Raw genomic sequence first — 101,753 nt, 5'->3', positions numbered from 1 at the left:
TTGAATTACTTATTCAGAACTTTCGAGGATGTGTTTCACTGTTTAATTATCAAGGATCTCTGCCGTTCCGACTCGGATCAGCTCGTTTATTTTATCACAGAGCTTTTCATTTGTCAAGAACTTTTTTAATTAATTTTTTTGAAGCTCTTTCGAACTTCCTGAGAACGTTTTGTTCTCTGCCGTTCTCTCGATCAGCAACTCGTTTATTCTATCAAACTCATTTGCTTTTGTCAAGAACTTTTTTCAAGTTTTTTTGAAGTAGTTTTGCAACCCGCGGCAGCCACCCGGCTCCGAACTAGGTTTTTCTGTTTCAAAAGAACTCATTCACTGTAGCTCTCGCTGACAGCTTAGTTATAATAACACCCCCGAAAGCAAAAGTCAACACCTTTTTTCGAATTTTCTTATTTTTAGAAAAATACGGTCAATTCTGCATATTCAGTATTTTATCTGACTATTTCTTTTTTTACTCCATCATCAAAATCTTTTTCGGCTGATATCGTACAATCTGGTATACCATAACCATAGAAGAAGCCAGCACAACCCCCATTCCACAAAGATACAATATTATAATCTGCTGTGTCTTAATTGCAGCCTGCACACCGTTCGAAAGATCTACAGCTATTTTTATCACATTCGCCAAAGGATAAGAAAAAATTACCCCCGCTGTAATTGCCAGCAATACCGGGCAAAAAGATTCCATCAACATCTGCAGCATAATCCGCATCTTTGTTTCTCCAACAGAAAGAAGAATGCCAATCTCAAACATGCGATCCCGCAAATTCATAAGAATCAAAAAACTTAATGTGATAGTTCCAAGGATTACGGAAACTATCACCATGAGATTCGAAATCCCTGCCAGGCTCTTCAGGCTGTCGGCCACCGCTTTATAAGCTGAAACATTTACCGTATAGTCCATATCATATTCTTCTTTGATATATTCCGGCATTTTTTTCGCATCTTCAGCAAACGCTCTTCCTTCTTCCGGGTCCTTCAACTGCAATGTAATTTCTTTTACATTATCATTTTCATTCATCTCATAAACTGGTGTATCCAGGGTATAGATAGCATTTGCTGGGTTATTATATACCACATTTCCACTGTAAGCTGCCTCGTTCGTACTGTAAATACCACTGATTTTAAATGTATACCGCTCCTTTGTGTATGGTGAAAGAACAGCTATGGTATCTCCTATTCCCAGTCCATTCCGTTCCGCAATCCCATCACTGACTACCGCTTCTTCTGCATTCTGCGGTACATGTCCCGAAATCAGTGTAACTACAGAAGAAACAGAACTAAAATACTCGACAGGATCAGATGATCCCTCCACATAAATATTTTCTGTTCCATTTTCTTCCTGTCCGTCCATAATTTCAGCTGTAAAGTTATCCGCCAGAGCAGCTGTCACCGTATTACAGCTGCCAAACCGAATTCTTTCATCAGCGCAGAGTTCCAAATATTTTTGATGTGAAATCGAATTCACACCGCGCGGCTCTTCACTGTATATCTGACGCTCATTCGATACAAGCACGCTTCCTCCGATGCTCGTCCGAATCTCCCATATCCGTTCCCGACTTGCCGCGCGGATACATAAGCCAAACAGGATCAGGATGGATAAAATCAGGAAACTTAAAAACATCAGAATTGTATTTTTTTTATGATAAGAAATACTGCGAAATGCTCTTTTGATCCAGTTCATAAAAACTTTCCCTCCCCCTCATGTTTAATCCTGCAATTTTTTCTTTTCCAGCCGTACCACCACATCTGCCTCCGCGGCAAATGCTTCCGAATGTGTAACTGCTATTACACATTTCTTATCTTCATGAGCCAGCTCTTTGAAAATTTTCACAATGCCAGCCGCCGTATCAACGTCCAGATTTCCCGTCGGCTCATCCGCAAGAATCACCTCTGCATTTGTCGAAATCGCACGCGCAATCGCTACGCGCTGCTGTTCGCCTCCTGAAAGTTTATTGATATTGCGGTTCATCTGATCTTCTGTAATTCCCATTCGTGTCAGAAGTTCCCGCGCCCGTTCTTTTTTGTTTTTAATCGGATTTGACGTAATTTCCATTGCCGCCAGCACATTCTCCAGCGGGGTCAGATAAGGCAGCAGATTATACGCCTGAAACACAATTCCAATCTTGCTGTTTCGATATCTTGTATAGCCAATTTCCCGGATATCTTTTCCTTCAAAGCACACGCAGCCGCTCTTAGGTTCTTCCAGCGCACCCGCCAAAGTCAGCGTCGTTGTTTTCCCCGATCCAGAAGGACCAACAATCGTGTAAAGAGTACCCTTCTCAAATGAATAGCTGGCTTTATCCAAAATATCAATTCTCTTTCCGCCGCTCTCGTAAAAATAGCTTACCTCTTTTAATTCCAGTTCTGCCATATTGTTCCTTTCTACTATAATCTAGTCGCCTCTACATTTTTCCAGTTCTCACTTCCGTAAGAAACCCATCTTTTACCAAATATACTTTATCAAATTTTTCCAGTTTATCATAATGATGTGTAATAAAAATCACAGATTTTTCCGGCATTTCTTCTGTTATAATTTTATAAAGATATTCATTGGCTTCTACATCAAATCCACTGGACGCTTCATCAAAAAGCATAACCGGCGCATCTTTCAATAGTGCCCGTGCAACCACAAGCTTTTGTCTTTCTCCTCCTGAAAGAAATGCTCCATCATCTCCTATTTGTGTTTTTTCTTTTTCTGGAAAACGTTGCAAGTATTTTTTCACGCCACTTTTCCTTAGTACCTCATTCAGTTTTTGTCTGTCTGCTTTCCCCTCCAAATCTATATTCTGCACAATGTCCCCCAAAAACAACGCTGATTTCTGACTCACAACAGAAAAAAGGCTTCGGTATTCTGATAATTTTAGCACTTTTATATTTTCACCATTACATAAAATTTCTCCTTCTTCCGGTTCATAAAATCGTAATAGTAATTCCAAAATTGTTGATTTTCCACTTCCATTTTTTCCAATAATAGCCACTTTTTCTCCCGGCTCAAGTTTAAAAGATACTTTCTTTAACACTTCCCTATCCTTTGTATACTGAAATCTCACATTTTTAAATTCTAATATTGGCGAAATCTCTTTTTCCACTCTTTTACTTCCACTTCGTTCCTCTTCCATATTCAAAAATGTATAAAGTCGTTCAGCGGACGGTTTGACACTTGCAAAATGCATACGCAGATCAATTAAACTATTTACCGGTCTTGTAACATAACTAGAATAAGAAACAAAAGCAAAAACTGAACCTATGGAAATTTTTCCCACGAACACCAAATATCCACCAACTAAATAAATAAGAATTGTTACACCCCACTCTAAAACAGCATCCCCAAAAATATTCCATGTCTCAATCATGGTTCCTTTCATTTCAACCGCTAACGATTTACAAATCTGTTTTAAAAATTCGCATTTTCTTAATTCATATAGATTCCACAATTTAATTTCTTCCACAGTATTAATTGTATCGCCAAGCCATCCTCCAAATTGTTGCTCAACTTGAATATACATTTTCATGTTTTTCTCACGCTTTTTAGCAAGACATTTTACTAACACGTATTTCACTGGAATTACTATCACTACAATGCATAACAGTTCAGGACTCAACAGCATAAGTCCAGCAAGTCCACTAATTACACGAAAAACATACGAAAAGCTCATCACTACATATCTATCTGTCATAGACGCAACCTGAGATACATCGCATTGTAACATTTGCACTATTTCCATACTATTTTTCATTTGAAAATAATGTTTTTTTAAATGCAATAATTTTCGAAATACATTGCAATACAAGTTCTTATAGAATGAATTATGTATTTCTGCAAAAGTTTTTGCCTGCACAACTTCAATCATTAAATATACCAGCACACAAACAAATAAACCGGCTACTCCATTAACAATTTGGGGCATATTTTTTTCGAGTATTCCGATGTCTGTGATCTGTTTTATCAATAATGGTTGCAGAAATACAGTTACTGTAGAAACAATAGTGCTTATACTCAAAATACCTATTTCTTTTTTATATTTGAGTAACTCTTTTAAAAAATATAAACATTTATTATTCTCTATTATTTTCTTCATTGTTCACAAATATAATATTTTTAATCCTTTAAGCAAACACTGATTCCTATTAGTCCAACCATACACACCCCAAGAAATATGTCCATCCAGACTATTTTCCCACTTTGCTTTTCTCCACTCGAAGGAGCCTTAAAAAATACTTTTTCAAAGCCTGTATCATTTTTATCAAAATATTTTTGTCCTATAACCTCTTCTTTCGTTTCATTCTCCTTCTTCTCAAGCCAATACTGGATCGAAATTTCCTGCATTTCTTCACCACCATATTCGGCTCTTTGATTATCTTTTGCAAGTTCTTCCGCTATTTTTCCGCCAAAAATCTTCATCGCACTATCTTGACTTTCTTCATAGGGTTTTCCAGCTCCCAAAAATAAAAATTGTCCTACTTTCTCCACGCTATCTGGAATCCGTATTTTTGACAAAGAAGAGCAATACATAAAGGCATTATCACCAATGCTCTCTAAACCATCATAAAAATAAATCTGTGTGATTCTAGTTCCCTGAAATGCGCTTTTTCCTACCTTTTTTAGTGTTTTTGGCATTACAATGCTGATAAACCCAGCAGTTGTATCACTGTACTGACCATCTTCCGCAAAGGCAGATTCCCCGATTTCAACAATGCCTTCGGATATCTGCACTGCCCGAAGATCCGTTTTTCTCAAAAAGCAGGAATCTCCGATTCTCGTCACTTCTTTCCCACCTACTTCTTTCGGTGTGACAATCACGCTTTCCGTCCCGATATAGTTTCGTAAAGTTACAGTTTCATCTTCTTCCACGCTATACTGGTAATCTCCCTCTTGGAGCCAGTCTGCCTGTAGCGAAACCTGTGTCGTTCCAGATTCCACTGCAAAAACGTCTTCCCGCCATACCAGCACCAGAACCATCGCTACGATCATTATCATTCTTTTTTTCTTCATGAACACCTACTTTCTGTCCAGCAATATAGATGCCGGGCTTTCTCTAGTTATTTTGCCGACTTGCAGAATTAATATCAAAAGGAAAAGATCTAAAATACCAAGAATCATCCCCGTCATGATTTTCCAGTTCCACTCAATGGACAAATCCGTATCAACAGTTACTCCCGTTGATTCATACGCAGCTATTTCGCTTGTCGGGAGCGCGTTTTTAATATTTCCCGACAGATCTTCATTTTCCTGCTCCACTTTCTCAGCCTGATTCGAAATCATCCGATCTGCGAAATACTCTGCTGTTGGTGTCGCACACAGCGCCGCAAAAACCAGGGCAATCAAAACCGGAACCAAATTCTCCAAAACGAACTGTCCTAAAATCCTTTTTCTGTGTTCCCCCATCGAAAGTAAAATTCCAATCTCACGTTTTCGCCCTTTGACTGACAGGCTGGTCAGAATGCCGAACAGTAAAATTCCGGCAGTCACAAATCCTACGATCATATATCCTATCAGACGATTCAATTTTTCAACAGGTTTCGCAACCATCTCATACCATTCCTTGTTTCGAATCAACTGATAGGACCATTCTCCAGATTCCAAATCCTGCTGTGATATTACCATTGGCTTTACGCTGGAACGTATTCCATTTTCATCGGTCTGTACAACATCATCCACACTTCCTATTTTTATTTTGTTTTTTGTTTCTTCTATGAATGGTTCAACTGATTTTGTATCTTTCAAATAGACCGTAACTGTATTAAATCCCACATTTTGAATTTTTAATGCTTTCATAGAATACTCGCAGAAAATATCCAGTGGAATAAAAATTAAATTATTGTGCCAGTCATTCACAACGGAATCGGACTGATAAACCTCTGGAGTTCTGTAAATGCCTCGAATTTTGAAACTAATTTCTTCCGGGGCACTTACTTTATAGTATTCGATCGTTCCCTGCTCCATTTTATATTTAACAGTATCGCCCACATGGAGATGATTTTTTTCGGCGTATTTTTCTCCTACCACAGCTTCGTATTTGCCCCGTTCTCCGTAGCTCAGTCCGCTTCCTTCCACAATCCTGTAACCCTTTGCCAGAAAATAGGTATCGTATGCGCAGTCCAGTGTTCCAACAGCCGTCATCGTATACATGCCTGAATCTTTCAGATAACCTTTTAGGCGCTGTTGTGTCTCCTCGCTGATATATGTTTCCGTATCCACCGGATCAAGCCAATATGTTCCCGCTTCCATGGTGTACCCCTGAACATAATTGCTGTCAATGAACTTTTCTACGATTGCGGACGGGATCGCATATACAGTACATGATTTTCCAGCTTCTCCCTCGGCCGGCCCGCGCAGAGTAATAGAGTTGGCCAATGTTTCCTGTGCTCTTTTCACTTTATTTCCACTTGCAATTCCAATCATCAGCATAGAAAATATCGCCAGGAAAAGTACTAAAAACAGTATGATATACATCAATGTTTTCGCAGGAGTACTTCTTAATTTTCTGCTTGCTCTTTTCAACATATTCTTTCTTCCCCCTATATATTTCAAAATGCGACAAGCTTATGTTTAATTTTCAAGTGTCCAAATAATCCTATCGCTCAATTTTTCTATTTGAGAATCACTTTTAATATCAACAACTGATATTTTTTTCAAATGCTCAAAATCCCTTTCCTTGTCAATTAATTTTAAAAAACACATCTTTTTTTGTTCAAAACTCGCATCCATATCAATTGCAAATTCTGATATTCCAATATCATTAATTGTAATATCATATCTTTTTTGAACCTCATCTTTAACATGACTAATAAACGCTTCTTCATAGCGCATATATGGTAGCATCAAAACACTATAATCTGGTTCTATTGCACACATAAACAATTGTGTAGTAATGCCAAAATCATTAGAATATTGTGGATTAAACGAGAGACATGCTCCTGGTATCCCAACAATTACAATATCATAATCTTGTTCTAACCGCTTTACAGCCGCATTTATATTTATAATTATCTCTTCATTCCTATTTTTCCCATTTAAATATTTCTTTTCAAAGCAAAATGTATCTTTCCCAATTAATCCATTTAATCCAGAAACAATTGCTGCAACTTTATATCCTTTTTGTTTCAAACATTTTTGCAGTTCTAATTCCATTTTCAATTTTCCACTATTTTGTGTCAAACCCAAAACGCAAATAACCGGAATATTTATCTTTCTTACTCTTAAATCGTCACACTTTTTTTGAATTTTTAATTTTTTAGCAACAACGACATTTTCATAATGCTGATCTATCTCTAAACTGTTCCTGATATTATTAATAGAAACTATCGTTATGGATTTCTGCTTTGCTGTTTTCACCACGCTCTTTATATATTCAGGCGATGCATCGTGCCAACTTTCAAGAAGAATTAACACTTCACATTCTTTTATAATATTACCTATTCCCTCCTCTATTATTATCTCACTACCATCACAACGTTGAATTTTTTTCCCGCAAAGTCCCCATGCTTTTATTGAAGCAATATGCATAATTTCACCATATCTACATTCATGTATGTTCTCAAATAGTGTTATACTTTCTTGATCTACCGGAAATATACCTACTCTTTTTAACATTTTCATTCATACTCCTCAAATTTATAACCAAGTTCTTTTAAAGTACAGTAATTTTTCATTGCCTCTTCAAATCCCCCTCTAACCTTCCAGCAATGTTTTTCTATTTCTTTATTTGAAATATTTTTAGTGTCATCTGCACATGCTATACAAATTGTGCAATGTTGATATGCCCAACAATCCTTACACCGGTCTTGCGAATATCGTTCTATATTTAGCAAATTTAACACTTTGTTTTTATCTATTCCTTTTTTTATATCACCTATTTTGGAAACTTCTGATATTTCACTCACTCGCTCACACGGATATATATTTCCTTCTGCTGTTACAAAAATTTTTTTCGCGCCTGGAATACAGGGACCACTATGATGATTTACCTTTGAAATCTCTTCTTGCATTTTTTCCTCATGTTGTTTAATTTCTCTCATTTCATTATCAAATTCTTCTTTTACTGCTCTAGCCACAAATTTTTCATTAATTCGTTTTAATTTTGAAAGAAAACATTTAAAATATTCATATTCCTGTTCTTCAACAAATTCTCCGCTAAATTCACATTGTTTATCCGTATAATTATCATTCAAAACAGATATTCTACTCAAATTTTTCGAAATCAGCCTATCTTTATCCAAAAACTCATATATTGTTCTTAACTCATTTTGGGGATCTAACACTGTGTTGAAAGACACATTTTTTTTATAATATTTTCTGTCCATACTATATATCATTTTCATGCTATCTCTCAATTTTTCAAATGATCCTCTATTACTTCCTGCAAATATTCTATTTTTATCGTGCACTTCTTTAGGCCCATCCAAACTAAACATAATTTGTATATTATTTTTAATAAAATACTGAACAATTTCTGGTGTAAACAACGTTCCATTAGTGGTCAAATTAAAATGTACCGTTCTTTGGCAATATTCTCTCTTCACATACTCAACTACTTCTTTTATCAATCTGAACATTAATAATGGCTCTCCGCCATAAAATGATATATATATGTCTTCGCTAGACATCGAATGCCCATACAAATAATCTACTGCTTCTTTTGCAGTTTCCCAGCTCATTTCTTTTTGACTATGATTTCTATTTTTGTAATCACCAGAATAAACACAATAACTGCAACGCAAATTACATTTTTGTGTCACTTGCAAAACTAACTGATTCATTCTATTTTCTAAATAAGATTCTAAAAAGTCCGTAGCAAAATGTTTTACCTCTTCTACCCGCGTTCTTTTCAAATATCCTTCATTTATTAGCTTTTCTATTTCTCTTTCCGCTTTTTCATCCCAAATATTGTTTTCCAAAAAATTATATGTTTCGAAAGACACCTGAATAATTTTATCAGTATTCACATCATATACATAATATTCTTTTGCAGTTTTGAAACAATGAATAAATGGTTTATGCATGTTCTTTTCCTCTTGTTTTATATGCTATTTCTTTGTTAATCAATTTTATTATGTCATCAAATGTATCAAATTTTCCAGCCCCAATATCTTTTTCCTTAAAATGAATATCAAATTCTTTTTCTAACTCCACATATACATTTATCAAATCTCTTGCGCTGAATTTTAGATCATTTCCTAAAAGCTTTTGATTTTTCCAGTCTTTTTTCTGTTCTAAATTTCTATATTTCTTTAATATATCTTTCACTTTTTCTTCTATCATTTCTATTCTCTTTCATCAAATCTACTATTGTCAGCATTTTTACTCTACAACAAACATATCAACATTTTAACAAACGCTATTTCAAAGGATCTATAATACTTCTAGCCATATTCTTAAACGATTTTTTATAATGCTTAAATCAACTTTTAAACTTATCCTCTAATTAAAATGAGGACTACCACTAATTAACACTGTAGCAACCCTCATCTTTCTTACATTTTAGTGATTAGCATTAGATCCAAATACACTTGTGTATAACTGATTCTGCGCCTGAGCTTTCTGAACATAGGCAGACCCACACGTAGAAAAGCATGTGCATGAACACGGTCCATTTGCATAAACACTCACATTATTTCTTCCCTTATGTTCTTTCTTTTTAAGCGTTTTCTTCATTTGAATACCTCCCTTCGAGCATAATTTTATTACCCATTGCGATCGCAAAAGTAATCCAGTAAATTTTAGTCGTCTAAAAGTTGCATTATTATCCATTTATATGCGTTATAACAATTTTCAAACTGCATTTGCTCCATCCTTGTTTTCACATTCCATCCTTTTTTATCAAAAACCTCAAAATCTATCAAACTATTACTTTCAAATATATTTTTATCCGTTTGAATAATAAGCACATCTGGATTGTATATTGTATTTACTGCCATTATTAACGTCTCTGTCACATTCCCATGCGTATAAAATTCTAATGGAATTTCTGCCACGCAAGACTCTTTTAGGTTCTTTTCTGATGTTAATACTATACACTCATAGTCTTCCTTCCCAAAACACTCATATAACAACTTTGCCCCAATAACAGTACGTGTTAAAATTATCGGAATTGACCACGCTTTATTATTCACAATCCCATTCCATTCCAATTCTTTTTCATAGATACATTTGTTTATATGATTCATAATAAATTTTTTTGCATCTTGGTATGAACCTTTTTTATTTTTCCTTAAATAACATATCAAAAGCACAGTAATAATCGGAGCTGCAAAACTATTTGATTTGTATTCTTTCCCAACAATCTTCTTTAAAACGTCATCAAAATTTAACTGTATCGAATTCATTTCCGAAAAAGGAAATGATTTAGACACCGAAATTTCTTTTTCCTGCAATTTAGCAATATAATTTCTTACCCCGAAAACCCCATCAAAGCATGCCGGCCATGTAGGAAAGTTTGTATTTGATAGCGCTGCACATAATATCATTTTATTAGAAACCATTTGTTTTATAATATTTTCTATCTTTTTTGCATCTATATAATTTGTTGTTCCAACACTCATATGCACAAGTTTTATCTTTTCTTTTAAGCACCATTCTAACGCCGCTTTGAATGAATCAATGCTACCTCTTTCCCCTGTTTCCATAATTTTTATAGAGATAAATTCTACCTCTGGGCAAAAATATTTGATGATACTATAACACTTATCGCCATGTGTTAGTTTATATCTCTTTCTAAACAGATTATCTTTTTTTTCAGAATTGCACAAAACAACTTTTTTATTCTCATCAACATAGTATTCATTCTCACTCAGAAACAGTCCCCCTGCTGTCCCGTCATCTATAATTACATATTTTCCATCGTTTTTTTTATTTTTCATATGCAAATAGTCTTGTTCAGCTTTTCTTTTTCGTCTACATACTTACATTATATCTATATTTCTTCTTTTTTCAATGTGCTTTTTGTACATATTTTCAGTTTTTATTCATTATAAATTCACATAAATATTTTTTTCACAAAAACATGTAATTTTTTTTATATAAATACGTATATTTATAGATATTTCTTTTCATATCAGTTCAACCCCCATATTTTCCACAACTCTCAACTTTTTCCACTAATATCCTATTTGTTCTTTCATTTCCATTCTTATCCCCTTCTATCTAGCAGATTCTTCCGCTCTCAACTTCAGAGAAAAAGCGGTCGGCGTGTGGGCGGCGGATGCGGTGGGAGGGGAGAAACGTGCCGGGGCGCGGGGCATTGATTTGGGTGGGAGCGGAACCTGACGCGGACGGGACGGAACGGGGGAGATGAAATCCGGCTCACAAAGCCGGATTTCAAGAGACACTGAGTCGGGAAAACATCAGTTTTCCTGACGAATTGTCTCGGTGCTCCCCCGTTCCGTCCCATCCACGCCAAGGTCTCCGCCCCACCCAAATCACAGCCCCGCACCCCGGCACGTTTCTCCCCTCCCACCGCATCCGCCGCCCACACGACGCCCGCTTTTCCTCGTCCCCCCTCCCACCAAAAAACGGCCCCACAAGGAACCGTTTTTTCTCATCTTATAATACATTCTTCAACAGCATCAGCACCGGATTATTCTCCCGAATCCATGCCAGCGCCATATCGCCCTGGATCTGCTTCATGCATACATTCCCCCAGTGTGTCGCCTGAAAGCAGTACACCACCGCAAAGAAAATCCAGATCCACAGCACCGCACGCACGACACCAAGTCCTGCTCCTCCCATGCGGTTCAAAAAGCTGATCCCCGGAATCTCCGCAATCAATTCCACAATTTTCACCGCAATCGTCACGAAAACAACGGCAAGCACCAGCGTCAGAAAGAAAGCAATCCCTTTCATAATCTTTTCCGATACCGCCTTCGCCGCGTAGGATGCCAAACTGTGCAGCTGTTCCTCCTGGTACTCCCGCACCGCGCCGCTTCCGAGAATCTGGTTCACCAGCTCCTCCGGCACGCCCATGCTCTCCAGCCATTTCTTCTGCACATCCTGGTTTTCCCCCGACAGAAATTCATTGTTTTCAAATGTCTCTAAGCATTTCTTCTCCACATACTGCGGCAGCTCCGTCCGCTCATTCAGCACATCCGTCACATACGGATTCATCCAGATCGCCAGTCCTGTCACCAGAATCAGGGACACCATGGACAGCACTGTCCGGACCAGCCCCTTTCGATATCCAGCCAGCGCGGAAAGAATACACACCGCAAGTAATACGTATCTCAGCCAATTCATGTTTTTCTTCTCCTATTTCAGCCGGATCATCGAAACGCCGTCCTCCTCCGCGAGCAGATACCGGTTCTGCCCCATGCCGAGGATCTCGTGAATCTGTGTTTCGCTGACCACGCCGCTGTACTTCTTTCTTCCATTTAAGGTATATACACACAGCTCCTGCCGGTTCGTCAGCAGAATCTGTTTTTCTTCTATCTGAAGGTTCTGGTAATAGAAATCCAGATTTTCATCCGCAAGCTGCTTTCCTTTCAGATTGTAGATTTTCATCCGGTAAGGATGATCGTCACTCTCCCCGCGCAGAATCAGAACCACGCGGTCGTCCGCATACGCGCAGCTTAAAATTTCTCCATCTTCCGATACGCTCACCGTTTCCTTCGGCTTGTTTGTTCCTTCATAAACGCGGAAGCCGTTGTCAAAGAAGGCAACCCATGAGGATGTTCCCGCGGTTTCGATCTGTGGGCACAGCATATCGGTGTAGCTCGATGAGCTTGCAAGATTGTCCACCAGATCCTCGCCCCTGCTTCCGAAATTGTAGAAAGCGACCTGTGATTTCATCTTGCCGCCGTCTTCGTAAGCGTAGGAAACCGCCATCCAGAGTCCGTCCGCAGAAAGTGAGAGATCCATCGGATAGCCCGGGCTGTCCATGTTCGGGTGAGAGGAGGCGATCTCCGTTCCATCGGTATTATAGTATTTGATCCAGCTCTCCCCGTTGTTTTCCAGAATCGCCGCAACGACGCCCTGGCCTGCAATGGATGCTTTCACGATCGGATACGACGCGGTAATTTCGCCGGCCTTTCCATCGGCATCGTATACAACAATTTTGGTTCCGTTTTTATCGTAAATGGCAATTGCATCGCCGCAGGATATCATCTGCGGATTTTCCATGGTATAATGATCGCTCCAGAGGGTCTGATTTTTCCGGTCGCGCAGTTCGATGCCGTCGATACCGTAGCGCACGATCTTATTTCCGGATTTCTGAAACATATACGTATCGATGTCCTCGGTCTCTGTTGCCTGTACTGTGTCGTATCCCTGAAAAGTACGCAGCTGAAGCCATACCCCTGTACCAATTCCGGCCGCGAGAATGGCTCCTGCAAGGATTCCAACGGTGATCCGGCGTCTGCGTTTTCTTTTTCTGTTTTCTGCTTTATACTCCTCAAGATCCCGGACTTTTGCTCCGTTCTCCTGTTCTTCTCTGTTTTTTCCGTCCATTTTCATTCCCCTTATGTTCTTTTCGGACTTATTTTCTGCCGCCCTTTCGGCCGCAGTTTGATTCCGCTCTAGTGTACCATATTTTTCTCTATTTTGGGAGGTATATTTTCTGCCCCGCATATATGAGATCTTCCACCGCGATCTGGTTCAGTTCGCAGATATCTTTCACTCTGCTCATCGTTCCGTAATATCTCTCACTGATTTTCGAGAGGCTGTCCCCCTTCTGTACGGTGTACTCCTGCCAGACCTGTGCGGCGGTTTCTGCCGTCTCACTGCCGGAAGCAGTTCCCGGGGCGGACGATGGCTCTGCTCCCGGTGCTGGATCTGTCTGCGCCGTACCGGTATTGTTCTCCGCTGCACCAGTCTGCTCCCCGCCGGATGTGCTTTGCTCTCCGCTGCCTGCCGGATCCGTTCCGGATAAATTCTGCTCCTCACTTACCGCCGCGCTCCCGCTCTCATTTTCCGTTTCCAGTTCCGTTCCTGTGCTTTCCGGCGTCGAAGTATTTTCCCCTGTGTTTCCCTCTTCCGCCGCTGATGCTTCCGCTGCACTCTCCGCCGTCTGTGTCTTCTCTCCCTGTACGTTTCCCGCCACTGCTACCGTCTGCTCCTTTGTTTTCCCCGGAAACGGCAGCGCATCTCCGTATTTCTGCGTCACCGTTACAAGAAGCGCCGCAGCCGCGCATGCTGTCATCGCATAGAGGATCGGCTTTCTGTGATCGTGTTCCGGCTCCTCCCCGCTCTTCTCCTCAATCATCTTCCGAAAATCGCTGACCGCGCGGTCGGGCACGCTCTCTCCGTTTTCGATCGACCGGTTCTGATTCTGATCGATCAGATACGACTGCATCGGCTCATTCTTTTCATAATAAATGTAAAAGCCTCCCGTGCTCCGCAGGGTGCCGCCCTCGTACGTATAGAAGGTTTCCTCTTTTTCCTGTCCGTTGACGCGGAACAGCGTCTTGTCATTTCCGCCGAAGTGGTTCAGATGCGCTCGGATGATCTGTTCATTCAGATCCTCCCCGTATCCCGGAAGAGAAAGTGCCCAGCCGAGGATCTGCTGGTTTTTGAAATATTTTTCCATCACATCGTGGACCTCCGTCCATACTGCATCATCGAAGACCAGGTGATCCGGCGCCGGCTCCATCGTATGAATCGCGGCCGCGCTGCGGATAAAAAAGTAGGAAATTCCGTCCGCCCACTTAAATTCGCCGAACAGCATGGCGGCACGTCCCTCCGGTGCGGAAAAATATTTTTTCAGAAAGGTTCCGACATAATCTTCCAGATAAATCCGCTCCCTGCCGTTCGTATCACCGACCTGGCGGATATTTTTCGGCAGATGAAAGTATCCTTCGTTGCCGTTCGCCTGCTCTTTGTTTTCTTTATAGACAATCTCAATCATGCTTTTCACCCCTTTTTGCCTACTTTATCACGGATGTTCCGCGAAAAAGATCGTTTTGGGGCAGGGCTGTCACGGTTTTTTCCGACTGTTTTCCCGTTTTTCTGCACCGGAGGGCATGTCATGTTTTTTTCATTGCAGGAATAGTTTATACCATATACGGTTAAACTGTGGATGATTCTTCTGAAAGGCAGGTACCGGTCATGTTTCGAAAAAAAGACGCCGAAGTTTACTACATCAATGAGCGAAGCCGCAGCGCCAGCGAAGAGCTGGCGTCGCTGTTTTCTTACTGCATTCAAAAGGACGGACGCATGTTCCGTGAACTGGTATTTCTCTGCATCGGAAGCGACCGGATCACTGGGGATTCCTTAGGACCGCTGATCGGGTACCAGCTTTCGCCGTACTGCAGCCGCGTTTTTCATGTCTATGGAACGCTGGATGACCCGGTGCACGCCCTGAATCTACCGGACCGGATTTCGTACATCCATTCCCGCCACCCGGAGGCACTGCTCGTTGCGATCGATGCTTCGCTTGGTTCGCGGCGTCATCAGGGATATATCACGATCGGAAACGGGGCGATCCGGCCGGGCGCGGGGGCAGGGAAGACGCTGCCCGAGGTCGGGGATATTTTTATCACAGGCATTGTGAATGTATCGGGCAGTTTTGAACAGCTTCTTCTGCAGACAACCCGGCTTGCCACGATTTTCCATATGGCGGAATCCATCTCGCAGGGAATCCTGCTCGCCTGCCGGGAACTTGAGGCGGCCGGGACAAGCGAACTTCTGCTTTAAGAAAAACTGCAGACAACAAAACAGGCAGAGACCGCACCGTTTTCCGGTGTAGCCTCTGCCTGTTTTCTTTTGTCATTTATTTCGAAAAATCTTATTTACAGAACTCTTTTACCTGCTCGTAAACGCCCTCGCCGTCGAGTTTGTATTTTGCAAGAAGAGCGGCTGCCGGGCCGGACTCTCCGAAGACGTCCTGTACACCGATTTTCTTCACCGGAACCGGGCATTTCTCTGCCAGTGCGTCGCAGACTGCGCTTCCAAGTCCTCCGATCACCGAGTGCTCTTCTACGGTTACGACTTTGCCAGTCTCTTTTGCTGCTGCAACGATCAGCTCCTCATCCAGCGGTTTGATGGTGTGGATGTTGATGATCTTGGCATCAATGCCGTCTGCGGCAAGTTTCTCTGCTGCTTCCAGAGCGGAGCTTACGCAAAGGCCTGTTGCAACGATGGTGACATCCTTGCCTTCACGAAGAACAACGCCTTTTCCGAGCTCAAATTTGTAATCCGGTCTGTCGTTGATCACCGGCACTGCCAGACGTCCGAAACGAAGGTAAACCGGTCCGTTGTATTCATAAGCTGCTTTCACGCAGGCTTTTGCCTCTACATCATCTGCCGGGTTCAGGATGACCATGCCCGGGATGGTTCTCATCAGGGCGATATCCTCGTTGCACTGATGTGTTGCGCCGTCTTCTCCTACGGAAATTCCGGCATGGGTAGCACCGATTTTTACGTTCAGATGCGGGTATCCGATGGAGTTGCGCACCTGCTCAAACGCACGGCCTGCGGCAAACATCGCGAAGGTGCTTGCGAACGGAACGATGCCTGTGGTGGAAAGACCGGCAGCGATTCCCATCATATTACATTCTGCGATACCACAGTCGATGTGGCGGTCCGGATATGCTTTTTTGAACACACCGGTCTTGGTTGCTGCTGCAAGGTCAGCGTCGAGTACGATCAGATTGTCATGCTCTGCGCCAAGTTCAACCAGTGCATTACCGTAACTTTCTCTTGTTGCGATTTTCTTTACTTCTGACATAACGCTTCACCTGCCTTTTCCAGTTCTGCCATAGCAATTGCGTACTCTTCATCGTTCGGAGCTTTTCCGTGCCAGCCTACCTGGTTCTCCATGAAGGAAACGCCTTTTCCTTTTACGGTCTTTGTGATGATGGCGGTCGGCATGCCTGTTACGGTGCGCGCCTCATCAAATGCAGCTTTCAGCTGATCGAAATCGTTGCCGTCCGCTACGTTGATTACGTGGAAGTTGAATGCCTCGAATTTTTTGTCGATCGGGTACGGACTGTTGACATCTGCTACGTTTCCGTCGATCTGAAGTCCGTTGTTGTCTACGATCACAACGAGGTTGTCCAGATGTTTTGCTCCGGCAAACATGGCTGCCTCCCAGACCTGACCTTCCTGGATTTCACCATCGCCAAGAAGTGTATAAACACGAAATGCTTTGTTCTGCAGTTTTGCACCGAGTGCCATTCCGACTGCTGCGGAGATTCCCTGTCCGAGGGAACCGCTTGACATATCAACGCCCGGGATATGTTTCATATCCGGATGTCCCTGCAGGTAAGAGCCAAGGTGACGAAGGGTCAGCAGGTCTTCTTTCGGGAAGTAACCTTTTTCAGCCAGTGCTGCGTAGAGTCCCGGCGCTGTGTGGCCTTTCGAAAGTACAAAACGATCGCGGTCCGGATCTTTTGGATTTTTCGGATCCACGTTCATTTCTTCAAAATACAGATACGTGAAAATATCGGCTGCAGACAGAGATCCGCCCGGATGGCCGGCCTTTGCTGCATGAACGCCGCTGACGATCCCTTTGCGGATCTCATTGGCCGTCTTCTGAAGTTCTAACTTGTTCATGTCTTTTCTCCTTGTTTAGTTGGATCGGAATCAAAAGCTGGAAATATCGCTATTGTTCACTTCGTTCACAATACCATATTTCCAGCTTTTATGCAATCATGTTTAGGTCTTATTCGCCGAATACAGCTTTGTAGTCAGCCTGGAATTTTGCGATTCCGGCGTCGGTCAGAGGATGTTTGGTCATCTGCACGATTACGTTGTATGGAACAGTTGCAATGTCTGCACCAGCCAGTGCGCAGTCGGTTACGTGGATCGGGTTGCGGACGCTTGCTGCGATGATCTCGGTGTCGATGCCGGCTACGTCGAAGATCTCAACGATTTCACGGATCAGATCAACGCCGCGGGTGCTGATGTCATCGAGTCTTCCAAGGAATGGGGAAACATAAGTTGCACCTGCTCTTGCAGCCAGAAGTGCCTGGTTTGCGGAGAAGATCAGGGTTACGTTTGTCTTGATGCCCTCTGCGCTCAGAACTTTAACAGCTTTGAGTCCTTCTACGGTCATCGGGATTTTAACAACCATGTTTGGATGGATGGCTGCGATCTCACGGCCTTCTTTGATCATGCCTTCTGCATCTGTTGTGGTAGCTTTTACCTCGCCGCTGATCGGTCCGTCTACGATCTCGGTGATCTCTTTGATGACCTCTTTGAAGTCACGTCCTTCTTTTGCGATCAGGGACGGGTTGGTGGTAACGCCGCAGATAACGCCCATGTCGTTTGCTTTTTTAATGTCCTCTACTTTTGCTGTGTCGATGAAAAATCTCATGTTGTTTTTCCTCCCATATTCATACTTTCGTAAGGTTTCGGGGCCTGTTGTTTTCCGCAGAACGGCTCCGTTTTTCTGTTATCTCCAGTATAGATATGTTTGGTTTTTCCGTCAAGTCTGCCTCATTTTTATTAATTAATTTTATTATTTATAAATACTATTTTATAAATTATTCTGGCGGATTTTTTCTCATTTTTTCCGGTTTTTCCTTTTCTTTGTGTTTTCCCGGTTTGCGTCAGAGCTGTTTTATTCAAAATTATTAATAATAATTTCAGCCGTCCTATTTATTTTTTAATTTTTCGGTTCTTGCATACGAAGTGCTGCGCCGCACGATCAGTTTCGGCTCATACTCGACATGATACGTGCTTAAGGGTTCATTGCCGTCCTGGCTTTCCCGAAGAGACTGGATTTTCCGCAGGATGATATCGCACGCATCGCGGCCCTTCAATGGCACATAGTGGTCGATCGTCGTCAGGGAAATCGAGCGGAAGCTGGAATAGACAGTGTTGTCACATCCCACTACGGAAATATCCGCCGGAATGCGCAGTTTGCTCTCGAGCACGGCGTCCATGATCCCGAACGCGATCATATCATTCATGCCGACGATTGCCGTAAGGTTCTTGTCCTCCCGCAGCAGTTCCTTCGTCAGATAATAGCCCATCTTGTACTCAGAATCCATGCTCGGGATCACCTCGTCGAGGTCCTCATCCGCCGATTTGACGATCACGCCGTCGCCGTATCCTGCCTCCTCAAACTCGCGCACAAAGCCCTCCACGCGTTTCAGGCGCTGGCCCTGTTTGGAAGTCAGCGGAGGTGAAACAAACGCCACATGCCGGTGTCCCAGTTCCAGCAGGTGGCGTGCCATCAGCCTGCCGGGTTTTGCATTGTTCAGCTCGACCGCATCAATTTCCAGCAGTTCTTCTCGGTTGTTGATGATGACAAGCGGAATCTCCGCGGCCAGCTCCTCCACTTTTTCCTTGCAGCTTCTGCTCGGATTGCAGGTGTAGATAATGCCGCGCGGGCGCACACTCTTCATCATCCGAAGATAATTCTCTTCGATTTTCAGGTCCCTCTGCGTATTGCAGACAAAGACCCCGTAATTCTTCTCTTTTGCAACTTCTTCGATGCCGTGCAGCAGCATCACATAGTAAGGATTCGTCAGCGTCGGACAGAAGACGACGATCAGCTTGTTGCCGTTCGACTCTCTTCTCATCTTCCGCCGCGGAATCTGGTAGCCCAGCTCTTTTGCCGCCGCCTCCACTTTTTCTACGGTTTCCCGCGAGAACGAAACGTTTTCCCGCCGGTTCAGGATCATGGAGACCGTCGCCTGGGATACGCCTGAGGCTGCTGCGACATCACTGGATGTCACTTTTTTTCTGCCCATAATTACAGCTCCGTTCTGCCCTCTAACGCACGCAGAAGGGTGACTTCGTCAATATTTTCCAGATCGCCGCCCACCGGAACACCGCTTGCAATCCGCGTCACCTTGATGCCGGTCGGCTTGATCAGCTTGCTGATGTACATGGCCGTTGTCTCGCCCTCCAGGCTGGAGTTCGTGGCAACGATAACCTCCGAGACATCGCCCTGGAGGCGCTGCATCAGCTCTTTTAACCGGATGTCGTCCGGCCCAATCCCCAGCATCGGGGAGATGGCCCCGTGCAGGACGTGGTAAACGCCGTCGTATTTTCCGGTTTTTTCATATGCCGCAAGATCCTGCGTCGTCTCCACCACCATGATCACGCTGTGGTCGCGCTTGACATTTGCGCAGATCGGGCACAGCTCTTTGTCGGTCAGGGTCTGGCAGCACTTGCAGTACTGGACGTGGGATTTTGCTTCTGTGATCGAATCGGCCAGCCGTTTTGCCTGGTCGGCTGGCATATTCATAATATGAAAGGCCAGTCGCTGTGCGGTTTTCACACCGATGCCAGGCAGATGGGACAGCTGCTCGATCAACTGATTGATGTATCCGCTGTAGTAATCCATCAGAACGGGAATCCTCCGCCCATGCTGCCGAGTCCGCCGGCAAGTTTGCCCATAGCTTTGGCTGCCTCGTCCTCAACTTTGCGCAGTGCTTCGTTGGTTGCTGCCATGATCAGATCCTCGAGCATTTCTACGTCGTCCGGATCTACGGCATCTTCGCTGATTTTAACTTTGGTTACTTCTTTTTTACCGGAAATGGTTACTTCTACGGCTCCGCCGCCTGCTGTCGCAGTGAACTCTTTCTCCTCCAGTGCTTTCTGGTTCTCTTCCATCTGCTTCTGCATTTTCTGAGCCTGCTTCATCAGATTGTTCATGTTGCCCGGCATTCCTCCCGGGAATCCTCCTCTTTTTGCCATGGGTAATATCCTCCTGAAAAATTTGTTTTTAATTTATTCTTCCCCGTCGTCGAAGTCGCTCTCGTCGTCCTCCTCGACCGGGATTCCATGAATCGCCTGCGTCAGTGCATCATCCACGGAAATCGTGGAGAGCGCGGCGTTTGCATGCTGGTCTGCTAAAATGAGCTGGACCTCTACGGTTTTTCCAGTCATCTGTTCAATAATGGTGCGGATCTCATCGGCTGCCTCCGGCCGCTCAACGTAGATGGATGCGAGCTGGTCTGCAAACTCAACAAACAGTTTGGCGTCGCCCGTCTCGCTGTTGTATTTCGGAACGGCGCTCTGCAGAAACTGGCGGAACATGCCGCTTGTCTGGCCGACAATTGCCTTCCAGGACGCGCTGATGCGCTGTAAATCCGCCGGTGCAGCTTTCACTGGTGCCGGTGCACTCTGCGGTGTTTCTGCCGCCGCATAGCCGTCTCCGGCCGCTCCGGAGCCTCCTGCACTGCCGTTTCCTGTTCCCGGTGCATTTGTCACCATCATCGGGATTCCGCGCTCCATTTTTTCTTCGAGAATCCTAAGCCGTTCCAGCACGGATTCGATGTTCTGCTCCATCTGCGGTTTACAGAGTTTGACGAGCGCCACCTCAACGAGCACGCGCTTCTGCGCCGCATAGCGGAGCTGGCCGGAGAGCTCGGATAAAACGCGGATATAGTGGATCAGCGTCTCATCGTCTACCATCGTGCTCTCTTCTTTTAAGAGCTTCAGGTTTTCTGTAGAGACGTCGAGCAGTTCTTCGGTTTCATCTGCGCTTTTTACCAACAGCAGATTCCGCAGATACCACGTAAAGTCGGTAACGAACTGTCCCAGCTCTTTTCCGCGGTTTAAAAGGGTTTCCAGCGTGCGGATGCTTCCCGTTACATCCCCGGCGAGGATCGTGCGGAGCATCTGGCTGAAGATTTCGGTATCAACAGTTCCGAGAACTTCAAGAACTTTATCGTACGTCAGCTTCTGCCCGAGGTAGAAGGCGATGCACTGGTCCAGGAGGCTTAACGCGTCTCGCATGGAGCCGTCGCCCGCCTTTGCGACGTAGCGGATGGCTTTTTCTTCGACGTCCACGCCCTCTTTTTCCATCAGTTCACCAAGACGCGCCGCGATGGTGTCGATCGTGATGCGGCGGAAATCGTACCGCTGGCATCTGGAAAGGATCGTCACCGGGATTTTGTTTGCCTCTGTGGTCGCCAGAATGAAGATGACATAGGACGGCGGCTCCTCCAGGGTTTTTAAGAGTGCATTGAACGCTCCGGTAGAAAGCATATGCACCTCGTCGATGATATAGACTTTATACCGTCCCTGTGTCGGCCGGTAGGCTACCTCCTCACGGATTTCACGGATGTTGTCGACACCGTTGTTCGATGCCGCATCGATCTCGATGACGTTCGTGGAAACGCCCGCCAGAATCGCCTTACACGTCGGACATTCGTTGCACGGGCTTCCGTCCACGGGATGTTCGCAGTTGACCGAGCGGGCGAGAATCTTGGCGATCGTCGTTTTTCCTGTTCCGCGGGTTCCGCAGAACAGATACGCATGACCGATGCGGTCCGCGCGGATCTGATTTTTTAATGTTGTTACAATGTGATCCTGTCCTTTTACATCCTCAAAGGTGGAAGGACGGAATTTTCGGTACAGAGCAGTATAGCTCATAAAATTTTTCTCCTTTTATTGCATCGGCATGGAAGCCTGCCGCCGGCAGTTTCTTTTGGACAGCAGTGCAACAGAAGAACGGAGACCTTGTTGTTCTTGCTTTAAGGCCTCCGTTCTTTTTCCTTGCCTTTTTCGGGAACGCATCAATCGCCGAAGCTGATTCCCATCCGTTTTGCCTGCAGGACTTCCTGTGCATTCGGATCTACGGTCTTTAATTTTCCGGCGCACTCGCCCAGCGGAATTTTCTTTACTTTTCCGTTGACCATTCCGACCATGTAGCCGTACTGTTTGTCCAGAATAAGCTGTGCTGCCTCGGATCCGAGTCTTGTGGAAAGGACACGGTCATACGGACACGGGCTGCCGCCTCGCTGCATGTGGCCCGGTACGGTGACGCGGATTTCCATGCCTGTCTTTGCCTCGATTTCTTCTGCGATCTTGTAGGATACGGACGGGTATTTCTTTGCGATTTCTTCCTGACGTTTTTTCAGCTCTTTCTTCGGAAGTGCTGCGTCTTCTTTTGCAATTGCACCCTCGGCAACGGCAAGAATGGTGAATCCGCTTCCGCGCTCTTTTCGTCTGTTGATGGCCTCGCATACTTTTTCAATATCGTATGGAATTTCCGGAATCAGGATAACGTCTGCGCCGCTTGCGATTCCGGCGTACAGCGTCAGCCAGCCTACTTTATGACCCATAACCTCTACGATAAAAACTCTCTGGTGAGAGGAGGCTGTTGTATGGATGCAGTCGATCGCATCGGATGCAATATTGACGGCACTGTAGAAACCGAAGGTCATATCCGTTCCGTAGATATCATTATCGATGGTTTTCGGAAGATGGATAATATTCAGTCCTTCCTCTCTCAAGAGGTTTGCTGTTTTCTGGGTTCCGTTTCCGCCAAGAATGACAAGGCAGTCCAGAAGGAGCTTGTGGTAGGTATGCTTCATTGCTTCCACTTTGTCCAGACCGTTTGCATCCGGGGTACGCATCAGCTTAAACGGCTGACGTGAGGTTCCGAGAATAGTTCCTCCCTGTGTTAATATACCGGAAAAATCTTTTGCACTGAGCATGCGGTAATCGCTGTAGATGAGGCCTTTATAGCCGTTCATGAATCCGTATACTTCGAGATCTTTTACATTGTTTGCAAGGCCTTTTACGACTCCGCGCATGGTCGCATTTAATGCCTGGCAGTCTCCGCCGCTTGTTAACAGACCAATTCTTAACATATGACTTTTCCCATCCTGTTCTTTATTAGATTTTCACGACTGCTTCTTGTTTCTTGGCAGTATTATGGAATGTTTACATTATACCCTATTTTTTTCGTTCTCACAATAGTTCGGGGGAAGAAAGCGCGGGAGTTTCTATTTTTTGTACGAAAAAAGGAAGTCTGGGGTTCAGGCTTCCTTGGATTTTCTTTTTTATGCGCGCCGCACTTCGAACTCTCACCACGAACGTTACTCCTACAGCCTACTCGGCCCAGGCACCCTCACGGCACACAGGAGATTCCACTTAGTGCTGCTGCATTCCTGCCCTGACACGGTTCATGGAGTCCTGTTGCGTAAGACCCAGACGTCAACGTCACTTATAGAAGGCAGCTTCGCAATGAAAGAGCCCTCGGATTGGCATCACCCCCGCTGTAGCGGATTGCGGGTACAGGGCACCGCTATCTCCCCGGCTGCGCATTGTTTAGTATACGGGATTTCGGAGGGGATGTCAAGGAATTTGTGAATTGAAATATTGGTATAGCACGAGTATAATTTATAGTAAGGCCAGAAAATAACGCAAAAATTCAGTACCGCAGAGTGTGAACGACTGCTTTTTTCATTATTTTCAAGATTTGCTATCGATAATTTTTTGAAAATGATACATTTTTTTCTTATAGAAGGAGGATGGACGAATGATACGAGTTACGGTCTGGAATGAGTTTCAGCATGAGCGAACGCAGGAGAAAGTGAAAGAGATTTATCCGGACGGGATTCACACCTGTATTGCAAAGTTTCTGAGACAAGAGGAGGAGCTTTCGGTTCGGACAGCTGTGTTTGACGAGAAGGAGCATGGGCTGACGGAAGAAGTGCTGGCAAATACCGATGTGCTGGTGTTCTGGAATCATATGCTGCAGGAGGAGTTCTCGGACGATGTGGCCGAGCGGGTTCGGCGTCATGTGCTGGCCGGAATGGGGCTGGTAGTTCTGCATTCAGGGCATTATTCCAAGATTATGCGGAAGCTTCTCGGAACAAGTATGACGCTTCGGTGGCGGCATGGGGATCGTGAGAGACTGTTCTGTACGTGTCCGACCCATCCGATCGCGCAGGGAATTCCGGCATGGGTGGATATTCCGGAGGAAGAGATGTACGGGGAGTTTTTTGATATTCCCAAACCGGATGATGTGGTATTTACGGGATGGTTTGCAGGCGGTGAGGTGTTCCGCAGCGGATGCACCTTTACACGTGGGCTGGGCAAAATTTTCTATTTTCAGCCGGGACACGAGGAATACCCCATTTACCATATGCCGGTGATTCAGAAGATTATCAAAAACGGGGTGCGCTGGTGCGTTCCTGTAGTACGAAGACCGGCACCACTGGATAATGCATGGGTGAATCCATCTACAGAGGAAGTGTATCTTTCTTCACACGAAAAATAGCAACTGCAGTTTACCGATATCTGTATCCCGTTTGATTTTTTCAAAACAGGGGTCTGATTTCACGATCAAAAATGTTCTGCAATACGCGGATGGAATCTGCGTACACATTGCATAAATCAGGAGGAAATGTTATATGAGAAAGCTTTCCGTTTTTTACGAACACATTCTACAGGCGTGTGAGCAATCCGGTAAGACGATTCCGGAAGTGCTCGCGTTCTGCAGGGATCAGGGAATTTCGGCTGTTGAGATGAACTACAGTCTGTTTGCATCAGAAAAAGAGGTCATTGCCCCGATGCTTTCCGATGCGGGGCTGGTGATCAGCTGTATGCATGAAACCTTTGATTTTTCCCATGATACGGATCTTGGCAGAGCACAGCAGATGCTCGATACTGCGGCATCGCAGCAGGTTTCGCGTGTCCTGTTTGTTGCAGGCGCGCTTGAAACTGCCGAAGCGGCAGAGCTTGCAGCCTGCAGCAGCACCTATGAGGCAACGAGTACTTTTATGGCCGAAAACAAATCGATTCAAAATATGGTACATGCGCTTTCCTCACTCGCCGAATATGCGGCTTTGCGTGGCGTTACGATTACCTTAGAGGACTTTGACGGTTTTTTACAGCCGTTTGCACGCACATATCCGCTGCTCTGGTTTATGGAGCACGTGCCGGGGCTGCGGTATACGCTTGATATCGGAAATTTTGCTTTCAGTGATGAGGATGTTTCGTATGCTGCCTGGCTTCTGAAGGATTATATTGTCCATGTTCACTGTAAGGATCGTGCCGAAAGCCCGCTCGTTCACGGACGTTTCTGCCGCGGCCTTGGCCAGACACCGGCCGGAACGGGATATCTGCCGATGGCAAAGCTTCTTACAGATTTAGAAGCGTGCGATTACGACGGTTATCTCGCCATCGAGCATTTCGATGCGCCGGATCAGTTATCGTTCATCGAACAGTCCGCAGCGTTTCTGCGCCAGTGGGTTTCCGAATAATTCCGCCTCTTTCATAAGCGCTCTGATTTTCGGAAAAATTCGTATTTCCGGGGAGAATTTCAGCAAAAAAATTATGTCGAAAAAATTCTTTACTATCTTTGGTTTTTTCGTATCTTTTCCTTGCTTTCCATGGAAAACATGGTAAACTAAATTTGAAGCTTTTTGAGAAGGCGTGATTCGAAAAGCAAATCTAAAACAAGAGGGTTTTAAAGTAATGGGAGAAATTATTATTCCGCAGGGTTACAAATCTGCATTAAACCTCCACGATACACAGGTGGCGATTAAAACAGTAAAGGATTATTTCCAGCACGAGCTGACACATCGTCTGCATCTGCTCCGTGTAACAGCTCCGCTTTTTGTACAGCCGGAAACCGGCTTGAATGACAATCTGAATGGCGTAGAACACCCGGTTTCTTTTGAGTTAAAGGATCAGGGTACCAAGAAAACCGCTGAAATTGTTCAGTCTCTGGCAAAATGGAAACGGTACGCGCTTCACAAATACGGCTTCTCTGAGGGAGAAGGCATCTACACCGATATGAACGCCATCCGCCAGGACGAGGTGACCGACAACATTCACTCCGTTTACGTGGATCAGTGGGACTGGGAAAAAATCATGTCCCCGGAAGAACGCAATCTTGATTTCTTAAAGAGTACCGTAAAAGATATCTATGAGGCACTGAAAAACACGGAAAAACATATGGCAGACCAGTACGACTACATCGAAACCATTCTGCCGGATGAAATTTTCTTTATCACTTCCCAGGAACTTGAGGATCGCTATCCGGATCTGACTCCAAAGGAAAGAGAGTATACAATCACCAAAGAAAAAGGTGCTGTCTTTATTATGCAGATCGGCGGCGTGCTTGCTTCCGGAGAGCGTCAGGACGGACGTTCCCCGGACTACGACGACTGGTCCTTAAACGGCGATCTGATCGTTTATTATCCAGTGCTTGACATCGCCCTTGAGCTCTCCTCCATGGGTATCCGCGTCAACGCAGATGCTCTCCGCGCCCAGTTAAAGGAGTGCGGATGCCAGTCCCGCGCGAAGCTTCCCTTCCAGAAATCTATTCTGAACGGCACTCTCCCGCAGACAATCGGCGGCGGTATCGGACAGTCCCGTATCTGTATGTTTTTCCTGCGCAAAGCGCACATCGGAGAGGTACAGTGCTCGGTATGGCCGATGGAGACACGAGAGGTGATGGATGTGATGAATATTCAGCTTCTGTAAGAAATTCTCTGTCTTTTCTCAAATTTCTGTTCTTCTTTCAGAAGATCAAAAAGAAGAATTCCCATGCAGTATTTCCGCACAGGAATTCTTCTTTTTTCTTATTTTTTTATCTTACATCCACGTAACCTTCGGCATTCCGCGAAGATCTGCTTTTACATCACAAGAAAATGTTTCCCCCTCATGGGCCTCTATTACTTTTGCATTTTTTAATCCATCTTCTCCAACTGCCTTTTTGCCTAAATGGCCGCCTAAAACAGCTCCCAGTCCGCCGCCAAGAGCAGCTCCAAAGGCTGCATTTGCAACATCACCGGCTCCGATTTTTCCCATAGGCTTTCTTGTAATCGCAATCGTATGGGCACCTGCTTCGATTGGAATTACATACGGTTGTTTTGCAGCTCTCAACTTTTGCGGTTCTTGATCATCTATATACAGACAGAAAAACCCCGGTCGCCTTACGGCGCCGGGGTCTCTTACGTTTGAGCACAAGTATCTTTCGATACAATTATATTTTATTTAGAATAGTCTACCGATAATTAGTCGATCAGAGTAGCAACACGGCCTGATCCAACGGTACGGCCACCCTCACGGATAGCGAAGGTAAGACCCTGATCCATAGCGATCGGGTGGATCAGTTCGATGGTCATCTCTACGTTATCGCCAGGCATGCACATCTCAGTTCCTTCCGGAAGAGTGATAACACCTGTTACGTCAGTTGTACGGAAGTAGAACTGCGGACGATAGTTGTTGAAGAATGGAGTATGACGGCCACCCTCGTCTTTTGTCAGAACGTATACCTGAGCGGTAAATTTGGTATGGCAGTGAACGGTACCTGGTTTAGCCAGAACCTGTCCTCTTTCGATCTCTGTTCTCTGAACACCACGAAGCAGAGCACCGATGTTATCACCAGCCTGAGCCTCATCGAGGAGTTTACGGAACATCTCGATACCAGTTACAACAGTTTTCTTGGTCTCTTCTTTCAGACCTGCGATTTCAACTTCCTCATTCAGATGAAGAACACCAGCCTCAACACGGCCAGTAGCAACAGTACCACGACCAGTGATGGTGAATACGTCCTCTACAGGCATGATGAAATCTTTATCAGTGTCACGCTGCGGATCCGGGATCCAGCTATCTACTGCATCCATAAGCTCCATGATTTTATCTCCCCATGGGCCAGCCGGATCTTCCAGAGCTTTCAGAGCAGAACCCTGGATGATCGGAGTGTCATCTCCCGGGAAGTCATACTCGTTCAGCAGCTCACGGATCTCCATGTCTACCAGCTCAAGCAGCTCTTCGTCGTCTACCATATCGCATTTGTTCATGAATACAACGATGTAAGGTACACCTACCTGACGGGACAGAAGGATGTGCTCTTTTGTCTGAGCCATAACACCATCTGTAGCAGCTACTACAAGGATAGCTCCGTCCATCTGTGCAGCACCAGTGATCATGTTCTTTACATAGTCAGCATGGCCTGGGCAGTCAACGTGTGCATAGTGTCTTTTCTCTGTCTGATACTCAACGTGTGCAGTAGAGATTGTGATACCACGCTCTCTCTCTTCCGGAGCTTTATCGATATCTTCGAAGTTCTCAGCAGTGTTTCCTTCTACTCTGGTAGAAAGTACTTTTGTGATAGCTGCGGTCAGAGTTGTTTTACCATGGTCAACGTGGCCGATGGTACCAATGTTACAATGCGGTTTTGTTCTTTCAAATTTAGCTTTAGCCATTTTAAAATGTCCTCCTTAAAATTGCGCCCAGTGGGCTTTTTTGAGACTAAATTGGTGGCAGGAACCCACCTGAATCGTAAACCTGCTAAGTCTGATTATATTGCATTTCCGTCTTATTTGCAAGGAAAATCTCAGAAAAATAATACTTTTAGGCTGTGCAGCCTTTGACAGCTGCACACCCGATTATTTTTCTTACATTATTTTGCTTTTGCAGACAGAACTTTTTCCTGTACGTTTTTCGGAACCTGCTCGTATTTATCAAAGAACATGGAGTAGTTACCACGTCCCTGAGTTTTAGAACGAAGGTCTGTTGCGTAACCGAACATTTCAGCCAGCGGTACGAATCCACGGATCATCTTTCCGCCGCCGATGTCATCCATACCCTCGATACGACCACGACGGGAGTTGATATCACCGATAACATCACCCATGTAATCTTCCGGAGTGGAAACTTCGACTTTCATGATAGGCTCAAGAAGAACCGGAGCACCCTTCTGCATAGCTTCCTTGAATGCCAGAGAACCAGCAATGTGGAATGCCATCTCAGAAGAATCGACCTCATGATAAGATCCGTCGTATACATTTGCATGAACACCGACTACCGGGAAGCCTCCCAGGATACCGGCTTTCATAGCCTCTTCGATACCTTCGCCTACAGCCGGGATATACTCTTTCGGAATAGCTCCACCGACAACGGTAGACTCGAATTTGTAAATCTCTTCGCCGTTTGCATCCATAGGCTCGAATTTAACTTTACAGTGACCATACTGTCCACGTCCACCAGACTGTTTTGCATATTTGCTGTCGATGTCTGCCGGTTTGGTAATGGTCTCTTTGTATGCAACCTGCGGAGCACCTACGTTAGCCTCTACTTTGAATTCACGAAGCAGACGGTCAACGATGATTTCCAGATGCAGCTCACCCATACCAGCGATAATGGTCTGACCAGTTTCCTGATTGGTGTGTGCACGGAAGGTCGGATCCTCCTCAGCCAGTTTTGCAAGGGACTCGCCCAGTTTGCCCTGGCCTGCTTTTGTCTTAGGCTCGATAGCCAGCTCGATAACCGGCTCCGGGAACTCCATAGACTCAAGGATTACCGGATGCTGCTCGTCGCAGATGGTATCACCTGTGGTGGTGAACTTGAATCCGATTGCAGCTGCAATGTCACCGGAGTAAACTTTGTCCAGCTCCATACGTTTGTTTGCATGCATCTGAAGGATACGTCCAACACGCTCTTTTTTATCTTTTGTTGCATTCAGTACGTAAGAACCGGAGTTCATGGTTCCTGAATACACACGGAAGTATGCCAGCTTACCAACGAATGGGTCTGTCATAATCTTGAATGCCAGTGCGGAGAACGGCTCCTCATCGGAAGAATGTCTTACGATCGGGTTTCCGTCCAGATCGGTACCCTCGATTGGCGGGATATCGGTCGGAGCCGGCATGTACTCAAGGATCGCATCCAGGAGTTTCTGAACACCTTTGTTTCTGTATGCAGAACCGCAGCATACCGGTACAGCTGTACACTCACAGGTAGCTTTACGCAGAACTGCTTTCATCTCGTCTACAGACGGGATATCATCATCCAGATAACGCATCATCAGCTCATCATCCAGCTCGCAGATTTTCTCTACCAGCTCGGTGTGATACAGCTCAGCGTCTTCTTTCATATCTTCCGGGATATCAACGATGGAGATATCATCGCCCTTATCGTCGTTGTAGATGTAAGCTTTCATCTCGAACAGATCGATAATTCCCTTGAATTCATCTTCCTTACCAATTGGAAGCTGAAGGCAGATAGCATTTTTACCAAGTCTGGTCTTGATCTGATCTACAGCGTTGTAGAAGTCAGCACCAAGGATGTCCATCTTGTTGATGAATGCCATACGCGGTACGTTGTAGGTATCAGCCTGACGCCATACGTTCTCAGACTGAGGCTCTACACCACCTTTTGCACAGAACACGCCGACAGCGCCGTCCAGTACACGAAGAGAACGCTCTACCTCTACGGTAAAGTCAACGTGGCCTGGGGTATCAATGATGTTGATACGGTGCTCAAGAGCGCCCGGTTTCGGCTTGCAGTTCTCTTCCAGAGTCCAGTGGCAGGTTGTAGCAGCTGAAGTAATTGTGATACCACGCTCCTGCTCCTGTTCCATCCAGTCCATGGTAGCAGTTCCTTCGTGAGTATCACCAATCTTGTAGTTAACACCGGTATAGTACAGGATACGCTCGGTCAGGGTTGTTTTACCTGCATCGATGTGAGCCATAATACCAATGTTTCTGGTTCTCTCTAATGGATATTCTCTTCCAGCCAACGGATTTTCCTCCTCTTAGAATCTGTAGTGAGCAAATGCCTTGTTAGCCTCTGCCATCTTATGAACTTCTTCTTTCTTCTTCACAGAAGCACCTGTGTTGTTAGATGCATCCAGAATCTCGTTTGCCAGTCTGTCTTCCATGGTACGCTCGCCTCTCTTACGAGAATAAGCGGTCAGCCAACGAAGGCCAAGAGCCTGACGTCTGTCCGGTCTTACCTCGATCGGTACCTGATAAGTAGCACCACCGATACGTCTTGCTTTTACTTCAAGAACCGGCATGATATTGTTCATTGCTTCTTCAAATACTTCGATTGCTGGTTTTCCAGCTTTTTCTTCTACTTTAGCAAATGCGCCGTATACGATTTTCTGGGCAACGCCTCTCTTACCATCCAGCATGATGTTGTTGATCAGCTTGGTTACCACTTTGTTATTGTATAACGGATCTGCTAAAACATCTCTTTTCTGAGTATGTCCTTTACGTGGCACGTTACTTCCCTCCTTAACCATCATTCGATTAAATCATCGGTACTCACACTTATTTGCAGTATGTCCGCGCGTGTAAATTCTCTATAAATCCGCAGCCGTGGGGATTTATGGAATAACGCACAACATTTCGCTTTTTTTGTGATACTAGATATATCTCGAACTCGTTTTACTTAATTATTTCTTTTTCGGTCTCTTAGCACCGTATTTAGAACGGGCCTGTTTTCTGTTAGCAACACCTGCAGTATCAAGGGTACCACGGATGATGTGGTATCTGGTACCTGGCAGGTCCTTAACTCTTCCTCCACGGATCAGAACAACGCTGTGCTCCTGAAGGTTGTGACCTTCTCCTGGGATGTAACTTGTTACTTCGATTCCGTTGGAAAGACGAACTCTGGCGATTTTACGAAGAGCTGAGTTAGGTTTTTTCGGTGTAGCAGTTTTAACAGCTGTGCACACACCTCTCTTCTGAGGAGAAGACATATCTGTGGATTTCTTTCTCAGAGAATTGTAGCTTTTCTGCAGTGCCGGCGCGGTAGATTTCTTTACGGAAGTCTCACGGCCTTTTCTTACTAACTGGTTGAATGTTGGCATTCCATTTCACCTCCTGATAGATTTCTCCGTGTGTCCCACGGGGTTTCATACGGCTGCTTTAGTTCAACATAATTGCTTTGCAGCTTTTGCGCGCACAAAAAACAGTCTTTTACGCACGCTCGTTTATTATAGCGTCTGTCCTTTCAAAAGTCAAGGGGGAAATTCGCAAAAAATCGCGTATTTACGCGGCTTCTGCGGATTTCCCCCATTGATGCATTACTGTGCAAAAGTATTTTTTCTTCCTATTATAATCTCACCAGATTATTTTCTGACATTTTCTGTTTTTCGTTAAAGCGGACGGTTCCTGAAGGCCGGACACGCATCACACCGCTTCGGCTTTTCCTCGCTCTGTGCATTGCCCCAGAGGTCACGCGCTTTCTCTTCGGCACACCCTTTGCACCAGGGAAACATGCGGACATTGCTGATGTAAAAGTTCTCAAAGGTTGTCTCGTCGTTGTTGATGTCAAACTGCTGCTTTCTCGACAGCTCTTCTGTATGTTCTGCAATCCAGGCCTTCTGCCCTTCGGTCGCCGGATACCCCGGTCCGCCGAGGACGTAATCCATATCGGCATGGAGATTTTCCGGTTCGCCTGGTTTGTGGAATCCTACAAATAAAATATAACCGCGGCGCAAAAGCTCCTGGATCGGCTCGTCCGTCTGGCCGTCCGGACCTAAAATCGCCCGCGCGGTCTGCGCATGAAAATTTTCTGTTTTGGGATAGAATTTCCCAGTTGGTGCTAAAAATCCATCTGCCATTTTCTTTTCTCCCATGTTCTCATTTGCTGTATGCTTTTCTATACCATAACCGATTTTTTCAAAACAGGCAAGGTTTGTTTTACTAGATTTTTTTTTTTATCTGTGCTATACTCTTTCCCGTGCATTTATGCAATCGGATTTTCCCGTCTTTTTGCGGGTGTCCGGACTGGTTCGTGAACTTCCCAGTATAAAAAACCAAGTATCTCAAAATTTTCATCAAAGGAGATTGGAAAATGAATGCAAGAAAACTGATCATCGACTGTGATCCGGGCATCGACGATTCTCTCGCCCTGATGCTTGCCGCGGCTTCGAAAGAGCTGGATCTTGTCGGCATCACCACAGTCAGCGGAAATGTACCCGCTTCTATGGGCGCTAAAAATGCCCTCAAAATTCTTTCTATGATTGGAAAACCAGATGTCCCGGTTTATGTCGGCGAGGAGACGCCTCTGGTCCGCGACTACGTGGACGCGATGGACACCCACGGCATGGACGGTCTCGGCGAATCGGGCTGGCCGGATGCCGAAGGCCTTACGCCAAACAAGGACGCTGTTTCTTTCCTGATCGAAACCTTAAAAACAACCCCTGATGTTACCATTCTTGCCCTCGGACCGATGACGAACCTTGCAAAAGTCATCTCCCGCGCACCGGAGTGCCTGACAAACCTGACGGCTCTTGTCTCCATGGGCGGAAGCTATAAGAGCCATGGAAACTGCTCCCCGGTTGCCGAGTACAATTACTGGTGCGACCCGGATGCCGCAGCCGAAGTATTCCGCGCGTTTTCCGAGCTGCCGCAGCTTGCAGGCAAAAAGCTTCATATGATCGGGCTGGATGTCACACGAAAAATTGTCCTGACGCCGAATCTTGTGGAATATATGAAATGCGTAAATCCAGGAGTCGGAACCCGCATTGAGGAGCTGACGCGCTTCTACTTTGATTTCCACTGGAAACAGGAAAAGGTCATCGGATGCGTGATCAACGATCCGCTCGCGGCCGCTTATCTTGTGGATCCGTCGCTCTGCAGCGGTTTTGATGCGTATACGCAGGTAGAAACCGGAGGCCTCTGCATCGGACAGACGGTTGTGGATGCCATGAATTTTTATCAGAAAGCACCGAACAGCCACATTCTGACGCAGGTCGATGTGCGCCGTTTCTTCCTGATGTTCTTTGAGCGCGTTCTCGGCGTGCCGCAGGAGGAATCCGCACCGGTTCTCGACCAGATTCTCACCGCACCGCCGGTCTTCCCACATGAGACGATGTTTCAGAAGGGAGGCGAGGCATGATGAATACTAACCGTACGTTAAAGCTCACGACACTCGCGCTCTGCGGTGTCATCAATATTCTCGGCGGTACCATTGCTCTGCTGCTGCGTCTTCCGGTTTATCTGGACTCCATCGGAACAGTTCTGGCAGCCGCTCTGTTCGGACCTGCTGCAGGCCTCGTTCCGGGACTGATCTCCGGACTCATTTCCGGCATGACGAGTGATGTCTATGCGTTTTACTATATTCCGGTGCAGCTTGTCATCGGTCTCGTTGCCGGCCTTGTATTCCGCAGACTCCGCCCGTCCCATACGGCAGGATCCCGCAGCGAGAGTCTTTCCCTCCGCTCCATGGGCTGGAAGCTGTTTCCGGCAGCGCTTGTGATCTCACTTCCGGGTACTGTGGTAAGTTCCACAATCACCGCGGTTGTTTTCGGTGGAATTACTTCCTCCGGCTCCACTGTGCTGGTGCAGCTGCTTCACAGCCTCGGTATGAATCTGACTCTCTCTGTCTGCGTTGTACAGGCCATGACAGACTTTGTGGATCGAATGATTGTTCTTGCGGTCGTCCTCGTGATTCTGCCCGCCGTTTCTTCTGCTTTCGGCAGTCTTTCTATGAAAAGCAGAAAATAATCTGTACCAATAGCACAAAGAATCCTGCAAAAAATTCACTTTCTTTTTTGCAGGATTCTCATATTTTGGCATAACAAGAACTCCGGAAAAAAGGGGAGGCTGCATCAGGAGCCATCCCTTTTCCGGAGTTTTTTATTTCTTCTTTAATAAAATCATTCACATACGCGGATCCATACCTGCATTTCGCCCTCACCTCGGTTGTTCCACATATAATATGGAATCAGCTTCAGTTTCGTCTTTTCCTCTTCCTCTTTCTGATACAGATGATACAACGGCTGTTTTTCCGCATCGCCCAGCTTCATGCGACGTCCATCGGCCGTTACGCGCACAAAGTGCTCGCCCAGCTCATCGGCTGCTTCTGCGGTTTTTTCACCATTCACACAGAGTTTTGTCAAATGCAGATTCTTTCCGTTGTCTGCTTCTTCCATACAGTAAACAACCGGTCCTCGTTTTACGGCAACACGGCCGGCGTCCTCGCGTACAAGCGGATTGGATGCCAAAAACTGGATTTCCATCGGGAAGTTCAGGCGGATCGTCTCACCCTTCGCCCATACTTTTGTCACATACAGATACCCGTCTTTTTCTTCCAATTCTGCGCCTTTTGGAATCTCTTTTTCATAAGAAGCACACCATCCCGGGATGCGGAATGCAAAGGTGTACGGCTCTTTGGTATCGCTCTCGCAGGTCACGGAAACGTGGCCGTCCCACGGGAATTCGGAAGTGATGGATGCTTTTACTTTTTCTCCTTCCACTGTTCCACCCATGTACAAGTGGACAAACAGGGTTGTGTCGTTTTCCGTGTATGCGTAAGATGCAACTGAGCTTACCGTTCTTGCCAGGTTCGGAGGGCAGCAGGCACAGCCGAACCATTTCTGGCGGATCGGTTTTACATGGAATTTCCGCTCATCCTTGTGGCATGCCTCCGGCAGTACCTCCAGCGGATTGACATAGAAGAAGCTCTTTCCGTCGAGCGCCATTCCGGAGAGAACGCCATTGTAGAGGGCTAATTCCATCACATCCGCGTACTCTGCTTTTGCCTGAATCTCCAGCATGCGGCGAGCAAAGAACACAAGACCGATGGATGCACAGGTCTCTGCGTAAGCGGTATCGTTTGGCAGGTCATAGTTGAAAGAGAATGCCTCTCCTATATGAGTGGCACCGATTCCGCCGGTGACGTACATTTTCTGATGCACCATGTCGTTCCAGAGAGTTTCACAGGCTTTCAGCAGGCTCTCATCCTGCGTTGCCCTTGCCACATCCGCCATGCCGGAATAGAGATATACGGCGCGTACGGAGTGCCCCTGCACCTCATCCTGCTGACGCACCGGGCGGTTTGCCTGATTGTAGCTATATCGTTCCTCGCCCTCCGGGCAGGTCAGACCGCGCTCGATATCGTAATAGTATGGTTTTGTTCCGCGTTCATCGATGAAGTATTTTGCAAGATCAAGATACTTCTGCTCGCCGGTCAGATCATAGAGACGCATCAGAGCCATCTCTGCAATTTCGTGACCAGGATAACCTGCTTTTTTCCCCTCGCCGTGACCGAGTTTGCTGGCAATAAAGTCCGCGAAACGCTCTGCTGCTTTTAAGAGACGGTCTTTTCCGGTCGCCTGATAATAGGCTACAGCGCCTTCCGTCAGATGACCGAAGCAGTACAGCTCATGGTTGTCCTTAAGGTTTGTAAAAATCATATCCTGATCGTTGATCAGATAGTAGGTATCGAGGTATCCGTCTTCTCTCTGTGCTGCGCAGACAACTTCAATTGCTTCATCTGCCGTTTTTTCCAGCTCCGGATCGGGATGCTGTGTCAGGGAGTACGCAACTGCCTCCACCCATTTGGCAAAATCGGTATCCTGGAACAGGAAGCCATAAAATCTTCCGTCCATTTTGCCATCCTTCGGCAGTGTCTCAAAAGTATCCAGCGGATATTTGATCTGAACAAATTTGTCTTCTTTTGCTTTTCGCTCTTTTTCAACTTCACCGGCGCGGCGGTAGTTCCGCATACAGAAGCTCGGTGCTGCTCCCGGAACATTGTCATTTAAGGCATTCCACTGATACGGAATTACTTCGGTGCGGACAAGCTCCATCTCTTTTTTCCAGAATGCATCGGTAACCTGGACTTTTGCCAAGGATAATGGTTTGCTGAAGTTTTTCTGATCCATTTTTCCGGTCTCCTTTTTCGTTTTCTTCCGCCGCCTCCTGGTTTGAAAAAGATATTTTCCTTGCTTTCAGGGATGGGAAGCGTTACACTTCTTTTGACGGCTGTTTTCCTGTTTTTCTATAGTTTTATTTTAGCAAAACGGACCGCCGTTTAAAATACAAGAATGTTTGAAAAGGTTTGAAAAAGTCATATGATCTCTGTTTTATTTCCAGATGCCGCCTGTTTTACCTACGACCTCTGCGGCAAATTCCAGTCCCCGTCCCCGGAGTGGATGCACCTGACACGGAATCTCGTCAATTTTGAACTGATGGTTGTGACGGAAGGAACGCTTTTTATCGCGGACGAACGCTGTTCTTACGAAGTCCATCCTGGCGAATATCTTCTTTTGCCTCCGACCGTCCATCAGCACGGCTCGAAAAAAGGAAGCTGCTCTTTCTACTGGCTCCATTTTATCCCTGGTATCCCCTCCGCACCGATCATCGCTCCTTCTGACCCGACCGCCGGATCGGTTCTGGATGAGTTTCATGCTGCACCGCCATCCTCCTACCGCCTTGAGGACCTCGCTCCCGCCCAGCTTCCATCCAACTACCCCGAAACGTTATGCATCCCGCGCCAGGGAACGCTTTCCTCCCCGAACCGCGTCATCATCCTCATGAAGCAGCTCCAGGACACTTCCCTGCGTTTCCACAACACGTTCCTCAACAACAGCCTGACTGCCGCTGTTCTCGGCGAAATCAACTGTCAGAGCCCCTTCTACCGCACCTACACTTCCGAAACGCAGCGGACGCAGATCCTGCAGGACATTATCAGCTACATCCAGTACCACAGCAGCGAGTCCCTCAAAGTCACCGAACTCGCCCGTTATTTCGGCTACAACGACAAATACCTCTCCTCCCTCTTCCACGAGGGCACCGGAATAACGTTAAAACAATTCATCCTGAAATCCAAAATGGACAGCGCTATGGCCGAGCTGACGGACACAAATCACACGGTCTCTCAGATTGCTTATAATGTGGGATTTCAGGATGCGCATAATTTTTCCACGGCTTTCCGAAAGCTCACCGGGATGACGCCGGGACAGTACCGGAAGAGTTATGGGAACCGGAAACTTTCTTTTGAATAGGACGGGAGGATACGACCCCCAGGCACCGCGGGGGGCGGACGCTCCGCTGCGCCTGGGGACCCATCTACGTTTTGGCGGACGGAAGTGATTTACTCAATGGATGGATTCACTTATTCTTTAGAAATTTACTGTTTCTTTTAGAAAATAGACATACTTTGCTCACATTTCTTCACTATACTATATCTCAGATAGTTGATGAACCACTCAAAACTATCTCCCCCCTCATTATGAAAGAGCAGCCCGCATATCCGCGGGCTGTTCTTATTTTTTGTCTTTTTGCACCCCACCTAACGTAAATGCCGCCTGCGGTCGGGGAAAATATCCCGACCGCAGGCGGCCTCACAATCTACCGTGGAATCACATTACTCTTCCGCAGCTTCAATTGCTGCAGTCTCGATAATAAATTTCACGCTTCCATCCATTCCATTTGCCTTACCACTGTAAGAAGTATAAGCACATTTATCCGAATTCAGCGCCTGAATCCGATCCAGTACATCTCCCAGATCATCCTCAAAGGTACTCTTCAGCTTGCTGGTACCCTCTTCTTCAAACTTCTTCGTACCGTCAGCCAGTTCTTTCGCCCCATCGGACAGCTCGTCAATACCATCAACAACCTTGCTGCTTCCCGATTTCAGATCAGAAGCTCCGCTTGCCAGAGAAGAAGTTCCATTTGCCAGTGTAGAAGCTCCGCTCGCCAGAGTAGATGCTCCGCTTGCCAGCGTAGATGCTCCGCTGTTCAGTTCAGAAGCTCCGCTTGCCAGGGAAGAAGTTCCATTTGCCAGTGTGGAGGCTCCGCTTGCCAGCTGGGATGCTCCGCCTGCTACCTGAGAAGCACCGCTTCTTAAGCTTCCGCTGTTTGCAGAAAGTTTTGCAGATCCATCGCTTAACTGGCTTCCCAGCTGTCCAAGACCTGCGGTCAGCTGTGTCGTGCCGCCCTGCAGAGTCGTAACACCCTCAACCAGAGCCGGTGCATTTGCTTTCAGCTGGCTTGCGCCGGAAAGCAGCGTATCATTGTAAGCACTCAGCTGAGTAAATCCTGCGTTCAATGCATTGATGCCTGCTGTTGCTTTTGCAAAACTCTCATTTGTGCTGCTGTACAGCTGGCTCACACCTGCGGACAGAGTATCGATGCCCTTGTACAGAGTGCTTCCGCCTGCATCAAGCTGTGCCACACCTGCGGTCAGTTTCTGCATTGCACCAAGATTCTGCTCAACAACTGCTTTATTATCGGTGATGGTCTGCATCTGTTTCTGCATGGTCTCAAGCTGCGGCATCAGAGCTGCAACCGTCTTCTGCAGATCGCTGTACTGGCTCTTGATGTCGCTCATCTTCTGCTGCATTGCTGCAAGACCGGAGAGATCCGGGCGCTCGATTTCGAAGTTCAGTTCCGGAAGAGTAATCTGCGGAGCTGTAACCGGAGTAACCGAAACGGTTCCTGCTGAAGCGGAAACGCTGACACTTCCGATCTGATTTCTTGCTTTACTTAAGGAATCGGCAAGTTCTGTATTTCCAGCGCTCTTAGCTGCGGAAATCTGTGCATCCAGTGTAGCTGCTGCAACAGAGAGCTGATCATTTGCCTGTTTTGCTGCATCGGCGGAAGCCTGGCTTGCTGCTGCATCAGCTGCGCTCTGTGCTGCTGCTGTTGCTTCCTGGTTCAGCTGTGCTGCTGCTCCGTCTGCCCATGCCTGAACCTGTGCTGCCATCTGGGTTCCCATCTGCGTTGCCTGATTCGTGATCTGTGCCTCCAGACCGCTTAAGTAGCTCTCAAGTCCTTTGGACAACGTATCCATCTGGCTCATCAGCTCGTTGCCGTTTGTCATCATGCTGTTGACAGATCCTGCGATTGTGGTGTTCAGAACCTCGGAGAGTGCCTCGGTCTCGGAGATCAGGGTAGAACCGGTGCTGGTCATACCGTCTACCATCGTCAGAAGGCTCTGTACATCGGTGCTCTGCAGCTGCTCGTTCAAACTGGTCAGTCCTTCGGAGAGTTGTTTTGCTCCTGCTAAAATATCATTCTCATCTTTTCCGTCGAGTGCCGCGTTCAGTGTTGCGATTGCACTGTTTACCTCGGTCAGGCCGTCTGCCAGGGAAGAAGCTCCGCTGCTTAAGGTGGATGCTCCGTTGGACAGGGTAGCTGCTCCGCTGTTTAAGGTAGAAGCTCCGCTGTTCAGAGTAGAAGTTCCGTTTGCCAGAGTCGATGCTCCGCTTGCCAGTGTGCCGGCTCCGCTTGCCAGTGTGCCGGCTCCGCTGTTCAGCTCGTCAGCGCCGTCTTTTAACGTTCCGATACCGTCATCCAGCTCTTTGTAGCTGTCTTTTAAAGTATCCACACCATCGGAGAGTGCCTTGGAACCGTCAACCAGTTCCATTGCAGCATCCTCAAGATCACTCAGCGCATCCTTCAGGTCATCGTATCCGGTGATGTTGTCGGTATCGATGGTGTCGAGAACATCGTCAAGTGCAACGGTGAAGGTAGAATCCAGAGAGAAGTTCTCCACATCCGCAGTGATCTCCAGGCTTTCCGGCAGTTCGAAATCACTGTCACCGGATACCAGATCTTCAAGGGAATCGGAATTTAATCCCAGGCTTTCCTGCAGGCCCGGCATACCAAATCCGATTACGATGTTTCTGCTTCCATCGGAAATGACTTTACCATTGTCGATCTTGACATTGGAGAAAGTATCCTGCGGAAGAATCATTCCGGTCATCAGGACGAATGGGGTGTACATCGTCTCTTTCTTGCCATTGATGTCAACCGTTGTCTTTGTGTTGTTTGTATAGTCAACTTTGATTTTCAGTTTTCCGCTCTTTCCGGCCAGGTCATCCGGTTTGATTTCCTTGCCGTCCAGATAATAGGTGAACTTCACGGAAACCGGAGGCTCTTTTGTGGTTGTTCCCTGATAATAGATATCCTCGCCGTCTGTCTGCCAGGTCAGCTCGTTTCCGCTCTGGGTGAACTCCTCGTCGCCCTTTACGTTTTTGATGTCCTTCAGTTCACTCTCATCTTTCAGGTTCTTTTCCGTTCCTGCGTTCTTCAGCCAGTTGGATACGGTGATCTGATCTTCCGATCCGTCTGCATTTGCATTTACATATACGGTTTCTTCTTTGGAAACCGCTGCGTCCTCTCCTGTCGCTGCATAAACCGGAGCAGCTCCCATAACAGCAGCCATACCAACAGCAAGACCAGACATCATCTGTTTTCTCAGTTTTCTGTTTCTATTCATTGTGATAAACTTCCTTTCTGTGGTTTTTATAATGGTTTTTTATGATGAAATCCAGGATCATAAGAGAAGTAAAACCCGCTCGGAGTAAGATACTGCGGGATACTGTTTCCCTCAGATCGAGGATGTTTTTCCTATGCCTTTCAATCATCTAATGTTATAACGCAAAAATGACTCTTAGTCAACATTAAATACTGCACAAAATTGACGATCGGTCATTTTTTTCTTCGTGCATAGTCACAAAAATGAGAAAATTAGTCATTTTCCCTTTGACAGTTTCCATGTATTCTAACTATAATTGTAGTTAAGTAAATGACACATGATGTGATATTTTTCAGGAAAGGAGACTCTCTGTGGGAAAAATTGACAACAACAAACAAATGAAACGTGAGTCCCTTCTGGACTCTGCTTTCTCACTTTTTATCAACAACGGCTTCAGTAAAACATCCATTTCGGATATCGTGAATAACGCCGGCGTTGCAAAAGGTACCTTCTATCTTTATTTCAAAGATAAGTACGATATTCGGAATCATCTGATTGCACATAAGGCGAGTCAGGTATTTCAGGCCGCCTACTCAGATCTGCTGCGCCACCCGGATATCCATGATTTTGAAGAGCAGGTGCTTTTTATCACCGACAATATCCTCGACCAGTTTGCCGCCAACCACAGCCTCGTGACGCTTATTTCCAAGCATCTGAGCTGGGGATTCTTCAAAAATTCTCTTACCTTTGCTCCGTTTGCCGACACGCCGGCCATCTACACTATCTATGAATCTCTGCTCTCTCATGCAGCATATACGTATCGTTCACCAGAGCTGATGTTCTATATGATTCTGGAGCTTGTAAGCGGTACAAGCTACAACGCTATCCTGTACCAGCAGCCGGTTCCGCTTGAAGAACTAAAACCGGAGCTTTACGCTGCCATCTGTGGCATTTTCAAACAGTTCCGGATCCGTAAGAAACGAAAAAACGCGGAAAATGCAGGCGCGGATCCCGCCTCACTGTTCTCGTAGAAAAGAAAGAATCCTGCTACGGCAGGATTCTCCGCCTGCGGCGGGTCGCTTTGGCGACATAATTCCCCTCCGCCGCAGTGCGATCCTGCCCGGAGGGCTTTTTTAATTTACAGGAAAATTCAACGAAGTTTCCTGTAAATCAAAAAATACTTTCGCGGAATCTTTTCAAAAGAAACCACGAAAGTATTTTTATTTTCCTCTTTGCTTATACCTGCTGTTCCAGATATTCACCAATCCGCTGTTCCATCACAGGCACCAGCCACTCGGCATAGCCGGCCTTCATCGGATGAATCGGATCCTGAAGATACAGTTTTCGTTTTTCCGGGGAAACACGGTTGATTTGTTCGTCATTCCAGAAATCGATCACACCGATCTGCCATTTTTCCTGAATTTTCAGAAGCGCCTCTACCATCTTCGCGTACGGCTTGGAATCATACTGTGGATTCGTATAGAACATCACCGGGCAATGCCACGTTTCTTTTGCATATGCAATGATATACTCAATCGCGCCGCAGACAGTTTCGACATCGAAGCTCTCCAGATCGCGGGATTCCGAAATTTCACCGAGCGGGCTGTTGCGTGTTGCATCGTTAGTGGACAGCTGGCAGATAAAAAGATCCACCTGTTGCTTTGGATCAAGCCTGTCGCGCATACGCTCGATGTAGGAATCCTCACCATTATCAATCAGCGTGGTTCCGTTGACCGCTTCTTTGATGCAGGTACAGCTGTCTTTCTTCGCTATGTACTCCGCAAACGAATTGTTGTGGGCAGCAAAGCCCTTCGTCACGGAGGATCCCAAAAATACAACTGTTTTTCCTTTTAACGGACTTGTTTTTTTAAACGGAATACGGGAAACATCGTATCGGACGGAATTTCCCTTTTTAAAATAACCTGTTTTCTTATTCATGCTATATATGCCGCCGACAGCTAAGGCTGCGCCTCCCGCGGCCAGGATTCCGGCTATTATTTTTGCATCCATCGCAAAACCTCCATTATCTGATTCAATACCACTTCACAGATCCTGTCGGATCTTTTTTTCGAATACCCCTATCTTACATCATTTTTCCGAAAATGCAAGTAAACTTTGTTGTCGATTTTGTTCCGATTTTGTTAACAAAATACGGATTTTCTGTGTTCTGGTCGAATCCTGATCGATTCCGGCGATTTTTTTATTCTCTTTCCTTCAAAAACCATTGACTTTCAAGTGCACTTAAATGATATATTAGAAGCAACGTAATTACTATTCTTTCTGTACTTCCAGAGTCCTTCCACGCCTGCTTTACGAAAACCTCTGCGAATACAGAAGCATTGCAAAGGAGAAAATTCTACTATGAAAGAAACAATTTTAGGCAATCACCTGCGAAAAGTTCCTTCCATTGCAGTCGGATGCATGCGGCTTTCCGAAAAATCGAAGGACGAGATGAATCATTTTATCCACTCCGCGCTGGAGCAGGGCGCATATTTCTTTGATCACGCGGATATCTACGGCGGCGGCATGAGCGAGACTGTGTTCGGTGAGGCATTTTCCGGCGATCCGTCCCTGAAACGGGAGGATATTTTTCTCCAGTCCAAATGCGGCATCCGCCAGGGCTTCTATGATCTGTCGAAAGACCACATCCTGGAATCCGTCGATGGTATTTTAAAACGTCTGCAGACGGATTACCTCGATCTTTTGCTGCTTCACCGCCCGGACGCCCTCGTAGAGCCAGAAGAAGTTGCAGCAGCGTTTGATGTTCTGTTTGAGAGCGGAAAGGTCCGCCATTTCGGTGTTTCCAACCACAAGCCGATGCAGATTGCACTTCTGCAGAAATATCTCCGCCAGCCACTCGTTGTCAATCAGGTACAGTTCAGCATTCCGGTTTCCAACCTTGTTGCAAATGGCATGGAAGTGAACATGGAAACACCGGGTTCGGTTGACCACGATGGCAGTCTGCTCGATTACTGCCGTCTGCACGATATTACCCTGCAGGCATGGTCTCCGTTCCAGATGCCATCATGGAAAGGATGTTTTCTTGGAAGCGACGAGTACCCGGAACTGAACCGGAAAATCCGTGCACTGGCCGAAAAATACAGCGTCAGTGATACCACGATTGCGGCAGCGTGGATTCTGCGCCACCCGGCAAATATGCAGCTTGTCACAGGTACGGCAAGCGAAAACCGCCTGAAAGAGATTATCGCGGCATGTGCTATTACGCTGACGCGGGAAGAATGGTATGAGCTGTATCTGGCGGCAGGCCATCCGCTTCCGTAAGTTTTTCTGTCCGCCTGCCCATATGCGGAACAAGGCTAAAATCCCCTTTTCGGATCCGTGATTGATTTATAACATCGGAAAAGCATTCCTTTGGATCTTATCGATCTTCTGGAATGCTTTTCCCTTTTCCTTTTCTTTTTTCATGCAGCTATCTGCAATCCGCATTGGCTGCCTGCCCATAACCAAATAACTGCTCCGCAGTTTATCAGAAGAAGCTTGCATTCCTCCTGATACAGGCAAGTCCCCAACCACTGCTTATTACTTTTCGTACTCGAAGCAGGTGACTTACTTGATTCGGTTAAATCAGATCTCTCCCACCAGATATCCCTGTTTTCCGTTGCGCAGGAAGATCGGCAGTGTTTCGATCGGCGCCTCGATTTCGTAGGCTTTTCCGCCCTCATAAACATCACCGGTATTTGCCAGCGTCCAGGACGCACCGGCCGGCAGATAAACGGTACGGCTCGTTGCTTTTGGCCGGACAATCGGTGCTACAAGGATGTCGGAGCCGAACATGTAAGCATCGGAGATGTCCCAGCATGCTGCATCTTCCGGGAACTCATAGAACATCGTTCTCATGACCGGTGTTCCTTTTTCGTGTGCTTCTGCCATCAGGCTTCTCGTGTAATCGCGCATTTTTTCGCGGACACCGATGAATTTTGTCAGGATTTCATAATTTTTCTCTCCGAAGCTCCATACCTCGTTGTCAGCTCCGGTTCCCTCACGCACTTCGCCAGCCTTGTTGATGATTTCTTCTCTCGGTCCTCGGTTTCCGTGAATACGCATAACCGGGCAGAAGGTACCAAACTGGAACCAACGCACAAGCAGCTCCTGGAAGTCCGGATCTTCGGTCACACCGCCGTGGAATCCGCCGATATCGGTTGTCCACCACGGAATGCCGCACAATCCCATATGAAGGCCTGCGCAGATCTGTTTGCGGAAGTCCTCGTAGGTTGAGAAAATATCGCCGGACCACACAAGGGCTCCGTATTTCTGGCTTCCGAGCCATGCACAGCGGACGAGGTTGACGATATCCTCCTGGCCGCTCTCTTTCTGGCCCTCGTAGAACATACGGGAATACTCTCTTGGATAAATATTTCCGATCTCTTCCACCGGGCCTGCGGCGTAGCGGTAGCACTCGTACTCATAGGTTGAAAACTCCGGTTCAGCCTCATCGAGCCAGAAGGTGCGGATGCCGAGATCTGCATAATTTTTCTTTACTTTCTCCCATACATACTTTCTTGTTCTCGGATTTGTTGCATCCAGGAAGACATTATTTCCATGGAACAGCATCTGTACATCAACACCTGCGTTGCTCTTCACGAGGAGTCCCTGCTGTTTCATTTCTTCGTAATTCTCGCTTCTCCAGTCGATCTGCGGCCAGATGGAAACCATCGTCTCGATGCCCATCTCATGCAGCTCGTCGATCATTGCTTTCGGATCCGGGAAATATTCTTCATCAAAACGATAATCACCGCATCTTGGCCAGTGATAATAGTCGATGACAAAGACATCCAGCGGAATGCCGCGTTTTTTGTACTCGCGTGCCACATTCAGTACCTGCTCCTGATTGTAGTAGCGCAGTTTGCACTGCCAGAAGCCAAGGCCGTACTCCGGCATCATCGGAACTTTACCAATGGCATCTGCAAAGTGCTCTTCAATTTCTGCCGGGGTATCGCCTGCGGTTACCCAGTAGTCGAGCTGCTTTGTGGTGCGTGCCAGCCATTCCGTTGTGTTCGTTCCGAAATGAACCTCACCGACCGCTGCATTGTGCCACAGGAAGCCGTAGCCAAGGCTCGATACATAAAACGGAATGCTCGCCTGCGAATTACGGTGCGCCAGTTCCAGGTTGCATCCCTTCAGGTTCATTCGCTCCTGCTGATACTGTCCCATACCGTAAATCTTCTCATCCGGGTTGGAATCGAAGGATACTTTCAGCTGATAAGCGCCGCCCTTCAATGCACGGTAATCGTGTGCGCGCAGGCAGAGCGCTCCGCCGTTCGCGATCTCGGAGAGCAGCACCTCGCCCTTCTGATTTAAGAACGTAATCCGCAGCTTCTGTCCCCACGGCTGAACCTCGAGAACCGCCTGGATTTTACCGTTTTTGATCGTCGCTTTCCGTTCATCCACCAGCTCAATTTCCGCTTCCAGCGGTTCCGGATCAAGCAGTGCAATGCTTCCCTCTTCTATCTCCGAAAGAAGTGTACCTCTCACCCGAAGACTGTCCTTCTGCCACGGCTCCACCCGGACCGTCTCCCCATCCTGCCGGAAAATCAGCGCATTTCCCTGTTTTTCAAAATACTGCATAAAAACCTCCCTTTCCAGAACCCGCCGTTCCAAACGCATGCATGGGCTCTGCTCTTTTCGTTTGCTTTCTACTTAGCATTATACTAACATTTCCGGCAGAATACTTGATCTTAATTTTCATGTTCTAACACTATTTTGATCTTTTTCAATTATTTCCCATTGAAATAAAGCTCTTTCTTAAGGAATCGGAATTCGCCTTTCCCCTGCGTCCGTTTTTCAACGCAAAGAACCCCCGGAGCCATTACAGCCCCGGGGGTTCTCAGTATTTCATTTATTATGCAAGCTTCAAAGTATTAACCTTAACTCCAGGTCCCATAGTAGGAGCCAGAGTAACGCTCTTCAGGTACTGTCCCTTCAGAGTAGCCGGTTTTGCTTTGTTGATTGCACCGATCAGCGTCTGGAAGTTGTCGCTTAACTGCTCCTCAGTAAAAGAAGCTTTTCCGATTGGCACGTGGATAATGTTTGTTTTGTCAAGACGATACTCAATCTTACCTGCTTTGATCTCTTTAACGGCTTTGGTAACATCCATAGTTACGGTACCAGCCTTCGGGTTTGGCATTAAACCTTTCGGTCCAAGTACACGGCCCAGACGACCAACAACACCCATCATATCCGGTGTAGCAACAACAACGTCGTAATCAAACCAGCCATCGTTCTGGATTCTCGGGATCAGCTCCTCAGCTCCAACGAACTCTGCACCTGCTGCAACAGCCTCATCAGCTTTTGCGCCTTTAGCGAAAACAAGGACACGAACCTGTTTTCCGGTACCGTGCGGCAGAACAACTGCTCCACGGATCTGCTGGTCTGCGTGACGTCCGTCACAACCAGTTTTGATGTGAACTTCGATTGTCTCGTCAAATTTAGCAGTAGCTAATTTCTTAACTGTGGAAATAGCATCTGCCGGATCGTACTGAATGCTACGATCAACTGCTTTTGCAGCCTCTAAATATTTCTTACCATGTTTCATTGTCTAATAACCTCCTGGTGGTAGTTGCGGGAATCTCCCTCCCACGTCAATACGAGAAGATGTAAACTCTTCTTCTAAATTAGTCCTCTACAACGATACCCATACTTCTTGCGGTACCTGCGATCATGCTCATAGCTGCCTCAACAGTTGCTGCATTCAGGTCTGGCATCTTCATCTCTGCGATCTCACGAACTTTGTCCTTAGAGATAGTAGCAACTTTCGTTTTGTTCGGAACGCCGGAACCAGATTTCAGGTTGCAGGCTTTCTTAAGCAGAACTGCTGCCGGAGGAGTTTTGGTTATGAAGCTGAAACTTCTGTCTGCATATACAGTGATAACTACAGGGATGATCAGGTCTCCCTTATCTGCTGTTCTTGCGTTGAACTCTTTGGTAAACTGTACGATGTTTACTCCGTGCTGTCCAAGTGCAGGTCCAACCGGTGGTGCTGGTGTTGCTTTACCAGCAGGAATCTGTAATTTGATATATCCTGTAACTTTCTTTGCCATTTTACGGCACCTCCTAAATAAATGTGGTAATTGCGGGAATTTCCCTCCCACGAAACGCCCCTGGGGCATTTCTTACATCTTCTTGACTTCTGCGAAACTTATTTCTACCGGCGTTTCGCGGCCGAACAGCTCAACATTGATGGTAACCATCTGTTTTGTATCGTTGATACTCTGAATCAGTCCGGTTGTATCCTTCCATGCGCCGCCTGTTACAACGACTGCATCGCCAACTTCAAGGTCAAGCTCAACCTTTTCCTCACCACCGGTGATTCCAAGGTTCACCATTTCCTCATCCGTAAGCGGTACCGGCTTGGATCCCGGTCCGACGAAGCCCGTAACACCTCTGGTATTGCGGACAACATACCAGGTATCGTCGTTCATGATCATGTTGATCAGAACGTAGCCCGGAAACAATTTCCGGAGTACCTGTTTCTTGGTTCCGTTCTTGACTTCAACAACTTCTTCCATAGGAACACGTACTTCCAAAATCTGATCCTCAAGATGACGGTTCTCAATTGTTTTCTCAATATTGGCTTTTACTTTGTTTTCATAGCCCGAATAGGTGTGGACTACATACCAGTTTACTTCTGACATTCTGACACCTTTATCCTTATTTGATCAATAAATTGACGAACTCGATTACAGCGCTGTCAACCAGGGTGATTAACCCGCAGGTTACTGCAGAGATCGCTACGACTGCAACGGTCTGCTTGCCCAGCGTTTTGTTGTCAACCCAGATGATTTTTCTGAACTCTGCTTTCAAGCCCTTGAACCAGCTCTTTTTGGATGCTTTTTTTTCAGTTTCTGCCATTGGATCACCTCTTACCAAAGATTATTTGGTTTCTTTGTGCATTGTGTGCTTTTTGCAGAATCTGCAGTACTTCTTTGTCTCCATTCTCTCAGGATGGTTCTTTTTCTCTTTTGTCATGTTGTAATTACGCTGTTTGCATTCAGTACATGCCAATGTGATTTTTACGCGCACGACTTCCACCTCCACTGTGTATTTGCGTTATCGCTTGTGATCCTTGCGGATCAGCGGCGGTCTCTTCATTTCTGCCCTGTTTTTGCTGCTCGTACTTCAGCAATTTCAGGCATAAAAAAAAGACCTTCTTCCATGTCGCTGGTTTATTGTAGCACAGGAACTGCCTGTTGTCAACAAAATTCACCAAAGTACGCTGAGATTTTTTATCAGGATCGTATCGTTCACCGGTGTCCGGCGAACTGTAACACCCTGTTTGTTCGAGGCGGTTCCGGACAGGAAATGATTCTGCGCGCAATTTTTCCTGCGCGCAGAACCATTCTCTTATTCTTTCCCTTAAAAAGCCTTACGCATCCGATCTGGAATACGCGTTTTTCATCTGGTTGCTGAGTTCAAAGAGTACCTTGTGCAGTGTTGCACCCGTCTCTTTTTTCAGCATTTCAGCCATTTTGTTGTTTGCTTCTTCTCTCAATTGTGTCTGTTTTGTTTCGTCTGTCTCCCCTGCAAGCAGCGCATCGTACTGATGGATCAGTGCATGGCCTTTTGCCATCACCTTTTCCTGATACCGTTCAATGTGGAAGATAGAAGACTTATAGGACGCATCTGCCATTGCTGCTATCATGCGGCTTGCCCAGTAGAAATTATCTGTGGAAACCTCTCCCGTTGTGTTGGAAAGATACTCCGGTGTTGTCGTCACATCGGTGTAGAACGGAACCAGCACATTGAACGCATTCGACGCAAATGCGATCCACTGCAGAATGCCGTTGTCTCCTTTGTGATCCGGGCGCATCTGGATGACAGAAAGGAAATCGGTCCGGTTGACACCGATGGAGCGGTATGCCCCCTTCCACGATTTCTCGCCGTATGCGGCATACGGGTCGTACGGTGTTCCCTGATAGTGGGAAGACAGTACGTATTTCACATCCTCTACGGTGATCTTCTTCTCCGGAACCATCATCCACGGAATATCGTCAGATACCGGTGTGTAATCGGCATCCGGTCCGTCCCATTTTTTCGTGTGCGGGTTCAGACAGCGCTCCATGAACCAGGCACGCGGTGTATTGTAAACGTGATCGGAATCATCGTGGCTTCCGAAAGCATCGCGAGGATTAAAATTTCCATCCATAGAAAGATCCAGATGATATGTTTCAATAAATTCTTTCAAGTCTGCTGAGCACATATATTCCTTCTGTTCGCCGAGTGCATCCTCCAGATCAAAATGGTCGATGCCAAGCTGGTTCGGCATGGCCACATAATGGTCATCCGGCACTTTCACTGCCATCCAGTGATGGCCGCCGATCGTCTCCAGCCACCAGATCTCATCGTGGTCCTGAAATGCAATGCCGTTCATCTCGTATGTACCGTACTGCTCCAGCAGGCTGCCCAGTCTTTTGACACCTTCTCTGGCGCTTTTAATATAAGGAAGAACAATATAAACGAGATCCTCCTCGCCGATTCCGCCCGGAACCTCTTCTTTTCCGTCTTCCGCCGGCTGATAAACGACAAGCGGATCAGCACCCAGCACACGCGGATTCGATGTGATTGTCTCGGTCGCAGTCATACCGACCTGCGCTGCATTCACGCCGCTTGCCGCCCAGACCCCCTCGCCTTTTTCTGCGTTTGGCACTGCAGTGTACCGCATCGGATTGTCCGGAAGCTCAATGGTCAGATGTGAAATCTCGGTTTTATAGGTTCTCGGCTGCTCCTCCGGGTGAATAACCACAAATTTTTTCGATGTATAATGGCCCGCACCGGAATCGTCATTTCGCGCGATCATGGTGGAACCGTCATATGATGCTTTCTTTCCAACTAAAATAGTTGTACAAGGCATAGCTATAGCCCTCCTTTTGCTGTCTTATGCTTCCGATTATGACACTTTCAACTGCGATTTGCAAGCACCATGTTATCTGTCGTTTTCTTCCTTTTTTACAAAATAAACCGTATCAATTCCTTCTCCCCTGTCATCCTTCAGCCGCCTGACAAGACTATATCCCAGCTTGTCCAGGATATGCTCCTGGGCCCCGTTCGTGGACCAGGTACGGAGAGTAATCCGGCTTCCCGGAAATTTTGCCGCGATGTCCTTTTCTGCTTCTGCATACATTACCTCCGAAATTCCCTGTCCGCGGTAATCCGGCCAGACGCAGAGGGTGGTCAGATAGCAGGAATCCGGATATGCTTCCAGATTTTCACAGTTAAAATGATCCTTCCAGGTCATAAAGGCCCGCACGACTCCCTCTTCCTTCCACAGCACCACATGCTGACTGCAGATATTTTCCAGATATTCTGCAATTCCATCCGTCTTTTCTTCTGTCTCGGCCCAGTTCGTCTGGGATGTACTGTTGCGGTGGGAAAGCGGCGGAACGAAGTCCTGATCGCACAGCTCCAGCAGCCGCCGGATTTCCTCTTTCTCTTTTCGGTCCTCTATCCCGTCCCTTACAACGACTCTGCTCTCGCAGCACATCCACGGAAGCCGGCATACGAGTGCTGCGGCTGCACACATGCCATCTTCTACACTGGCGGCATCAAGCCATTCTTCTCTGGTATGTGCTCCCCCGCCCCGGCAGAAACCGACACAGATGGCAGGAATATGCCGCGACAATGGGATATTACAGTCTGTAGATGCCTCAGAGCATACCGGCTCTTCCCCGTCGGCTGCCTTCAGCGTTTTCTGCGCACACCGCGTCATACGTGCCATCTGGACAGGATCGGTTTCTCTTGCGCACGGCCGCTTTCCGACGAGCTCACAGGAATACTGTACCTCCTCACTCTGGCGTGCTGCTATGGTCTGCTCCAGATATGTTTCGCAGGCTTCCAGACTCCGGTAATCCTCCGAACGGAATTCAAACAGCATGGAGGCATCCTGCGCAATCGTATTAACAGAGGTTCCTCCCTCTATTTTTCCCACATTGTATGTTGTATGAGATGCTGCATCCGTCTGAAAACGGTAAAGCTCTCCGATCAGACCCGCAAGCTCTGCAATGGCATTTTTTCTTCCGAAATTCAGGAAAGAATGACCGCCCTTTGTTTTTGCCGAAATCCGATACCGGACAGACCCGATGCAGATGGGATACATTTTATCCCGATACAGGTCAAAGGCTGCCATTCCGCACAGATTTTTTTCATAATGGTCGACAAGCGTGCGAACTCCGCACAGATTGCCAAGCCCTTCTTCTCCCAGATCCGCTGCAAAAATCAGACCGCATGGAAGCTCCGGCTCTGTCTCATGAACGTATTTTGCCGCCATCAGAAGCATCACGACATTCACGGTATCGTCTGTAATGCCGGGACAACGCCAGATCATTCCGTCTTCTTTGATCTCCAGCGGCTCCTCCAGCGAAAACACGGTGTCCAGATGCGCCGTATACAGAACCTTCTTTTCCTGTTCCGGCCGATACTCCCAGATTACATTTCCAAGCTCATCCGTATGAACCGACTCCATGCCCTGCTGTTTCATCCATTCCATGCAATATGCGATTCTCTGATCCTCTTTTCCCGTTTCCGTCGGGGTCAGTGTCAGCTCCCGCAGCGTCTGCAGCGCAAGTTCTTTGTTGTTCCGGCAAAAGTTTCGGTATCCTTCTTCTATTTCCCATTTTTTACGCATGAAGTACAATCCTTCCTTCTTTGTATTCCCATTCTGTTCCATATCTCTTGCTCACGCGGGTGAGATATTCTGCAATTTTTTCTGCTGTTTTTTCGTCTGCCACGTACGGAATATTTTTTTCTGCCTTTTCCCTGTCCATACCAAGCTCGACCGGCAGAAGCTCCAGATGTGTGCATTTCCCCTGACAGATCTCGAAGTACGGCAGCACGCTCCGATAGACCTCCGGAATTTCGTAGAGGGAATGTGAGGACTGCTCCTGCCGCCTGGCGATTCCGATGGATGCTGCCGTGTGAATATTCAGACCATATTTTTCCATGTAGTCCGCAGGCAGAAGGCGTACATACTGATTTTCAAAAATAAAATTTCCGAGGCAGTAGAAAATCGGACAGTCATGATACAGTTCGATTCCCTTCAGCTGATGCGTTCCGCCCCCGATCACCGCGCTGGCGCCCGCATCGATACAGGCGTGTGCAAATTCCTCCAGAAAATAATCCGCTTCCTCGTCATTGTCCTTACGGATTTCATGGGAATGTACCATAACCAGGACTGCCTCACATGTCATCTTCGCTTCCCGGATTGCATCGACGGTGCGTTTCACATCGATCGGATTCGGGCTGGAGCTTCTTCCCTCTGTTCCGTCCTTGCTGATTTCAAACATTTTCCCGCCAAATTCCATGACACCCTCGGAAAGCGGAGCTATAAATCCCTCCTGCCGGTGCAGATCCCGCAGTCCGTTGATTCCGGTCACCTCTGCAATCTTTGCAAGATCCTGCGCATGTTTCTCCGTAATGGTATATTTTTCCGAAAAGCGCAACGGATTTAAGCCCGGCCTGCCAGGCTGCCGTTCCGTCTGGCTTCCCGCCCTGGCTGCATTTTCAAAGGTAGAACAGATATCAATCACCGCAATCTGTCCCGCTGTTGTGTCCAGAATGGCAGGACGCGATGCTTCGTAAAGATTTTTGCCTGCTCCGGCATATGCCACATCCTTTTTTTTCAGTTCGCTGATCGTAGATGCAAGTCCTTCATAGGAATAATCCATCGTATGATTATTCGAAATCCCAAGAAAATTAAAACCGTAACGCAGGGTGTCTTCCAGACACTTCGCATCTGCCGTCAGCCATGTTCCGCCGGAATACGCCGATGCGTAACAGCTGCCGTCCGATATCGTTGTTTCCAGATTTGCCATCCGGACTTCTCCCCGCATCAAAAATTCGCGAATCGGCAAAACATCCTGATACCCCGGCAGAAGCCGTTTCATAATCAGAATATCACCCGCCGCCGATACTCTTATTGTTCTGTTCATTCTTTTTTTGCCTCCCGAACGATTCCCTCTCTCTGCTTTTGGAATCGCATCCTTATCCATTCTTATTTTTTCGTAACGGTTCAGAGCCCCATCCCGGTTTTTCTTTCCTTTTACATGCTTCCAAATCGTTACCTTTTTTCTCTGTATCTGCTGCTTCTTTCTACCAGATCCGCAAAAAGGCGGTTCATCTCCGGCGCTGAGTGAATCAGCCCTTCCGGATGCCACTGTACGGCCACAATCTGTCCGTTGCGGCTTTCTATCGCCTCGATGGTTCCATCCGGCGCCGTTGCTGAAACCACGATGTCCTCTCCCGGCGTACGCACTGCCTGATGATGCATGGAGTTTACCGCATGGGTGCCTGCCCCCAGGATTTCTGCCAGATGGGTTCCCTCTTTAATTTCCACATGGTGATGCAGATAAGACCGCTCCAGGGACTGCAGATGCAGAATTGTGGTTTCCTTCTGCGTATAGATATCCTGGTACAGATCACCGCCGCACAGGACATTTAAAAACTGAATTCCCTTGCAGATGCCAAGCATGGGCATTCCCATCTCTTTTGCTGCCCGTCCAAGTGCGAACCATGCCTCGTCGATCTCCGGGCGGATGGTCTGGATCTGCGGTTTTGGCTCTTCCCCATAATACCACGGATTTAAGTCCTCTCCGCCGGGAACCAGAATTCCGTCGCACACAGCAAGTATGCCTTCCGGATCCGCTTTCATGGCAACTGCCGGAATTGCCATCGGAATTCCGCCGTTGTTCAGAACTGATTCGATATAATCGCTGTTGACATACATTCTCTCCGCACTTGAAAAAAGTCCCGGCTGTGTTTTATACGTATTTCCCAAGATTCCAATGATCGGTTTTCTCACTTGTAAACTCTCCTTTTTTACCAGATATGCCGAAAACGGCTTCACCTTTCCTGTGAACCCGCTTCCGGCATGCTTTTTCTTTCGTTATCGAATATTTTACAGTACATCCTGATGGCAGATATGACGGATCTTTTCCTCATCTAAAGCACGAATGACATTGGCTGCCATTGCGCTTGCTGCCTCCAGGTCTTCTTTTGCACAGAAATTATAATGGCTGTGCGCATAGCGGGATGGAACACCAAGCACCAGACACGGAACTGCTTTTCCTGTCACGCTGATTTTTGCTGCGTTTGTGCTTCCGCCTCTTCTTACGCTCTCCTGGTATTTAATTCCGCATTTTTCTGCTACTTCCTCGGCCAGTGAAATAAACTGCGTATTGGAAATATAGCTGTTGTCCAGGATACGAATCTGAACACCCTTCTTCATGCAGCCCTGTGCCTGTCCTGCGCTGATGAAAAAGTCATCGGAAGGAGATCCTTCAAATACAATGGCAAGATCCGGTTTTACAATCTGGCTCGTTACCACAGCACCGCGGGTTCCGACCTCCTCCTGCGCCGCAAAGGCACCGACAACATTAACTGCAAGAGAAGCCTGCTCCTTTTCCAGCTGTTTCATCGTATCTACGATGCACGCGCAACCGGCACGGTTGTCAAATGCTTTTCCGAAGCAGATTTCATGCTCTGCATCGTATTCAAAGGTTACATCCGGCATCATCGGATCACCGATATGGATTCCGAAAACGTTTTCAACCTCCTCGCGGCTGGTTGCTCCGACATCCACATACATTTTTTCAATTTCCAGAGTCTGACTGCTGCGTTCCGCTGTTGTCATGAAATGAACCGGTTTTGCGCAGATAATACCATGTACCATTTTTCCGGATCTGGTGCGGATCCATACCGCATGTGCCGGAAGGCTGGTCAGATGAAAGCCGCCAAGCATGATAATGCCAAGGCATCCGTTGTCCTGGATATTCTGTACCATGAAACCGCATGCGTCCAGATGGGCATCCAGCTGGATGACCGGACGGGAATCCTGCTTTGTTCCCGGCATCCGCACATACAGGTTATTCATTGCGTCATTTTCTACATCAAATTCTTTGCAGTAATCTGCTATGGTACGGATGACATCCTCCTCGAATCCACTTGGTCCAAATGCATCGGAAAGCTTACCAAACATTTCTATATCCATTGTTTTATCCTCTTTTCTTTGGGTTTCTGTCAGATTTATATTCTTAATATACAACAAAGCAATGTGCTGTGACAATATCCATCCAGCGATCTGTCTCCAGCTTATTTGTGAAGGTATCTACCTTCTGCATTCCCGGATAAAACGACATCGTGTACGCTTTTTTCCAGTCTTTGTAGGTTACCTCATACGTAAAGTGCTCAGGAAGGGCCACTTGGCACTCTTTTTTCTGTCCGGTAACTGCCTTTTTTACCCCTTCCCGGATTTCGGAGATCACTTTTTCTTTCGCTTTGCACCACGTTGACGCACCGACACCATGCTTTGTTTCCACCGTCGTAATGCCCGGAACCAGTTCCTTGGCCTGTCGGCAGATCTCTTCATCTCCAGAAAGAAACAGCACCGGTACGTGATGTGATGCTGCCGTATAGCTGTTCAGCATGCACTCACTCATCACTTTTCCATTCAGATGGATATACAGGCTGTTTCCTGTCGATGTATGGCTGATCGAAAAATTCGGATCTCCTGCCGGTGCATGGTATCCAAGATACAACACGCCGTCATAGCTGTCGTCGATGCCATACATCATATTGTACGGATGACCGCTCTTTCCCCGGATCAGGGTGACATACTCCGGCATTTTCAGCGGATCAATGTTAGATGCATCTCCATGACCGTCCTTTACAACGATCTCATCCGCCCCCGCTTCATGCGCCGCTTCGCATGCCGCAACGACCTCTTCGGTCATCTCCTCTGCAAATCTCTGGTACACGCTTTCCTTCTTATGTGTTTCATCGGTCAGTGCCACTCCGGCACATCCTTCGATGTCTGCACTGATAAAAAGCTTCATTTCTGCTGTTCCCTTCTTTCTTTATCATAAAGATGACAATATACGTAATGTCCGTCATCCACTTCATACCGCTCCGGCGCCTGTGTTTTGCAGCATTCCATGCATTTTGGACATCTGGTGTGGAATTTGCAGCCTGTCGGCGGCTTGTGCGCGGACGGGATACTTCCCTCAAGCAAAATTCTTTCTCTTTTTGCCGTCGGATCCGGAACCGGAACTGCGGAAAGCAGTGCCTGCGTATACGGATGCATCGGATTGCTGTAAATTTTCTCTTTTTCTCCGACTTCCACAAAATTACCGAGATACATAACACCGACACGGTCACTGATATATTCCACAACACTCAGGTCATGTGCAACAAAAATATAGGTCAGATCCAGATCATGCTTCAGTTCATTTAAAAGATTCAGAACCTGCGCCTGAATGGACACATCCAGTGCCGAAACCGGTTCGTCTGCGATGATCAGAGACGGTTCTACCGCAAGTGCGCGGGCAATTCCGATTCTCTGGCGCTGACCGCCGGAAAATTCATGAGGATAACGGTTTGCATGGTAGTCATCCAGTCCTACCCTGTGCAAAAGATCCAGCACTTTCTTTTCCAGATCCGCTTTATCCTGATACAGATGATGCACCAGCAGCGGCTCTGCAATGATATCAAAAACGGACATTCGTGGATTCAGGGACGCATACGGATCCTGAAAAACCATCTGTACTTTTTTCCGGACGGAACGCATTCTCCGGTCATTGTACTCTGTAATATCTTCGCCATCCAGATACACATGGCCCGATGTCAGATTTTCCAGTTTGCAGACGCCTCTTCCCAGTGTGGATTTTCCGCAGCCGGACTCGCCTACAATTCCGAATACCTCGCCTTTTTTCACCTCAAAGGTAACTCCGTCTACCGCTTTGACGAATTCCTTTTTCCCAAATCCGCTTCCGGCAACCGGATAATAAATTTTCAAATCCTCTACTCTAAGTAATGTATCCGACATCCTAGTCACCTGCCTTCTCTACATGATCTGTTTTGAGCTGTCCGCTTTCGCAGAGCCAGCATCTGCTGATATGGCCTTCCTCGATCTGGAAAAATCCCGGTTCTTCCTCGCGGCATTTTTCCGAAGCGTATGGACATCGCGGCTCAAATTTGCAGCCTTTCGGCATATATTTCGGGTTTGGAACGTTACCCGGAATCGACTTCAGTTCTTTTCCGGCGTCTCCCAGTCTCGGAATCGATCCCAGCAGTCCCTTCGTATACGGGTGGGACGGATTGGCGAAAATTGTTTTTACATCTCCGCGCTCTACCACGCGGCCGCAGTACATAACGGCAACATCATCGCAGACCTCTGCGACAACACCAAGATCATGTGTAATAAACAGGATCGATGTACCTGTCTCTTTTTTCAGCTGATTCATCAGATCCAGTATCTGTGCCTGAATCGTTACATCCAGTGCAGTCGTCGGCTCATCCGCAATCAGGATTTCCGGCTTGCATACAAGTGCCATGGCAATCATGACCCTCTGTCTCTGGCCGCCGGAAAGCTGGAACGGATACTCCTTCATCATATGTTCCACACGCGGAACACCGGTTTTCCGGAGCATATCTTCCGCCTTTTTCAGTGCCTCTTTTTTTGATATTTTTTCGTGCTGCAGAACACATTCTGCCACCTGGTCCCCAATCTTCATGACCGGGTTCAGACTGGTCATCGGTTCCTGGAAAATCATGGAAATTTTGCTTCCGCGCAGCTTTCTCTGCTGTTCCTTCGTCAGCTTTACAATATCATCGCCATCCAGCAGGATTTCGCCATCAGCAATTTTTCCTTTCGTTCCGGCCAGTAATCCCATCACAGAGAGGGATGTCACGCTCTTTCCACTTCCCGACTCGCCTACGATGCCAAGCGTTGCGCCGCGTCGAAGCTTCACATCGACACCGTCTACTGCTTTGATCACACCGCCATCGGTATAGAAATACGTATGTAAATTTTTTATCTCAAGTACGTTATCAGTAGCCACTTCTGCTCCTCCTTATCAATCGGAAAGTTTCGGATCGAGTGCATCGCGAAGTCCGTCGCCTAACAGGTTAAAGCTCAGTACGGTAAGGAAAATCGCAAGACCCGGGAAAATCGTCACATACATTGCGCTCGTCATATAGTTTCTTCCGTTGGAAAGAAGCAGTCCCCATTCCGGTGTCGGCGGCTGTGCTCCCATTCCCAGGAAGGAAAGGCTCGATGCCGTCAGAATGGAAGATCCAAACGACATGGAATACTGTACAATGATATCCGGAATGGCTCCCGGCAGAATGTGGTGAAACAGAATTCTCGCATCGGAAACACCGATGTTCCGTGCCGCCAGGACAAAAACGGAATTTTTCAGGGTCAGCGTTTTGCTTCGGACAAGTCGTGCAAAGGTCGGTGTAGAAAAGACAGCGACCGCAATCACAACGTTTGTCATGCCGCTTCCGAGGATTGCCACGATGGCGATTGCAAGAATCAGTCCCGGAAAAGCGAACAGGACATCGCAGATTCTCATAATAATAGAATCAATCCATCCGCCGTAATATCCGGCCAGAAGTCCGAGAATGGTACCACAGACTGCACCGACCGTAACAGCGCCGAATCCGACTGCAAGTGAAATCCGGGTTCCACAGACGATACGGGAAAACAGATCCCGTCCAAACTCATCCGTTCCAAACAGGTGCTTCATACTTGGTCCCTGCAGAATCGCATTATAATCATACTCATTGATTCCGTACGGCACAATTTTGCTTCCGAAAAACGCAAGGAAAATGAGAAAAATGATAAAACAAAGCGCAACTACTGCATTTTTCTGTTTTTTAAATTTTCGAACCATCTCAGAAAACGGAGTTTTAATTCTCTCCTGGTTCTCGGTCTGTACTTTTTTCTTTTCTTTCATTCCACTCATCTCCTACTGAAGTTTAATTTCCGGATTCAGAACCGCATAGAGGATATCGACAATCAGGTTGATGACGATAAACTGCAGCGAAAAGATCAGAATCAGGGACTGGATTGCCGGATAATCTCTGTAATTGACCGATTCAATCAGAAGGGAGCCAAGGCCAGGATAGGCAAATACCGTTTCTGTGACAACAGAACCTCCCAGCAGAAAGCCGAACTGCAGACCCACAACCGTCACGACGGAGATCATGGAGTTGCGGAAAACATGCTTCCAGATCACAACCTTTTCTTTGATTCCTTTTGCTCTTGCTGTTCTGACGTAATCTTCTTTTAAAACCTCAATAATGGAGGATCTTGTAAATCGTGCGATCACGGCTGCAATTCCGACGCCGAGCGTGATCGACGGCATAATCAGACTTTTCAGGCTTGTTCCGCTTGTTGTCGGCAGAATTCGCAGTTTTACCGCAAACAGCATAATCAGCAGAAAGCCGATCCAGAACGAGGGGAGTGAAATACCCGAGACCGCAATCGTCATTCCGGTATAATCCTGCCATTTTCCCCGGTGTGTTCCGGACCACACACCAAAGAGCACACCAACAACCGAGCTCCACAGCAATGTGACAAATGCCAGACGGACGGTATTTCCGAATCTTCCCGCAATTTCCTTTGTAACCGGCTGCTTTGTTCGAAGGGAGGTTCCGAGATTTCCTTTTAAAAGTCCTGTCACGTAGGTAACATACTGTGTCGGAATGGATTTATTGAGGCCAAGCTCTTCTCTTACTGCCTCTACGTCATCCTGTGTTGCCTGCTCTCCTGCAACGAGTCTCGCCGGATCTCCCGGAATCAGGCGGACAAAGAAAAATACAAATGTAACAACAATAATCAGTGTGGGGATCGTACCCACAATACGCTTCAGTATATATTTTGGCATATTGTATCTCCTACTTTCATGCTTATCCTACAGGTACAATCCCACGGATCACTGCCTGCTTTCCTGTTTGTAAGAAACCGGCACCCTCTTTTGATGGAAGGACGCCGGGGTCTTTTTCATATCCTTATTTCAGTCTGCCGTTATTCGGCTGCCATTCTGGCATTTCTCATGCCGATGCTTCCATCGCCTAACAGATATACTCCGGTAATGTTGTTGCTGGTTGCCCAGATGTTTTTATCACTTGCGATGCAGAGCAGCGGAAGATCCTTCCATACAGTATCCTGTACTTCTGCATAGATCTCACCACGTTTGTCTTCATCTGCTGTTGCAAGACCATCTTTGAGAAGCTGATCTACTTTTTCATTCTCATAGTAGCTGATATTGAAGCTCATCGGCGGCTCAGACTCGGTTGCCAGCATCGGGCGAAGTCCCCAGTCAGCATCACCGGTGGAAGTAGACCATCCGCTTAAGTAGCAGTCTACCTCGGCATCTGCTCCTGCGCAGTCAGCTCCCTGAACCTTTTCATTCAGAACGGCATTTTCCATTCCGTTCAATTCCAGATCAATACCAACCTCAGAAAGCTGCTGTTTGTAGAACTCTGCTTTTTTCTGATTTGCTGTCGTGTTGCTGTACATCAGTGTTGTGGTAAATCCATCCGGATATCCTGCTTCCTTTAACAGCTCTTTTGCTTTTTCCGGATCGTAGGAATACGGATCATTTCCTTTGTAGTGCTGTACTTCTTCTCCTACCATAGAAGTTGCCACAGAACCGTAACCGTTCATAACGACCTGGATATATGCCTCTTTGTTGATTGCATAAGCCATTGCCTCACGAACCTTAACATCGTTGAACGGTGCTTTCTGTGTATTCATGAAGAAGTACCATACGGCGATGCTGTCGCCCATTCCAACGGATACGTTGCTGTCACCTTTTAAGGTGTCAACGCTTTCGGTCGGTACAGACCACATAATCTGTGCGTCACCTGCCTGAATTGCAGATACACGGGTAGCACTTTCTGCAACCGGTTTGAATGTGATGCTCTTAAATCCTGCATCCGCATCTGCCAGAGCAGTTCCGCCGCAGACGTCTGCATCATATCCCCACCAGTCTTTGTTCAGCTCTACTTTCATATGGTCACCGGCAACCCACTCAACAAATTTGTACTGGCCGGTTCCTACCGGTGCCTGTGCACAGGCATCTTCTCCTGCTTCAATCTGTTTCGGGCTCATGATCAGCGTAGCCGGATGTGCCAGGTTGCTGATGAAAGCACCGAATGACTGTGATAAATAGATTTTAACGGTATAATCATCTACCTTCTCTGCATGATCCAGAACATTGCAGAGGAATGTAGTACGTTTCAGTCCAAGGCTCTTATCTGCCCATTTGTTTACGTTTGCAATCAGGGCATCTGCATTCCACGGAGTTCCATCGGTAAAGCTTACGCCCTCACGAAGATGGATCGTATACTCGGTTGCTTCATCATTTGCTTCGTAGCTGGTTGCCAGCATCGGAATGATCTGCATATTCTCATCAAATCCAAACAGACCGTCCATCATCATTCGCTGTACGCCACCGGAAAGTGTATCGGAAGTATCCATCGGATCCATGGTGGTAAAGTCTACAGCTACCATTGCCGTAATATCAGAATCCTGGGATACCGACTCGCCTGCCGGAATCGTGATGGTATTCTCCGTACCTGCTTCTGAACCGGATGAGGTCGATGCAGCGGATGCTGTTGATGTGCTCTTACTTGTGTCAGAAGAACCTGTCGATCCACATGCTGTCAGTGCCAGTGCCGTTGCTGCTGCAACCAGAGCACGCATTACATGTCTTTTTTTCATTGTTGTCTCCTCCTTTTCTGCAAGTGTTGCTGTTTTCTTTGTTCTTTCTTTTCACAGATAACAGAACCATGATATAAAAAAGAGCAAAGATGCCTTACCTTTTTTTACAGCCCCTTTGCTTAATCGGTATTATAGATGTAATGCGTCACTATGTCAAAGCATTCTTCCTGATTTTTTCTTTTCTTTTTTGTCTTTTTGCATTTAGGTTGTTTATTTTCGTCAAAAATGATATAATTATCCTAATTTTTAACCCATTACCACTTTTTAGCAGGAAAAGAGGTCCCTTTATGAACAGAAAACAAAAGCTTGGCAACGTATTGATCATTTCTTCCCGGAAACGAATGCTTTCCGAATTTCAGTCTTATCTTCACTCCGTGCTCGGTGAATATCTCACCTTCAACACCCTTTTAAGAGAGCAGGCCACAGACCCCTCTCTCTTCCGGGGATACCAGTGCGTCCTTTTTCCAAGCGTCCGCGCCATGGAAACCTTTCCGCTTACCCTTGACTCCTCCATTTTGCAGCTCCCCTGCGACCGCGTTTTCAACCATATGTTCCTGGATAAAATCATTCAGATTCCGCCGCACGAACGTGTCTATCTGGTAAACGATGATAAATATTCCACGCTCGCTATCATTTCCCAGCTTGAGGAATGCGGCATCACACAATATGACTTTGTTCCGTTTTATCCCGGATGCAAAGATACCGAGTCTGACATTCAGTTTGCCATCACCGCCGGCGAGCCGCAGCTCGTTCCTTCCCGCATTCCCAATGTGCTGGATATCGGCAACCGCATCATCGATATTTCCACTATTTTACAGCTCTGCGAATATTTCAACATTCCTCTGCAGACCGTAAACCGTGTATCGCGCAATTATGTCAATCAGATTCTTCACACCGTCAAGACCTCAGAAACTTACTATACAAATTATGTACAGACCGAACAGCTCATGCAGGTTATCCTGTTCTCTCTTCCCATTGGCATCTGTCTGTTTGGTGCGGATGGCCGCATTCAGTTCATGAACGCTAAATTTGCACATGCCTTCTCGCTTCCTTCCTCCAACTTTGAAGGACAGCCTTTTTCGGAATGTCTTCCGCCTGCCTACGCGGACACTGCTTTCGACCGCAACGGTGACTGGACCATTCTCCTTTCGGATCAGAAAACACAGATCACGTTAAGCGTTCTCTCTATGGTTTTTCCAGATACAGAACCTGTTTTTCTTGCGTTTCTTCCCGAGAGCAGATCCATGGAAATGTCGGTATCGAAAGACGAAAAAACGGAAGAAAGCACTTTTTTCGCTTCCTCCCGTACCTTTTCCCTTTCCCTGTCCCACGCAGATTCCGTCCAGAATCTGATGGCGCAGGCCAGACATCTTGCACTCTTTGATTTTCCGATTCTGATCCAGGGAGAAAGCGGTACACAGCGCCGGACACTCGCACGTGCGATCCACAATTTTTCGCGCCGCCACCATTATCCGTTTTCTGTTCTTCATTCTCCGGGAAATGATCTGACCGAAGCCTCCCTGCTCCGGCTTCTTGCCGAAACCAACCATGGCACACTCGTCCTTTCCCAGGTGGACCGTTTTCCGCTTTCCATTCAGGATCTGCTGGTCAATGTTCTTACCAATGTTCATGGTAACTTCTTTTCCGCACCGGAAACCCGCCGTTTCGATGTGCGTATCATTGCTATTGCGGATGATAACCTTTATAAAAAAGTAGAAAAAGGAACCTTCCTGCGGGAGCTTTTTCACCTTTTAAGTGCTTCCGAGCTTCAGACAGTCCCGATCCGCAGACGCAGGGAGGATATTCCCGATCTTCTCAATTACTTTCTGCTTCAGTTTTTCCACAACACCGATATGACCTGCGACCGGATCTTTTCGGAAGGGCTTCTGCGCTTTCTGAAGGAATATGCGTACCCCGGAAATATTCATGAGCTGTACAATCTGTCCTGCAGCCTGTTTACCCGGTACAGCAGCCATAAGCTGCAGCTTTCCGATCTGCCGACATACCTCCGTTCCCGCCAGATGGCTGACGTTTCCCTCACCGCCCTTCAATATCAGGTTCTTTCTTTCGTATCGACGCATCCGAAAGCAGGCCGCCTGGCAATCAAAAACGGACTGGCCGACGGAGAAACCTTTGTATCCGAAGCGGCTCTGCGCACCGTACTCGGAGAGCTTTCTTCCGCCGGTTATCTCATCGTGCACCGGACAAAAGGCGGATGTGAAATTTCCGAGCTGGGGCGTATGGTTCTGGAAAAATAATTTATTTCAGAAATCCCGGTATTTCCAGAAATTCTGCAAGGCTGCGGTATCTGGCTCCGTCCAGGCCTCTTTTTTCCTTTGCGGTTACCATAGAGTTCAGGATCGCTTCCTCCACAGCCTCTGCCGCTGCTTCAAATGCCTCGTTGATTTTTTCTTCTTTTATCCGGGCACACACTTCCACCTCACATGTACTCTTTGTGTCTACGCGGTTTGCTGTTGTAAATCCGATCATGATTTCACCGCTTCCGTGGCCGGTGTAGGCTCCTGTTCTGGCGATTCCAACTCCACAGCGGCGGATAATCCGGTACAGCTGCCGCTCTGATACCGGAAGGTCTGTTGCCAGAACCGTCATAATTGATCCCCGGTCTTCGGCGCTGCTTCCGCATTCTTCCTTCCGGATCCGCTCCAGAATCTTCTCTCCTGCCGGTTTTCCACTGATTTTCAAATCTCTGGTTGCCCCGAAATTTGACTGTACCAGAACACCAATGGTATATGTTTTTCCGTCAAGCACCAGCGTGCGGGATGCTGATCCGATTCCCCCTTTCAGCCCATAGCAGATAGTTCCTGTTCCGGCACCGATATCACCTTCCGCAAAGTCTGTATCCGCCTGCTCCAGTGCATGATACAGCTCTTTTTCCCCCACTACCCGGTTACAAATCTCATTGATTCTCGAATCATTACATTCTCCGACAACCGGATTGATGGAAAAAACATCTTCCCCTTCTTTTCGGGTCTGCTGTATCATCCATGAAATCATGGCATCCGCCATTTTTCCGACATTCAGTGTATTGGTCAGGGCAATGGGCGTTTCAAGAGTTCCGAGCTCCTGTACCTGCACAAGACCGCACGTTTTCCCGAAACCGTTATGCACGTAGGCAGACGCCAGGTACTTTTTCAGAAACGGATTGCCTTCTCCCGGCACAATCACCGTCACTCCGGTATGCTGATTGCCACTTTCCACCGTCGCATGGCCTACCCGCACACCGGGCACATCCGTAATTTTGTTTCGCGGTCCATTTTCATGATGTCCGATCCGATATCCGTAATCACTGATTCTTTTCTGTTTCATCCTGTTTCCTCCTCTTTTTATGATGTACTCCCGGAATTTTTCAGCTCACGCAAATACAGGCACAAAAAAGACTCCGAAGATACATTTTTCTCTCACTTTACGCTCTCTTCTCTCTTCTGTCCATACCTCTTCCCACAATTTTTCTTCTTTTCTTTATATTTTTTCCATTTCTTTTAGAATTTGGACACACTTTGCTCACATATTCCTTTTATAATAAAGCTCGGATAGTTGATAAACCACTCACTATCTCCCCCCTCATAAAAAGATGGCGATATACTTTTGTATATCGTCATCTTTGTTTTTACTGACAAAAACGCCCCCGGGCGGAAAACGTAACCACTTCCGTTTTCCGCCCGGGGGCATTCTTTCTTCCTTTTTGCTCAGGCCTCTGCAGCAGCTTCCTCTGCTTCCGCTTCTGCCATCGCCTGTTCGTACTGTTTCAGGATAATGGTCTGAATTTTTTCTCTGGTTCCGGAGTTGATCGGATGTGCGATATCGCGGTACTCCCCGTCCGTAGCCTTACGGCTCGGCATTGCGATGAACAGTCCTTTTTCTCCTTCAATCACCTTGATATCATGTACAACAAATTCGTCATCGATTGTGATAGACACAACCGCCTTCATTTTTCCTTCTTTTGTTACCTTGCGTACTCTCACGTCTGTAATGTTCATAAACTTTTATGCCCCTTTCACCCCATAATCAGATGGCGTATCTTTCGTTTTTTTCGACAACAATTTTGATGCCGTCCTCCCCACAGTGATAGGAGTTTGCACGGATGGTGTCCCTGCTCTCCACAATACAGTTTTCAATGTGAGTGTTGTCTCCGAGATATACATCATTTAAGATGATAGAATTTTTAATCACACAGTTGTTTCCAACATATACCTTCTTGAACAAAACAGAGTTCTCAACCTGTCCGTTGATGATACAGCCGCTGGATACAAGAGAATTTTTCACTGTGCAGCCAGGATTGTATTTTGCCGGCGGAAGATCGTCGATCTTGGAGTAGATGCCCGGATACTGTCCGAAGAAGTAATCTCTTACCTCCGGTTTGAGGAAATCCATGTTGGTTCTGTAATAGGAATCTACGGTAGCAATGTTGCTCCAGTAGGTATTGATCTTGTATCCGTAAATCCGTTTCAGGTTTTTGTAACGGATTAAAATATCCTTTACAAAGTCGTAGCGGTCTTCCTGTGCGCTGCGCTCAATCATTTCGATCAGCTGGCGACGGCGGATGACATAGATACCGGTAGAGATCACGTTGGAGCTCGAAACCATCGGTTTTTCCTCGAACTCCTCGATGCGGCAGTCCTCATTCATCTTCAGGACGCCGAAGCGGCTGGTATCTGCTTCCTTTGAATCCGTGCATACCACGGTAACATCCGCACGTTTTGCAATATGATATTCCAGTACCTTATTGAAATCCAGTTTGTATACGCCATCTCCCGATGCGATGACTACGTACGGTTCATGGCTGTTTTTCAGCCAGCTCAGGTTCTGACTGATCGCGTCTGCCGTTCCACGGTACCACCAGCTGTTATCTGATGTAACGGTTGGAGAAAATACAAACAGACCGCCATGTTTTCTTCCGAAATCCCACCATTTGGAAGAGCTCAAATGTTCATTTAAGGATCTGGCGTTGTACTGTGTCAGGACAGCCACCTTCTGAATATGAGAGTTTGCCATGCTTGACAGCGCAAAATCGATGCTGCGGAAGCTGCCTGCGACCGGCATAGCTGCAACGGCTCTTTTATTGGACAGCTCTCTCATTTTGTTGTTGTTACCGCCTGCAAGAATAATTCCCAATGCTCTCATATTACTCACCGTCCTTTTCTACAATTGCTCCGCCGGACGGAAGTGTGCCATCCGGGTAATCCTCAAGGGAAGTTTCGCCGGAAATGCAGACATTCTTTCCAATGGTTACGCCATCCGGAATGACTGCCTTTTCTCCAACGGTCACAAGTCCGAATCCGTAAATATTCGGTTTTAAGACGTTCGGCGCTTCCTCGCCAACGCCCATCACAACATGTTTGCCGACATGTACGTTTTCTGCAATAATGGCCTTATTGACCTGGGTTCCCTCGCCGATTGTGCTGTGGCGCATAATAATAGAATCTCTTACAACAACACCCTTTTCAATGCGCACATCCGCACCGATGACGGAATTATGTACCTCTCCGTAGATTTCAGCGCCCTCGCCGATAATACAGCGGTCGATGACAGCGTCCCCGGAAACATACTGCGGACGGATGATATCACCTTTGGTATAGATCTTCCAGAACTCCTCATATAAATTGAATTCCGGAATAATATCGATCAGCTCCATATTTGCTTCCCAGTATGAGCCAAGCGTTCCGACATCTTTCCAGTAGCCGTTGAACTCATACGCAAACAGACGTTTTCCATTGTCGCGGCAGTACGGCAGAATGTGTTTTCCGAAGTCACAGCTCGGCTGATCCTTCAGGGCTGTCAGAGATTCCTTTAATGCTTTCCAGCTGAAAATATAGATACCCATAGAAGCGAGGTTGCTTCTCGGGTGCTCCGGTTTTTCTTCAAATTCGGTAATTCTTCCGTTTCCGTCTGTGATCATGACACCGAAACGGCTTGCTTCTTCGATCGGTACCGGCATACATGCGATGGTCACATCTGCGTGGTTTGCTTTGTGATAGTCAAGCATCACCTCGTAATCCATTTTGTAAATGTGGTCGCCGGAAAGAATCAGAACATATTCTGGATTGTATGTTTCCATATAAGCCATGTTCTGGTAAATTGCATTTGCAGTTCCTGTATACCATTCGCTGTTTGTACTTTTTTCGTATGGCGGCAGAACGGTTACGCCGCCCTCGTTTTTATCGAGATCCCACGGAATACCGATTCCGATATGGGTATTCAGCCGCAGCGGCTGATACTGGGTCAGTACGCCTACCGTATCAATTCCTGAATTGATACAATTACTGAGCGGGAAGTCGATGATTCGATACTTTCCGCCAAATGCTACTGCCGGTTTTGCCACTTTCTCCGTGAGCACACCGAGACGGCTTCCCTGACCGCCTGCCAGCAGCATTGCTATCATCTCTTTCTTAATCATGCAATCACCTCTTGTCGTATCTAAAGATTTGCAGTAACTGTAAGAATGTACGGCATACTTCCTGTCTGCCTTCAGAAATGATCCCCTGTCGGTCCTGGCTTTTCATATCCACGCACTTCTTTGATAACTACAAGGTAAATTATACCACACTTCCGTCACATTGTGAACGTTTTTTATAATTTTTCTTTATTTTTTTCTTATATTTTATTACTTTTGACTATACATTTTTCAGCTTGTCAGAATCGCTTCATGATTTTCAACAATTTTCGACAATCCGTCTATTTTTTTTACCAGTTTTTTGTCATTTCCCGTCGTTTTCATTTTGCACATAGTCTGCTCCATAATGTTTATTTATTATTTTTTATTTCATTTTCATTTTCCTTTGCTTTTTTTCTTTTACTTTTCCGGCAAATACGTGTATACTATTAGCCAGAACAGTTCCGGCCGGATTCCGGGGAAACGGCTTTGGATTTTACTCTGTTCTTTCCTATGATTAATTGAAAAAATTTCCCCAATTCAGTGAAAAGACACATTGAAGGAGATACTATGTACGAAGTAGATTTCAGTAAACCAATCCATATACATTTTATCGGCATCGGCGGCATCAGCATGAGCGGCCTTGCTGAAATTCTTTTAAAAGAAAATTTTACGATTTCCGGTTCCGATGCAAAGGAAAGTGACCTGACCCGCCACCTGACTTCTCTTGGCGCGCAGGTTTTCTACGGCCAGAAGGCGGAAAATATCATTCCTGGCATCGACCTTGTCGTTTACACCGCAGCGATCCACCCGGACAATCCGGAATTTGCCGCCGCCAAAGCTGCCGGTGTTCCGATGCTGACCCGTGCCGAGCTGCTCGGACAGATCATGCGCAACTACGATACACCGATCGCCGTTTCCGGTACACACGGAAAGACGACAACAACTTCTATGCTCTCCCACATTCTGATGGCCGCTGACTGCGATCCGACTATTTCTGTCGGCGGTATTCTTCCGTCCATCGGCGGAAATATCCGTGTCGGCCATTCCGAAACCTTCCTGACCGAGGCATGCGAGTATACCAACAGTTTCTTAAGCTTCTTCCCGAAAATCGGCATTATCCTCAACATGGATGCAGACCATCTCGATTTCTTCAAGGATATCGATGACATCCGCCACTCCTTCCGTGCGTTTGCCCGTCTGCTCCCGACCGACGGCATGCTGATTATCAATGCCGATACGCCGAAATACGATTACGTGACCGAAGGTCTTGGCTGTAAGGTTGTCACCTACGCACTGGAGAACCAGGCTGCTGCTGACTATACCGCTGCCAATATTACCTACGATGAGCTGGATCACCCATCCTTCGACTGCATCTGCCGTGGCGAGCTGCGCGGTCGCTATACGCTGATGGTTCCGGGACTTCACAACGTTTCCAACGCCCTGGCTGCCATTGCACTGGCCGATGAACTGCAGCTGCCGGAAAACGCTATCCACGAAGGCTTTGCCACCTTCCGCGGAACCGACCGCCGTTTCCAGTATAAAGGTACATACCACGGAGCAAAGGTGATCGACGATTATGCGCATCATCCAACCGAAATCCGTGCAACGATGGAAGCCGCTGAAAACTGTGCGCACAGAACACTGTGGTGCGTCTTCCAGCCGCATACCTACACCAGAACGAAAGCGCTGCTCGATGATTTCGCCGCCGCTCTTTCCCTGGCAGACCATGTGGTTCTCGCCGATATTTACGCAGCCAGAGAAACCGATACGCTCGGCATCTCCTCCAAAGATATCCAGGAGCGCATTGTAAAACTCGGCACTGCCTGCGAATATTTCCCATCCTTTGCGGAAATCGAAAACTATCTGAACGAAAATCTTGCCGAGGGCGACATGCTGATCACCATGGGTGCCGGAGACGTTGTAAAAATCGGTGAGGAGCTTCTTGCTTCCGAAAAATAAAATCATTCTTTCGCTTTACCTGCTCCCTGTGGAAAATGGAGTTTTCCTTTTTTCCACAGGGTCTTTTTTTGCTCCGAATCCACACAATCTGTCTTTTCGCCAAATAGTTACGCACATTTTTATTCACAGCTATTTTCCTGTATTTTCGCCTGTTTTCAGAGTTATCCACATTATCCACAATTTTATACACATTTTTACGATCCACACAATGTGGATTTCCTGTGTATAACTTTGTTTACATAACGATATCACCAGAAAGTCCTATACTTCCCTGTTTTCCTCCATTTTTCAACATTTTTGGTAGATGATAATATTTCACAAAACGGATTTCTCCACATTATCCACATTGTCCACAGTCCTTTTTCATCCACCGTGCCTTTTTCCTGGAATGTTTTTTCCGCAAAACACCTATTCACTTGTCGAAAATACTGTGTTATACTTGATTGTGTATGAGAAGGCAAGACGTATAATAAAAAACAGATCGCTAAAAGTAAAAATCTGCCGCACGATAAGAACAGGATGGTGTAATTTTGAGTATGCTGACATTAAACAATGACTGCCTGGCCAGTGTGACTGCTGTGCCGGATCTTTTTCTGGAACAATATATGCCCGCAGCCAACGGAGAATTTGTAAAAGTGTACCTTTATCTGCTGAAGCTGGTCAAAGACCATCAGCAGGATTCCACTCTGTCATCGATGGCAGATTTTTTTTCCTGCACGGAAAACGATATCGTCCGGGCGCTGAAATACTGGGAGAAGCAGGGACTCCTCTCGCTCTCCTACACCGCCGGGGAAAGCGTTCCGACCGGAATCGCCTTTCTGCCGCTTGTCCGGAAGGAAGAAAGCGGAATCCTTCCAACACCGGAATCCTCGATTTCCGGCCCGATTGCGGCTGCACCGGCTGTTTCTGCTGTATCCGTTGAAATCCCGCAGACGGAACAGACCCCGGCTCCATCACCACAGCCGGCCGTTTCTGCCCCATCTGCCTCTTCTCCGGCAGATGATCTTTCCAGTTCCGGTATTTCCGGACAGTCAGTAGAAAAAAAACACGCTCCCGGCAGCCGCGAAGAACTGCAGCACGTTCTTTACGTTGCGCAGACGTATTTCGGTCATCTTCTGTCGCCGACGGAAATCGAATGCATCATGTTTTTCTATGATGATCTCCACTTTTCCGCGGATCTTCTGGAATACCTGGTGGAATACTGTGTTTCGAAGGGAAGCACCAGCATCCACTACCTGAAAAAGGTAGGACTCGCCTGGCAGGAAAGCGGAATCCGCGATGTTGCCTCTGCCAAACAGGAGACCACGACATTCAACAAACATTACTACACAATTTTGAAAGCATTCGGCATCCGCAACCGCGCACCGGTGGAAAAAGAAGCCGAGATGATGGACCGCTGGCTGAATACCTACGGTTTTACGATTGATCTTATCACCGAAGCCTGTCAGCGCACCGTTTCCAAGATCGGCCAGCCGAGCTTCCAGTACGCGGAAGGCATTCTCTCCAAATGGAAGGAACAGGGCGTCCGCTCCATGGCAGACGTCGAACAGCGCGATGCGGAGCACCAGAAAAGGAAGAAAACCGCTTCTGATCAGAATGCGGCACGAAAAACCGCTCCTGCTGCTTCAAGTAACCGCTTCAACAATTTCCATCAGAGAGAATACGACTACCAGAAGTTAGAAGAACAGCTTCTGAAATAACGCCCGGAGGACGAAACAACTATGGCACTGACAAACCCGCAATACGATGCGATTATGCGCATGTACAACGAACGGCAGCTCCGCCACCAGAGAGAACAGCAGGAGCACATCCGCATTGCTTATGAAAAGATTCCGCGCCTTGCGGAAATCGACGCCGAGATTGCATCCCTCTCGGTCCGGAAAGCAAAAGCGATGCTGAACGGAGACGCTTCCATGGATCTCGACCTGAATGCTGCCATCCGTGACCGTTCCCAGGAACGCGCGGCGCTCCTTTCCATGCACGGCTACCCGGCAGACTATCTCGAGCTGACGTATGACTGCCCGCTCTGCCGCGACACCGGCTACATCAACGGCACGCAGAAATGCGCCTGCTTCAAAAAAGCTGCCGTCGATCTTCTGTACCGGCAGTCCAACGTGGAGGAGCTTCTGAAAGCCGAAAATTTCAGCCAGTTCTCTCTGGATTACTACTCGGACAGCCTGACCAGTACCGGAACACCGCTCACTTCCCGCGAGGCCGCTGCTGCCGCGCTCGAAAAAAGCCAGGCGTTCGTCCGCAATTTCGGCTCGTCGTTTGAAAATCTCTTCTTTTACGGCGACACCGGTGTCGGAAAAACGTTTCTTTCGCACTGTATTGCCCGCGAGCTGATCGAGCAGTCGTTCTGTGTGATTTATTTTACTGCATTTGATCTGTTTGACCTGTTTGCACGCTACACCTTTTCCAGTTCAGAAGAAGCAAAAGACGCTCACGCCAATATCTTTGACTGCGATCTTCTGATCATCGATGATTTAGGTACGGAACTGACCAACAGCTTCGTCTCTTCCCAGCTCTTTCTCTGCATCAACGAACGCATCCTGCGGAAGAAATCGACGATCATCTCCACGAACCTGCCCCTTGACCGCTTCATGGAGACGTACTCGGAACGTACCTTTTCACGAATTTCAAGTAACTACACCATCATTAAACTTTTTGGAAACGATATTCGGATCCAGAAAAAACTTTTGGGAGGAACCAAAGCATGAGTAAGGGAACTGAAGGACATTTTGACACACTGCCAATAGGAAGACTGGGACTGATCCCGCTGAACAGCAGCGCCGCACTTGGAAAAAAGGTCGACGATTATCTGGTCAGCTGGAGAAAAGGACGCGGCAATGAATTTGCGGAAAAATATGTCGCTGCCTATGAAGGATATGAGCGTGACAGCTACATTATCCAGTCTCAGGTTCCGCGTTTCGGTTCAGGCGAGGCAAAGGGTATCATCAACGAATCTGTCCGCGGTGACGATATCTACATTCTGCTCGATGTCTGCAACTACAGCCTGACCTATTCTCTGTGCGGCTACACCAACCACATGTCTCCGGACGACCACTTCCAGGATCTGAAGCGTGTCATCGCAGCCATCGGTGGAAAAGCCCGCAGAATCAATGTCATTATGCCATTCCTGTATGAGAGCCGCCAGCACAAGAGATCTGGAAGAGAGTCTCTCGACTGCGCACTTGGTCTGCAGGAGCTGACTGCTATGGGCGTAGAAAACATCATCACCTTCGACGCTCACGACCCGCGTGTCCAGAACGCGATTCCGCTGCATGGATTTGAAACCATCCAGCCGGCTTACCAGTTCATCAAAAACATCCTGCGCAATGCACCGGATATGAAGCTCGACAAGGATCATCTGATGGTCATCAGCCCGGATGAGGGCGGTATGGGCCGTGCGATCTACATGGCAAACAACCTCGGTGTTGACATGGGTATGTTCTACAAACGCCGCGACTACTCTACCATCATTGACGGACGCAACCCGATCGTTGCCCATGAGTTTCTCGGTGCTGATGTCAAAGGTAAGGATATGATCATCATCGACGATATGATCTCCTCCGGCGAGAGTATGCTGGAAGTTGCCAAACTCTTAAAGGATCGTGAGGCACGCAACATCTACATGTGCTCGACCTTCGGACTGTTCACCAGTGGACTGGAGAAATTCGACAAGGCTTATGAGGAAGGACTCTTCACAAAAGTTCTGACCACCAACGTCGTATACCAGACACCGGAGCTTCTCTCCCGCGAATATTACATCAGCTGCGACCTGAGCAAATATATCGCTCTCATCATCGACAAGCTGAATCACGACGCCTCCATCAGCGGACTGCTGGATCCGGCGGATCGTATTCAGAAAGTTATTAAGAAATTTAAGAATCACGAGAAGATCTGATATTCCAGGGTTCGAATTTGGAACCCGCCAAACATGAGGAAGTAGCGCCAGCGGATTCCGAATATTTGCAGAATCGCGGAACAATTCGTGAATATCCACAAACGCCGAAACTGTCACGAAAACGGTTTCGGCGTTTTTTTATATTTTTAGCAAATTCTTGCTAGTTTTTTCTTTTTTCGGCTGTATAATGAAATTACATTGTACGACGAAGGAGGTATCACACATGCAATTTGGACATTTTGATGATGCGAAAAAAGAGTATGTCATCACAAGCCCGAAGACTCCGCTTCCGTGGATCAACTATCTGGGATCTGAGAACTTCTTTTCTCTGATTTCCAATACCTGCGGCGGATACAGCTTCTACAAGGACGCAAAACTTCTGCGTCTGACCCGTTACCGTTATAACGATACGCCGCTCGATCAGAACGGACGCTACTACTACATCAAGGACGGCGATACCGTCTGGAACCCGGGCTGGCAGCCGACCCAGACGCCGCTCGATTCCTACGAGTGCCATCATGGCCTTGGCTACAGCCGCTTTGTTTCTTCCAAAAACTTAGTTGCCGCTGAACTGACCGCTTTTGTTCCGCTGGCAGATTCCTGCGAAGTAAACCGTCTCATGCTGACCAACAACGGCACCGAAGAAAAAACACTGGCTCTGACTTCTTTTGTAGAGTTCTGCTTCTGGAACGCCGTGGACGATATGACCAACTTCCAGAGAAACTTCAGCATCGGCGAAGTTGAGATCCAGGGTTCTGAGATTTACCACAAAACTGAGTACCGCGAGCGCCGCAGACATTACGCTGTTTATGCAGTCAACTGCCCGATCGACGGATACGATACCGACCGCGACGCTTTCCTTGGCGCTTACCGCGGAAATGACCGCCCGGAGACCGTTCTGCGCGGCACTGCAGGCAACACCGTTGCCAGCGGATGGGGTGTGATCGGTTCCCACCACATCGACGTTACCTTAAAACCAGGCGAGTCCCGCTCCTTTATCTTCGTTCTCGGCTACTGTGAGAATGCAGCGGATGACAAATGGGAAGCTCCTGGCGTGATCAACAAAAAACCGGCAAAAGAGATGCTCTCCCACTATCAGACCGACGAGCAGGTTGACGCAGCACTTGCAGAGCTTGCTTCCTACTGGGAAGGCCTGCTGGCAAAATATGCGCTCTCCTGTGCAGATGAAAAACTGGGACGCATGGTCAACATCTGGAACCAGTATCAGTGTATGGTTACCTTCAACATGTCCCGTTCCGCATCCTACTTTGAGTCCGGCACCGGCCGTGGCATGGGCTTCCGTGACTCCTGCCAGGATCTGCTCGGCTTCGTTCATCTGATCCCGGACCGCGCAAGAGAGCGTCTGCTCGATATTGCCGCTACCCAGTTTGAAGACGGAAGCGCATACCATCAGTACCAGCCACTGACGAAAAAAGGAAACATGGATATCGGAAGCGGCTTCAACGATGACCCGCTCTGGCTGATCGCCGGATGTGCCGCCTATATCAAAGAGACCGGAGATTTCTCTATTCTCGACGAGCAGGTTGATTTCGACAACGATTCCACCAAGGCTCAGCCTCTGATGGAGCACCTGAAACGTTCCTTCGACTTTACCGTAACCCATCTCGGACCGCACAAACTGCCGCTCATCGGCCGTGCAGACTGGAATGACTGTCTGAACCTGAACTGCTTCTCTGCAGAGCCGGGCGAACCGTTCCAGACGACAGGACCTTCCGAGGGACCGGTTGCTGAGTCCATTTTCATCGCCGCTATGTTCGTAAAATACGGCAAAGAGTACGCAGCCATCTGCCGCCGCAGAGGCAATGAGGAAGAAGCTGTTTACGCAGAAAAAGAAGTCGAAAAAGTTTACCAGGCAGTGCTCGATGCAGGCTGGGACGGCGAGTGGTTCCTGCGTGCGTATGACGCTGCAGGTGAAAAAGTCGGCTCCAAGGAATGTGAGGAAGGCAAGATCTATATCGAGCCGCAGGGCTTCTGTGTTCTTGCTGAAATCGGCGTCAAAGAGGGACTGGCTGAAAAAGCACTGACTTCTGTCAAAAATATTCTGGAAACCAAATATGGCGTTGTTCTTCTGCAGCCGGCTTACACCAAGTATTACCTGAATCTTGGTGAGGTTTCCTCCTATCCGCCGGGATACAAAGAGAATGCTGGTATCTTCTGCCACAACAACCCATGGATCTCCATCGCTGAGACCGTTGTCGGCCACGGAAACCGCGCATTTGATCTGTACCGCAAGATCTGCCCGGCTTACATTGAGGACATCAGCGAGATCCACCGCACCGAGCCGTACGTCTACTCTCAGATGATCGCCGGAAAAGACGCTGCCCACTTCGGTGAGGCAAAGAACTCCTGGCTGACCGGTACTGCCGCATGGACTTTTGTCAATGTTTCCCAGTACATCCTCGGCATTCAGCCGGATTACGACGGACTTTCCTTAAATCCGTGTATTCCGTCCGATATGGAAGAGTTCAAGATCCGCAGATACTTCCGCGGTGCATGGTATAACATCACCTTCCAGAATCCGGAGCACAGGGAGAAAGGTATTTCTTCCCTCACGGTAAACGGAACCGCAGTAGAAGGAAATCTGATTCCGCTCACCGAAGGCTGCACCGAATATGATGTTGTTGCCGTAATGTAATTTTTCAAATTTCAAATCTCCATAAACATAAGGCGAGCCCCGGAAAGCACAACTGCTTTTCCGGGGCTCGTCCCTTTTATTCTTATGTTTTCTTACGGTAACTGCCGTCTCTCTCTGACACCGGAAAGATCTTTGATGACCTCTCCCGCCAGAATCAGTCCTGCTACGGACGGCACAAACGCTACGCTGCCCGGGATATCACGCCGCTCCGTGCATTTTCTTGCAGCTCCCGGAGGACAAATGCAATTTGTCCGGCAGCTGATGCTCATATCCTCAAGCGGACGGAGGGATTTTTCCTCTGAATAGACCACTTTCAGTTTCTTCACGCCGCGTTTTTTCATCTCACGCCGCATGACCTTTGCCAGCGGACACATGTTCGTTTTATAGATATCCGCCACGCGGAACTTCGTCGGGTCCAGCTTGTTTCCAGCTCCCATGCAGCTGATGACCGGCACATTGCACGCTTTGGCGCGCATGATAATCTCAATCTTCGCTGTCACGGTATCAACAGCATCCACCACGTATGAATACTTCGAAAAATCAAAATCGTCCGCATTTTCCGGCAGATAAAAGCATTTGTATACCTCTACCTCCGCTTTCGGATTGATATCCAGAATGCGTTCTTTCATTACGTCTACTTTATATTTTCCGACACTGCTTCTCGTCGCAATAATCTGACGGTTGATGTTGGTGAGGCAGACCTTATCATCGTCTACCAGCACAAAATGGCCGACACCGCTTCTTGCCAGCGCCTCTACGGTATATCCGCCTACGCCGCCGATACCGAAAACGGCAACGGTTGCATTCGCCAGAAGATCCATGCTCTCCTGTCCGAGCAGAAGCTGTGTTCTGGAAAACTGATTCAATGCCATTTGTTTTCCTTCCTCCTTGTTTATAATCTCTACTACAATAATAGGTTATTTGCTTTTGTCTGTCAACACCTTACGGAACCAGCTCTGCGGAAACTCAAAAACAAGGAGAATGCCAAGCACAATCGCAACTGCATCCTTCAGTGTCAGAAATCCTCTTGCACCGGCGCGCTCCAGATCATTGGTTACCACGTAAAAAGCAGTCCAGTAGATGCCGCTTCCCGGCACCAGCGGGAAAATACCCGCAATCAGAAATACCGTTACCGGGCAGCGCTTGTACACCGCAAAGCTGCGCGACAGAAGGATGACGAGCACCGTTGCAAAAAAGATGGATACCGGCTCTGTCGTATGCGGGAGGAACAGTTTGTAGCAGATCCAGCCGCAGGCACCTGCCAGTCCGCAGTACAGGTAGTATTTCCGCGGCACCTGGAACAGCAGCGCAAACGCAATCGTTCCGACGCAGGCTGCAAAAAATTCCGCAATTAAACGAATGGTATCACTCATAGCTGCAGCCCTCCCGCCAGTTGATGATATCCTGTGATAATCAGTCCGACGCCAAGCGCAATACAGAATGTCACAAGCAGCGCATCGAGCATCCGCACGGAACCAGCGATGTAGTCCTGATCCGCAATATCACGGATGGCGTTCGTGAAATTGACACCGGGCACCAGCGGAATAATCGAACCGATGATGACCTTGTCCAGATGATGGCCGATCCCCGCCTGATACAGAAAAACGGCAATCAGTGTGACAAGCGCGCCGCCGGAAATATTCGTCGCAATCTTTGACATTCTGCCGCGCAGCAGGTACAGCAGATAGAAGTACAGAACAAAGCCCGACAGAAACGCTACCATGCTGTCCACCACATCGCCGCCGAACAGAAAACAGAAGCACGCGCTTCCGACACCGGATGCAAGCACCTGGTGCCATCTTGGTTTGTCCGGCATCCGCTGAATGTCGAGCAGCCAGGCCTTCGCCTCTTTCGGCGCGTGCAGCCCCTCCTCGATTTCGCGGGAGAGCTGGTTGACTGCCGTTACCTTGTCGAGCCGCGCCGCCGACAGCGGAATGTGACGCACGCGGGCAAATTCCTGCTTTTTTCCACTCTCAGCAGTCAGGAAAATACCACTGCTCAACACAAACGCATCGCTGGAGTTGACGCCATACGCCCGCGCAATGCGGTCGATCGTCTCCTCCACACGGAAGATTTCCGCGCCGCTCGCCAGCAGGATGTCTCCCGCCAGCGATGCCACATCAAGCGCTTCTCTCGTCGATTCTGCGTTCATCCTTGTTTTCCTCCTTTTTCAAAGCCGTATACCCATTTTCCTTTCAAAAACAGATACAGGAAAATGACAGAACTGATACTCCAGGTCAGCGGGTAAGCCCAGAAAATCACGCGGATATCCGGGATCAGCCGGACCGTCACGGTAATGTAGCTGACGCGGAACAGGCACCAGACGCAGAGCATGACAACCATGGGAACCGAAGCGTGCCCGGAACCGCGGAGCACAGCCGCGATGCAATGAGAAAATGCCAGCAGAAAATAAAACAGTGCAATCGTTCTCGCCTGCATCACGCCGCAATGGACAACGGCCGGATCGCTGTTAAACGCCGCAATCAAAGTCGGTGCGGCTGCATAGATCACAAACCCGATCAGCTCGGCGATGGTAATGGAACAGAGAATGCCAAACCGCGCTCCTTTTTTCGCCCGGTCATACTGTTTTGCACCGAGATTCTGGCTGACAAACGTCGTTAATGCCATCGTAAAGCATGTAACCGGAAGGAATGCAAAACCCTCGATTTTTGCATATGAACCGCAGCCTGCCATCGCCATTTTCCCGAATGCATTGATGTTCGTCTGCACGAAAACGTTTGCGATCGAAATAACCGAGTTCTGGAAACCGGACGGCACACCGTTGCGGATAATCTCGCCAAGCGCCCGGCCGTCGAAACGGATTTTGCGGATATGAAGACGATACTCTTCCTTCGTCCGCAGCAGATGGATCATGCAGAGAATCGCGCTTGTGAACTGGGAAATGACCGTTGCAAGCGCCGCCGCACCGACCCCAAGGCCAAGGCCGCCGATAAAAAGCAGATCGAGCGCAACATTGATGCACGATGACACGATCAGATAGATCAGCGGGTGACGGCTGTCGCCGACGGACTGCAGGATGCCGACGAAAATGTTATACATGATAAAACCAAGAGATCCTGCAAAATAGGTACGGAAATATTCGACGGACTGCGGCAGGACATCGGACGGTGTTCCCATCAGCACAAGGATTTTCGGCGCCAGATACATGCCAAGCACAGTCAGCGCTGCACCGGCCGCCAGGCCGAACGCCACGGTCGTATGGATCGCTTTCTGCAGATCTTCCCGGTTTTTCGCTCCGTAATACCTTGCAATCACGACACCGGCGCCCATTGCGATACCGTTAATAAAACCAACCATCAGAAAGATCAGATTGCCCGAAGAGCTGACCGCTGCCAGCGCATTGCTTCCCAGAAAATTTCCTACGATCAGCGAGTCGGCCGTGTTGTACAACTGCTGGAACAGATTGCCAAGAAACAGCGGAATCGCAAACAGAATCATCTTTTTCGAAATGCTGCCCTCCGTCATTCTTGTCTTACTTTCTGCACTCATTCGTAAAAACCCCCATTTCTTTTTCGTACAGTCAAAACCGGTCATCCACAGGTTTCCGCCCGGTGTGTGTCCAGCCTTCTTTTCAGCAGACACACACCGGAACTCACCCGAGATGACCGGTTTGGAAATATCCTTTTTTCTATTATATCGAACCTTCTCTGGAATGACAAGCCACAAATTCATGCAGAATGGCTTCGACACGTTCCAGCATCTCCTCTTCCGTGCAGAGTTCTTCCGGTTTCATGGATTCCAGGTAATCGTAGAATGCCATAAGAATGCTCGGTTCCCGGATGCTGAGGTAAATCAGCCGCTCTGTCCGCGTCTGGAACAGAAGATAGCCCTCGTTTGCATTGACCGAAATATTCAGCGCATGCTCTGCTCTCTCTTTCGTTTCCCGGATCATACGAAGATTTGCGCGATCCCGCAGCGCCAGAAAGCGGCGGATCAGGGCGATACGCTCGTCAAAGTCCAGCGGAGAATAGCATTCTTTTGGATACTCATCCACGCGCCCCGTTTCCAGGAAACTTTTGATGCCATCCTCTGAGAAAAACATCGTCGTTTTTTTATCCAGTACCTGTGTCTGCATCACCTTTGCGTACTGCGCAACCGCCTGTATCATCTGATCTCGCTCCGGCATTTCTTTTACAAGATGGTGTTTCAGCATTTCCGGTGTCAGAAGTCCGGAAAGACACGGCATTCTCTGGAAGAAATACCGCGGGGAATCTGATGCGATAAAGCGACGAATCAGTGTTTCCGTATAGCCAAGCTGGGACTGTACCGTGTCAAGACGTTCAAACAACGGCTCCGACTGTTTTAAATAGCCTTCAAACATCTCGCGCATCATCCGCAGTGTCGTCTCCTCCCGGAACAGAATTGCATTCTGGTAATCGGCACTAAAAGCAAGCGCACAGTGCTCCGTCAGGATGAGGTACGGGAAAAGGCGGAACTCATTCAGCCGCGCCGCCACATTGTCGTAATAGTACCGCGCACGGTAATCGCATCCACAGGCACAGATCGGCAGAATTTTCTGCAGACAGCTCAGATTGTAATTTTTCCGCATCGAAACCAGCTTCTCGTTGTTGTTCATGCAGAACAGATGTTGAATCGTCAAATTCGGGTTCTGTTCCCCGAATACCTGCAGAAGTTCCATGGCAAAATCGAAGTCCGGCTGGACCAGAACGGAAATTTTTCCGTCTTCTTTTACAGCTTCGCCGGAAAACAACTGTAAAATTGCATGCCGCACATGCACTGTGCCCCGAAAGGGAATCTCTCCGCTACCCCCCCGTTCAATTCCAGTTTTGCAATCTCCGCCTCATGGAAGATATATTCCTTTTTCCCCTCGCGGCGGCTGAACGTTTCAATCAGTTCTCCGACTGATTTGCGTCGGTAATAAACTTCCGCACCCATCTGGGCAATGTAAAACGCATCCATGAAATCTATTTTTTCCTGCGGCGTCAGCTGCATGAACTGCGCCATCTTCCGCACAACATCCTCTCCGGACGGATTTCGTTTTCCATTGATGATCTTATACATGAAAGAACGATCGAGTCCGCAGAACTGTGAAAGCGGGTAAACCCCGACATCTTTCATGGTGATATATTCGGATAATAAATCTGAAAAAACTGACATAGAGCCTCCTGTATCTCGATATTTTGCGTCGATTCTTTTCCAATATAGGTAAAAGTTTACCATGTTCAGAGAGACTTGGCAATTCTTCCGTTCGGCTTTGCATATCGTTTTTCTTTTTTTTACAGGATTTTCACACTGTTATGGAAAAACCGACGGAAAATTCCGCCGGTTTTTCTCTCTTTCGATCTGTTTAATCTTTTTTTATCCCAAATACAGTCAATGCCTGACGTGGTGAAATACCGAGTCCACCGACACTAATCAGCGTATCCTCTGCCTCCAGCAGAAGATTTTCCTTCTGGAATCTGACGATCATGCGGCCACCACTCAAACCGTCCATCCGCCGAATCTCCATCTCGAGCGTATTTAGCGTACGCCATGCAGCAGAACCAGCATAAATATGGCCATCCGCTTCACTATAGGCAAAATTCCGGCGCATGGAGAGGACAAATTCCTTTTCTTTCCCGCCTTCTTGTACTTTCCAGTACATCTTATCGCAGCCAAAAGCGAATCGCATCTCCTGAATCGGACTTGTCTCCAGCGAAAACAGGCCGCTTCCGCCGATCAGAATTTCTGCGGAATCCGGCAGCTGCTGGTTCCCCATCAGCGGAGCAGATACATAAACATGCTTGCTTACCTTCTCTTCCATAAACGGATTTCTCGTTCCTCTGCGCGGCGGCAGAGCCAGATCTGCGGTACGCGCTTTTACTGCATCGGCAAGTGGGGACGGCGGCAGCTCTCCTGCCTCTTTCTTCACATACGGGATCAGTTCCTCCTGCAGTGCACTCAGCTCCTCCTGCGTCTGTTCTGTTGCTGTTGTCAGGATCACAATCAGATCAAGATCCGGGAACACAACGCCGAACTGACCGTACGCACCATCTGCGCGGAAGGAACCCGGATAACGGCACATCCAGCACTGATAGCCGTAGCCCTGCGCCCAGTCTTTTACGTGGCCTTCCGAATCGCCCTCCGTCTCAATCTGCTTGCGGCAGGCGCGTTCAAACCAGTCTTTTCGAAGCAGCTGTTTTCCTTCCCACTCGCCCTGTCTGGACAGAAAATACGTGAATTTTGCCATATCCTCCGTCACCATCTTCATACCGCCTCCACCGAGCTCCGTTCCGTCTCCGAGCAGCGCACAGGTAAGGGATGTGATGCCAAGCGGCTCCAGCAGACGGGATTTCAGAAACTCTGTGACGTTCTGTCCCGTTTTTTTTCTCAGAACGGCAGCCAGCATGTTGGTTCCGGCTGTATTGTATTTATAAAATGTTCCCGGTTCATGGAGCACCGGATGATGAAGAAAGGTGGACATCCAGTTTTCGGAATTGTCCATAATCTCCGTCTCGTGACCACACCCCATAATCAGCAGGTGATGCAGCGTGATTTTTTTGAGATTTTCGGATGGATTTTCCGGCAGCAGGTCCGGAAAGATATCGACAATTTTCTCATCCAGCGATAAGATTCCCTCCTGCTCTGCAAAACCAATCGCCGTTGCTGTCAACGATTTACTGAACGAATACAGTGGATGACGGAATTTTTCATCATACGGCTTCCACCAGCCCTTCGCTGCACACTGTCCATGGCGGATCACCATAAAGCTGTGCAGCTCAATCTGGTTCTCTTCGATTCGGTCGAGAAAATTCAAAATTCCTTTGGAGCTGATTCCAGCTGATTCCGGTGTCACATCTTTAAAGTATCCCATTTTGCTTTTCCCCTTTCTCTCAGCCCTTATGCATCAATTTCGTAAAGTTCAACGGAAAGATCGCCCTTCCAGCTTACGCGGTCGTACGGTGTCTCCGGATAAACCACTGTAGAGATAGCATCTACGCCATCCTCAGCAAACAGTTCCAGAATGGAAACATCAAAAACAAGCTCCAGATTCCATGCTCCGTCTTTCTTTCTCGCTGCGGTGCTGATGGAATATTTCTCTGTCATGAAATGCTCACTGAATTCTTTGTAGCCCGCCATGGTACGGTCAACCGTGATTTTGGTGTCGCTTACATAAATCTTCAGTTTCTGTCCCACTGAGTTTTTCAGGCAGATTTTCGCATCTCCCTTTCCGGAAATTTTCAGTCCGAAGGTCTCTGTGCGAATCGTTGTGTGGTTCTCGATCGGGTAACTGCTGTGGCGGAATTTTTCCAGTCCGGCCGGAGCTGCCGCAAGGGTCAGAGCACCATCTACTTCTGTCAGGGACAGTTTTCTTGCCAGAGTTGCCTGACCACAGTACTCTTCTGTCGGAGTCTGTGCTGCATACTGCCAGTTCATACCCCATCCCATCAGCAGAACATCTTTCGCATTCTGGAATGTAACGGCTGCATAGTTGTCGAAGCCTTCATCCAGCCATCTTGGCTCATCGGACGGACAGGTGCAGAGGAATTTTTCTCCATCGAAATCACCCAGGAAATACTGCATTTTGCAGTGGTCGTCCTCGGAGGCTTTTGTCATGCTGACAACAAGAACCCATACATTTTTTCCCTTATACTCAATCGGGAACAGATCCGGGCATTCCCACACCCCCTTCACATGATTTCCTTCCGGTCCGAATTCTCCTGTTTTCTCCCAGTTTTTCATATCCTGGGATGCGTAGAAGAAGACACGGTCCTGCGCTGCAAGAACAAGGCTCCAGCATCTTCTGACCGGATTCCAGAACGCTTTCGGGTCACGGAAATCGGAAATTCCCGGGTTTTTGATGACCGGATTCAGATAGGACTTTTCAAAGTGCCGGCCCTTATCATTGCTGTATGCAATACTCTGCTGTTCCAAACCGTCCTTGTGATGGCTGGTATAAATAGCAATGATCGGCGGATTTTCATTGGTACCATACTCAGAAGAATTCTGCGTATCATACACAGCACTTCCCGAGAAGATAAATCCCAGTTCATCCGGATAAAGTGCGATCGGCTGATGCTCCCAGTGAATCAGGTCGCGGGATGTTGCATGGCCCCAGTGCATCGGTCCCCAGCTGGTATCATACGGGTACTTCTGATAAAAGAAGTGGTACACGCCATCCACATAAACCATGCCATTCGGGTCGTTCATCCAGCCTTCTTCCGGTGAAAAGTGAATTTTCGGTCTGTAATCTCTTTTTTTCATCATTTTTGTAAAACCTCCCAGAATAAACAACGGTCTGCAAAACCACTTCCATCGGCTTTGCAGACATCCGTCGTTTTTATTAATTTTTTATACATGGTAACACTTCTGAGTCTCATCTCAATTCTGTCATGCTGCATCGTTACCGTTTATAAATGTTTCTATCCCCTATTTTTTAATGGTGTACATTTTCACTTCCAGATCTCCGTCTGTGGAAACCACCTGATACGGTGCATCCGGATAAACGCATACGGAAGCGGTCTCCAGACCACCATCTGCATAAATCTCCAGATAGGAAACGTCAAAAATAATCTCCATGTTGACATTTCCACGCATGTGACGTTTTGTTGTGGATACCAGCAGATCCTCTTTTTTGAAGAGCTTCGGATCTACATCATCAAAGTAACTAAGGTCGCCGCTCTTGGAGCGGTCCACCGTGATGCTGTCCACCGTTACTTCGATGACTACTTCCTCACCTCTGCTGTTTTTCAGTGCAATTCTTCCAAAATTACCCTGCACGAGAAGTCCAAAGCTCTCGGTCAGCAGCGGTTTCTGATTTCCGATCGGGAATGCGCCCGCACGGTACTCGTCGATACCGAACGGTTTTGTTTTCAGGCGGTAGCCCTCCTCGGTCTCACAGAGAGAAAGTTCTCTCGGCAGTGTCATCAGGCCGGAATACTCACCAGTCGGAACAAAGTTCGCGTAGAGCGGATTAACGCCCCATCCAAGGTAAACCGGACGGTCGTAGTTTCCATACGTTACGCCCGCATAGTTGTCGAATCCGAAATCAATCCACAGCGGCTCGTCTGTGATCTCAGTGCACTGGAAGGTATCTCCGTCAAAATCACCGACGAAATACTGTATATTGGCACGGCCTTCGGTTCCCGGATGTATCATACTGACTATCAGAATCCATTTGAACCCGTCAAATTCATTTCCTGTTTTAACACGGATCAGATCGGTGCATTCCCATACGGTCGGCACTTTATTGACACCGACACCGAACTCGCCTGTTTTCTTCCAGTTTTTCAGATCCTGGGATGCATAAAACTCTGCGTGGTCGCCGGATGCCAGAACAAGGCTCCAGCAGTCCTTTTTATCATTCCAGAAGACGCGCGGATCGCGGAAATCCGGTACGCCCGGGTTTTTGATGACCGGATTGCCATAATATTTTTCAAAATGCTTTCCCTGATCCAGGCTGTATGCAATACACTGCTGCTCCAGACCCGTTTCCATATTGTGCGCCGTGTAGACAGCCACCATCGGCTTCTCACCGTATTTCGCAAATCCGCTGGTGTTATTTTCATCGTATGCCATACTTCCGGAGTACATCGTTCCGATCTCATCCGGGTACAGGGCGACCGGCAGATGCTCCCAGTGAATCAGGTCTTTCGATATTGCATGACCCCAGTGCATCGGTCCCCATACAACGTCATTTGGGTTATTCTGATAATACAGATGCCAGATACCATCGATGTAAATCAGTCCGTTCGGATCGTTGTTCCAGTTTTTCTCCGGTGTAAAATGAATGTTCGGTCTAAAATCTCTTTTTCCCTGTTTACTCATATGATCCATCTTTTCCTGTTCTCTCTTTTCCTATTTTATCGTTTTCCATTTGGAACTTCAACAAAAAAGAAATACGAACGAAATAGTCTTCTTTTTAAATATGACCATGTTATATGGGATACAACATGGCCACATTTAGAATTTCTTTAGTTATAGAATATCAATTGCAAATCGTTTACGTTACTGTTTTTTCGTAATCGCTTTTCGCACGATTTTTAGTTTGCTGCAGAAGCTGCTCTGTCTACTGCGCCCTGGTAAGTCTCAACCAGTTCATTCAAGCCAGCGCCTTCCAGCTCTGTTTTATAGGAATCCCAGCTTGCATCATCAACGCCGCCGGTTACCCATGTGGTGATGTAACGATCAACAATATCGGAGATGGTCGGCTGAATCTGTGCCAGACGCTGAATCTCTTCCTGGGTCATCAGAACACGCGGAATAGTGTCATACTCTTCCATGATGTCATCTTTACCGTTTTCTTTCTGCATCTCGAGAAGTTTTACAGCATCGAAGGTGTAGCCGCAAACGGTGTCATAGTACTCGTTCTGAACGATCATAGAACCACGGCAGGTTGTGGAGTTTACACGAGCCTCACCAAAGTTCTTATATTCCGGATTCAGAGGTTTGTAGTTTCCGTTTTCATCGAGCGGTGTACGAAGAATGCCGTCTTCGTCTTTCTCATAGTTGTATCCGATTGCGCCCCAGTTAGATGTAACAGAGATTTCCGGATCGCCTACCATGTAATCTACAAATCTTGCAACAACGTGCGGGAATTTGCAGGTCGTTGTGATTGCTGTGTCGGAAGAATCCTGCAGCTCAGAGTAGTTACACTCGAAACCGGTCATACCGTCTTCGCCCTGCAGTCTCGGAACTGCTACGTACTGATCATGTACTTCCTGGTTTGTAATTTCCTGATCGCCCCAAACACCGAAGGAACCGATCTTTGCAACATTCTCTTTGATCAGAGAAGATTTGAATGACATACTTTCATCTGCCTCGAAGGAACCGTTCCAGATCAGTCCTTCTTCATACAGCATGTTGAAAAATTCTGCTGTTTTCTTGAATGCTTCGTCTGTTGCAGTGAACGTAACTTTTCCGTCAACCATTCTTAAGTGATCCGCATAGGAGTTTCCTCCGCAGTAGGAGTCAGCGCATCCGAATGCACCTGTGAAACGATAGAACAGGTTGTAGGAACCAAAGGTATCGGTTGCGCCGAACCAGGTTGCCATCGGGATTTCATCGTCTTCGCCGTTTCCGTTCAGATCGCCGCCGTCGCGGATTGCTTTCAGGCAGTCTACCCACTCGTCTACGGTTGTCGGCACTTCTTTGCCTACTTTATCCAGCCATGTTTTGTTGATCACGAATGGTCCAGGTGTTAATACAAGACCTTTCATTTCCTCTACGTACGGGAATCCATATTTATGGCCGTTCGGAGCGGTGATCTCAAGCTGATACTGCTCATTGTCATCGAGGAATGCTTTCAGGTTCGGCATATACTCTTCGATCAGGCCTTCGGTCGGAAGGAATACATCCTGGTCTGCGTACTGAACTACGGTGTTTCCGGATTTACCATCGCCGAAGTTCCAGAATACATCCGGAAGATCCTGTCCGGAAGAAAGCATCAGATTGATTTTCTCTGTTGCGCTCTCCTGCGGGATCGGCTGCCAGTCAAACTCTACTCCTGTGTCCTCGAACCATTTCTGGCACATAGCCAGGTCGCCTACTTCTACAGTTCTGTCTGCAGAGTTTACGATCAGAGCGGAAATTTTTCCGTATTTCTCTTCGAATTTTGCCGGATCTTTGATGATCGGAAGGGTACCGTCGAGCTGGATGATTCCCTCATCTACTGCTTCCTGCTCTTCTGCTGTGAGACCTGTGTCACCTGCTTCTGTACCGGATGCAGAGGTGGTGTCTCCTCCTGTGCTTCCTGCACCGGAGCTGCTTGAGCTGCCGGAGCTGTTTCCACAGCCTGCGAGCATGCTGGTTACCATAAGGCTTGCCAGTAATACGGATACGATTTTTTTCTTCATATTGTTCCTCCTTTATTTTGCTGCCTTTTCCGGCAGTGAAATACGTTAGTATTTTTGTATTCCTACACATAAACCATGTCTGCTATATCCATGAATTCTGCAACAATAAATTTTCTGTTCTGCATCAGCCCTTGACTGCACCGATCGTAACACCTTTTGCGAAGTATTTCTGCAGGAAAGGATATACGCACAGAAGCGGGAATGCGGAAACAACTACGACACAGTATTTTAACTGCTCAGCCAGTTTCTGTTTTGTTACCATCTCAGAAGCACTACTTCCCATCTGGTTGGACTGGTTCATCAGTACCAAGTTTCGAAGAACGACCTGAAGAGGCATCTTGCTGTCATCCTGCAGGAACATCAGTGCGTTGAAGAACTGGTTCCACATTGCGGTTGCATAGAACAGACACATAACTGCGATGATCGTTTTCGACAGCGGAATTGCAATTTTGAAGAAGAATCCAAAATCGCTGCAGCCGTCGATTTTTGCTGCTTCGAGAAGCTCGACCGGAATACCACTTTCAAAGAAGGAGCGGCATACGATCAGGTTGTAAGCGGACACTGCTACCGGAAGGACCATAGCCCATGTTGTGTTGTAGATGTGCAGCTGCTGTACGGTTAAGTACATCGGAATCATACCGCCGCTGAAGAACATCGTGAAGGTGAACAGGAACATAATCGGTTTTCTTCCTACCATATCGTATCTGGAAAGTGCATAGCCGGCCGGAATGGTGCAGACCAGGGAAATCAGCGTTCCTAATACGGTATATTTGATGGTGTTTGCATAGCCGGTCCAGAGCGGCTGGTATTTCAGTGTGGTTTCATATCCGTTGGTGTACCACGCTTCCGGATAGAGAAGAATTTTACCGGAGCTTACAACAACCGGGTCTGTAACAGATGCCAGAAGCACGTAATACAGAGGATATACAATTGCAATACAGACAAGGATCATGATGACGGTATTGATCACGGTAAAGACCTTGTCTCCCGTACTCATTTTTACTTTTTTCTTTTTCACAGTGTTATTATTTGCCATTTTTCAAGCCCCCTGACTCTTAGAAAATACTGATATCGCTGGTCTTCTTTGCAACTGCGTTTGTGATAACCAGAATAATGAAGTTTACAACGGAGTTAAATAAGCCAACGGCTGTCGCAAAACTGTACTGTGCGGTCTGGAGACCTACTTTGTATACGTATGTCGAAATGATCTCACTGACGGTTGTGTTGGTACCGTTCTGCATCAGATAAGCTTTCTCATATCCCACGTTCATAATGTTACCTACCTGAAGGATCAGCATCAGGATGATGGTCGGCATAATCAGAGGTAAATCAATGTAAAGGATCTTCTGAAATCTGGAAGCACCATCCATCGTTGCTGCTTCGTAATATTCCGGGCTGATTGCGGTCAGTGCTGCGATGAAGATGATGGCGTTGAATCCCATCGTCTGCCAGATGTTACTTCCGATGAAGAGTTTGCGGAAGTACTCCGGAAGGCTGGTGAACATGATTGCTTTTCCGCCGGCTCCCATAACTGCGTGGTTTACAAGACCGTTTGCGGAAAACAGTACGGAAATCAGGCTGACTACAACTACGTTTGACATAAAGTACGGTGCGTAGGAGATGGTCTGGATGATTCGTCTCGGTCCGCTTCTCTGTACCTGGTTCAGTAAGAGTGCGAAGATAACCGGAATCGGGAATCCGATGATCAGGCTCTCCAGACTGATGACGATCGTGTTCTTGATTGCCGTCATGGCAATACTGGTACTGAAGAACATCTTGAAATACTTGAAGATCGGATCTGCCCACGGACTTCCCATGATTCCCATGCGGCCTTTAAAATCTTTAAAGGCGATGATCAGGCCGTACATTGGATAGTAAGCAAAAACGATCAGCCAGATCAGTGCAGGAATCAGCAGGATGTACAGCTGCCAGCACGAGAGCGCTTTTTTCAATTTTCCACTTTCTGCCGTTTTCGGCGATGACGTTTTTTTCTTCATAGTTCCCTCCTTATTTCTCTAAAAGCTTTACCAACCGCTTTTCGTTCCACATTTGCATCGTTTCCGTTTTGGCACTTTGCCTTGTGGAACCTGTTCCATACCTGTATCATAGTACGCAGTTCGCCCAATGTCAACAAATCATCAATATTTTTTCGTCATTTTCAATATTTTCACAATTTTTATTTTGTGTTTTTGTGCAATATGCATCCTGTTTTTCATAAAATTCACACTTATCTTCTTTCTTCTCCCATTCTCCTGTTCCACATGTTCCGCTGTTCCATGCTTTTCCTGTTCCATATGTTCCACTTTTCCGTTTTTCACTATTTTTTCGACAATTGCAACTGTTTCAGCAGCGATTTCATATCCTTTTGCTCAGTCTTTCTGCCCTTTTGCCGTATATAAGTTGGTTTTATTTCATTTTTATTTTATACATGAAAAAGAGACACCCTTTCTTTTCAGATCGAGTGTCTCTGATATCTGTTCTTCTTCTGTTCTATCGCAATCCCGGAAAATGATGCAAAATTCGGTAATTCCCTGTTTTGTTATCTTCAGGTACTTTCTCCTTTTCGGAAGGTCACATCCACAATCTGCTCCATCTCCTCAATCTTCTTTCCGTCAATCATGCGGATGATTGTGTCCACGCTCCGCTTTGCGATTTCCGGCACATTCTGACAGACCGTCGTCAGCTCCGGTGTCAAAAAGCGGGTAAAATCCAGGCCGTCGTAGCCAACCACCTTCAGTTTTTTCGGAATCTTAATCCCTTTTTTCTGCAGCATCTTCATGCACGCTGCCGCTGTGACATCGGCTGTAAAGAGTCCATCAATTCCATCAAAATGGCTGATGTATTTTTTCCAGATCGTCGGGCCGCTCTGAAAATTCAGAATCTTGCTTCCGGCATCAATCGCTGTAATTTTACATTTATGCTGTTTGCAGACTTCCGCAAACCGTCGGTAACGATCCATGGAGCAACCACGCTCTGTTGCACTCGATGCAAAATAGAGCACATTCTTACATCCTGCGCTCAAAAGCGCCTGCGCCGCAAGCTCACCGCCGCGCTTATGGTCGGAATGTATACACGGAATCCCTTCGGTGACGTAGCGGTCAATCATGACAATCGGACGGTGAATTTCCGCCAGGCTGACAGAAGACGGGATATCCGCACAGCAGATAATGCCGTCCATGACATTTCGCTGCAGCATTTCCACAAATTCCTCGATGCGGTTCGGATTGTCCCCAACCTCGCAGAGCATGCACTTGTAGCCATTGGTGTACAGATTATTCTCGACATGTTTCACCAGAGATGCCATAAACGGATGTGAAAGATTCTTAACAACAATTCCGATAAAACCGGACTTGTTGCGGAACAGGTTCTGGGCAAGCTCATTTGGTTTATAGTTCAGTTCCTCCACTGCCTGCATGATCTTCTGTTTTGTTTCATCGGAAATATACCCGCTCCCATTGAGTGCACGGGATACCGTTCCGATTCCTACTCCCGCTTTGATCGCGACATCTCTAATACTTGCCATAGTTTCTCCTAACTCCTATTCTGACACTGGGCTGTTTTCTCTGACTCGTTCCGGCTTTTCCCCCGCTGCCAGTCTGTGGAGCCCGTTCCACAATGCTTGATTACTTTTATTTTAAAGCACCGCAATCTACAAATCAAGTTAAAAGCTGAAAATTTAAGTACAAAAAACAAGCGACTGTTTGGATCATTTCCCTTTTTCTGGTGAAACCATCCAAACAGCCTCCTGTGTTTTTGTCACTTTTGTCTTATTTTCCAAAAACGCTCATTCATGCGGGCATGCTTTGCGATTTTTCTGGAATTTCATATGTCCCTGAACATTCAGAAACGCTTAATCGTTTTCCAACGAGATATCACCATCCTTTGTCATCAGTGTGATTCTGCCCGCTGGCTGATCCGGTACATAAGAAAAGCTCTGCTCGTCCTCCTCTTTCTGCATCAGATTCTCCATGGTATCCGGTACATCGATCTCCCCAAAATCTGTCTTTGCCGTAATTTCCAGCCGTTCCAGATCTTTTTTACCCAGTTCAAGTTCAATATCGCCGTAGGAGTTTTCCACCGACACGTCTCCGGAAAGCTTCGTATTTTGGATTTTCGCATCGCCATCCTCCAGCGTGATCGACCCATTCTCCCACGTTCCACTCTTCAGTTCCACATCACCGTAATCTGCTTTGCATTTGATATTCTGCATGTCACATCCGAAAAGTGTGATATCTCCATCCGCATTTTGCAGTCTTCCGCTTTCCGCCTGGATGCCATTCATCTGCACATCACCGAATCCCATCGTTACCTCTATTTTTTTCAGTACCTTCTTTTCCGGTACATACAGAATCACTCCTGTTTCCGACTGTTTACCGCCACTTAAGATTTCTTCCGTAAAGTCAATATTAATGTAAATCGTATCGGACACTGCGCTTGTCTCTTCGATGCTCAGAACACCGTCCCGCACGCGATATTCCACTGCAGTCTCTCCTTTTTTCGACGGAATCCGCCAGGCGAGATAACAGGAATCGTCACCGGACGGAAGGATGTTCAGGTCGCCGATCGTAAGGTCTGCCTGCAGTTCATCAAAATCATCAAGTTTTATCTTTTCCTGTGTGGAAATGCCGTCTTCCTTCTTCGCAGAACCGCTCATCGCATTCAGATCATACGTTTCCGCGTATGCTTTTCCGCCGCTTGCCCATCCGCTGAACATCAGCACTGCACCGGCAATACAGCAGGCACATCCTGTCAGTAATGCTGTTTTTGTCCATTTTTTCATGATCTGCTTCCTCCTTTTTTCGTTACCTTACGTGTACACCACACGAACAGCCGTCCCATCCATTTTGCAAAGTATACGCCGAACACCGCGCACAGAATACTGATTCCCAGCATGAAAACGCCCATTCCGGTAATAAAGCAGAATCCGCCGAAGGAAACCGAGACTGCCAGAATGCCGCGCAGCAGCATCTTAATTCCGGCGGCCACGCCGACAACTGCAATCAGAAAGACGCTCATATCAAGCAGTGCCGCACAGAGGGCCGCGCAGAGCAGAACGATGAGAATGCTGATCAGAATCGGGGCTCCGATCGGGGCTGCAAACAGGGCGAGAATCGCGATCCAGACGATGTTGGCGCCTGTCGTTTTTTTCTTCTCTTTCCGTTTTTCTTCCTTTTCCATTGCCTCGCGTTCATCTACTTTTTTGTCCAGAAGATTCCGCATCAGCTCGGCGGCTGCCTGTTTCGGTGTTCCGAGTTCTTTGATCACGGCCTGCTCATTTTCCGGACCGGCATCTGCAAAATACTCGGTGAAGTATTCCATCGCATCTTCATAGTCGCTCTGCGGAAGCTTCCTCAGATACTTTTCCAATTGTTTCAGATATTCCCCACTCGTCATTCTTTTTTCCTCCACTCGATGATGTTGTCAATGGTGTCACGATAGGACTTCCATTCGCCCTGCAGGTACGCCATCTGTGTTTTTCCTGCTTCTGTGATCGAATAATACTTCCGTTTTCTGCCCTGGTACTCTGCGGAATACGTCGTCACGTAGCCCGCCTTTTCCAGTTTTTTCAGGATCGGGTACAGTGTCGACTCTTTGATGTCTGCAACCAGTTTGATCGTCTGGCTGATTTCATATCCATAAGAATCTTCCCGATTCACAATCGACAGGATCATAAATTCGATCAGCAGTGCTGATACCGGAAAATACATAAAAAACCACCTCCGTTAGTTTCTGATATGTAAAATATTTATATATATATAATTTATACATATCATAAGACTATGGAGGCGGTTTGTCAAGGGGAATATATAAAATTTTTACATATTCGCTGTCATGTCATCATCTGTGTTTATTTCAGGGATTTTCCGGAACCGAATGCGTCGCCGACTTTGTCGCCCATGGCGAGATAGGTGTTGTTGACCGGGTCGAAGGCGATTGGTTTCAGTTTTTTCGGGTCGATCTTTCCGTCGGTCAGAACGCTCTCGTCTGCGCAGACGTTCACGATCTCGCCGACCAGAATGCCGTTGTCAAAGCTTTTCACTTTGCACTCCAGTGCCATCGGAAGCTCGTCGATCAGCGGCGCGTTGACGAATTCGCTCTTCGTTGCATGGAAACCGGCGCGTGCAAATTTATCCGGAACTTTTCTGCCGGACTCGATGCCGACGTAATCGCAGCCAACAACAGTATCCTCGGTTGCCATGCTGACGGTGAAGGCACCGGTTGCGGCAAGGTTGTCTGTTGTCTTGTGGTCGCCCATGCTGATGGAGATCTCATTGAAATCTGTGACTACACCCCATGCAGCATTCATGGCATCCGGGTTGCCATCTTTGTCATATGTTGCAATAATCAGAACCGGAAGTGGATACATGTTTGGTTTTGCTCCAAAATTTACTCTGCTCATGGTTGTTCCTCCTGTTTTGCTTGATTTTCTTTATTATAACGCTTACAGCAAACTTTAACACAAGAGATTTTCTCTGCAAATTTTCTTAATCGTTTAATTTTCTCGTCATATCATGCCATTCCTCGCCGCCCCAGGTGGATGTGGAGATTCCCTCGTCGCGGAAATTCATCTTTTTGTACATCTCCACCTTATCCTGCAGGCAGGTCAGAATGAGCTGTTTTCTTCCGTTTTTCTGTTCCCGGCGGCTGTACTCTTCCATCAGCGCGCGGGCGATTCCCTGGCCGCGGTATTCCGGCAGGACACTGAGACCCAGCAGCATGACGTTTTCTCCCTTCGGGTCGTACAGACTGATTTCATCGAAAAAGGCATCACGGAATTTTGTCTCGTTTGTTGCAAGTCCGTTCAGCGTTCCGGCGATTTTTCCGGTTTCTTTGTCTACTGCCGCCAGAAACAGCTCCGGCGCGTACTGCACCCGCTCGCGCATGCTCTTTTCGGAGCACGCCTCATTCGGCGGAAAGCACGCCAGCTCAATGGCAACGCCCTGTTCCATTTCATCCTGGCGGATGGTTCGAAGTTCATATCGTTCCATTTTATGGTATTCCTCCATTGCCCGCTCAAAAAACTGCAGAAAACCGTCTTCCACGGCAAGCTGATCGAGCGCGGCTTCTTGCTCATTCAGATCGTAATAATATTTTCCGGTCCGCAGATCGATCGACAGACGGTCGAGCGGAAAGCCTTTTTTGCTCATCGGATGGGGTGTGCTGACCATGCGGAAAGGAGCGCTCTCCATTGACGGGTCCATCGCGTCATAGCGGTGGTCCGCATCAAGAATCAGCGAAACTGCGTTTTTGTAGCGTCCCGTCAGGCCGCCGTACTTTTCTGCAAGGGCGGCGTAATGCGCGGTCATTTCTTCATCGGACAGATACTTTCCGTTCACGGTCCGCACATGGACGCCGGGCTGGTCGTCCTCTGCCACGTTGTCAAAATACAGACCGGAATCACAGGAGAACACCGGCATATGAAGCGCGTTGAAATACGCCTCCGCCTTTTTCCTGGCATTTTCCAGCGGCGTTTTTCCATCCTCGATAATCTCTGGCTGCTTAACACCGCCAAGATCTTTCAGCCCGATCAGCTCAATCCCAAGACCGGCAAGGCGGTGACGCATCGCGTCGAGTTTTGCCGGGTTGCCGGTTCCGTACAGTAACTTCATTTCTGCCCCCTTCTATGCCTCGATGCCGAACTCTTCCGGGCGGAAGCGCGGGCAGACATTTTCCGACGATGTGATGACGGATGCAGCAAGACGCGTACCGATTTCAACTGCCTTGCCAATCGTTTTTCCATAGGTCAGACCGGCGGAAACACCTGCGCAGAACGCATCACCGGCTCCTGTTGTATCTTTTACCTGTACTTTCTGCGCCGGGCAGAAGCCGCTCTCTCCGTCTGCTTCCGCATAAACCGCTCCGTCGCCACCCATTGTTACGACCATGGCCGGAACATTTGCCGCTTTCAGACGCTCGGCGAGAATCTTTTCCATCTCGGCCGGTGTTTTTTCGCTGTAATCATCGGAGAAGAGAACGCCTGCCTCGAGCTGGTTGCAGATCAGGCAGTCAAATTTCTGCAGAAGATCTCTTCTGCTGACCGCGATGTTCATGTTGCTGACAACGCCGTACAGTTTTTTATCGTATTTTTCACAGAGCTGTACCAGCTTTTTGATGATCTCTTTGTCCATATCGATCTCTGCCACAATGGAATCGCAGTTTTCGATAATTTCATCTCCGTTTTCTTCCAGAATATCGAGAATCGGCATCAGGTTCGGGCGCTGGGAAATGGAGCCCGCCAGGTCACCGTTGTGATCGAAGACAGCAAGCCATGTTCCCATGCCGTTCGGGATTTCTTTCATGTATTCGGTATTGACTTTGTGGCGCTGCAGTTTGCGCACAACATCCTCGCCGAGTGCGGTATTATCCGCGATTCCAAGGAAGGTCGGGCGCAGTTCCAGGTTTGCGATATCCTCCACCACGTTTCGGCTCACACCGCCGTGGATGTATTCGACATGGCCGGCGTTTCTGCCGTCCGGGACGTAGATGTCCTCTGGAAAACCTTTGATATCCACAAAAACTGCTCCTAATACTACGATTCCATTTTTATTTACTGCCATGTTTCTTTTTTCCTCTCCTGTTTTTTCATTCCTTCTTTTTTCAGACAAGCCTCTTCGTCTGTTTTACGAAATTTCTGTCTTCTCAGCATCCAAATAATGTAAGGCACTTTTACATTGCTGCTCTCTGCTACTGTCTCGACAGTTGAGACAGTGAAGAACGCTCAACTCCTACACAATCCATCCGCTCTGACCTCTGATTGGCCATACACTCGCAGGGAGTTGAGTTGCCGGATTTCACCGTCTCGACCTGGAAGCTGGTCCTTATTTCTTTGTTTTGACATCAAGACTACCGTCTCAACGGTACTTTCGTTGTTCCAACAAAGTTCCTGTATTTCCCTGTCTCCAAAATACACCGGGAAGCGGAACTTTATGTGCTTCAGGAATCTGCCATCCGGCTGCTCCTGCTCATAAATGTCCACCTGTTCTACAAAGCTGTTAAGAAATTCTTTCTTCTCCAGGTCGGTGAACTTATCATATAGTTTATCAAAATATAAAAGAAATTGATAGACGTTTTCTTCTGATATTTTCTGTTGCTGAATATTCAGCAGGCGATTCTTGACTTCTTCTATACTGTTCTCCACGCCTTCAATCTCATCATACAAACGGTATAACCTTGTCTCCATATCCTGATATTTCTTCTCATAAAATTTATCCATGATATCCAGACTATCCATCTGCTGTCCGAGTCTTGCTTTTGCTCCTGTCAGCTGCTTATGCTGCTTTTCTAATCCTTCAATCTCTTTTTCTATTTCTTCTGTATCTATTCTTGAACCGATTTTATTCAGAATTGCTTCTTCGAATTTAGGATTCTTCACCAGCTTCCGAATAACTTCTTCCACTGCATTATTAATCTTCTCCTCGCTCCATTGTTTACGATATCCACATTTATGACCGTCTACCAGGCGACGATGTTTGCAGGCATAATAGAAATAATCCTTATATAAGGTTCCGTCTTTCTTTTTCTTTCGGTTCACATTCCCATACATACCGCTTCCACATAACGGGCATCTCAATATTCCGGATAAAATATGCTCATGCTCGAGACTATGTGTCTTTTCATATTTCACACCTGTTTTTTCCCGTTTTTGATGTGCCAGCTCCCAGTCTGTTTCTGAAATGATTCCTTCATGGATACCATCGTGTAGCATATAATTTTCCTGCTTTACAATACGGTATTTATTTCTTGTACCAGATACTTTCTCGTTCTTCCTTCGTCCATAAGCCAGCTTTCCACAGTATACCGGATTATCCAGAACGCCTTTTATAAATGAAGCGGCAAATGCGTCCAGTGTATTATTCTGTCGTTTTTTCTTTTTATATCCATGCTGGTTCAGCCATGCAGCAATCGCAGAAATTCCCATATTTGTATGAATAAATTTATCATAGATCAGACGAATAATCTCTGCTTCGTCCTCTGCGATCTGCAATTCTCCATTTACCAATTCATAGCCATATGGAGCAAACCCGCCGTTCCATTTTCCTTCCCTTGCTTTCTGCTTACGTCCTTCCATTGTCTGAACAAGGATATTCTCTCGTTCGATCTCTGCCACCGCAGACAGAACAGAAATCATCAGCTTTCCACTATCTTTTGAGCTGTCAATCCCATCTTCAACACAGATCAGATTCACTCCAAAATCCTGCATCCTCTGCAAAGAGTTTAATACATCTGCCGCATTACGACCGAATCTGGAAAGCTTGAACACCAGTACAAACTGTACCTCATCTGTTCCATTCTCAATATTATCTAACATTCTCTGAAATTCCGGTCTGCCCTCTACGCTCTTTCCAGACTTACCTTCATCGGAATACTCATTTACGATTTCCATATTCTGAAATTCTGCATATCTCTTGAGTTTTTCTTTCTGAGCATCCAGACTGTAGCCATCCACCTGCATGGTTGTGGATACTCTGGTATATATATCGCATTTAATCTTTTTATTCTTCATAATCTTCCTCGCAGTATAACTCCGTTTTATTGTCCCAACTTTATTTTAGTACTTGTTCCAACTATTTTCAATACTTATTTTCTTATTGACTCATTTCTTTGTCAATCCTATAATTAATACAAAAAAATCCTCTAGGACAATAGGTATTTCACTATCTCTTAGAGGATTTTTCTTTACTTTAAATGGTATCTGGTAATATTTTTCCAGTTTTCCGGGAAACCCATTTTATTCAATAATTCCGTTTCGCTTATATGCTCTACCTCTCTGTTTACTCGGTCAATCTCTTTTATAAGCTTTCTTTTAAATTCCAGAAAATCTTTTCCAGGTAATAGATATCTAAAAGCAATCACCACAGCAAACAAATCCTGTTTTCCTTTTTCATACTGATTCCCACTCTGTGGCAATGAAAGTTTTTTATGAAGCGGTGTATCCGCAATAGCATCTACCGTTCTGTATGTGAACAGTCGTTCTCCATGTGCACATACGTTTCTATACTTCGTGAGAACCGATAGAAACTGCTCCATCTGATGCTGATTCAAAGGTTCAAAGTTTTTTGACACTTTTGATTTTAAGGATTGGGGAAATACTCGGAACATTTTTGATAAATTTCCAAACGTAAGTACATTCGCCAAAACCCATAATGGAATTTCACCATATGTCTTGCGATAATAATTGATATATGTATAATCTGTGGTCGTTGTTGCCCGTTTCAAGGTCGCTATCAACTTTACGATTGTTGCATGATTTCTTTTTGTATGATTATAATTATTAGTATCCAGGTACTGCTTCTGCTCTGCTCCATACATTTCAGTAAAATAGTATGACATCAAAGAACGCATCTGTCGCTCAACCTGCAGTAAATATTTAAAGAACAACTCTCTAAGCTCTGCATCAAACTTATACAGACTGACTATTTCTTCAAAACTTGTTCCTGCTTTATATTTCTTTGTATTCGATATTCTAAAAAGATGTTTATATCCTCCCATAAGAGGAAAATATCCTATTTGGCGTAACATCTCTTCTGCATATTCTCTGTCGTTTATTTTTATTCCCTTTTCGTCACTGATCCAGGAAACCTGATCACTAAAAGAAGAGAATTTTTTCGGTGTCTGCATATCATTTCTCCTTAAAACAAAAGAGGGAGAGACCCGCAGGCTCTCCCCCGCCTGTAGGCTTCGCAAGTTTCTACAGAACGATCACTGAGCTTAGTATACGTCATTTTAAATGTCCTGTCAATACGCCAAAACATTCTTAGCCATACCCGCTCAGAAGTATTCTATGCTGTTTTTTCTTCTTTATTCTGTTTTTCTTCCTCCAACTCCCGGAGGACTTCATCGCCGTACTTATCAAGCATCCGTACCAGAAAATCAATGCACCGCTCAAATTCAATATTCTGTTGCATAAGCTCCTCCCGTCATTGTTTTGATCTGAGCTTATTTTACAGAACCTGCCGGAAAACCACATTGAATAGAAATTGATTGTAAATTGACACAATCAATTTAAAAATATCCGCATTTTCTTGAATCGAATATATGTTCGTGTTATGATAGATATACTTAATCTTAACTACGAAAGGGGAATTTCTATTGAATCGATGCGATTTTTCTTCTATTAGCA

Annotated in this window: 88 protein-coding genes, 1 other RNA gene and 1 riboswitch; of the genes, 15 read left to right on the top strand and 74 right to left on the bottom strand. The window is 47.0% G+C overall.

Going from position 1 to position 101,753, the window contains the following annotated elements; genetic code table 11:
- Window positions 1-463: 463 nt before the first annotated feature.
- The 12 genes from DWX32_RS07390 to DWX32_RS07335 form a co-directional block, all read right to left on the bottom strand.
- Window positions 464-1,696, bottom strand: a complete 1,233-nt coding sequence (locus DWX32_RS07390; protein WP_055226878.1) for an ABC transporter permease — start codon at window positions 1,694-1,696, stop codon at window positions 464-466.
- A 24-nt stretch (window positions 1,697-1,720) separates the two neighbouring features.
- On the bottom strand, window positions 1,721-2,386 hold the full coding sequence (locus DWX32_RS07385; RefSeq protein ID WP_055226876.1) for an ABC transporter ATP-binding protein: 666 nt from the start codon (window positions 2,384-2,386) through the stop codon (window positions 1,721-1,723).
- 31 nt (window positions 2,387-2,417) lie between these two features.
- Window positions 2,418-4,094, bottom strand: coding sequence for an ABC transporter ATP-binding protein (locus tag DWX32_RS07380; protein WP_055226874.1), 1,677 nt, complete (start codon window positions 4,092-4,094; stop codon window positions 2,418-2,420).
- 20 nt (window positions 4,095-4,114) lie between these two features.
- Window positions 4,115-5,008, bottom strand: a complete 894-nt coding sequence (locus DWX32_RS07375; RefSeq protein ID WP_022463281.1) for a leucine-rich repeat domain-containing protein — start codon at window positions 5,006-5,008, stop codon at window positions 4,115-4,117.
- A gap of 6 nt (window positions 5,009-5,014) precedes the next feature.
- Window positions 5,015-6,424 (bottom strand): ABC transporter permease, encoded by a 1,410-nt coding sequence (locus DWX32_RS07370; RefSeq protein ID WP_158554998.1) that lies wholly within the window; start codon window positions 6,422-6,424, stop codon window positions 5,015-5,017.
- A 141-nt stretch (window positions 6,425-6,565) separates the two neighbouring features.
- Complete coding sequence (locus DWX32_RS07365) at window positions 6,566-7,609, bottom strand: DUF1611 domain-containing protein (RefSeq protein WP_055226872.1); 1,044 nt, start codon at window positions 7,607-7,609, stop codon at window positions 6,566-6,568.
- A 2-nt stretch (window positions 7,610-7,611) separates the two neighbouring features.
- On the bottom strand, window positions 7,612-9,018 hold the full coding sequence (gene ccpM / locus DWX32_RS07360) for a Cys-rich peptide radical SAM maturase CcpM (protein WP_055265672.1): 1,407 nt from the start codon (window positions 9,016-9,018) through the stop codon (window positions 7,612-7,614).
- Complete coding sequence (locus DWX32_RS07355) at window positions 9,011-9,277, bottom strand: hypothetical protein (RefSeq protein WP_118659530.1); 267 nt, start codon at window positions 9,275-9,277, stop codon at window positions 9,011-9,013. Before DWX32_RS07355 ends, ccpM begins: the two co-directional genes overlap by 8 nt.
- A gap of 458 nt (window positions 9,278-9,735) precedes the next feature.
- Window positions 9,736-10,875 carry a hypothetical protein gene (locus DWX32_RS07350; protein WP_055226864.1) on the bottom strand — a complete coding sequence of 380 codons (1,140 nt, stop codon included), beginning with the start codon at window positions 10,873-10,875 and terminating at the stop codon, window positions 9,736-9,738.
- A 682-nt stretch (window positions 10,876-11,557) separates the two neighbouring features.
- Entirely contained in the window at window positions 11,558-12,247 is a 690-nt protein-coding gene (locus tag DWX32_RS07345; RefSeq protein WP_055226862.1) for a CvpA family protein, read from the bottom strand.
- A gap of 12 nt (window positions 12,248-12,259) precedes the next feature.
- The gene (locus DWX32_RS07340) at window positions 12,260-13,456 is read right to left on the bottom strand and encodes a DUF5711 family protein (RefSeq protein WP_118641040.1); all 1,197 of its coding nucleotides are present in this window, start codon (window positions 13,454-13,456) and stop codon (window positions 12,260-12,262) included.
- An 88-nt stretch (window positions 13,457-13,544) separates the two neighbouring features.
- Window positions 13,545-14,852, bottom strand: coding sequence for a LysM peptidoglycan-binding domain-containing protein (locus DWX32_RS07335; RefSeq protein WP_226906423.1), 1,308 nt, complete (start codon window positions 14,850-14,852; stop codon window positions 13,545-13,547).
- 200 nt (window positions 14,853-15,052) lie between these two features.
- Here DWX32_RS07335 and yyaC point away from each other — a divergent pair, with 200 nt between their 5' ends.
- The gene (yyaC, locus tag DWX32_RS07330; protein WP_022463275.1) at window positions 15,053-15,640 is read left to right on the top strand and encodes a spore protease YyaC; all 588 of its coding nucleotides are present in this window, start codon (window positions 15,053-15,055) and stop codon (window positions 15,638-15,640) included.
- 91 nt (window positions 15,641-15,731) lie between these two features.
- Here the strand turns inward: yyaC and DWX32_RS07325 are convergent, their stop codons facing one another.
- The 9 genes from DWX32_RS07325 to ffs form a co-directional block, all read right to left on the bottom strand.
- On the bottom strand, window positions 15,732-16,673 hold the full coding sequence (locus DWX32_RS07325) for a transketolase family protein (RefSeq protein WP_055219295.1): 942 nt from the start codon (window positions 16,671-16,673) through the stop codon (window positions 15,732-15,734).
- Entirely contained in the window at window positions 16,661-17,500 is an 840-nt protein-coding gene (locus DWX32_RS07320) for a transketolase (RefSeq protein WP_055219293.1), read from the bottom strand. Before DWX32_RS07320 ends, DWX32_RS07325 begins: the two co-directional genes overlap by 13 nt.
- 109 nt (window positions 17,501-17,609) lie before the next feature.
- A complete protein-coding gene (fsa, locus tag DWX32_RS07315) occupies window positions 17,610-18,263 on the bottom strand; it encodes a fructose-6-phosphate aldolase (protein ID WP_022463272.1) in 654 nt (217 codons plus the stop codon).
- Between the two features lie 280 nt (window positions 18,264-18,543).
- Window positions 18,544-19,647, bottom strand: a complete 1,104-nt coding sequence (locus DWX32_RS07310; protein WP_022463271.1) for a LacI family DNA-binding transcriptional regulator — start codon at window positions 19,645-19,647, stop codon at window positions 18,544-18,546.
- A 2-nt stretch (window positions 19,648-19,649) separates the two neighbouring features.
- Window positions 19,650-20,246: a recombination mediator RecR gene (recR, locus tag DWX32_RS07305; protein ID WP_022463270.1), complete on the bottom strand. Its 597-nt coding sequence runs from the start codon at window positions 20,244-20,246 to the stop codon at window positions 19,650-19,652.
- Window positions 20,246-20,599 (bottom strand): YbaB/EbfC family nucleoid-associated protein, encoded by a 354-nt coding sequence (locus DWX32_RS07300; RefSeq protein ID WP_022463269.1) that lies wholly within the window; start codon window positions 20,597-20,599, stop codon window positions 20,246-20,248. The genes recR and DWX32_RS07300 overlap by 1 nt, the downstream gene beginning before the upstream one ends.
- Window positions 20,600-20,632: 33 nt before the next feature.
- On the bottom strand, window positions 20,633-22,282 hold the full coding sequence (gene dnaX / locus DWX32_RS07295; protein WP_118641038.1) for a DNA polymerase III subunit gamma/tau: 1,650 nt from the start codon (window positions 22,280-22,282) through the stop codon (window positions 20,633-20,635).
- A 143-nt stretch (window positions 22,283-22,425) separates the two neighbouring features.
- Window positions 22,426-23,505 (bottom strand): 6-phosphofructokinase, encoded by a 1,080-nt coding sequence (locus DWX32_RS07290; protein ID WP_022463267.1) that lies wholly within the window; start codon window positions 23,503-23,505, stop codon window positions 22,426-22,428.
- Window positions 23,506-23,699: 194 nt separating this feature from the next.
- An RNA gene (gene ffs / locus DWX32_RS07285) (signal recognition particle sRNA large type) lies at window positions 23,700-23,962 on the bottom strand.
- Between the two features lie 214 nt (window positions 23,963-24,176).
- Here ffs and DWX32_RS07280 point away from each other — a divergent pair.
- The 3 genes from DWX32_RS07280 to asnA all read left to right on the top strand — a co-directional run bounded on the left by DWX32_RS07280 (window position 24,177) and on the right by asnA (window position 27,133).
- Entirely contained in the window at window positions 24,177-24,920 is a 744-nt protein-coding gene (locus DWX32_RS07280) for a ThuA domain-containing protein (RefSeq protein ID WP_118641036.1), read from the top strand.
- 133 nt (window positions 24,921-25,053) lie between these two features.
- Window positions 25,054-25,905: a sugar phosphate isomerase/epimerase family protein gene (locus DWX32_RS07275; RefSeq protein ID WP_117805070.1), complete on the top strand. Its 852-nt coding sequence runs from the start codon at window positions 25,054-25,056 to the stop codon at window positions 25,903-25,905.
- A 214-nt stretch (window positions 25,906-26,119) separates the two neighbouring features.
- On the top strand, window positions 26,120-27,133 hold the full coding sequence (asnA, locus tag DWX32_RS07270) for an aspartate--ammonia ligase (protein WP_022463264.1): 1,014 nt from the start codon (window positions 26,120-26,122) through the stop codon (window positions 27,131-27,133).
- Window positions 27,134-27,244: 111 nt separating this feature from the next.
- On the opposite strand, the gene DWX32_RS07265 is transcribed toward asnA, so the two are convergent.
- From DWX32_RS07265 to DWX32_RS07240, 6 genes are all read right to left on the bottom strand, one after another.
- On the bottom strand, window positions 27,245-27,535 hold the full coding sequence (locus DWX32_RS07265) for a hypothetical protein (protein WP_147397741.1): 291 nt from the start codon (window positions 27,533-27,535) through the stop codon (window positions 27,245-27,247).
- Window positions 27,536-27,666: 131 nt separating this feature from the next.
- Window positions 27,667-28,860, bottom strand: coding sequence for an elongation factor Tu (gene tuf, locus DWX32_RS07260; RefSeq protein WP_022463261.1), 1,194 nt, complete (start codon window positions 28,858-28,860; stop codon window positions 27,667-27,669).
- Between the two features lie 197 nt (window positions 28,861-29,057).
- Window positions 29,058-31,175, bottom strand: coding sequence for an elongation factor G (fusA, locus tag DWX32_RS07255; RefSeq protein WP_118659528.1), 2,118 nt, complete (start codon window positions 31,173-31,175; stop codon window positions 29,058-29,060).
- A 15-nt stretch (window positions 31,176-31,190) separates the two neighbouring features.
- Window positions 31,191-31,661: a 30S ribosomal protein S7 gene (gene rpsG / locus DWX32_RS07250; protein ID WP_022463259.1), complete on the bottom strand. Its 471-nt coding sequence runs from the start codon at window positions 31,659-31,661 to the stop codon at window positions 31,191-31,193.
- A 174-nt stretch (window positions 31,662-31,835) separates the two neighbouring features.
- On the bottom strand, window positions 31,836-32,252 hold the full coding sequence (rpsL, locus tag DWX32_RS07245) for a 30S ribosomal protein S12 (protein WP_022463258.1): 417 nt from the start codon (window positions 32,250-32,252) through the stop codon (window positions 31,836-31,838).
- Window positions 32,253-32,540: 288 nt separating this feature from the next.
- Window positions 32,541-33,008 carry a hypothetical protein gene (locus DWX32_RS07240; protein ID WP_147398475.1) on the bottom strand — a complete coding sequence of 156 codons (468 nt, stop codon included), beginning with the start codon at window positions 33,006-33,008 and terminating at the stop codon, window positions 32,541-32,543.
- 160 nt (window positions 33,009-33,168) lie between these two features.
- A riboswitch (PreQ1 riboswitch) is annotated at window positions 33,169-33,213 on the top strand.
- A 28-nt stretch (window positions 33,214-33,241) separates the two neighbouring features.
- On the opposite strand from DWX32_RS07240, the gene DWX32_RS07235 reads away from it, so the two are divergent.
- Both DWX32_RS07235 and DWX32_RS07230 read left to right on the top strand, forming a co-directional pair.
- Window positions 33,242-34,288: a nucleoside hydrolase gene (locus DWX32_RS07235; RefSeq protein WP_117509905.1), complete on the top strand. Its 1,047-nt coding sequence runs from the start codon at window positions 33,242-33,244 to the stop codon at window positions 34,286-34,288.
- Window positions 34,285-34,896 carry an ECF transporter S component gene (locus tag DWX32_RS07230; protein WP_243037565.1) on the top strand — a complete coding sequence of 204 codons (612 nt, stop codon included), beginning with the start codon at window positions 34,285-34,287 and terminating at the stop codon, window positions 34,894-34,896. Before DWX32_RS07235 ends, DWX32_RS07230 begins: the two co-directional genes overlap by 4 nt.
- A gap of 152 nt (window positions 34,897-35,048) precedes the next feature.
- Here the strand turns inward: DWX32_RS07230 and DWX32_RS07225 are convergent, their stop codons facing one another.
- Window positions 35,049-37,058, bottom strand: a complete 2,010-nt coding sequence (locus DWX32_RS07225; RefSeq protein ID WP_118659524.1) for a glycoside hydrolase family 127 protein — start codon at window positions 37,056-37,058, stop codon at window positions 35,049-35,051.
- Window positions 37,059-37,247: 189 nt separating this feature from the next.
- Here DWX32_RS07225 and DWX32_RS07220 point away from each other — a divergent pair, with 189 nt between their 5' ends.
- Window positions 37,248-38,180, top strand: a complete 933-nt coding sequence (locus DWX32_RS07220; RefSeq protein WP_118659522.1) for an AraC family transcriptional regulator — start codon at window positions 37,248-37,250, stop codon at window positions 38,178-38,180.
- Between the two features lie 362 nt (window positions 38,181-38,542).
- On the opposite strand, the gene DWX32_RS07215 is transcribed toward DWX32_RS07220, so the two are convergent.
- The gene (locus tag DWX32_RS07215) at window positions 38,543-41,401 is read right to left on the bottom strand and encodes a hypothetical protein (protein WP_118659520.1); all 2,859 of its coding nucleotides are present in this window, start codon (window positions 41,399-41,401) and stop codon (window positions 38,543-38,545) included.
- 350 nt (window positions 41,402-41,751) lie between these two features.
- On the opposite strand from DWX32_RS07215, the gene DWX32_RS07210 reads away from it, so the two are divergent.
- The gene (locus tag DWX32_RS07210) at window positions 41,752-42,411 is read left to right on the top strand and encodes a TetR/AcrR family transcriptional regulator (protein WP_117509909.1); all 660 of its coding nucleotides are present in this window, start codon (window positions 41,752-41,754) and stop codon (window positions 42,409-42,411) included.
- A gap of 205 nt (window positions 42,412-42,616) precedes the next feature.
- On the opposite strand, the gene DWX32_RS07205 is transcribed toward DWX32_RS07210, so the two are convergent.
- On the bottom strand, window positions 42,617-43,390 hold the full coding sequence (locus DWX32_RS07205; RefSeq protein ID WP_117509910.1) for an SGNH/GDSL hydrolase family protein: 774 nt from the start codon (window positions 43,388-43,390) through the stop codon (window positions 42,617-42,619).
- A 351-nt stretch (window positions 43,391-43,741) separates the two neighbouring features.
- Here DWX32_RS07205 and DWX32_RS07200 point away from each other — a divergent pair, with 351 nt between their 5' ends.
- On the top strand, window positions 43,742-44,662 hold the full coding sequence (locus tag DWX32_RS07200) for an aldo/keto reductase (protein WP_117802599.1): 921 nt from the start codon (window positions 43,742-43,744) through the stop codon (window positions 44,660-44,662).
- Between the two features lie 303 nt (window positions 44,663-44,965).
- Here the strand turns inward: DWX32_RS07200 and DWX32_RS07195 are convergent, their stop codons facing one another.
- The 17 genes from DWX32_RS07195 to DWX32_RS07115 all read right to left on the bottom strand — a co-directional run bounded on the left by DWX32_RS07195 (window position 44,966) and on the right by DWX32_RS07115 (window position 62,900).
- Entirely contained in the window at window positions 44,966-46,966 is a 2,001-nt protein-coding gene (locus DWX32_RS07195) for a glycoside hydrolase family 31 protein (RefSeq protein ID WP_118659538.1), read from the bottom strand.
- A gap of 274 nt (window positions 46,967-47,240) precedes the next feature.
- Window positions 47,241-47,933, bottom strand: a complete 693-nt coding sequence (rplA, locus tag DWX32_RS07190) for a 50S ribosomal protein L1 (protein ID WP_022463246.1) — start codon at window positions 47,931-47,933, stop codon at window positions 47,241-47,243.
- Window positions 47,934-48,012: 79 nt separating this feature from the next.
- Window positions 48,013-48,438 (bottom strand): 50S ribosomal protein L11, encoded by a 426-nt coding sequence (rplK, locus tag DWX32_RS07185; protein WP_022463245.1) that lies wholly within the window; start codon window positions 48,436-48,438, stop codon window positions 48,013-48,015.
- Between the two features lie 72 nt (window positions 48,439-48,510).
- Window positions 48,511-49,032 (bottom strand): transcription termination/antitermination protein NusG, encoded by a 522-nt coding sequence (nusG, locus tag DWX32_RS07180; RefSeq protein WP_022463244.1) that lies wholly within the window; start codon window positions 49,030-49,032, stop codon window positions 48,511-48,513.
- Window positions 49,033-49,048: 16 nt separating this feature from the next.
- Complete coding sequence (gene secE, locus DWX32_RS07175; protein WP_022463243.1) at window positions 49,049-49,249, bottom strand: preprotein translocase subunit SecE; 201 nt, start codon at window positions 49,247-49,249, stop codon at window positions 49,049-49,051.
- A 21-nt stretch (window positions 49,250-49,270) separates the two neighbouring features.
- Window positions 49,271-49,420: a 50S ribosomal protein L33 gene (gene rpmG, locus DWX32_RS07170; RefSeq protein WP_055219257.1), complete on the bottom strand. Its 150-nt coding sequence runs from the start codon at window positions 49,418-49,420 to the stop codon at window positions 49,271-49,273.
- A 343-nt stretch (window positions 49,421-49,763) separates the two neighbouring features.
- Window positions 49,764-51,248 carry a C69 family dipeptidase gene (locus DWX32_RS07165; RefSeq protein WP_117813536.1) on the bottom strand — a complete coding sequence of 495 codons (1,485 nt, stop codon included), beginning with the start codon at window positions 51,246-51,248 and terminating at the stop codon, window positions 49,764-49,766.
- A gap of 72 nt (window positions 51,249-51,320) precedes the next feature.
- Complete coding sequence (locus tag DWX32_RS07160; protein WP_158579562.1) at window positions 51,321-53,018, bottom strand: M20/M25/M40 family metallo-hydrolase; 1,698 nt, start codon at window positions 53,016-53,018, stop codon at window positions 51,321-51,323.
- A complete protein-coding gene (locus tag DWX32_RS07155) occupies window positions 53,011-54,321 on the bottom strand; it encodes a CapA family protein (protein WP_158576385.1) in 1,311 nt (436 codons plus the stop codon). The genes DWX32_RS07160 and DWX32_RS07155 overlap by 8 nt, the downstream gene beginning before the upstream one ends.
- 128 nt (window positions 54,322-54,449) lie before the next feature.
- Complete coding sequence (locus DWX32_RS07150) at window positions 54,450-55,190, bottom strand: gamma-glutamyl-gamma-aminobutyrate hydrolase family protein (protein ID WP_055226730.1); 741 nt, start codon at window positions 55,188-55,190, stop codon at window positions 54,450-54,452.
- 96 nt (window positions 55,191-55,286) lie between these two features.
- Complete coding sequence (locus DWX32_RS07145) at window positions 55,287-56,378, bottom strand: M42 family metallopeptidase (protein ID WP_055265634.1); 1,092 nt, start codon at window positions 56,376-56,378, stop codon at window positions 55,287-55,289.
- A gap of 43 nt (window positions 56,379-56,421) precedes the next feature.
- Window positions 56,422-57,222, bottom strand: coding sequence for a M55 family metallopeptidase (locus DWX32_RS07140; RefSeq protein ID WP_118659514.1), 801 nt, complete (start codon window positions 57,220-57,222; stop codon window positions 56,422-56,424).
- Window positions 57,219-58,211 carry an ABC transporter ATP-binding protein gene (locus DWX32_RS07135; protein ID WP_117805054.1) on the bottom strand — a complete coding sequence of 331 codons (993 nt, stop codon included), beginning with the start codon at window positions 58,209-58,211 and terminating at the stop codon, window positions 57,219-57,221. Before DWX32_RS07135 ends, DWX32_RS07140 begins: the two co-directional genes overlap by 4 nt.
- A 1-nt stretch (window position 58,212) precedes the next feature.
- Window positions 58,213-59,226 (bottom strand): ABC transporter ATP-binding protein, encoded by a 1,014-nt coding sequence (locus DWX32_RS07130; protein ID WP_055226726.1) that lies wholly within the window; start codon window positions 59,224-59,226, stop codon window positions 58,213-58,215.
- Between the two features lie 15 nt (window positions 59,227-59,241).
- Window positions 59,242-60,126, bottom strand: coding sequence for an ABC transporter permease subunit (locus DWX32_RS07125; RefSeq protein ID WP_055226724.1), 885 nt, complete (start codon window positions 60,124-60,126; stop codon window positions 59,242-59,244).
- Between the two features lie 12 nt (window positions 60,127-60,138).
- Window positions 60,139-61,059 (bottom strand): ABC transporter permease, encoded by a 921-nt coding sequence (locus DWX32_RS07120; RefSeq protein ID WP_022463233.1) that lies wholly within the window; start codon window positions 61,057-61,059, stop codon window positions 60,139-60,141.
- Between the two features lie 140 nt (window positions 61,060-61,199).
- Window positions 61,200-62,900, bottom strand: a complete 1,701-nt coding sequence (locus tag DWX32_RS07115; protein ID WP_118601396.1) for a glutathione ABC transporter substrate-binding protein — start codon at window positions 62,898-62,900, stop codon at window positions 61,200-61,202.
- 287 nt (window positions 62,901-63,187) lie between these two features.
- On the opposite strand from DWX32_RS07115, the gene DWX32_RS07110 reads away from it, so the two are divergent.
- Window positions 63,188-65,158, top strand: a complete 1,971-nt coding sequence (locus DWX32_RS07110) for a sigma 54-interacting transcriptional regulator (RefSeq protein ID WP_022463231.1) — start codon at window positions 63,188-63,190, stop codon at window positions 65,156-65,158.
- A gap of 1 nt (window position 65,159) precedes the next feature.
- On the opposite strand, the gene DWX32_RS07105 is transcribed toward DWX32_RS07110, so the two are convergent.
- The 4 genes from DWX32_RS07105 to DWX32_RS07090 all read right to left on the bottom strand — a co-directional run bounded on the left by DWX32_RS07105 (window position 65,160) and on the right by DWX32_RS07090 (window position 69,315).
- Window positions 65,160-66,227 carry a P1 family peptidase gene (locus tag DWX32_RS07105; RefSeq protein ID WP_118659510.1) on the bottom strand — a complete coding sequence of 356 codons (1,068 nt, stop codon included), beginning with the start codon at window positions 66,225-66,227 and terminating at the stop codon, window positions 65,160-65,162.
- 380 nt (window positions 66,228-66,607) lie between these two features.
- Entirely contained in the window at window positions 66,608-66,898 is a 291-nt protein-coding gene (gene spoVG / locus DWX32_RS07100; RefSeq protein WP_022463229.1) for a septation regulator SpoVG, read from the bottom strand.
- A 28-nt stretch (window positions 66,899-66,926) separates the two neighbouring features.
- Window positions 66,927-68,042, bottom strand: a complete 1,116-nt coding sequence (gene glgD / locus DWX32_RS07095) for a glucose-1-phosphate adenylyltransferase subunit GlgD (protein ID WP_055226716.1) — start codon at window positions 68,040-68,042, stop codon at window positions 66,927-66,929.
- Window position 68,043: 1 nt separating this feature from the next.
- Window positions 68,044-69,315: a glucose-1-phosphate adenylyltransferase gene (locus tag DWX32_RS07090; protein ID WP_022463227.1), complete on the bottom strand. Its 1,272-nt coding sequence runs from the start codon at window positions 69,313-69,315 to the stop codon at window positions 68,044-68,046.
- 546 nt (window positions 69,316-69,861) lie between these two features.
- On the opposite strand from DWX32_RS07090, the gene murC reads away from it, so the two are divergent.
- The 5 genes from murC (at window position 69,862) to DWX32_RS07065 (ending at window position 77,816) form a co-directional block, all read left to right on the top strand.
- Window positions 69,862-71,253 (top strand): UDP-N-acetylmuramate--L-alanine ligase, encoded by a 1,392-nt coding sequence (gene murC, locus DWX32_RS07085; RefSeq protein WP_118659508.1) that lies wholly within the window; start codon window positions 69,862-69,864, stop codon window positions 71,251-71,253.
- Between the two features lie 536 nt (window positions 71,254-71,789).
- Window positions 71,790-72,953: a DnaD domain protein gene (locus tag DWX32_RS07080; RefSeq protein ID WP_117813530.1), complete on the top strand. Its 1,164-nt coding sequence runs from the start codon at window positions 71,790-71,792 to the stop codon at window positions 72,951-72,953.
- A gap of 21 nt (window positions 72,954-72,974) precedes the next feature.
- Window positions 72,975-73,973: an ATP-binding protein gene (locus DWX32_RS07075; RefSeq protein WP_055219220.1), complete on the top strand. Its 999-nt coding sequence runs from the start codon at window positions 72,975-72,977 to the stop codon at window positions 73,971-73,973.
- The gene (locus tag DWX32_RS07070; protein WP_022463223.1) at window positions 73,970-75,160 is read left to right on the top strand and encodes a ribose-phosphate pyrophosphokinase; all 1,191 of its coding nucleotides are present in this window, start codon (window positions 73,970-73,972) and stop codon (window positions 75,158-75,160) included. The genes DWX32_RS07075 and DWX32_RS07070 overlap by 4 nt, the downstream gene beginning before the upstream one ends.
- A gap of 223 nt (window positions 75,161-75,383) precedes the next feature.
- The gene (locus tag DWX32_RS07065) at window positions 75,384-77,816 is read left to right on the top strand and encodes a GH36-type glycosyl hydrolase domain-containing protein (protein WP_118659506.1); all 2,433 of its coding nucleotides are present in this window, start codon (window positions 75,384-75,386) and stop codon (window positions 77,814-77,816) included.
- Window positions 77,817-77,908: 92 nt separating this feature from the next.
- Here DWX32_RS07065 and DWX32_RS07060 read toward each other — a convergent pair whose 3' ends face one another.
- The 23 genes from DWX32_RS07060 to DWX32_RS20445 form a co-directional block, all read right to left on the bottom strand.
- Complete coding sequence (locus DWX32_RS07060) at window positions 77,909-78,688, bottom strand: tRNA threonylcarbamoyladenosine dehydratase (protein WP_117805046.1); 780 nt, start codon at window positions 78,686-78,688, stop codon at window positions 77,909-77,911.
- 45 nt (window positions 78,689-78,733) lie between these two features.
- Complete coding sequence (locus DWX32_RS07055) at window positions 78,734-79,189, bottom strand: threonine/serine exporter family protein (protein ID WP_055265624.1); 456 nt, start codon at window positions 79,187-79,189, stop codon at window positions 78,734-78,736.
- Window positions 79,186-79,968 (bottom strand): threonine/serine exporter family protein, encoded by a 783-nt coding sequence (locus DWX32_RS07050; RefSeq protein ID WP_055265622.1) that lies wholly within the window; start codon window positions 79,966-79,968, stop codon window positions 79,186-79,188. Before DWX32_RS07050 ends, DWX32_RS07055 begins: the two co-directional genes overlap by 4 nt.
- The gene (locus DWX32_RS07045) at window positions 79,965-81,326 is read right to left on the bottom strand and encodes an MATE family efflux transporter (protein ID WP_055219324.1); all 1,362 of its coding nucleotides are present in this window, start codon (window positions 81,324-81,326) and stop codon (window positions 79,965-79,967) included. The genes DWX32_RS07050 and DWX32_RS07045 overlap by 4 nt, the downstream gene beginning before the upstream one ends.
- 142 nt (window positions 81,327-81,468) lie before the next feature.
- A complete protein-coding gene (locus DWX32_RS07040; protein ID WP_147398474.1) occupies window positions 81,469-82,569 on the bottom strand; it encodes a hypothetical protein in 1,101 nt (366 codons plus the stop codon).
- On the bottom strand, window positions 82,527-82,955 hold the full coding sequence (locus DWX32_RS07035) for a helix-turn-helix domain-containing protein (protein ID WP_118659502.1): 429 nt from the start codon (window positions 82,953-82,955) through the stop codon (window positions 82,527-82,529). Before DWX32_RS07035 ends, DWX32_RS07040 begins: the two co-directional genes overlap by 43 nt.
- 190 nt (window positions 82,956-83,145) lie before the next feature.
- Window positions 83,146-84,651 carry a serine hydrolase domain-containing protein gene (locus tag DWX32_RS07030; RefSeq protein ID WP_118659500.1) on the bottom strand — a complete coding sequence of 502 codons (1,506 nt, stop codon included), beginning with the start codon at window positions 84,649-84,651 and terminating at the stop codon, window positions 83,146-83,148.
- Window positions 84,652-84,677: 26 nt separating this feature from the next.
- Entirely contained in the window at window positions 84,678-86,045 is a 1,368-nt protein-coding gene (locus DWX32_RS07025) for a glycoside hydrolase family 32 protein (protein WP_118659498.1), read from the bottom strand.
- Between the two features lie 162 nt (window positions 86,046-86,207).
- A complete protein-coding gene (locus DWX32_RS07020; RefSeq protein ID WP_055219202.1) occupies window positions 86,208-87,605 on the bottom strand; it encodes a glycoside hydrolase family 32 protein in 1,398 nt (465 codons plus the stop codon).
- A 215-nt stretch (window positions 87,606-87,820) separates the two neighbouring features.
- A complete protein-coding gene (locus tag DWX32_RS07015; RefSeq protein WP_118659494.1) occupies window positions 87,821-89,632 on the bottom strand; it encodes an extracellular solute-binding protein in 1,812 nt (603 codons plus the stop codon).
- A 124-nt stretch (window positions 89,633-89,756) separates the two neighbouring features.
- On the bottom strand, window positions 89,757-90,668 hold the full coding sequence (locus DWX32_RS07010) for a carbohydrate ABC transporter permease (protein WP_082426161.1): 912 nt from the start codon (window positions 90,666-90,668) through the stop codon (window positions 89,757-89,759).
- Window positions 90,669-90,687: 19 nt separating this feature from the next.
- Window positions 90,688-91,629, bottom strand: a complete 942-nt coding sequence (locus tag DWX32_RS07005) for an ABC transporter permease (RefSeq protein ID WP_022461554.1) — start codon at window positions 91,627-91,629, stop codon at window positions 90,688-90,690.
- A gap of 141 nt (window positions 91,630-91,770) precedes the next feature.
- Window positions 91,771-91,926, bottom strand: a complete 156-nt coding sequence (locus DWX32_RS19550) for a hypothetical protein (protein ID WP_158565053.1) — start codon at window positions 91,924-91,926, stop codon at window positions 91,771-91,773.
- Window positions 91,927-92,177: 251 nt separating this feature from the next.
- On the bottom strand, window positions 92,178-93,155 hold the full coding sequence (locus tag DWX32_RS07000; protein WP_022461553.1) for a LacI family DNA-binding transcriptional regulator: 978 nt from the start codon (window positions 93,153-93,155) through the stop codon (window positions 92,178-92,180).
- Window positions 93,156-93,482: 327 nt separating this feature from the next.
- On the bottom strand, window positions 93,483-94,412 hold the full coding sequence (locus tag DWX32_RS06995; RefSeq protein WP_022461552.1) for a DUF4097 family beta strand repeat-containing protein: 930 nt from the start codon (window positions 94,410-94,412) through the stop codon (window positions 93,483-93,485).
- Window positions 94,409-95,026 (bottom strand): DUF1700 domain-containing protein, encoded by a 618-nt coding sequence (locus DWX32_RS06990; protein WP_118659492.1) that lies wholly within the window; start codon window positions 95,024-95,026, stop codon window positions 94,409-94,411. Before DWX32_RS06990 ends, DWX32_RS06995 begins: the two co-directional genes overlap by 4 nt.
- On the bottom strand, window positions 95,023-95,340 hold the full coding sequence (locus tag DWX32_RS06985) for a PadR family transcriptional regulator (RefSeq protein WP_022461550.1): 318 nt from the start codon (window positions 95,338-95,340) through the stop codon (window positions 95,023-95,025). Before DWX32_RS06985 ends, DWX32_RS06990 begins: the two co-directional genes overlap by 4 nt.
- 140 nt (window positions 95,341-95,480) lie before the next feature.
- Window positions 95,481-96,032 (bottom strand): flavin reductase family protein, encoded by a 552-nt coding sequence (locus DWX32_RS06980; protein ID WP_118659490.1) that lies wholly within the window; start codon window positions 96,030-96,032, stop codon window positions 95,481-95,483.
- An 85-nt stretch (window positions 96,033-96,117) separates the two neighbouring features.
- Window positions 96,118-97,242: a non-canonical purine NTP pyrophosphatase gene (locus tag DWX32_RS20580; protein ID WP_118659488.1), complete on the bottom strand. Its 1,125-nt coding sequence runs from the start codon at window positions 97,240-97,242 to the stop codon at window positions 96,118-96,120.
- A gap of 12 nt (window positions 97,243-97,254) precedes the next feature.
- Window positions 97,255-98,190, bottom strand: a complete 936-nt coding sequence (locus DWX32_RS06970; RefSeq protein WP_117813569.1) for a carbohydrate kinase family protein — start codon at window positions 98,188-98,190, stop codon at window positions 97,255-97,257.
- Window positions 98,191-98,351: 161 nt separating this feature from the next.
- A complete protein-coding gene (locus DWX32_RS06965) occupies window positions 98,352-100,136 on the bottom strand; it encodes a recombinase family protein (RefSeq protein WP_243037564.1) in 1,785 nt (594 codons plus the stop codon).
- A gap of 173 nt (window positions 100,137-100,309) precedes the next feature.
- Window positions 100,310-101,251, bottom strand: a complete 942-nt coding sequence (locus DWX32_RS06960; RefSeq protein ID WP_118659486.1) for an Abi family protein — start codon at window positions 101,249-101,251, stop codon at window positions 100,310-100,312.
- A 161-nt stretch (window positions 101,252-101,412) separates the two neighbouring features.
- Window positions 101,413-101,538, bottom strand: coding sequence for a hypothetical protein (locus DWX32_RS20445; RefSeq protein ID WP_256372495.1), 126 nt, complete (start codon window positions 101,536-101,538; stop codon window positions 101,413-101,415).
- Window positions 101,539-101,753: the final 215 nt, after the last annotated feature.

The organism is Blautia sp. AF19-13LB (assembly GCF_003479105.1).
GTDB classification, from domain to species: Bacteria; Bacillota; Clostridia; order Lachnospirales; family Lachnospiraceae; genus Fusicatenibacter; species Fusicatenibacter saccharivorans.
Note: the sequence above shows the minus strand (reverse complement) of the source record. Positions and strands in the feature narration are given on the sequence as shown.

Excerpts from the sequence above, each read along its gene's own strand:
- DWX32_RS07020 (WP_055219202.1), bottom strand. The coding sequence starts at position 87,605 with ATGAGTAAACAGGGAAAAAGAGATTTTAGACCGAACATTCATTTTACA.
- secE (WP_022463243.1), bottom strand. The coding sequence starts at position 49,249 with ATGGCAGAAACTGAAAAAAAAGCATCCAAAAAGAGCTGGTTCAAGGGC.
- rpsL (WP_022463258.1), bottom strand. The coding sequence starts at position 32,252 with ATGCCAACATTCAACCAGTTAGTAAGAAAAGGCCGTGAGACTTCCGTA.
- DWX32_RS07325 (WP_055219295.1), bottom strand. The coding sequence starts at position 16,673 with ATGTCAGAAGTAAAGAAAATCGCAACAAGAGAAAGTTACGGTAATGCA.
- DWX32_RS07235 (WP_117509905.1), top strand. The coding sequence starts at position 33,242 with ATGAATGCAAGAAAACTGATCATCGACTGTGATCCGGGCATCGACGAT.
- DWX32_RS07225 (WP_118659524.1), bottom strand. The coding sequence starts at position 37,058 with ATGGATCAGAAAAACTTCAGCAAACCATTATCCTTGGCAAAAGTCCAG.
- DWX32_RS07320 (WP_055219293.1), bottom strand. The coding sequence starts at position 17,500 with ATGAACAAGTTAGAACTTCAGAAGACGGCCAATGAGATCCGCAAAGGG.
- DWX32_RS06985 (WP_022461550.1), bottom strand. The coding sequence starts at position 95,340 with ATGTATTTTCCGGTATCAGCACTGCTGATCGAATTTATGATCCTGTCG.
- DWX32_RS07145 (WP_055265634.1), bottom strand. The coding sequence starts at position 56,378 with ATGGATATAGAAATGTTTGGTAAGCTTTCCGATGCATTTGGACCAAGT.
- DWX32_RS07065 (WP_118659506.1), top strand. The coding sequence starts at position 75,384 with ATGCAATTTGGACATTTTGATGATGCGAAAAAAGAGTATGTCATCACA.
- DWX32_RS20580 (WP_118659488.1), bottom strand. The coding sequence starts at position 97,242 with ATGAAGTTACTGTACGGAACCGGCAACCCGGCAAAACTCGACGCGATG.
- DWX32_RS06995 (WP_022461552.1), bottom strand. The coding sequence starts at position 94,412 with ATGAAAAAATGGACAAAAACAGCATTACTGACAGGATGTGCCTGCTGT.
- DWX32_RS07115 (WP_118601396.1), bottom strand. The coding sequence starts at position 62,900 with ATGAAAAAAAGACATGTAATGCGTGCTCTGGTTGCAGCAGCAACGGCA.
- DWX32_RS07335 (WP_226906423.1), bottom strand. The coding sequence starts at position 14,852 with ATGATTGAGATTGTCTATAAAGAAAACAAAGAGCAGGCGAACGGCAAC.
- DWX32_RS07290 (WP_022463267.1), bottom strand. The coding sequence starts at position 23,505 with ATGTTAAGAATTGGTCTGTTAACAAGCGGCGGAGACTGCCAGGCATTA.
- DWX32_RS07070 (WP_022463223.1), top strand. The coding sequence starts at position 73,970 with ATGAGTAAGGGAACTGAAGGACATTTTGACACACTGCCAATAGGAAGA.
- DWX32_RS07140 (WP_118659514.1), bottom strand. The coding sequence starts at position 57,222 with ATGAAGCTTTTTATCAGTGCAGACATCGAAGGATGTGCCGGAGTGGCA.
- DWX32_RS07275 (WP_117805070.1), top strand. The coding sequence starts at position 25,054 with ATGAGAAAGCTTTCCGTTTTTTACGAACACATTCTACAGGCGTGTGAG.
- DWX32_RS07215 (WP_118659520.1), bottom strand. The coding sequence starts at position 41,401 with ATGAATAGAAACAGAAAACTGAGAAAACAGATGATGTCTGGTCTTGCT.
- tuf (WP_022463261.1), bottom strand. The coding sequence starts at position 28,860 with ATGGCTAAAGCTAAATTTGAAAGAACAAAACCGCATTGTAACATTGGT.
- DWX32_RS07155 (WP_158576385.1), bottom strand. The coding sequence starts at position 54,321 with ATGAACAGAACAATAAGAGTATCGGCGGCGGGTGATATTCTGATTATG.
- spoVG (WP_022463229.1), bottom strand. The coding sequence starts at position 66,898 with ATGAACATTACAGACGTGAGAGTACGCAAGGTAACAAAAGAAGGAAAA.
- rplK (WP_022463245.1), bottom strand. The coding sequence starts at position 48,438 with ATGGCAAAGAAAGTTACAGGATATATCAAATTACAGATTCCTGCTGGT.
- DWX32_RS07120 (WP_022463233.1), bottom strand. The coding sequence starts at position 61,059 with ATGCCAAAATATATACTGAAGCGTATTGTGGGTACGATCCCCACACTG.
- DWX32_RS07010 (WP_082426161.1), bottom strand. The coding sequence starts at position 90,668 with ATGGCAAATAATAACACTGTGAAAAAGAAAAAAGTAAAAATGAGTACG.
- recR (WP_022463270.1), bottom strand. The coding sequence starts at position 20,246 with ATGGATTACTACAGCGGATACATCAATCAGTTGATCGAGCAGCTGTCC.
- DWX32_RS06960 (WP_118659486.1), bottom strand. The coding sequence starts at position 101,251 with ATGCAGACACCGAAAAAATTCTCTTCTTTTAGTGATCAGGTTTCCTGG.
- DWX32_RS07355 (WP_118659530.1), bottom strand. The coding sequence starts at position 9,277 with ATGATAGAAGAAAAAGTGAAAGATATATTAAAGAAATATAGAAATTTA.
- DWX32_RS07105 (WP_118659510.1), bottom strand. The coding sequence starts at position 66,227 with ATGAAACAGAAAAGAATCAGTGATTACGGATATCGGATCGGACATCAT.
- DWX32_RS07135 (WP_117805054.1), bottom strand. The coding sequence starts at position 58,211 with ATGTCGGATACATTACTTAGAGTAGAGGATTTGAAAATTTATTATCCG.
- asnA (WP_022463264.1), top strand. The coding sequence starts at position 26,120 with ATGGGAGAAATTATTATTCCGCAGGGTTACAAATCTGCATTAAACCTC.
- rplA (WP_022463246.1), bottom strand. The coding sequence starts at position 47,933 with ATGAAACATGGTAAGAAATATTTAGAGGCTGCAAAAGCAGTTGATCGT.
- murC (WP_118659508.1), top strand. The coding sequence starts at position 69,862 with ATGTACGAAGTAGATTTCAGTAAACCAATCCATATACATTTTATCGGC.
- DWX32_RS07345 (WP_055226862.1), bottom strand. The coding sequence starts at position 12,247 with ATGAATTGGCTGAGATACGTATTACTTGCGGTGTGTATTCTTTCCGCG.
- dnaX (WP_118641038.1), bottom strand. The coding sequence starts at position 22,282 with ATGAGCTATACTGCTCTGTACCGAAAATTCCGTCCTTCCACCTTTGAG.
- DWX32_RS07160 (WP_158579562.1), bottom strand. The coding sequence starts at position 53,018 with ATGCGTAAAAAATGGGAAATAGAAGAAGGATACCGAAACTTTTGCCGG.
- yyaC (WP_022463275.1), top strand. The coding sequence starts at position 15,053 with ATGTTTCGAAAAAAAGACGCCGAAGTTTACTACATCAATGAGCGAAGC.
- DWX32_RS07015 (WP_118659494.1), bottom strand. The coding sequence starts at position 89,632 with ATGAAGAAAAAAATCGTATCCGTATTACTGGCAAGCCTTATGGTAACC.
- DWX32_RS07310 (WP_022463271.1), bottom strand. The coding sequence starts at position 19,647 with ATGGGCAGAAAAAAAGTGACATCCAGTGATGTCGCAGCAGCCTCAGGC.
- DWX32_RS07375 (WP_022463281.1), bottom strand. The coding sequence starts at position 5,008 with ATGAAGAAAAAAAGAATGATAATGATCGTAGCGATGGTTCTGGTGCTG.
- DWX32_RS07165 (WP_117813536.1), bottom strand. The coding sequence starts at position 51,248 with ATGCCTTGTACAACTATTTTAGTTGGAAAGAAAGCATCATATGACGGT.
- DWX32_RS06970 (WP_117813569.1), bottom strand. The coding sequence starts at position 98,190 with ATGGCAGTAAATAAAAATGGAATCGTAGTATTAGGAGCAGTTTTTGTG.
- DWX32_RS07280 (WP_118641036.1), top strand. The coding sequence starts at position 24,177 with ATGATACGAGTTACGGTCTGGAATGAGTTTCAGCATGAGCGAACGCAG.
- DWX32_RS06980 (WP_118659490.1), bottom strand. The coding sequence starts at position 96,032 with ATGAGCAGAGTAAATTTTGGAGCAAAACCAAACATGTATCCACTTCCG.
- DWX32_RS07030 (WP_118659500.1), bottom strand. The coding sequence starts at position 84,651 with ATGGGATACTTTAAAGATGTGACACCGGAATCAGCTGGAATCAGCTCC.
- DWX32_RS07110 (WP_022463231.1), top strand. The coding sequence starts at position 63,188 with ATGAACAGAAAACAAAAGCTTGGCAACGTATTGATCATTTCTTCCCGG.
- nusG (WP_022463244.1), bottom strand. The coding sequence starts at position 49,032 with ATGTCAGAAGTAAACTGGTATGTAGTCCACACCTATTCGGGCTATGAA.
- DWX32_RS07080 (WP_117813530.1), top strand. The coding sequence starts at position 71,790 with ATGCTGACATTAAACAATGACTGCCTGGCCAGTGTGACTGCTGTGCCG.
- DWX32_RS07230 (WP_243037565.1), top strand. The coding sequence starts at position 34,285 with ATGATGAATACTAACCGTACGTTAAAGCTCACGACACTCGCGCTCTGC.
- DWX32_RS07390 (WP_055226878.1), bottom strand. The coding sequence starts at position 1,696 with ATGAACTGGATCAAAAGAGCATTTCGCAGTATTTCTTATCATAAAAAA.
- DWX32_RS07035 (WP_118659502.1), bottom strand. The coding sequence starts at position 82,955 with ATGTCAGTTTTTTCAGATTTATTATCCGAATATATCACCATGAAAGAT.
- DWX32_RS07075 (WP_055219220.1), top strand. The coding sequence starts at position 72,975 with ATGGCACTGACAAACCCGCAATACGATGCGATTATGCGCATGTACAAC.
- DWX32_RS06990 (WP_118659492.1), bottom strand. The coding sequence starts at position 95,026 with ATGACGAGTGGGGAATATCTGAAACAATTGGAAAAGTATCTGAGGAAG.
- DWX32_RS07125 (WP_055226724.1), bottom strand. The coding sequence starts at position 60,126 with ATGAAAGAAAAGAAAAAAGTACAGACCGAGAACCAGGAGAGAATTAAA.
- glgD (WP_055226716.1), bottom strand. The coding sequence starts at position 68,042 with ATGAGAGCATTGGGAATTATTCTTGCAGGCGGTAACAACAACAAAATG.
- DWX32_RS07195 (WP_118659538.1), bottom strand. The coding sequence starts at position 46,966 with ATGCAGTATTTTGAAAAACAGGGAAATGCGCTGATTTTCCGGCAGGAT.
- DWX32_RS07220 (WP_118659522.1), top strand. The coding sequence starts at position 37,248 with ATGATCTCTGTTTTATTTCCAGATGCCGCCTGTTTTACCTACGACCTC.
- DWX32_RS20445 (WP_256372495.1), bottom strand. The coding sequence starts at position 101,538 with ATGCAACAGAATATTGAATTTGAGCGGTGCATTGATTTTCTGGTACGG.
- DWX32_RS07005 (WP_022461554.1), bottom strand. The coding sequence starts at position 91,629 with ATGAAGAAAAAAACGTCATCGCCGAAAACGGCAGAAAGTGGAAAATTG.
- DWX32_RS07025 (WP_118659498.1), bottom strand. The coding sequence starts at position 86,045 with ATGATGAAAAAAAGAGATTACAGACCGAAAATTCACTTTTCACCGGAA.
- DWX32_RS07205 (WP_117509910.1), bottom strand. The coding sequence starts at position 43,390 with ATGGATGCAAAAATAATAGCCGGAATCCTGGCCGCGGGAGGCGCAGCC.
- DWX32_RS07200 (WP_117802599.1), top strand. The coding sequence starts at position 43,742 with ATGAAAGAAACAATTTTAGGCAATCACCTGCGAAAAGTTCCTTCCATT.
- DWX32_RS07000 (WP_022461553.1), bottom strand. The coding sequence starts at position 93,155 with ATGGCAAGTATTAGAGATGTCGCGATCAAAGCGGGAGTAGGAATCGGA.
- DWX32_RS07045 (WP_055219324.1), bottom strand. The coding sequence starts at position 81,326 with ATGAGTGCAGAAAGTAAGACAAGAATGACGGAGGGCAGCATTTCGAAA.
- DWX32_RS07380 (WP_055226874.1), bottom strand. The coding sequence starts at position 4,094 with ATGAAGAAAATAATAGAGAATAATAAATGTTTATATTTTTTAAAAGAG.
- fsa (WP_022463272.1), bottom strand. The coding sequence starts at position 18,263 with ATGAGATTTTTCATCGACACAGCAAAAGTAGAGGACATTAAAAAAGCA.
- DWX32_RS07350 (WP_055226864.1), bottom strand. The coding sequence starts at position 10,875 with ATGAAAAATAAAAAAAACGATGGAAAATATGTAATTATAGATGACGGG.
- DWX32_RS19550 (WP_158565053.1), bottom strand. The coding sequence starts at position 91,926 with ATGGAACAGGAAAAGCATGGAACAGCGGAACATGTGGAACAGGAGAAT.
- ccpM (WP_055265672.1), bottom strand. The coding sequence starts at position 9,018 with ATGCATAAACCATTTATTCATTGTTTCAAAACTGCAAAAGAATATTAT.
- DWX32_RS07365 (WP_055226872.1), bottom strand. The coding sequence starts at position 7,609 with ATGTTAAAAAGAGTAGGTATATTTCCGGTAGATCAAGAAAGTATAACA.
- DWX32_RS07050 (WP_055265622.1), bottom strand. The coding sequence starts at position 79,968 with ATGAACGCAGAATCGACGAGAGAAGCGCTTGATGTGGCATCGCTGGCG.
- DWX32_RS07055 (WP_055265624.1), bottom strand. The coding sequence starts at position 79,189 with ATGAGTGATACCATTCGTTTAATTGCGGAATTTTTTGCAGCCTGCGTC.
- DWX32_RS07385 (WP_055226876.1), bottom strand. The coding sequence starts at position 2,386 with ATGGCAGAACTGGAATTAAAAGAGGTAAGCTATTTTTACGAGAGCGGC.
- DWX32_RS06965 (WP_243037564.1), bottom strand. The coding sequence starts at position 100,136 with ATGAAGAATAAAAAGATTAAATGCGATATATATACCAGAGTATCCACA.
- DWX32_RS07090 (WP_022463227.1), bottom strand. The coding sequence starts at position 69,315 with ATGATTAAGAAAGAGATGATAGCAATGCTGCTGGCAGGCGGTCAGGGA.
- DWX32_RS07370 (WP_158554998.1), bottom strand. The coding sequence starts at position 6,424 with ATGCTGATGATTGGAATTGCAAGTGGAAATAAAGTGAAAAGAGCACAG.
- DWX32_RS07300 (WP_022463269.1), bottom strand. The coding sequence starts at position 20,599 with ATGGCAAAAAGAGGAGGATTCCCGGGAGGAATGCCGGGCAACATGAAC.
- DWX32_RS07240 (WP_147398475.1), bottom strand. The coding sequence starts at position 33,008 with ATGGCAGATGGATTTTTAGCACCAACTGGGAAATTCTATCCCAAAACA.
- DWX32_RS07060 (WP_117805046.1), bottom strand. The coding sequence starts at position 78,688 with ATGGCATTGAATCAGTTTTCCAGAACACAGCTTCTGCTCGGACAGGAG.
- DWX32_RS07340 (WP_118641040.1), bottom strand. The coding sequence starts at position 13,456 with ATGGACGGAAAAAACAGAGAAGAACAGGAGAACGGAGCAAAAGTCCGG.